We start from the raw sequence: 115,343 nt of genomic DNA on the forward strand, positions 1-115,343 counted from the left end.
ACTGGTGGTTGTTCGACTGGCGGTGTTTCTTCCGCCGGAGGTGTTGTTGGTTGTTCTTCGTTATTATTTCCAGGTGGTGTTTCTTCTGCTGGAGGTGTCGTCGATTCCACCGGTGGTGCTGGTGGCGTGGACTCGACCACGCTTTCTGTTGTGCTGCTTTCCGTTGTTGTAGAAGATGGCGTTGTCTCTTTTGTCTCTTTTGTTTCTTTTGGTGTTTCCTGTGGTTTCACGGGTGGCGGTGTAGGAGCAACGTATTGCCCTTCTAAATAAAGCTCACGTCCGACTCGTGTCAAGCCTTTTGGCATCGACCAATCCTCATTGACCACAGAAGCGGAGACAAATTGCATCAATTCACGGTAGACATCACTTGCAACATTCGCATAATCATTGGTAATTGGCGTCATTCTTTGTTTATATCCCGTCCAGACAGCTAAAGAATAAGTAGGGGTATAGCCCACAAAGGAAGAGTCTGGGAAAATGGTGTAGGGCGAATTAATTTCTTTTAATTCCTTATCGGTATAGTTTGAAGTTCCTGTTTTTCCTGCTTGGTACAGGCCTTGAATGATTGCATTTGTACCTGTTCCTGAAGTAATGACACCTTTTAGGATATCCGTGACCATATAGGCAGTCGTGTCTTCCATTGCTTTGGTTCCAAGCGTTTTAAATGCTTCCACTTCTTCAGAACCATCTTCAAAGACAATTTTATTGACATATTGTGGTTCATAATAGGTGCCGCCATTTGCTAATGCCGCATAGGCCGCTGCCAGTTTTAAGCTAGAAATACCATATTTTGTCCCATCGATTTCACTGGTATTACTTGAAATTGCATTGGCAGGTTGCAAGCTCGCGTATTGAATGTTTAACTTCGCTAAAAATTCATCGACTTGTTCTAGGCCGACTTCTTCAAAAAGTTTGACTGCGGGCACGTTCCGAGATTCTACCAAAGCAGTCCGAAGGGTCATCGCTCCCCAGTATTGGTTATCCCAATTTCGTACAGAGTCATTCGTTCCAGCATACTTATAAGGTTCATCCACAATGATTTTTCCGGTTGAATCCTTTAGATATTCAAAAGCGGGGGCATAGTCAGTAATTGGCTTAACCGTAGATCCAACATCGCGTCGTGTGTTGGTTGCGAGGTTGTCTCCTAGCATCGTTCCTTCTTCAATGTGACGTCCACCAATCTGAGCAGTGACTTTTCCGGTTTTTGCTTCGATTAAAGTCGCTGCGACTTGCATTTCATCGTCAGGGTATTGGACGTAAGTATCTGAATTCGTCACTTCATACAGGTGTTTTTGGGCTTCGATATCGATGTTGGTATGAATTTCTAACCCGTCTGTGTAGACGTTTTTCCCCGTTTTTTCTTCAACTTGTCGAATGACTTCTGTTAAATAGTTATCGTAGTATTTCCAAGTGTTATTCCCCTTAGGTGGTGGAAGTAACCCGTCATCAATCGGTGTGGCAATTGCTTCTTCGTATTCTTGGTCAGAGATTTTTTCATTTTCTTTCATCGTGAATAAAACGATATCCCGTCGATCCTTTGCATTTTCTGGATTGGCGTAAGGATCAAAGTAAGAAGGGGCATTAGGCAAGCCTGCAATGAGAGCCGTTTGTGGCAAGTTTAATTCATCTAAAGGTAAGCCATAAAAAGTTTTTGAAGCGGTCTGCATGCCGTACAAGCCATTGGACATATAAACTTTATTTATATAGTAAGTTAAAATTTCTTGCTTTGACTTTTCCTTCTCTAATTGGACGGACATCCAAGCTTCTTGCGCTTTTCGCTCCAAGGTTTGATCTGAAGCATCGGTTGAGAAAAAGGATAATTTGATTAATTGTTGGGTAAGTGTACTTCCTCCTTGCATGCCTCCTGTACTAATGTTTGACAAGGCAGAGCCCACAATTCGAATCGGATCGACCCCAATATGTTTGTAAAATCGACGGTCTTCGACAGATACAATGGCATCTTCAAGTAAGGGAGGAATTTCGGTTGCTGCAATCGTTTCTCTTTTTTCAGTCCCCAATTCTTGGAAGGCTTGCCCGTTAGACGCAATGAAAATGGAAGAATTCGGTGATTCTAATTTTTGCTCATCCAGTTCGGGCGCATTGCGTGCATAGTTCCAAAAAAGACCCACGCCGGCTAAAAAAGCAAGGCAAGCGAGCATCACGCAACCCAAGACAATTTTAAGGAAAATTGAGCCAAACGATCGCTTCTTTTTCGGTTTGCCTTTTGTTTTATTTATTTGCTTGTTTCGATTGGATCTGGTGTTATTTGACATATTGTTTGCTCCTTTAATTCAATGGATTCTTTCACTGCTTGTAAATAAGGAATTCGGGGAGCAATTCCTGGCGTGATTTCAATCCCGATTTCTTCGATGTGTGCTAGAGAAAGGGATTTTTTATCCGTTTTTTGTTTCTCCCAATAATGCACGATAAACTGACTATCCACAAAAAAACAACGACTTAAACTTGAAAACCATAAGAGAACAAAGCAGATTCCTTTTTGCTTGAGACATTGTTTCATGTGCTCGATTTGGTGTGCATGAAAATTTTTAAATGGAAAAGAGGTTCGATTCTTTGTTTCTTTTGCTTCAAAATCAATATAATACCCTTGGAAAACCCCGTTATAATCGGTCGTTGAAGCTTCTTTAAAATAAGCTTCCTTAATCACTGCAGCACTTCTCTTGGGATAATCAACCTTCACGATTTGAACAGGTGTCGGTTTTTTATGAATGACGGCAGTCCCCCGATTGAGGTAATATGCATTGCTTTGATTAATCGCTTCTTCAAAACGCATGCCACGGTTGGCAAATGATTTTTTTTGTGCCATCGCTTTGTTTTGTTTTTTCTGTCTTTCATTATACAATGGTAGCGAGCCATTGGGGTATCTGATGCTCATTTCATTCACACTCCTACGAGCTATTATAGCAAAAAGGGAAATAGAAAGAAAAGGGAAGTTTATGAAAACAAGAGAAGCTTTAATAATTACAGGTTATCGCAGTTATGAAGTTGGAGTCTTTCAAGAAAAAGATCCAAAAATCAAAGTGCTTAAGAAAGTAATAAGAGAAGCCTTGATTCCGCTAATTGAAGAAGGCTTGAAATGGATTTTAATTGGTGGGAATTTAGGAATCGAACTTTGGGCAGGCGAGGTGGTCTTAGCGCTTCAATCAGATTATCCGCAAATCAAACTGGCGCTCATCTTTCCGTTTGAGGGTTGGGGGAACAATTGGAAAGAACCGAACCAACGATTGTTGGAAAAAGTCAGAACGGGTGCGGATTACGTGAATGCAACAAGTCATCAACCTTATCAAAACCCAGCACAACTGAAAAATCACACACAATTTTTTTTAGAAAAAACAAGTGGCTGTCTCCTTGTCTATGACGAAGAATTCAAAGGGAAAACGGACTATTTTCTGAAAGATGCAAGAAAGTTTCAAGAGTCGAAACCTTATCAAATTCATCAAATCACGATGGATGATTTAGAAAATGCAATATATTTCAGCGATTCTATTTGATTTATCTGCCGTTTTTGGTAAAATGGTAGGGTAGACTGAATTTATTCAGAATTAAACTCACGAGGTGTGTATATGGCAAATTTAAATTATTCCCCAAAAGACATTTTACAACAAGAATTTAAAACAAAAATGCGTGGTTATGATCCGATTGAAGTCGATGAATTTTTAGATGGTATTATTAAAGATTATGAAACATACAATAAAGAGATTTTAACTTTACAAGAAGAAAATGACCGTTTGAACGCAAAAATTGCGCAGTTAAGTAAGAGTCAAGCAATTTCTTCAAGAATCCAAGCAACTCCAGAAGCACCAAAGAGCCAAGCAGTGACCAATTTTGATATACTTAAGCGTTTATCGAATCTTGAAAAAGAAGTGTTTGGCAAAAAACTAGATCAACCGACGGCAGGTATCGAAAGCTCCTATAGTCGTTCAGCCGCTTCTTTTGTGGATGACGAGGATGATTTAGAAAAAACACGTCAATTTTAATCTTGTAAAGAGGATAAAAGAGACGTAAAATGACATTGTGGTTTTCGGATAATCGCGGTCTGACTCGATCAGGCTGAGGAAAGTCCATGCTCACACAGGCTGCGATGTCTGTAGTGTTCGTGCCTAGTGAAACAATAAGCTAGGGTATTTCTTTAGAGATAACGGCAGGAAAAAAAGCTAAGGTGGGAACACTATGCTTGAGTACCCTTGAAAGTGCCACAGTGACGAAGCGTTTAGAGAAATTTAAACGGTGGAACGCGGTAAACCCCTCGAGTGAGCAACCCAAACATTATGGTAGGGGCACTTTTTGTAACGGAAATGAACGGGACAAAGAGGCAATCTTAGATTGCAGATAGATGATTATCCAGATTATTTTTCCCTGTAAAATAATTGGACAAAACATGGCTTATAGAAAATCACAATTGATCAGGGGAAATCCTTCCATTTTCGGGAGGATTTTTTTATCATAAAGGAGAAAACAGATGAAAGAAAATCAAATATTTAACCTTGTTGCAACAGCAGCAAGTGGCTTAGAAGCATTAGTAGGGAAAGAATTGCGTGATTTAGGGATTGAATGTCAAGTTGAAAATGGTCGTGCGCGTTTTAAAGGCACGATGGAGACGATTGCTCTTACCAACTTATGGTTGCGAACAGCCGATCGTATTAAGATTGTTGTGGGTGAATTTGATGCGTTTACATTTGATGAATTGTTTGAAAATGTCAAAGCATTGCCTTGGGAGGATTACTTGCCGCTTGATGCTGAATTTCCAGTCGCTGGAAAATCAATTAAATCAAAGTTATACAGTACGCCAGATTGTCAAGCAATCACCAAAAAAGCGATTGTCAATCGTTTGCGTGACTATTACCATCGCCCAGCTTCTGTGCCTTTAGCAGAAACAGGTGCCTTGTTTCAATTGGAAGTGGCGCTTTTAAAAGATCATGTCATGGTTACCCTCGATACAACAGGTCCGAGTCTATTTAAACGAGGCTATCGCTTAGAAAAAGGGGGCGCACCCTTAAAAGAAAATATGGCAGCGGCACTAGTGATGTTAACTAATTGGCGCAAAGACCGTCCTTTTTATGATCCGGTATGTGGGTCAGGAACCTTGTGTATTGAAGCGGCCTTAATTGGACATAATATCGCACCTGGATTTAATCGTGCATTTGCCTGTGAAAATTGGGATTGGTTTCAACCTGAAATTTTTGAAAAAGTACGAGCAGAAGCGGACGAAGCAGCTGATTATGATGTTGTTTTAGATATTACGGGGTCAGATATTAATGGGAAGTTGATTGAGATTGCTCGTAGCAATGCAGAAGAAATTGGGTTGGGTGATTCCATTACATTCAAACAACAAGCAGTGAAAGACTTTAAAACAGAGAAGGAATACGGAGTGATCGTCGCTAACCCACCATATGGCGAGCGTTTGGGGGAAGAAGAAAGTGTCCGTCAATTGTATCGTGAAATGGGCCAAGCCTTTAAACCCTTAACGACTTGGAGTAAGTATATTATTACAAGTGACTTATTGTTCGAAGAATTTTATGGGGCAAAAGCAACGAAAAAACGGAAACTTTATAATGGTGCTTTGAGAACGGATCTCTTCCAGTTTTGGGGTACCCGTCCACCAAGACAACCTCGAGTAGAAAGCCATGAAGGATAATGTCTTAAAAACTAGGCTTGCCTTTTCGCAAAAGAAGCTAGGAAAAGACAGAGCGGGACATGATTCTAAATAAACGAGCGAGTAGCTCGTTTAGCAAAAAAATAGTTGCAGACAATCAATTTGCTGTTAATCTTTGATTGTTGAAGCGAACGCCTATTGACATGGTTGAGAGGGTCGGTCCTTGAATGAAAAACCTTTATGGAAAGCTTTTTAGAGCCGTCTGCTTGAAAGTAGCAGGTATAAAAAATGACTAAAGGAAGTTTTTTCTTTTAGTCGTTTTTTTCTTGTACGTTGATTACAGTAGGTTTTCAAAAGTGAGTGTGTTATAATCACAAAGATGTTATTAAGAAAGAAGGTGTTTGAATGTCATTTGAAAATTTTGCATTCCAACCATTTATTTATGAAGCGTTAACGAAAAAGAACTTTAAACAACCCACAGAAGTGCAAAGGAAGCTGATTCCTTTGATTCAAGAAGGACGAAGTGTTGTCGGTCAATCCCAAACAGGGAGTGGGAAAACAGATACGTTCTTACTACCATTAATGGATAAAATCGATGTGACCAAAGATCAAGTGCAAATTGTTATTACCGCGCCAAGTCGTGAATTAGCGACACAACTTTATCAAGTAGCCAAAGCAATTGCAGAATGTTCGATACCAGAAATGCGTGTAGGAAATTTTGTTGGCGGTACTGATAAACAACGTCAAATTAACCGTTTGAAAAACCAACAACCTCATGTCGTAATCGGCACTCCAGGTCGAATTTTGGATTTGGTAAATGAACAAGCACTGAAAATTCATACGGCTTTTGCTTTTGTTGTTGATGAAGCAGATATGACTTTAGATTTAGGTTTTTTAAAAGAAGTCGATCAAATTGCCAGCTGCTTCCCAGAAAAACTCCAAATGCTGGTTTTTTCAGCAACGATTCCAGAAAGCCTACGCCCATTCTTGCGTAAGTATATGGAAAATCCTGTCATTGAAGAAATTCGACCGAAAGCGATTCTTTCTGAAAGTATCGACAATTGGTTAATTTCAACCAAAGGAAAAGAAGACAATCGTCTAATTTATCAATTATTAACTGTCGGACATCCTTATTTAGCCATTGTTTTTGCCAATACGAAATCACGCGTCGATGAAATTACAGAATACTTAAAGGGGAAAGGATTAAAAGTTGCAAAAATTCACGGAGACATTACGCCACGTGAACGCAAACGAATCATGCGTCAAGTTCAAAATTTGGAATTTCAGTATGTAGTTGCAACGGATTTAGCTGCACGAGGCATTGACATTGAAGGGGTTTCGCATGTCATCAATGCAGAAGTACCAGAAGAACTGGATTTCTTTATCCATCGTGTGGGGCGAACAGGACGTAACAATCTACCAGGAACAGCGATCACCTTGTATCGGCCTGGGCAAGAAGAAGCGATTCAAGCAATTGAAAAATTGGGTGTTACCTTTGTACCAAAAGAAATTAAAAACAATGAAATCATGGATGGTTATGACCGCAATCGTCGGAAAAAGCGGGAACGTACGACTCGTGAAGAATTAGACCCGAAAATTCAAGGGCTCGTAAAAAAGAAGAAGAAAAACATCAAACCTGGGTATAAAAAGAAGATTCAATGGGAAATTGATAAGAGTAATAAAGCGAAACGCCGCCTAGAAGGCCGTCAAACGACTCGGGCTGCCCGGAAAGCCAAGAAAAGTTCAAATAAATAAAATGTAGCAGGACTGGAACGACCCTAGCCAAAAAACATTCCACTTGCGCGTTATCAGGCACAAATGAAAGGAAGCTATCCTCTCCCGTCGGTCTAAAAATATTAGACGAAGCGCCGGATGCTTATAAAGCAGCCGACTCAATCATCGAAAAGATTGCTGAAACGATTGAAATCACGTATCGACTAAAGCCGATTTATAATTTCAAGGCACATTAAGTAAGGAAATCGGCTTTTTTCAGACAGTAATCGCGGCTTTTATAAGTCAAGACCGCATGTTATACTATTTACAAAGAATCGTGAAAGTAGGGAACTGGATGAATTTTTTTGATGCTTTGGAGTGGAGAAACTGGAAAAATCTTTCGGATGAATTACGAATGCAAGTAATGAATCAAGTTTTAATGTATTTTGTGAGTCCCTTAAAATATGTGTCTGATGTGACCTATAAAGAATTTGCTTTGTCAGGAATTAAGTGCCAAACGTTTGAGTGTTCGATTGACGGGGAGCGTTTCGTGTTAATTCCAGGAAATAAAGAAGCGATTTTAGGTTGGAACATTGGAACACAAGGGTTACCGGTTACTACCTGGGATGTACCAGCAACGAATCAAACAGACTTTTACAAAAAAGCTCAAGAAGCTTATCAATTAGAAACCACTGAAGACTGGGATGTTTTTGTTAATGAATCGACAAGTGCTTTACGTAAAGTTGCGATTTCTCCGATGCTTGTTCAAAAACGAGCGATTCCTGCAGGAACGAAAGCGATTGGTGAGTTCAATTTAGTCACGGGGGAATTTCATGGCGAAGTGGCTGATTTCCTACCAATTGATCAACAATTACGGGCACGCTTCAAGCAACCACAGTCACTTGAAGAGAGTTTAAGTATGCCATTACCGACTGATTTTTTTGAGGAAGGGCAATACTATGGACGGTTAATTCGAGGAAAAGACGCTTATGCCCTTTTTACCCACGACATTTGTACGCATCGAACGCTTAGACAAAGTGTCCATGATCAAGTATTTGACCTGTTAACGGAAGATGAATGGGAATATGCTGTTGGTGGCGGCACTAGGCGATTATTTCGATGGGGGAACGATCTTGGACGCGGAGAAAACGCTCAAGGAAGACAAGTGTCGCGTAGAATGCAAGCGGAAAACATGTTTGGTTTAGTGGTCGATTCTCATCGTCGTTTTTGGGAAATGACGGATTCGAATCACTTGAAATTAGAGAAGCAGTCGAGTGTGGGGATTCCGCTCTTTGACTATTTGCCATTGGCTTCTTATTACCGCTCACGACAAATTTTATCAGAAGACACCACACTACATCCGAGTGATTATAGCTATCGTAAAGCAATTGTGATTCGAGAAAAGTAGTCTGCATGCATATTTTGTGAAAAAGAATAGGAAATAATCGTTAAGGATTGACAAGTGCAATGAAATTCCCTATACTTCAAGAGTAGAAAAGGACATTATTTATTGATCATTTCTTTACAGAAAGTTTTTCAAGGCTGAGAGAAAAACAAGAAACCGATAAGTAGCTCCCTTTGGTTTAATTGGTAGAAATATCAACGTGACTCCGCGTTAACGAGATGAAGAGGTAATGATCAAACATCATTGCAAACAAGGTGGTACCGCGTGTCGACGTCCTTGTCTTGCAGGGGTGTTTTTTTTGTCTTAAAAAAAGAGAAAGAAGGAAAAGAAATGAAGCAACTATCAAGTGCACAAGTGCGTCAAATGTATTTAGATTTTTTCAAAGAAAAAGGGCATAGTGTTGAGCCCAGCGCCTCACTCGTACCAGTGAATGATCCAACGCTTTTATGGATTAACTCGGGTGTCGCAACCCTAAAAAAATATTTTGACGGTTCAATTGTGCCTGAAAATCCGCGAATGACCAATGCGCAAAAATCCATACGAACAAATGACATTGAAAATGTTGGTCGAACGGCTCGTCACCATACCATGTTTGAAATGTTGGGGAATTTCTCAATTGGGGATTACTTTAAAAAAGAAGCCATTCATTGGGCGTGGGAATTTCTAACGTCACCAAAGTGGTTGGCTTTTGAAGCAGAGAAATTATTTGTAACCGTCTATCCAGAAGATGTCCAAGCAAAGCAAATTTGGTTGGAAGAAATTGGTTTACCTGAAAATCATGTTATTGAATTAGAAGATAACTTTTGGGATATTGGGGTCGGTCCAAGTGGTCCATGTACAGAAATTTTTTATGATCGTGGCGAAGCATTTAATGACGTTGCTCAAGATGATCCAGAAAACTATCCTGGTGGAGAAAACGAACGGTACTTAGAAATCTGGAACCTTGTTTTTTCTGAATTCAACCATAAACCGGATAACACTTATGAACCGCTACCAAACAAAAATATTGATACAGGTATGGGATTAGAGCGTGTTGTTTCAATTGTTCAAAATGCTCCAACAAACTTTGAAACAGATTTATTTATGCCAATTATTCAAGCAGTCGAAGCATTAAGTCAAGTCAAATATGGGGATAGCCCAGCTACCGACGTTTCGTTTAAAGTGATTGCAGATCATATTCGTGCGTTGTCCTTTGCAATTGGTGATGGTGCGTTACCATCGAATGAAGGTCGTGGGTATGTCTTACGTCGCTTGTTGCGTCGCGCAGTTATGCATGGTCAAAAATTAGGAATTACAACGACGTTCTTATATAAGATGGTGCCTGTTGTCGGTCAAATCATGGAGAGCTACTACCCAGAAGTGATTGAAAAACAAGCATTCATTCAAAAGGTCGTTCAAACCGAAGAAGAACGTTTCCATGAAACGATTAATGAAGGAATGGCAATTTTAAATCAAGTAATCGGCGAATTAACAGCGACAAACCAATCGGAACTTGAAGGTTCAATTATTTTTAAACTATACGATACGTACGGTTTCCCGGTAGAGTTAACGGAAGAAATTGTCGAAGAAGCGGGATTCACGGTGGATCATGCAGGTTTTGAATCTGCGATGCAAGCGCAAAGAGACCGGGCACGGGCAGCTCGTGGAACAGAAAAATCAATGGATGTGCAATCAGGTCTATTAACCGACATTACGGTTGAAAGCCAATACGTCGGTTATGAAACGTTAAATCAATCGAGTGTCTTGCAAATTTTAATTCAAGAGGAAGCCTTAGTTGAAAGTGCAGGCGATGGAGAAGCACAGGCCATTTTTGCAGAAACACCTTTTTATGCAGAGATGGGAGGACAGGTTGCTGATAAAGGGGTCATTTTAAATGCGGACAATCAATTAATTGCTGAAATTACTGATGTCAAACGCGCACCAAATGGGCAACATCTTCACCAAGTCGTGTTAGTTGGTGAATTAACAGTCGGTGAAACTTATACGTTACAAGTCGATCAGACCCATCATAATGGTGTCCTAAAAAACCACACAGCAACGCATTTGCTTCACCGAGCATTGAAAGAAGTTCTTGGCGAACACGCAAATCAAGCAGGTTCATTGGTCACTTCGGATTACCTGCGTTTTGACTTCACGCATTTTGGTCAAGTGACCAACGAAGAACTGGAACGAATGGAACGAATGGTGGAAGAAAAAATTTGGGAAGCACTTCCTGTGACCACGATTGAAACAGATATTGATTCTGCAAAAGTAATGGGAGCAATGGCACTCTTTGGCGAAAAATACGGCAAGGAAGTCCGCGTGGTAAATGTTGGCGATTGGTCGATTGAACTTTGTGGTGGGAATCATGTCAAGAACACCGAAGCGATTGGTTTATTTAAAATCACTTCTGAATCAGGAATCGGGGCTGGGGTTCGCCGAATTGAGGCGGTCACTAGCAAAGAAGCCTACGAATATTTTGACGCAGAAGAAAATCAGCTGCTAGAAATTGCACAAATCGTCAAATCTTCACAATTAAAAGAAGTCGTTAATAAAGTGGAACAACTCCAACAACAAGTCAGAGACTTACAAAAAGAAAATGAACAATTGCTTAGCAAACTTGCGAACCAACAAGCGAGCGATTTGTTTAAAGAAGTAGCAGAGGCGCAAGGAACAACTTACATTGCTGCGCAAGTTGCCGTTAAGGAAATGAATCAACTACGACAACTCGCCGATCAATGGAAACAAAAAGATGTGTCAGATGTACTCGTCTTAGCGACATCAGCTGCTGAGAAAGTCAGTCTTTTAGTGGCAGTTAGACCGCAAGCGATTGAAAGAGGCATTAAAGCAGGAGATTTAATCAAAGCGATTGCGCCAAAAATTGGCGGTGGTGGCGGCGGTCGTCCGGATATGGCCCAAGCAGGTGGGAAGAATCCTGCAGGAATTCCAGAGGCTTTAGCTGAAGTAACGAACTGGTTAAATGAAAAATAATGAGTAATTGAGAAAACTTCAAATTCTTGACGACTTTGTCAGAGGAATTTGAAGTTTTCTAATCTTTCAACTCACTTCGCACTTGTATTTGAATTGAGGGAAAAGAAACGGTAGAATGGTAAGAAGAGAAAGAAGGGGATGAAAACAAATGATTCGTTTTTTTATTCATCGAATGGAGAAAAAATACCAACCAGCTGAAATGCGTGGGAAAGTCGGTTTCTTTGCGGGAGTTTTCGGCCTAATTAGTAACTTCATTTTATTTATTGGGAAATTTATGATTGGTTTTTCAGCCAATTCTGTTTCGATTATGGCAGATTCAATGAACAGCCTTTCGGATACGGTTTCTTCGATTATTGTCCTCTTTGGCTTTAAAATTGCAGCAAAACCAGCCGATAAAGACCATCCTTATGGTCATCAGCGTTTTGAATATGTGACTGGTCTGGCAGTGGCCGTCTTGATTAGTTTTGTAGGCTTTCAATTTCTAAAAAGTTCTTTTTTTAAAATTTTGAATCCCTCATCGATTCATTTTTCCAAAGTGATGTTTATTGTGTTGGTCTTATCGATTGGAATAAAAGTTTATCAAGGAATGATGTACCGAATAACGGGAGAAAGCATTCATTCACAAACACTTTTTGCAAATGCACAAGATAGTTTCAATGATGTATATATGACCAGTGCCGTTTTACTATCAGTATTCATTGAAAAAGTTTTTCAGTGGCGAATAGATGGGTATATCGGTTTTATTCTGGCCTGTTATATCTTCTATAGCGGCATCATCATGGTGCGTGATTTTATTAATGAACTTTTGGGACAACGACCGACAGAAAAAGAAATTACATTAATTGAGTCACAACTCAACCGATATCCGATGATCTTGGGTTATCACGACTTATTAATTCATAGCTACGGACCACAACAGCGATTTGCTTCGGTTCACATTGAAGTCGATAGCCGATGGAGTTTGATGAAAGCTCATGAAGTCATCGATTTAATTGAACAAGATGTGAAAGAAACCTTAGGGGTCCATTTGGTTTGTCATTTAGATCCCGTCCCAATTGATAATCCAGAGTATGTAAAGATTCATCGACTGGTTAAAAGTACTTTGAAAAGTCTGCACCCTGGACTGCGAATGCATGACTTTCGAATCATCGATCATCAAGTATTGCAATTTGATTTAGTGATGCCTGAATCACACCAGTTGAAAGAACAGACGATTCTTGCCATGATTGAAAGAGCGTTAAAAAAGAACGAAGAAAGCTATCATCTAGAAATAACTTTTGATCACCATTACTTATTATAAAAGGAGGAAGTGAATGGCACATCCAATTGAATGGAAGACCCTCTTGGGAATTTTAACACTTTTGTTTATTATCAATACCATCGGAGCAATTGTGACGGTCTTTCGGCGTCCCCGATCAATTGCAAGTGTTTTTGCTTGGATGCTTGCTTTAGTTTTCCTGCCGGGAGTTGGTTTTCTTTTGTATTTATTTGCGGGTAGAAGAATTGATCAGGAAGTGATTGTTCGTTTAAACAGTCACTACGAAAAGCGGATGGTTGAGATTAACCAAATGATTGAAGAACATAATCGTTTTTTTATTTCAGAAAGTGTCTCTAGTAGTTCTGAACTTTTAAAAGACTATTTTAATCATTCAGAGGAATCGCCAGTTACACGTGGCAATCGAGTCACTTTGTTTGTCGATGGTCAAGAAAAATTCACCCAACTGTTTAAAGATATTCAACAAGCGAAAACAACCATTCATTTAGAATACTATGCGATTTTTGATGACCAAATCGGAAATCAATTGTTGGCCTTGTTAATCCAAAAAGCAAAAGCGGGACTCGAAGTGCGCGTATTGTTTGACCCTTTTGGTGGCCGCACAAGTTTGACCTTTTTCAAACCTTTGCTAGCGGCGGGAGGACAAGTTTTACCTTTTATTACGGCTCGCGACTTTATTCGAAAAACTCGTTTGAACTATCATTTGCATCGGAAAATCGTAGTAATTGATGGGAAAATTGGCTGGACTGGTGGCTTTAATGTGGGGGATCAATATTTGACAGTTACGTCGAAATTTGGTTATTGGCGCGATACACATGCCCGCATCCTAGGGACGGCCACGTTTAGTCTACAAGAAGTTTTTATCCGGGATTGGAACGGGTCAGTCATTGATGAAAAAGACTATTTAAAGTACGACCCGAAGTTTTTTGTGTTGCCTGATGAAGAAGAAAGAGGCGAAGTGAGTTTGCAAGTGGTCGCCGATGGACCAAACCGAGAGGACCAAATTTTAAAGGGTGGATTTATCAAAATGATTTTGGGCGCTAAAAAGCGTGTTTGGATTCAAACACCTTATTTGATTCCAGACGACCCGATGTTGGATGCGTTGTTAATTGCTGTTCGTTCAGGCATTGAAGTTCGAATTATGATTCCTTGCATGCCAGATCATCCCTTTATCTATCGTGCCACACAATATTATGCCAACTACTTACATAAAAAAGGGGTAAAGATTTCGATTTATACGGGAGGTTTTTTACATGCGAAAGTTCTCATGATAGATGACAATCTTTCGACTTTTGGTACAATGAATCAAGACATTCGAAGCTACGCCTTAAACTTTGAAGTGAATACATTTGTTTATAATGAAAGGTTGACCCAACAACTCTCTGCGCAGTTTGAACAAGATTTAACCCAATCAATTGAATTAACAACTGCAATGATCGAGCAACAATCACTCTGGTTACGATTCAAGCAAGCAATCGCTCGCTTGATGTCACCGATTCTTTGATTTCAAGACTTTTTGTAATCCTTGTCGGGCCAAATGGTCTGCTCCCTTATTTTCTTGTTCGGGAACCCATTGAACGATTAATAAGGAAAAAAGTTTTAGTTTTTGTTGAATGTCAGTTAAGTAGGTTTTGAAAGCTTCATTCTTTGTATGGTTCTTTTGAATAGTATCTGCTAAAATCTTACTGTCGGTATAAACAAAAATCGTTTCATCGGTCTTGTTTTCTGAAATTAAGTCATCAAGTAAGACAACAAAAGTTGCAAATTCTGCTTGATGATTGGTTAAAATAGGGAGTGGAAAAGATTTTTGTTTATGTAAATTCTCTCCAACCAAAAGAATTCCGCCAGCACTTGGCCCCGGATTTCCTTTTGTGGAAGCATCGATATAAGCTTTAATCATGCGTTTTACCACCTTACTTGTTTTATCGTTATCATAGATTATACCTCAGGAGGAAGAAAGAGTGGAGCGTAAAATTTATTGGCAACCAGAATTGCCACTGGCTATTATTTATTGGTCAACGACATTTATTTTTTTGTTTTTCGGTTTTATTCTTGCTTTAGAAAAGGCAAGCATTCATTGGAAAAGTTATTTGGCTTTTGCCTGTTTTTTCTTTTTTGTGTGGCTCAGTCGTCGAAGATTTATTCGTTTTTCTGCCTCTTCGCTTGAGATTTCTTATGTTCGTTTTTGGAAGAATGAAGTGATTCCTTATGTTGAAATTGAACAATTTTGTTGGGAAGAAAATCATTTACTCATCCATTACCAGCAAAGAGTATTTGACGGGTGCTTTATCGGTAAACAAAAAATAAGGTGCCAGGCGATGATCGCAAAAGCAGCTAATTGGAAAGAGATTGGAGAATAGGAGGATGGCTCGGTGGGACAACAAGCGAATACTTTTTTAACGAGTTTTAATCGAATCGAAAAATGGCTAAAAGAAGCACTCGACAGTCCTAGAAATATGGGGTTTACACAAATGGTTCGTCGCTTAGCGAGTCGATCGGATTTACCAATTAAGCACTATGAAGAAGACTTGATTCAAATCTCTCAATTGCGTAACGCGATTGTCCATGAACAAGTTCGAGAAGATTTTATTATTGCGGAACCAAACCAATGGATTGTTCATCGGATTTTGACAATCGAAGCGGCATTGCTACAACCCGAGCTTGTTTTACCACGATTTGGAAAAAAAGTAACTGGCTTCGAACAGACACTTCCTTTGACGGAATTATTAAAAATTGTTGCCAAAAAACGCTATTCCCAATTTCCTTTGTATGAAAAGGGGATCTTTACTGGTTTAATTACTCTAAAAGACATTGGTTACTGGGTGGCTAAGGAAAGTTTGATGGGCGACCTTTATTTCAAAAATAAGGTGGCGCGTGACTTGATTTTAAGTGATGGAAAAACAATTAATTATCAATTTGTCGCAAAAGATTGTCCGATTACAGTGGTTGAAGCAATGTTTAAGGAAACAGCTTTACTTGAAGCGATTTTGATTACGCCAGATGGAAATCAAAATGGCCAATTATTAGGGATTATTCGTCCCAGAGATTTGTTAAATTTGTAAGAAAAGAGGGAAAAGATGCTAGCGATTTATTTTTTTATTAGTTTCATTTTAGTCGGACTTGACCAATGGGTGAAGTATTGGACAGTTTCAAATCTGGCTCTAGGAGAGAGTCAGCCGTTTATCCCATCTTTGTTATCCCTAACGTATATTCAAAATCGAGGGGCTGCGTGGAGTATTCTAGAAGGTCAAATGCTTTTTTTCTTTGTGATTACAATTGTGGCAGTGGCGGTTGTGTCTTACTTACTGATTAAGTATCGCAACGAGCACTGGTTATTTACGATAGGACTAGCCTTTGTTCTTGCAGGGGCTTTAGGAAATTTTATTGATCGTATGCGTTTAGGTTACGTAATCGATATGTTTCAAACAGAATTTATGACTTTCCCAATCTTTAACGTCGCCGATGTCACCTTGTTCCTTGGTGTAGTGGCTATTTTTAGTTACACGCTCTTTGAGGAAAAACTGAAAGGAAAAAAAAATGAACAAAGAAATTAAAATTACAATTGCAGAAGAAACCGGTCGAACGGACAAAGTATTAGTCGAGCGATTACCTGAATACAGTCGCACGCAGATTCAAAATTGGTTGAAAAATGGGGTTGTAACGGTTGAAGAACAACCTGTCAAGGCCAATCGAAAGGTGATTGCGGGTGAAGAAATTACGATTCGCATCCCTGAGCCTAAAGCGTTAGATTTACTACCTGAGAACTTACCCTTAGAAATTATCTATGAGGATGAAGATTTAGCTGTTGTTAATAAGGCCCAAGGAATGGTGGTCCACCCATCAGCCGGACATCCAAATGGCACAATGGTCAACGCCTTGTTGTATCATTTAGAAAATTTATCGAGTATTAATGACGTGATTCGTCCGGGAATCGTTCATCGGATTGATAAAGATACTTCCGGTTTATTGATGGTCGCAAAAAACAATTTTACGCATGAGGCGTTGGCCAAACAATTAAAAGACAAAACTTCTTTAAGAAAGTACGTCGCGCTCGTTCATGGAAATATCTCACATGAGAAGGGGACGATTCATGCGCCCATTGGTCGTTCAAAAACGAATCGAAAAATGCAAGCAGTCGTTGCAGATGGAAAACCTGCAGTCACTCATTTTACCGTGTTGGAACGTTACGAACACTTCACTTTAGTTGAGTTACAATTAGAAACAGGCCGGACGCATCAAATTCGTGTCCATATGCAGTATATCGGCTTTCCTTTAGCCGGTGACCCCATTTATGGGCCGCGCAAAACCTTGGCTGGAAAAGGGCAGTACTTACATGCAAAAGTGTTAGGATTTACACATCCTCGAACAAATAAGGAACTAGTATTTGAAGTGCCTATGCCCAAAGAGTTTTCAGAAACATTAGAAAAACTCAAAAAAATAGATTGATTTTTTCAAGAAAGAATAGTATAGTTATTTTAATCAAATAGTGATGCCCTTTAAAATAGTCCCGTGAGGCTAAGAAGGCAGTGAAGATATAAAAAGCTTGTTTGCGAATAAGCCCTTTTATATCCAAAAATTGGAACCCTTATGGTTTTTTGTGTAACCATAAATCAGTCAAACATTCACTCCTACCTTATCAACGGGTAGGAGTTTTTTTATTGCAAAAAAAGGAGGAGAAAAAATGAAATCAAAAGAAGTCGTTGATGCCTTAACAATGAAACGTGCCATCACACGGATTACTTACGAGATCATTGAGCGTCATCACGGAATTGAAAATATCGTCTTAATTGGTATTAAAACACGAGGAATTTTCATCGCCCGACGAATTGCTCAACGCTTAAAGGAACTCGAAAATACAGAAGTTCCAGTTGGAGAATTAGATATTACCTTATATCGTGACGATAAAAAACAAGGATTGGAAGAAGCAGAGCTCCATGACTCCGATATCCCTGTATCGTTAGAAGGAAAAGAAGTCATCTTGATTGATGATGTCTTATTTACTGGCCGAACCATTCGTGCCGCTTTAGACGCAATCATGGATTTTGGTCGACCAAAAAGAATTGGTTTAGCAGTCTTAGTTGATCGGGGACACCGTGAACTGCCGATTCGTGCAGACTTTGTAGGAAAAAATATTCCGACTTCGACGAAAGAAGAAATTATCGTAGAGATGGAAGAATTAGATGGAAAAGATCGGATTGTGATTCACAAGGAAGGGTAGGAGAGGATTAGATGAAAGAGACATTTAGAAACCCCGATGCGGTGTTAGATATTAGTGATCGGCCAAAACCGTTACCGTGGATTGGTTTGAGTTTACAGCATTTATTTACGATGTTTGGTGCAACGGTTCTTGTACCACGCTTAGTTGGGATTGATCCAGGGATTGCACTTGTAAGCTCAGGAGTTGGGACCTTGGTCTATTTGACCGTTACGAAAGGAAAAATTCCAGCATACTTAGGAAGTAGTTTTGCATTTATTGCTGCAATGCAAATGTTAATGAAAACGGAAGGGTACCCAGCTATCGCGCAAGGAGCAATGACCACTGGTTTGGTTTATCTCATCGTCGCTCTTGTGATTAAAAAAATTGGTGCCGCTTGGTTAGACCGTGTTCTACCACCAGTTGTTGTTGGCCCAGTGGTGATGGTGATTGGCCTGGGATTAGCTGCCAATGCAGCGAATAGCGCGATGTTTAATGAAAGTGGTGCTTATGATTTTCGCTACGTGTTTGTCGCGCTGGCAACTTTGGCCCTGACAATTTTCTTTAATATGTGGTTTAAAGGATTTCTAGGCTTGATTCCAATTTTACTTGGCATCGTGAGTGGCTATCTCGTTGCTTTATTTACAGGAATTGTTGATTTGAGTATTGTTGCGAATGCGAGTTGGTTCTCCTTGCCTAACTTTGAAATCCCTTTTGTTCAATATACGCCCAAATTATACCTAGGCGCCATCGTGACTATGGCTCCCATTGCCTTTGTTACAATGACCGAACATATCGGTCATTTAATGGTCTTAAATAAACTGACAAGAAGAAATTTCTTTGAAGATCCAGGTTTGAGTAAGACTTTAGCCGGTGATGGCCTGGCCCAATTCGTCGCAGGTTTGATTGGTGGTCCACCGACAACGAGTTATGGAGAAAATATCGGCGTCTTGGCAATCACACGTGTACATAGTGTCTTTGTGATTGGAGGAGCAGCAGTATTTGCAGTTGCTTTAGGCTTTGTCGGTAAAATGAGTGCACTTATCTTAAGTATTCCAAATCCGGTTATTTCTGGCATAAGCTTCGTACTTTTCGGAGTCATCGCAGCAAGTGGGCTCAAAATATTAATTGAAAATAAAGTCGATTTTGACCGCAAGAAAAATTTAATTATTGCGTCAGTCATTTTAGTTGTAGGAATCGGTGGTCTGGTACTAGAAATCGGCACCTTTACACTCTCTGCAATGGCTTTGGCAACCGTGTTAGGTATCTTTTTAAATCTTATTTTGCCAGAAACATCTCGTAGCGAAGAGATGTAATTCAAGGAGGAAACAATATGATTATTCAATCAGAACGCATTAGTTTAAAACATTTATTATCCGTCGAAGTCTTATCTGACCAAGAAGTGATGGGCTTGATTCACCGAGGACAAGAATTTAAACGTGGCGCACAATGGAATCCTGAGAAAAAACAATATTTTGCAACAAACTTGTTTTTTGAAAATAGTACAAGAACCCACAAAAGTTTTGAGGTGGCAGAAAAAAAATTAGGAATCGAAACCATTGAATTTGAAGAATCAAAAAGCTCCGTCACTAAAGGAGAGACCCTCTATGATACGGTCTTAACGATGTCGGCGATTGGCGTTGACGTCGCAGTGATTCGCCATGGAGATGAACACTATTATGACGAACTGATTGAAAGTCGAACGATTCAATGTGGCATTATTAATGGTGGCGATGGTAGTGGGCAGCACCCAACTCAATGCCTACTTGACTTAATGACGATTTATGAAGAATTTGGCCGTTTCGAAAAATTAAAAGTGGCTATTGTTGGCGATATCACCCATTCACGTGTTGCGAAATCCAACATGCAAATGTTAAAACGTTTAGGTGCAAAAGTCTTTTTTTCTGGACCGAAAGAATGGTATACAGAAGAGTTTGAAGTATACGGACACTATTTACCCTTAGATGAATTAGTTGAAGAGGTCGATGTAATGATGATGCTCCGTGTACAACACGAGCGTCACGGAGAAGAAAAAGGCTTTTCAAAAGAAGAGTACCATCAAACGTTTGGCTTAACGGAAGAAAGAGCCGAACGCATGAAAAAACATGCGATTATTATGCATCCCGCACCCGTAAATCGAGACGTTGAATTAGCGGATGCACTGGTTGAAAGCATGCAATCGAGAATTATTACTCAAATGTCAAACGGGGTCTTTATGCGAATGGCTATTTTAGAAGCAATTTTAACAGGTAGATCATAAGGAGGAAGTTATTCATGAATACATTAATTAAAAACGGGAGAATTGTTTCCCATGAGAATGAATTAACCAAGGTTGATATTTGGATTAAAGCAGGTAAAATCCATGCAATGGGAGAGGACTTTTCTGATCAGGCTTTCGAACAAGTGATTGATGCAAAGGGCCAGCTCGTTACTCCAGGTTTTGTCGATGTCCATGTTCATTTTAGAGAACCAGGATTCACTTATAAAGAGACGATTGAAACAGGAAGTAAAGCGGCTGCAAGAGGTGGATTTACAACGGTTTGTGCGATGCCAAATTTAAATCCAGTACCGGATACCGTGGAAAAATTTAACCAAGTACAAGCGATTATTGAAAAAGATGCGGTAGTTAAAGTCTTGCAATATGCGCCAATCACTGAAGAATTAAGAAGTGATCGCCTCGTTGATTATGACGGCTTAACAGCAGCCGGTGCTTTTGCATTCACGAATGATGGCGTAGGAGTTCAAACAGCAGGTACTATGTATTTGGCAATGAAGGAAGCTGCAAAAAATAATCGAGCAATTGTTGCCCATACGGAAGATGAATCGTTGCTTTTTGATGGTGTGATGCATCTAGGGAAACGTTCGGAAGAATTAGGATTACCAGGCATTATGAGTGCCACAGAGTCTTCACAAATTGCTCGTGACTTACTACTTGCAGAAGAAACCGGCGTTCATTACCATGTTTGTCACGTTTCGAGTAAAGAAAGTGTCCGCATCATTCGTGAAGCAAAGCAAGCAGGCGTTCATGTTACTTGTGAGGTTTGCCCGCATCATCTTGTGTTAATGGATGAGGACATTCCGGAAGATCACGGCTATTGGAAAATGAATCCGCCGTTACGCGGTAGCGAAGATCAACAGGCGCTCATTGAAGGGTTACTGGATGGCACGATTGACTGTATTGCAACCGATCATGCGCCACATAGTCATGAAGAAAAAAATCAGAGCTTTGTGGATTCTCCGTTTGGAATTGTCGGTTCAGAGTATGCATTTCAGATGATTTATACCCACTTTGTTAAGCCTGGAATTTTCACACTGGAACAAGTCATCAATTGGATGGCAATTAAACCAGCAGAGATTTTCGGCTTAAACGCGGGACGTTTAACGATTGGTGGACCAGCAGACTTAGCTATTTTTGATTTAGCGACAGCCTACACGGTCGATGACCAACAATTCCTATCGAAAAGTGTCAATACACCGTTCGTAGGTTGGGAATTATATGGCGACACAACATTAACATTGGTAGATGGCAAAATCGCATGGCAAAAGGATGGTAGATAACGTATGAAACGTTGGCTAATTTTAGAAGATGGTACTTATTTTGAAGGAACAGGTTTTGGCGCAACAACAAGCGCATTTGGAGAGATTATTTTTACAACAGGGATGACGGGTTATCAAGAAACGATGACAAGTCAAAGTGCAAATGGACAAATCATCGCCTTCACTTATCCAGTGATCGGTAATAGTGGGATTAACCGCGACGATTTTGAATCATTATCACCGACGTGTAAAGGAATTGTCGTTAAAGAACATGCAAGACTTGCAAGTAACTGGCGAAGCCAAATGACCTTAGATGAATTTTTAACGCGCAAAGGCATTCCTGGTATTTCAGGAATCGATACACGAGCGTTAACACGAAAAATCCGTGAAAAAGGGACAATGAAAGCGAGCATTGTAGATGCTGGAGATGAATTTTCGCATGCGTACGACCAATTAAAAGCGGCCGTGTTACCAACGAATTTAGTCGAAGAAGTATCGACGGTTAAACCTTATCCGAGTCCAGGAGTCGGACACAATGTCGTTATTTTAGACCTTGGATTAAAACATAGTACGATGAAAGAATTAGCCAAACGCAAGTGTAATTTGACTGTTTTACCATACACTGCAACTGCGGAAGAAATTTTTGAACTCAGCCCAGATGGAATCATCATTACAAACGGTCCGGGAAATCCAAAGCATCTTCCTCAAGTCATTGAAACGATTCAAAAAATTCAAAAACACATCCCCTTATTTGGAATTGGCTTAGGACATCAAGTGTTTGCCTTAGCCAATGGGGCAGACACAACAAAAATGAGCTTTGGTCACCATGGGAACCATCCTGTACGTCAGTTGGAAACTGGCAAAGTTCACTTTAGTGCTCAAGGACATAATTATGTCGTGACCGAAGCGTCGCTTGACCCTGAAAAACTAGTCGTTACTTATAGCGAAATCAATGACCAATCAATTGAAGGGTTAAAGCATGTGTCTTGCCCGGCGATGAGTGTCCAATTCCAACCGGATGCTTCTCCAGGAACACACGATGCACACTATCTCTTTGACGAATTTTTAACAATGATGGATACATGGAAGGAGCACAACTAATGCCAAAACGCACAGATATTAAAAAAATTATGGTGATTGGGTCAGGCCCAATCATCATTGGACAAGCGGCCGAATTTGATTATGCAGGTACACAAGCTTGTCTCGCGCTACGCGAAGAAGGCTATGAAGTCGTGCTAGTTAATTCAAACCCAGCAACAATTATGACGGATAAAGAAATTGCAGATAAAGTCTATATTGAACCGATTACTTTTGAGTTTGTCGCACGTATCTTGCGTAAAGAACGACCGGATGCACTGCTGCCAACTTTGGGTGGTCAAACGGGCTTGAACATGGCGATGGAACTTGCCCAATCAGGCATCTTAAAAGAATTAGAAATCGAGCTATTGGGTACAAAATTATCCGCCATCGATCAAGCAGAAGATCGTGATTTATTTAAACAATTAATGGAAGAATTGAATCAACCGATTCCAGAGTCAGTCATTGTAACCACAGTAGAAGAAGCAGTTGATTTTGCCAATGAAATCGGCTATCCGATTATTGTGCGTCCAGCCTTTACTATGGGGGGGACCGGCGGAGGGATGTGCGCCAATGAAGCAGAGCTACGCCACATCGCCGAAAACGGCTTGAAACTCTCGCCGGCAACGCAATGTTTGATTGAACGAAGTATCGCAGGTTTCAAAGAAATTGAATATGAAGTGATGCGTGATTCTGCGGACAACGCAATTGTCGTTTGTAATATGGAAAACTTTGATCCTGTGGGCATTCATACAGGTGATTCGATTGTGTTTGCTCCAAGTCAAACGTTAACCGATGTCGAACATCAAATGTTACGTGATGCTTCACTTGATATTATTCGCGCATTAAAAATTGAAGGTGGCTGTAACGTCCAACTTGCCTTAGATACAGATAGTTTTAATTATTATGTGATCGAAGTCAACCCACGTGTTTCTCGTTCATCAGCCCTTGCAAGTAAAGCGACTGGTTTTCCTATTGCAAAACTCGCTGCAAAAATTGCGGTGGGCTTAACATTAGATGAAATGATTAACCCGGTAACAGGAACTTCCTTTGCTGCGTTTGAACCCACGATTGATTATGTGGTATCCAAAATTCCACGTTGGCCTTTTGATAAATTCGAAACGGGCGAACGTCTTCTTGGAACACAAATGAAAGCAACTGGGGAAGTCATGGCAATGGGCCGTACGATTGAAGAATCACTCTTAAAAGCGGTTCGATCGTTAGAAATTGGAACCTATCATATGGAAATGCCTGAATTAGCAAAAGTATCGGATGACTTTTTACGCGAAAAAGTAGTGAAAGCGCAAGATGATCGTTTATTCTACCTTGTTGAAGCGCTCCGTCGTGGTTTTTCGATTGATGCTTTATACGAATTAACAAAAGTCGATCGCTTATTCCTCGATAAGCTCCTACATATTGTGGAGATTGAACAAGCGTTAAGTCAAGCGAAAAATGATATGGCTTTATTAAAAACAGCCAAAGAAAATGGCTTTACGGACCGCAAGATTGCGGAAATCTGGCAGATGTCAGAAGCAGAGGTTCGAACACTACGTTTGCAACAAAACGTGCAGCCCGTTTATAAAATGGTCGATACTTGTGCGGCACAGTTTGAATCCAATACCCCTTATTTCTATAGTACGTATGAACTTGAAAATGAGAGCAAGAAAAGTGAACGACCTTCTATTTTAGTCCTTGGTTCAGGACCCATTCGAATCGGCCAAGGGGTTGAATTTGACTATGCAACGGTGCATTCAGTGAAAGCCATTCAACAAGCTGGTTATGAGGCGATCATTATGAATAGTAACCCTGAAACAGTTTCGACAGATTTTTCAATATCTGATAAACTATACTTTGAACCCCTAACTTTGGAAGACGTGTTAAATGTCATTGACTTAGAGCAACCAGAAGGAGTAATTGTTCAATTTGGTGGGCAAACAGCAATTAATTTAGCGGAACCCTTAGCAAAACAAGGAGTGAAAATTTTAGGAACAAGCATTGAAGATTTAGACCGGGCAGAAAATCGTGATTTATTCGAAAAAGCTTTACAAGAGTTAAATGTTCCTCAGCCTTTAGGAGACACAGCAACTAGTATTCCTGAAGCAGTCAAAATTGCGGAAACGATCGGATACCCCGTTCTTGTTCGTCCAAGTTATGTGCTAGGTGGACGTGGGATGGAAATTGTAGAAAACCAGCAAGATTTGGAAAGTTATATGAGTTCCGCAGTTAAAGCGTCGCCGGAGCATCCAGTATTAATTGACCGTTACTTACTTGGAAAAGAATGCGAAGTCGACGCCATCTGTGACGGGGAAACAGTCTTAATTCCGGGAATTATGGAACATATCGAACGCGCGGGTGTTCACTCAGGAGATTCGATGGCTGTCTATCCGCCGCAAAGTTTATCCCAGGAAGTCATTCAAACAATCGAAGAGTATACGAAACGTTTAGCCTTAGGTTTAAACTGCCTAGGTATGATGAATATTCAGTTTGTCATTCATGAGGAAAAAGTTTATGTGATAGAGGTGAATCCACGAGCGAGCCGAACGGTACCATTTTTAAGTAAAGTGACTGATATTCCAATGTCACAAGTCGCAACCAAAGCGATCTTAGGAACAAAATTAAAAGATTTAGGCTACCAATCAGGTCTGTATCCAACTTCTGAACTTGTCCACATTAAAGCACCTGTCTTTTCCTTTACAAAATTACTCAAAGTCGATACGTATTTAGGCCCTGAAATGAAATCAACGGGTGAAGTAATGGGAACAGATGTTAATTTAGAAAAAGCACTATATAAGGCTTTTGAAGCATCTGGCTTACGGATTCCAGAGTTTGGTTCTGTTTTATTCACGATTGCAGATGAAACAAAAGAAGAATCTTTTGCTTTAGCGAAACGATTTTCTGAATTAGGCTTTAGCTTAACCGCAACGAAAGGTACAGCTGAATACTTTACAACTCGTGGCTTGCGCGTCCAATCGGTTGCGAAAATTACCGAGTCAGATGAACAAGAAACCGTGATTGACTGGATCCGTAATGGTCAAACACAAGTAGTCATCAATACGATGGATAAAAATCGCCAAAACACGTCAAAAGATGGCTTTATCATTCGACGGGAAGCCGTCGAGCGAGGTGTGCCACTATTTACTTCACTAGACACCGCAGAAGCAATTTTAAAAGTAATGGAGTCAAGAGCATTTTCAGTTCATGCTATCTAAAAAGAACATTTTGAAAGGGGAATCTCCGATGAATAAAGTAGAGATGATGGAAATCGTAGACCAACGGATGCTAGCACCGTTGATCTACGAAATGACACTAAAAGGTGAAATGGTGAAAGAAATGGGCGAACCAGGACAGTTTTTACACCTATTGCCCCCTAAGACCGACCTTTTACTTCGTCGACCAATTAGTATTAACGATATTAATCACGAAGCGGGGACTTGTCGCATTATTTATCGAATTGAAGGCGATGGTACGGCTGCTTTTGCTCAATTAAAAGCGGGTGATTTGGTGGATGTCATGGGCCCTCTAGGGAATGGTTTTTCTTTAGAACAATTACAAGCAGGAGAAACCGCGTATATCATCGGTGGGGGAATTGGAATTCCTCCACTGTATGAACTGTCAAAACAGTTAGTAGCTAAAGGAGTCAAACCCATTCATTTTCTTGGGTATGCCTCCAATGATGTGAAGTATTATGAAGCAGAATTTAAAGCTTTAGGAGAAACACACATTGCAACAGATGATGGCAGTTATGGTGTACATGGAAACGTGGGGCATCTTTTTGAACGGGCATCCGATCAAAAACCAAGTGCAGTGTTTTCTTGTGGCAGTAATGGATTATTAAAAGCCGTTGAAGCCAAATTTTTAGACGAGGTTGCGAATGTTCAATTGTCACTAGAATCACGTATGGCTTGTGGAATGGGCGCTTGTTATGCTTGTGTTTATAAATTAAGAGACGATGAAACCGGACTAAAGAGCGTGAAAGTTTGTGATGAAGGCCCTGTTTTTCCGGCTGGAAAGGTGGTATTGTAATGAGCAAAAATCCTTTAGCGGTACAACTACCAGGACTCGATCTAAAAAACCCGATTATTCCCGCAAGTGGCTGTTTTGGATTTGGAAAAGAGTTCGAAAAATTTTACGATATTGGCCAACTCGGATCGATTATGGTCAAGGCAACGACACCAGAGCCTCGATTTGGGAACCCAACGCCGCGAGTGGCCGAAACCCCCAGTGGCATGTTAAATGCAATTGGATTACAAAATCCGGGACTTGAAGTCGTTATGACCCAGATGCTTCCTGATCTAGCAAAAAATCACCCCGACTTACCAATCATTGCGAATGTCGCTGGCTCGACAGAAGAAGATTATGTCACTGTTTGTCGTGAAATCAGCCAGGCGCCAAATGTCAAAGCGATTGAATTAAATGTTTCTTGTCCAAACGTCAAAGAAGGAGGCATTACGTTTGGAACGGATCCAGATATTGCACGACGCTTAACTGAAGCAGTGAAAGCTGTTTCGCAAGTACCAATCTATGTGAAATTATCCCCGAACGTGACAGATATTGTTCCCATTGCAAAAGCAATTGAAGCAGGAGGAGCAGATGGTTTTACGATGATTAATACACTGCTTGGCATGCGTATTGATTTAAAAACACGCCAGCCCATTATTGCAAACCGAACAGGGGGACTTTCAGGGCCGGCAATTAAGCCCGTCGCCATTCGACTGATTAATCAAGTTGCGGCCATCTCGAACTTACCAATTATTGGTATGGGTGGAATTATGACAGTGGATGATGTCTTGGAAATGTATCTGGCTGGTGCTAGTGCAGTTGGCATTGGAACTGCCAACTTTACAGACCCTTACATTTGCCCGAAACTGATTGAACAACTACCTGTGCGGATGAAAGAGCTAGGCATCGAATCGTTAGAACAACTAATTAAAGAAGTACGGGAGGCACGCCAAGGATGATTGAAAGACCAATTATTGCATTAGATTTTCCTTCGAAACAAGAAATTGAGACATTTTTAACAAAGTTTCCAGCAGAGGAGAAACTATTTGTGAAGGTAGGCATGGAAATCTTTTACCAAGAAGGCCCTGAGATCGTTCGTTGGTTAAAATCCTGTGGGCATGATATCTTTTTAGACTTAAAATTACACGATATCCCCAACACCGTGAGTCGTGCGATGGAACGAATTGCAGGACTAGGGGTTGCAATCACAAACGTGCATGCAGCCGGTGGAGTAGAAATGATGGCTGCTGCACAAGCTGGATTAACGAAAGGTACACCCGAAGGACAAACAACACCGCAATTGATCGCCGTCACCCAGCTTACGTCTACTTCAGAACAACAAATGCATGACGATCAATTGATTCAAACAAGTTTAGAAGAAAGCGTCTTACATTATGCACAATGTGCACAAAAAGCGGGCTTGGCGGGTGTGGTTTGTTCTGCTTTAGAAGCACAAAAGATTCATCAGGCAACTTCGGATAGCTTTATGTGCTTGACGCCGGGGATTCGTCCAAGTGGTGCCGCAGTGGGTGATCAAAAACGAGTAGTCACACCCGCACTCGCTAAAACAATTGGATCCAATGTGATTGTTGTTGGCCGACCAATCACGCAAGCAAAAAAACCTTATGAAGCCTACCTTGCAATTAAAAACGAATGGAATGGAGCAAAATAAATGACAACGTTAGACAAAAAAATTGCCAAAGATTTACTAGAAATTGAAGCGGTGTTTTTAAGTCCTGAAAAACCGTTTACTTGGGCGAGTGGCTTGAAAAGTCCAATTTATTGCGATAACCGTATGACGATGAGTTACCCAACTGTTCGTCGAGAAATTGCAAAAGGACTCGCTGAAAAAATTAAAGCAGAATTTCCGGAAGTGGAAGTCATTGCTGGAACAGCAACTGCAGGTATTCCACATGCAGCATGGATTGCAGAAATTTTGGATCTACCAATGGTTTACATTCGTAGCAAGGCAAAAGAACATGGCAAGGGCAATCAAATTGAAGGTCGAATTCAAGAAGGACAAAAAATGGTTGTTGTTGAAGACTTAATTTCAACTGGTGGTAGTGTACTAGAAGCTTGTGAAGCAGCAACCCGTGAAGGTGCCAAGGTCATTGGGGTCGCTGCAATCTTTACTTATGAATTACCAAAAGGTTTAGAGAATTTTAAAGCAGCTGAAATGCCTTTAATTACTCTAACAAATTATACAACCTTATTAGATAGCGCCTTAGAAGCGAACTATATCGAAGAAAAAGATTTAGACTTGCTAGCTAAATGGAAACAAGACCCCGTAAACTGGTTGAACGAAAATTAGAAAAAAACTGATTTCAAGTTCTGAAAAGAGAACTTGAAATCAGTTTTTTGTTTTTAGGAGGAAGCTAGTTACTCATTGGTTTTTCACTCATCTTTTGAATATTTTTTTCTTCCGGTGTCATAAAATAAGTTTTTTGATTGTCGTAAATAACGTAACCAGGTTTTGCCCCACGTGGTTTACGAACATGACGTACTTGAACAAAATCAACAGGAACTTGAGCAGAGTGGCGATACTTGGAATAGTAGGCGGCTAGTTCCGCTGCTGCCAAAATCGTTTCTTCTGAGGGTTCTGTACTACGAATAATAACATGTGATCCGGGAATATCTTTAGCATGTAACCAATATTCAGTTTTCTTCGCTGTTTTCATTGTTAGTTGGTCATTTTGAAGATTGTTGCGGCCGACCCAGATTTCAGTACCATCCTTGGCATAAAAGACTAGGGGTTTGGCTTTTTGCGTACTTCGTTTTTGTTTGACCGAAGCTCGTTTGAGGTAACCTTCCACAATCAGCTCTTCTTTAATTAATTCGACATCCATGGGGCCAGCAATCTCTAGCTGGGCTAAAACGCTTTGCAAATAGGCAATTTCTGCTTCTGTTTCAGCAATTTGTTCACCTACAAGTTTGACCGCATTTCTTAATTTTTGGTATCGTTGGAAATATTTTTGCGCATTTTGGTTCGGTGTTAGCGCAGGGTCCAAAGCAATGACCAGAAGGCGATTTTCTTCGTAATAATTTGGAAGTTCAACAGAGGATGCTCCGCGTGGAATGTCGTGCAAGAAAGTCGTTAAAAGCTCCCCTTTTTGTCTCAACACTTCGGCATTTTCAGCTTCACGCAGCGTTTCTTCTCGTTTGAACCGTTTCCGTTCATTTTTTTTTATTTCATTCGTGATTCTTTTAATCAATGCGCCCCCTTGTTGCTTGACGCGATCTCTTTCTGCCTTATCTTGATAAAAACCATCTAAAAGTTGACTGAGGGAAGCAAAGCTTGTCAGTGTCGTTTGGCTATCTGTTAAGGAAGGAAAAAGAAAGGGAGTGAAGTATTCTTTCTTTTCTGTTTGAATCATCGTTGGTTCTAATGTTTCTAAGTTTTTAAAAAAGGCTTGCCAGACTGCCAGTTTTTCATTGGGATTTTTGTTTAAACGCGTTGCTAATTCTGTTGCGGTATCAAAACCGAACCCTTGAAAGGTTTGTTGAAGTTCATTAGGTGTACGTGCTTCGAGCAAGGATAGTTGCTCGAAAAGTTGAACATCCGTCATCGCAAAAGGATTCAAGCCTTTTGCTTGTGGCGGTGCATAATAGGTAGCACCAGGTAAAAGGGAACGGTAAGAGTTTTGCGAATGTCCAACGTGTTTAATCGCATCTAGAATTTTTCCTGTTTCTTGATTAAGTAGTAAAATGGTACTGTGGCGCCCCATCAGTTCAACGACTAAAACCAAATCTTCTAAGTCGCCTAATTCATTGCGATGACTGAAAGAAAAATGGATGACACGATCATTTTCAATTTGCTTAATTTCTTGTAAGAGCGCGCCATCTAAATATTTCCTCAAAATCATGACAAAGTTTGGAGGCGTATCAGGGTTTTGGTAGACCATTTCCGTTAAATGCATTCGCGCATAGCTTGGATGAGCAGACAATAATAATTTATGATTCTTTCCTAGTGACCGAATGACTAGGATTAATTCATTGGGGTAAGGTTGGTGGATTTTGCTAATTCTTCCCCCTTGTAGGGTATCTTTTAATTCTTGGATCATAACATGGGTAAAAAGACCATCAAATGACATCGTTGAGTTCCTCTTTTCAAATAATTAAGAAATAAGTGGTAAGTAAGGTAGAAATTCTGATTTATTTCTCTTTTGTTTCTAATTTTTTTATCTCGACTTGTTCTTTTTGTGCATCAAGCATTTCTTTGTGAAGAAAATAAGCCATCACTGTTCGGATAACAACCATCGAAGCCAAAATAATTAAATCACGAATCGAAGGGTTAATAATCGATTCGACAATATCCGCTGCAATTAGAATCTCAAGACTTAATAGAATATAACTACCCAAAAAACTACGGATTCCAGTGAGATGATAAACCGATTTTTCACGACTGGGGTGCTGAAGCTCACTGAAAATAAAATCTTTTGCTGCTAAAAGAACACCCCAAACTAAGACGATCATACATAAAATATATAATAAGAAAACAATCGTTTCAAAAAATGGTAAAACGAGATGCATTAACGCTTCTTTCATATCCGAACCCTCCTCGTATCGTTTTGTTTCTCGTCTTAATTATAACAAACTCCCTACTATCTGACTAGCACGAGTCGTGTGATGAAAAAACAAGCGAATTCCATTGATCGATAGCAATTTTCTTGACGAAAGGAAGTGGCAATTGTTACTATTAGACTTATTAGTAGCATCACTGCTAGAAAGGTTGTTCCTTATGAATGTTTTCAGGTCTTATTGGGGTGAATGGAAAAACCAAATACAAGAAAACCCGAAAAAAATCTTGTTATCTTTCCTTTTAATTTTAGTTCTATTTGTCGGGTTTCTTTTCTCAATGTTCTTCGGAAGAAATGCCATTCGTCAATCACAACTAGAGGCGCTTGTTTATTCCAAAATGACCTCGCAACAGCTTAAACCGATTGAGTATCAAAAAGATGAGATAATCAAAGACGCGGAAGCCATTTCGGTTCTATTTAGTACACCGGATAACCTTGAACAAAAAAGAATTTTTCAATTAATCGCACAAAAGGAAAAAGAGTTGAATCGCACAATTTTTGTGTATCCGCTAGTCTACCAAGTCCGTCAAATTAGCGAATCTTATCAGCTTAATTCAAATGAGACAACGATTGTTTTCTTTGAAAAAGGGGTCGAGAAAAACCGATTTACTTTCGAATCGATTGAAGAACCGAAAAAGAACTTTATTCCAGAGTTAAATCGACTACCTATGTGGAATATGAAAATCATTGAAGAAACGGAAAATAAACAAGAAGAAAAAAATGAGTTGACAGAAGTACGAGAGTGAGGTACGCTATCATCAATTAATCAAACCGTTAGAGGAGGAGCGTACATGAAAACCACAACTTATTATGCAATTTCTGAATTATCATGGCAAATTTGGCGTAGATAAGTTGTATTGATGGACTCTTTATCCATAGATACGACTTTTTAGAGTACTTTTCTAAACAGTGTATCTATGTCGGTATCTTACAGATAATTTTCCCGCATAGACAAAATCTATGCGGTTTTTTGTTGTTCGCAACAGCCGTAAAAGATACGACTGTTGCTTTTTTTTGTAAAAAAAATGGAAATAATTTGAAGGAGAATGAAGATGAAAAATAAAGGACTACTTGGAACAATTGTTGGACTAATGGCGGTTTTACTCTTTGGCTTTTTTTATGAACGAAAGAACGAAGACCCTAAGGCAGGTCAGGAGAATGAGCAACAATATAAAATCGGATTACTGCAATTTGTCAGCCATCCCGCCTTGGATGAAATTACAGAAGGCGTAAAAGCAGGGTTGAAAGAAAGAGGAATGATTGAAGATCAAAACTTGACTTTACTTTTTCAAAATGGTCAAGCCGATCAAAGCAAGTTAACGACCATGAGTCAGCAACTTATCACAAAAGGAGCAGAAGTATTAATCGGGATTGCGACACCTGCTGTCCAGTCGTTAGCCAACGAAACAAAGGATATCCCCGTCATTTTAGGTGCGGTTACCGATCCAGTTGGTGCAGGTCTTATCCAAGATATGGAAAATCCTGGGGGGAATTTAACAGGTGTTTCCGATAAAGCCCCCGTATTAGAACAATTAAAATTGGCACAAACCCTCTTACCAACAGCCAAAAAAATCGGTATTTTATTTTCCTCTGCAGAAGACAATTCAAAATACCAAGTAGCAGAAGCAGAAAAAGCCGCCGAATCACTTGGGTTATCGGTTGAAAAATTTGCGGTACCGTCAACGAATGAAATTCGTCAAATTGTTCAAGTAATGTCAGAAAAAGTGGACTTTATTTATATCCCTTTAGATAATACCATTGCTAATGCGATGCCTTCTGTGGTCAGTGAAGCAAATAAAACCAAGACACCGATTATTCCCTCAGTTGATACCATGGTTGCCGAAGGTGGATTAGCGACGGTGAGTATCAATCAGTTTGAAATTGGCTATCAGGTAGGATTAATGGCGGCCAGTATTGCCAAAGGGGAAAAAGAAACAGCGACGACACCTGTTTATACCTTTGATGAAGGAGAAATCATCATCAACGAAGAACAAGCCGCTTTATTACAAATTGATATTCCACAAACCCTAAAAGAAACTGCAAAACAAATTGGAGGGGAAGCACAATGATTTTTTCATCGATTGGACAAGGATTATTATGGAGTGTTTTAGGTCTAGGTATTTTTATGACCTACCGTATTTTAAATTTTCCAGATATGACAGCAGAAGGATCTTTTCCTTTAGGTGGTGCCGTCGCTGTTGCAGCAATTGTTTCTGGTGTTTCGCCCGTTTTAGCAACAGGTTTGGCGATTGTTTCTGGGATGCTAGCCGGACTCGTTACTGGGCTTCTTTACACAAAGGGGAAAATACCAGTCATTTTATCCGGGATTTTGGTCATGTCTGCCTTGAATTCCGTCATGCTCTTTGTGATGAAACGACCGAATCTATCCTTACTGAATCAACCGAAGCTCTTGGATTTCTTTCAAACTCTGGGCTTACCTAAAAATTATGATGTGATCTTACTAGGTTTCATCGCTAGCGCTTTGATTATTGGTGCGCTCTCTTTCTTTTTTAATACAGAATTCGGCCAAGCATATATTGCGACTGGTGATAATGAAACGATGGCTCGCTCTTTAGGGATCGCGACAGATAAGATGAAAATTGTTGGACTCGTACTGTCAAATGGCGTGATTGCATTAGGTGGGGCTTTGATTGCTCAAAGCGATGGCTATGCTGATGTCAACAAGGGGACGGGTGTGATAGTGATTGGGTTAGCATCCATTATTATCGGTGAGGTTTTATACGGCGAATTAACCTTTTTTGAACGGTTATTGGCGATTGTCGTCGGTAGTATTTTGTATCAGTTATTGATTCTACTCGTCATTCGTCTCGGCTTTGATACGACCTACTTGAAATTATTTTCAGCAATTCTTTTAGCTTTATGTTTATTTATTCCGCGGTTAAAAGAAAAATTACAGTTAAAAACAGGTTTAGAAAAGGAGGTCTAAAAAAATGGCGGTTTTAGAAATCAAAAAAGCGACAAAAGTAATCAGTAATGGACCTAAAGAACAAAAGGTCTTGTTAAACCAAGTGGATTTGACCATTAAAGCAGGAGAATTCGTGACCGTTCTGGGTGGCAATGGGGCAGGAAAAAGCACCTTGTTTAATAGTATTTCAGGTGCTCTACCACTCACTAGCGGAAGTATTTTTTTAGATAACCAAGACGTTACAGCACTTTCTGAAGAAAAAAGAGCTTCGGCCATTGCGCGTGTTTTCCAAGATCCAAAAATGGGAACAGCACCTCGCATGACAGTTGCCGAAAATTTGTTACTGGCTCAAGGTCGCGGTCAAGCACGCAGCTTACGTTTGCGACAATTAAAACAACAAAAAACAGCGTATTATGAACTCTGTCAGTTAGTAGGCAATGGCTTAGAAAATCATCTAGATACTCCGACAGGCAATCTTTCAGGTGGACAAAGACAAGCACTTAGTTTATTAATGGCAACGCTGAAAGAACCCAAGTTGTTATTGTTGGATGAACATACGGCGGCTCTCGATCCAAAAACCGCCAAACAACTAATGGAAATTACCAATCAACGAATCCAACAACAGTCGCTCACTTGCCTGATGATTACCCATCGAATGGAAGATGCACTGAAATATGGCAATCGTTTAATACTCTTGCAAAAAGGAGAAATCATTAAAGATTTAAAACAAGCAGAAAAAGAAAAATTAACGTTATCAGACCTCTTACATTTCTTTGAAGAAATTGTTTTTTAAAGTTTTATGAAAATTTCCTTGACATACTCTCATCGAAATCATATACTAAGTTCATCTTAGTCAGCAAGGAGCGAAATATTATGATGAAGTCGACACAAACAAAACTGAATAAATACTACTTTAGCTATTTTAGATAGGTTTGTATTCATCATGATATGGATACAAACAACGCGTTTGTATCTATAGATGGCTAATGGAATTTGTAATGGAAACCAAGCCCCTGTAGATCGTACAATGTCTACAGGGGCTTTTTATATTTTCCGTCATTTTTTAGGGAAGATAGAAAGATGTTCACTGTAGACGCAAACTACAGGTGGACATCTTTTTTTATTAAGTGAGGAGGAATAACATGCAACAACCGCTTGCAATCAGTGGAGAGACTCGTCTCGCGGCTTTTTTCGCCCATCCAGCACGACACAGTATTTCTCCAAAGATGCATAATTTGGCCTTTCAGTATTGTCAAATTGACGCAAGGTATCTCGCTTTTGACGTATTACCTGAGGACCTTGCAACCAGTATCCAAGCAATCCGTAGTTTGAATTTATTAGGTGTGAATCTTTCAATGCCACATAAACAAACGGTTTTACAACACTTGGACCAACTTTCTGAGGCTGCTCAATTAATTGGTGCAGTGAATACGATTGTCAATGACCGAGGGGTTTTAATTGGTCACAATACCGATGGCCTTGGATTTATGCGGAGCTTAAAGGATATATCCGTTGATGTGATCGGTCGAGAAATGACCGTTTTAGGAGCGGGGGGCGCTTCGACGGCGATTGTTTGCCAAGCTGCTCTTGACGGCGTGAAACAGATCTATGTGATTAGTCGTCGCGGAAAGAATTATGAAAACATGCAAGAAAAAATCAAAATCATTCAACAACAAACGGCTTGTCAAGTCACATTGATTGAAAGCACACAAAAAGACGCAATTCGGCATGCTTGCCAACATAGTCAATTATTAATCAATGGCACGAATGTCGGGATGGGTGCGTTAGAAAACCAGCTTCCCTTGATCGATGCGTCGCTGCTGCGTTCAGAGTTAGCAGTCTGTGACATTATTTATCATCCAACGGAAACCTTACTTTTAAAACAAGCAAAAGCGACCGGTGCAAAAACAGCGAATGGTCTAGGGATGCTCTTTTATCAAGGTGCCGCAGCGTTTGAATTATGGACAAAACAAGAAATGCCTAAACAGATTTTTAATGAAATACAAAAATAAAAAATGAAAAGAAAAGAAAGTGGGAATATAAAATGATCGTTATTATGAAACCAGGTGCAACCAACCAACAAATTGAGACAGTTGTCAAAAGAATTAAAGCAAGCGGGTTAGATTTCCAATTGAATACAGGAGCGGAACAAGTTGTCATTGGGTTACTCGGCGACACGCGTTCGATTCAAGATGTCGCATTCAGAAGTTATGAAGGCGTAGATAAGACGGTACGAATTAGTAATACTTACAAACTGACTTCACGGGAATTCCATCCAGATGATACAGTTGTGGATGTTGATGGCGTAAAAATTGGCGATGGGAGCTTTGTTACAATGGCTGGACCATGTTCTGTTGAGAGTCTAGACCAAATTCGTGAGTCTGCTCGCATGGCCCATGCAGGAGGAGCGAAGATTTTACGGGGTGGAGCCTTCAAACCAAGAACGTCTCCTTATGCTTTCCAAGGATTAGAAGAAGAAGGATTAAAAATCATGCGGCAAGCAGCAGATGAATTTGGCTTAAAAGTGATTACCGAGCTAATGGATGAAGCCCATGTCGATATGGTCGCGGAATACTCGGATATTATTCAAATTGGTGCACGAAACATGCAAAACTTTAAGTTATTAGCAGCAGTTGGTAAAACTGGAAAACCCGTTGGCCTAAAGCGTGGCATTTCAGGTACAATTGACGAGTGGTTAAATGCCGCTGAATATGTTGCGATTTCTGAGAAAAGTCCAGTAATTTTTATTGAACGTGGGATTCGAACCTACGAAACGGCGACACGCAATACCTTTGATTTAAGTGCGGTGCCGATTATCAAAAAATTAAGTCACTTCCCAATTATCGTCGATCCAAGTCACGGAACAGGTGTCTGGGACATAGTGAAACCAATGGCACGTGCGGGAGTCGCTGCAGGAGCAGATGGAATGATTGTTGAAATTCATCCCGATCCAGCCAATGCATGGTCAGATGGGCCACAGTCCTTAAACGAGAAAAACTACTTATCCATGATGAACGAAGTAAATATTATGGTAGATGCAATGGATAAAATCAAAGCATTAGAAAAATAAGCGTAAAGGAAGGTTGGCCCCATGCAAATTGAACTAACAAACCATACTTATGAAATTGTGATTCAAACCGGTGGACTACGAGAAATTGGCCAATGGGTACAAAAATTATGGCAGCCACAAAAAATCGCGATCATTACCGATAGCAATGTGGCCCCTCTTTTCGGCGAACAAACGAAAAATGCTTTACAAGCGGCAGGGTTTCCGACGGATGTTTTCGTCGTCCCTGCAGGCGAAGCGAGTAAATCTTTAGCTCAAGCTGAAAAGCTTTATGAACAATTAGCTGCAGCTGAATTTACGCGCAGTGATGGAATTGTCGCTTTAGGCGGGGGTGTCATTGGTGATTTGGCCGGCTTTGTGGCCTCCACTTATATGCGTGGGTTACACTTTTTACAAGTGCCTACCACGTTGCTTGCCCAAGTCGACTCAAGTATCGGAGGGAAAACGGCGGTTAATACGCAAAGTGCGAAGAACTTAGTCGGAAGCTTTGCCCAACCAGATGGGGTTTTGATTGACCCTGCGGTATTAGCGACACTAGATAAACGCCGAGTAAGGGAAGGGACGGCAGAAATCATCAAAGCTGCAGCAATTGCCGACCGTGCTTTATGGCAGAGGTTACTTGAATTGGAAGATGAAATGGCTTTAGTTGAACATGCGGAAGAAATAATCCCATTGGCATTAAAAGTCAAAAAAACAGTTGTGGAAGAAGATGAATTTGATCATGGTAGTCGCTTGTTACTAAATTTTGGGCACACAATTGGTCATGGTATTGAAAACACTGCTGGTTACGACGTTGTCAGCCATGGAGAAGCCGTTGCTCTAGGGATGGTCATGATTAGCCGACAGGCAGAAACACGCAATTTGACGCCAGTTGGGACCACAGAACAACTGATTCAAATGCTTAAAAAATATCATTTGCCGGTCGAGCATGATGCCTTAGATGCTGCACGAATTTATCAAGCAATTACGCATGATAAAAAAGCCCGTGGCAAGCAAATCAAAATCATCTTACTGGAAGAAATTGGACAAGCGAAAATTGTCTCAGTACCAATGGAAGCATTAAAGAATTATATTGTTTCACAATAAAAAGGGGGAAATAAAATGCGTTATATTACAGCAGGTGAGTCACATGGACCAGAATTAACAACAATTATTGAGGGGATTCCAGCAGGGTTATCCTTAACTGCAGAAGATATTAATCAGGAATTGGCACGGCGCCAAACAGGTTATGGCCGTGGAGGTAGAATGTTAATCGAAAAGGATCAAGTCCGAATCACTTCCGGAATTCGTCATGGAAAAACATTAGGTTCACCAATTACGTTAGTTGTTGAAAACAAAGACTGGAAAAATTGGACGAAAGTGATGAGCATCGAGGAGGTCGAAGAACGCGATCGACACTTACGTCGTGTGGCACGTCCTCGACCAGGGCATGCGGATTTAGTTGGTGGAATGAAATACGATCATCGTGATTTACGAAATGTTTTAGAACGCTCTTCTGCTCGAGAAACGACCATGCGTGTTGCAGTTGGTGCGGTGGCAAAGAAATTATTATCTGAGCTGGAAATTGATGTGGCCGGGCACGTAACGATGCTCGGAGGCATTAAAGCGTTAGTTCCTGATGGGTTAACCGTGAAAGAAATTCATGAACAAGCGGAAGCCTCAGAAGTACGAGTTTTGGACCCTACAGTGGAAGAAGAAATTAAAGCCTTAATTGATCAGACAAAGAAAAAAGGAGATACCATTGGTGGTGTCGTTGAAGTACTTGTCGGTGGCGTTCCTGCTGGATTAGGTAGCTACGTTCAATGGGATAAGAAACTTGATGGGAAACTTGCCCAAGCGATGGTCAGCATTAATGCGTTTAAAGGCGTTGAGTTTGGTGTTGGCTTTGAAGCCGGCGTTTTACCTGGTTCGGAACTAATGGATGAAATCTTATGGGATGAAAAGGCAGGATATACTCGCAGAACAAACAACCTCGGTGGTTTTGAAGGCGGCATGACAAATGGAGAAGTCGTCATTGTCCGAGGTGTTATGAAACCCATCCCAACACTGTATAAACCGCTCCAAAGTGTCGATATCGACACCAAGGAACCTTATAAAGCGAGTATTGAACGCTCAGACAGTACCGCCGTTCCAGCAGCCTGCGTCGTTGCTGAAAGCGTCGTAGCGACGGTAATTGCTAATGAAATCTTAGAAAAATTTTCGAGCGATAACTTTGCGGAATTGCAACGGAGCGTCAATGATTATCGTACCTACCTAAAAAATTATTAAGCAGCTGGAGGATGACATGAGACAAAAAGTATTAATTGTTGGTTTAGGGTTGATTGGCTCCTCGCTAGCCAGCTGTATTAAAAACGCCCATCCTGAAATCACACTTTATGGTTGGGATTATCAAGAGAAAACGAAACAAATGGCACTAAAAAATCAAGTCGTAGATGTCATTTTACCGACTTTTTCAGAAAACGCCCAACAAGCAGAAATTATTTTACTGGCAGTCCCAGTAAAAACGTCTCTTTCATACTTAAAGGAGTTAAGTCAATTGCCTTTGCGTCCAAATGTACTTGTGACCGATGCTGGTAGCACGAAAAGCGAGATTGTTGCTTTTGCTGATCAGCAGCCCTATGATTTTATTGGTGGACATCCAATGGCTGGTTCACATAAATCAGGCATTTTAGCACAAAATCCTGATTTGTTTGAAAATGCCTATTACATTTTTACTCCTGGGGCAAAGACAGCAATTGCATCACGTGTACAGGAATTAATGACCTTATTACAAGGGACAAGAGCCAAGTTCTTAATGATGTCCGCCCAAGAACATGATGAAATCACAGGTGTTTTAAGCCACTTCCCGCATGTTGTAGCAGCTGCTTTAGTGAATCAAGCAGAAAAGTTAAATCAAGTCTTTCCTCGTTCAAAGCAATTAGCGGCAGGAGGGTTTCGCGATATTACTCGGATTGCTTCTTCTGATCCTAAAATGTGGACGGATATCTTATTAAGTAATCGTGCAGTCTTAATTGATTTAATTCAAAAATGGCAGGCAAATATGACTGAAATGACTGATTGGTTAATCCAGGGCGAGGAAGCCGCAATCTATACGTTTTTTGAAGAAGCGAGAGAGACACGTAATGATTTACCTGTTCATGAAAAAGGGGCGATTCCTAGTTTTTATGATATCTTTATTGACATCCCAGACTCACCTGGAGTAATTGGTGAAGTCACTTCTTTGTTGGGATTTGCCAAATTATCACTTATTAATTTGCGTATTTTAGAAACGCGTGAAGAAATTATGGGGATTTTACAGCTAAGTTTTAAAAATGAACGAGATCAACATATCGCTCAGCAACTGATTCAAGATAAGACGAATTATGATTGTTGGATCAAATAGGAGGTTTTTATGAAATTATTAAATGCACATCCCTTAAAAGGAACGATTCAAATACCTGCAGATAAATCCATTTCTCATCGGAGTGTGATGTTTGGAGCCTTGGCACATGGTACGACAACGATTCAAAATTTCTTGCGCGGAGAAGATTGTTTAAATACACTCGCTGCTTTTCGTTCGTTGGGCGTCTCCATTGATGATGATGGCGAGACAATCACCGTTCACGGAAAAGGATTGTCAGGGTTTACGGCCCCTAAGACGCCCATTGATGTCGGAAACTCAGGTACAACCATTCGTTTGATGATGGGGATGCTAAATACCTGCCCATTTGAGACGAAGCTTTGTGGCGATGAATCCTTAAGTTTACGTCCAATGAATCGCGTGATGCTCCCACTAAGAGAAATGGGCGCGCAACTTTCTGGCCATCAAGCAACACAATACCCGCCGATTACGATTCATGGCTCCTCTAAATTAACACCGATGACTTATGAGATGCCTGTGGCGAGTGCTCAGGTCAAATCAGCCATTCTCTTTGCTGCTCTTCAAACAGCAGGAAAAACGACAATCATCGAAAAAGAACCTTCGCGAAACCATACAGAAGATATGATTCGTCAATTTGGTGGAGACATTCAAGTCAATGGCAAAGAGATTCAAATTACAGGACCACAAGAGTTAGTAGGACAGACCGTGACGGTTCCAGGCGATATTTCTTCAGCTGCCTTTTTCTTAGTGGCTGGTGCAATCGTTCCAGGAAGTGCCATTCGGTTAACCAACGTTGGAATCAATGACACACGTACGGGAATCTTAGAAGTGTTACGCCAAATGGGAGCTGAGATGACCATCGAGAATATTGATGAGAAAAATGCTTCAGCTGATATTTCTATCCAAACTTCTCATTTAACAGGAATGACAATCGCAGGAGAAATTATCCCTAAATTAATTGATGAACTACCAGTTATCGCCCTTTTAGCCACTCAGGCGCATGGTACAACAATCATTAAAGATGCAGAGGAATTAAAAGTAAAAGAGACCAATCGAATCGACGCGACTTATGAGGAATTAAAGAAGCTTGGAGCGAAGATTGAACCAACAGAGGATGGGTTAATTATCCATGGTCCGACCCCCTTGCATGGAGGTGCGGTATCTAGCTACGGTGATCACCGAATCGGAATGATGCTACAAGTGGCGGCGTTATTAACAGAAGAAACGGTGACGCTAGAAAATCCAGAATCAATCGCCATTTCTTATCCATCTTTCTTTGAAGATGTGGCACGTTTAACGAATCGAAGTCTTTAAGAGAGGTTGAGTGAAATCGATGGTACAAATTGTTTTAATTGGCTTTATGGGTGCGGGAAAAACAGCCATTGGCAAGCAGCTTGCTCAAAAACTGCGCATCCCTTTTCTAGATACGGATCAACTCATCGAAGAAGAACTGGACTTGACCATCCCTGAAATTTTTGAGAATCATGGAGAAACTTTTTTCCGAAGAAAAGAAGCGGAGATACTCAAAAAAATTCAAATGCAAGCACAAGACGGAATTATTTCTACAGGTGGGGGAATTGTTTTAAACCAGGATTCACAAGAAGTTTTACAGGATTTTGCGCACGTGGTGTTTTTAAATGTCCGTTTCGAGACCTTAATCGAACGCATTCAAAAAGATACAGAGAATACTCGTCCGCTTTTTCTAAATCATTCTGCAAAAGCCTTTCAAAAGCTTTTTACTGACCGGTTGCCACTTTATGAAAAAAACGGCACCATTATCGTTGAAAATGAAAAGAAAACCATTGAAGAAATCGCAAATGAAATTTTATTAAAGGTGGGTGTTTAAGTGAGAGTTGGTTATTTAGGACCGAAAAATTCGTTTACCGATCAAGCGGCACGTAGCTGTTTTTCTCCGGAAGACCTCGTACCATATCCCACAATCCCAGCATGCATTCAAAGCGTATCTGATGGCGAAGTAAAGTATGGTGTGATCCCTATCGAAAACTCCTTAGAAGGTTCGGTGAATGACAGTGTCGATCGGCTTTTCCATTTGGGGAACTTGCAAGTGTTAGGTGAGATTGTTTTACCAATCAAACAGCAGCTATTAGTAGCTTCCCAGCATGCGAAGATTACTAAAATTTTGTCTCATCCCCAAGCCTTGGCACAGTCGCAGCAATTTCTAACAGAACACTATCCTGGAGTTCCGTTAGAAGCAGTCTCATCGACCACTTATGCTGCGGAATTTGTCGCAAAGCACCCAACGAGTCAGGTCGCAGCAATTGCTTCAAAAAAAGCAGCGAAAGAATATGGTCTCACTATTCGAGCAAAGGATATTCAAGACAATTTATTGAATCAAACACGTTTTTGGATTATTAGTCAAAAATCTCAGGACTTAGCCATCGCGCTAGGCGAAAAAAAGAAGGGGACTTTATTTATTACTTTACCTAATAACAAAGCCGGAGCTCTTCATAAGGTACTCGAGTTTTTTGCTATACACGAAATTAACTTATCGAAGATCGAATCACGACCGTTGAAAACGAGTTTGGGGGAATATTTTTTTGTCTTGGATTTTCTTTATGATACACAAGCGACGAGAATCGAAGAAGTCATTCGAGACGTGCGCCAAATAGGTGGACAAGTAGCAAAACTGGGGACCTATCCTTTGAAGATTGTCACGGAGGAAGAACTGTAGCCAAGTAATTGGTGAGGTTCTTTTTTCTTTTTTTTATTAACAAATGATTAATCTCATTTCCTTTCGCAACAGACTCCTGTATGCTAGAGGCAGAGAAAATGATAGAAGTGAGAGGGATCGAATCAATGAGTCGAATGGAACGATTTAAACATATTCACGAAGAAACCAATTCAGCAAAAAAAAGCCGCTTTGCCAGACGAACAAGAGAACAAAAAGAGGAAGTTTTTGATCAAGAAACAGAATTTAATCGTCAGCAGCAGGAAGGCTTCACGTCGCCCCCTACTGAGAATGCTTCTTTTGAATCAGAAATTGCGCCACCTCCTCCAAAAAAACAAAAGAAAAAGAAAAAAACAAGACGGAAAAGAGGCGGTTTCTTACGAGCGATGCTTATTTTCGTGCTTTTTCTTTTGGCTTTTTCGGGAGTTAGTTTTTCTCTTGGTAAATCTTCAGCAAAAATGGCCGGTTCAACCGTTTCAGAAGAAGCCTTTCATGGGTTTACTGCTGCGAATGGGGCGAAAAACATCTTATTGATTGGCAATGATAGCCGCGAGGGGGAAGTTTCACGTTCGGATACCATTATGGTTTTACAAGTTGACGGACCAGCTAAAAAACCAAAATTAATTTCTTTTATGCGAGATACGTATGTGACCATTCCTGGCTACGGGGACAACAAAATCAATGCAGCTTATGCTTTTGGTGGTGCGGAACTACTTCGACAAACGCTTGTTCAAAATTTTGGAATCGAAACAAAATATTATGCGGTTGTTGACTTTCAATCTTTCGAAAAAGTTATCGATGCTTTATTTCCAGCTGGAGTGGCAATAGATGCGGAAAAAGATATGAGTACGTATTTGGATGTTCCAATCAGCCAAGGTCAGCAAAAAATGGATGGACACACGCTTTTACAGTATGCGCGCTTTCGGATGGATGAGGAAGGGGATTTTGGTCGGGTCCGCCGTCAGCAACAAGTGATGACGGAAATCTTTTCCCAATTAAAAAATCCAATCAATGCCTTTCGTTTGCCTTACGCTATCGGTAAAACAATGGGCTATACGGCAACCAATCTCCCCCCAACATTTTTAATAAAAAATAGCCTTACGATTTTAAAAGGAGCGAGCGGGATTGATCGCTTAATGGTTCCTGTCACTGATTCTTGGGAATTTGGTGAGACTTTTGAAGCGGGAAGTGTTTTATTTGTTGATTATGAAGCAAATCGACAAGCAATCAAGCAGTTTTTAGGAAATTAAGTTGAAAAAGATTCCAAATCGCTTCGTATTTATGATATATTGTAAGGGACGTTTGAATTTTTCTGAAACGAGGATTGAAAATGAAATTAGCAATTGTGACGGATAGTACTGCATTTTTATCGGAAGAAACAGCCAAGCATCCAGACTTATTTGTGATTCCGATACCAGTCATCCTAGATGGAAAGCTTTACAATGAAGGTAGTGATATTGAAGCGGATGAATATTATGAATTACTAAAAAACAGCCATGAGTTTCCAACAACTTCACAACCTGCTTTAGGCGAAGCGCTAGAGTTGTATGAGAAAATTAGAAAGCAAGGTTACGATACAGTAATCAGTATTCATTTATCTGGAGGGATTTCTGGTTTTGTAACGAATTTACATAGCATTCAAGACGGGGTCGAGGGCTTAGAGGTTATTCCTTATGATTCCAAAATAACAAGTATGCCTATGGGTCATATGGTTGAAACGGCCCTCTTAATGAAGGATGCAGGCCAGCCTCTGCCGATGATTTTAAAGAAATTAGATGCGATTCGCGACCATACAAATGCCTATCTAATTGTCGATGACTTAAATAATCTTGTTCGAGGTGGACGATTGACGAACGGGGCAGCACTTGTCGCAGGATTATTAAAGATTAAACCCGTTTTAACTTTTGAAAACGGAAAGATTGTGTTATTTGAAAAAATTCGTTCGAGCAAAAAAGCATTTGCACGCGCAGAAGATGTTATCGGGCAACGTATGAAAGAAATCAATCAACCAGTGAAGCTTTCTGTTATCCATGGCAATAACTTAGAAGTTGCTCAAGAAGAAAAAGCCAAATTGGAAGCAAAATATCCAGGTGTTTCAGTAGAAATTGGGCATTTTGGTCCTGTAATTGGCACACATTTAGGTGAAAAGGCCATTGGATTGGTTATTTCACTGATCTAGTTTAAAAGTAAGAAGGAAAAAGGACGTTGACTTGAGTCACGTCCTTTTTTTATGAAAAAATTCTATTTTTATGCATAAAATAGAAGAAACATGAATAAACTTTACAAAATAGGGGGTTGTAGTCTATAATTCTATTATTATGGACTTATCAGAAGACGTGAAGTCTTTTTTTTATGGTCAATTTTAAAGGAGGTAAACGCATGATTGAGTTTCAAAATGTGGAAAAATATTACGGAGATTTTCATGCATTAAAAAACATTAATGTCGAAATCACAAAAGGGGAAGTCGTCGTAGTGATTGGGCCTTCTGGTTCAGGGAAAAGTACTATGTTACGTTGTATCAATGCATTAGAAGAAATTTCAACGGGCCATCTATTAGTGGACGGCGTTGATTTGGCTAGCAAGGAGACGAATTTAAATGATGTTCGTAAAAACTTAGGAATGGTTTTTCAACATTTTCATTTATATCCTCATCGCACAGTCCTAGATAACATCACCTTGGCACCAATGAAAGTGTTGAAAAAAAATAAAGCAGAAGCAAGGGCCAAGGCAGAAGAATTGCTTGCGAAAGTAGGAATGTTAGATAAAAAAGATTTATACCCTTCGCAACTTTCAGGCGGACAACAACAACGAATTGCGATCGCGCGAAGTTTAGCCATGGAACCGGAAGTCATGTTGTTTGATGAGCCTACTTCAGCCTTAGATCCTGAAATGGTCGGTGAAGTGTTAGAAGTAATGAAAAACTTAGCGAAAGAAGAAGGGATGACAATGGTTGTTGTGACGCATGAAATGGGCTTTGCCCGTGAAGTGGCTGATCGCGTCATTTTTATGGCAGACGGTCAAATTTTAGAAGATGCAGAAGCAGAAACCTTCTATGAACACCCCCAAGAGATTCGCGCACAACAATTCTTAAGTAAAATCATTACGCAATAATAAGGGGGAGCTTTATTTGAAAAAACAACAAAAGAGTTATTTATTATTGTTATGCGTGATCTTTTTGTTTGCATTTGCTGCTTGCGGGAAGCGTAGTCTGGCAGAACAAGACATTCTTACCCGCATTTCTGAGACTCCAAGAATTTTTTGGGGCGTAAAAAATGATACACGTCTCTTTGGATTGATGAATATTGAAACACGTGAAGTCGAAGGATTCGATATTGATATTGCAAAAGCATTAACAAATGAACTTTTAGGACCTGAAGGAGAAGCTGTTTTTGTCGAAGTCACTTCTAAGACGCGAATTCCGTTAATTAAGAATGGGAACATCGATACCATTATAGCAACGATGACAATTAGCGAAGAACGTTTAAAACAAGTCGATTTTTCCGATGTATACTTTGATGCAGGTCAATCCCTCCTAGTTAAAAAAGGAAGTCCAATCACTGGAGTGGAAAGCCTTGATGAACAGACGACCGTTCTGGCCGTGAAAGGTTCAACTTCCGCAATTAACATTCGGCAGCATGCTCCGAAAGCAAAAATTCTTGAGCTAGAGAATTACGCAGAAGCTTTTACGGCTTTACAATCCGGACAAGGTGATGCCATGACGACTGATAGTGCTATTTTATTAGGGATGGCTACCGAAAATCCAGAATATACTTTAGCGGGTGATATTTTTACAGACGAACCTTATGGAATCGCGATTAATAAAGGGCAAGAACCTTTTCTAAAGGCTGTAAACGAAGCCCTAGCAACGATTAAATCAAACGGAACCTACCAGGAAATCTATGAGAAGTGGTTTCCTGAAATCAAGGAATAAGGAGGCGTCAGACAAATGTGGGAATTACTAACGAGCTATGCAGACTTGTTGCTCATTGGCTTAAAAACAACTTTAATTGTAAGTCTGATTGCCTTGATTGGGAGTTTAATGATTGGTACCTTCATGGCCATTTTACAGGTTTCACCAATGAAACTCCTTCATAAATTGGCAACAGCTTATGTCGAATTTTTTAGAAACATTCCTTTACTCATAATCGTGATGTTCTTCTTCGTTGTCGCACCCATCTATGGCTGGCATTTTAATGGCTTTACTGCGGGGGCATTGGGGCTAACACTCTATACCTCCGCATTTGTTGCTGATACGGTTCGAGCGGGGATTACCGGTATTCCAAAGGGACAAATGGAAGCAGGGCGTTCCACGGGGCTGAGCTACATCGAATCGATGTGGTATATTGTCTTGCCACAAGCTTTTAAAATGGTTTTACCACCTTTAGGGAATCAGTTTATTAACTTAGTGAAGAATTCTTCTATTTTAGCAATGGTCACAGGGGTAGACCTGATGTACCAAGGGGACCTCATTGCCAGTACAACATTTCAAACCATCGAAACCTATACACTCATTGGGCTCATTTACCTGTGCATCACGTTGCCGATTTCCTATTTTATGAAGTATATTGAAAATAAATTGGCACTTAGCCATTAAGGAGGAGTAAGATGGACTTTTTTTCAGCATATTCATGGATAAATCTCCGCTTTTTATTAGACGGCTTACTCGTTACTTTGGAAGTCGCTGTGGTTTCAATCATTTTAAGTTTTTTCGTTGGAGGTCTTTTAGGTGTGCTTCGTTTTATGAAGATACCCTATATTTCTTTGATCGTCGGTATCATTGTCGATGTGATTCGTAACCTCCCCTTATTATTAATCATCTTTTTCACTTATTTTGCATTGCCACAAATCGGCATTCAATTTAGTATTTTTTGGTCAGCGGTAGTAGCAATGACGATTTTTGAGTCCGCCATGTTGGCTGAGATTATCCGTGCAGGCTTATTAGCGGTTCCTAAAGGTCAAATGGAGGCTGGCCGGTCGACGGGGATGACGTACTTTTCAACCTTGTATTACATTGTTTTTCCGCAAAGCATTAAATTGATGTTACCGCCAATTGTAAGTCAATTTATCTCATTAATTCGTGATACGTCATTGGCTGTGATTATCTCTTTACCAGAGTTAACACACCATGCAAAAATTATTTACGCACAAGAACCAACCGCTGTTTTACCAATGTTTGTTGCCATGACCTTCTTATACTTTATGATTTGTTATTCGCTATCATTGTTTTCTAAACGGTTAGAAAGAAAATGGGCGGTATAAAAAGAAAGGCATCGTCACTTTCCTAGCGATTGATTTGCTAGGAAAGTGATGTTTTTTCCGTGAATGATGCTATACTTGAATTTGAACAATTAGGAGAGAAGGGAAGTCATTGAATCATTTATCGATTGCTGAACTACAAGATTATTTAACCTTAAAGTATGGAAAAAACGGAAATTCCACAACTGCTTTTATGAAGTTAGTTGAGGAAGTGGGAGAGGTTGCCGAAGCGCTGAATCAATTAGAAGGTATCAAAGAAAAAACGGGAGAAGCATCCCTAGCAAAAGAACTAGCCGATGTCATTCATTATACTTTGGCAATCGCTAGTATGAATCAAATTAACTTAAGTAAAGTGATTCTTGAAAAAGATAAAGAAGCTGCGATAAAATACCAACAGTCTCCCAATTTAGAAGAATTTTTATTAAAGAAAAGGAAGTCGTTCATCAATGAAGCATATCTATTTTGTCAGACATTCGATTCGTGATACTTCCATCACTCATGAAGAAGCACCATTAACAATGGAAGGACAAGGTTTCGCTCAAAATCTTTCGGGTTATTTTATAGATAAAGAAATCCAACATATTTTTTCTAGTCCTTTTCAAAGAACAATGGAAACCATTCGGCCGACAGCGACGATCTTAGGGTTACCAATCATTGAAAAACAAGCATTACGTGAAAGAAAAACAGGAACTTGGTTAGAAACAGGTTTTTCTGTATTTGCCAAAAGACAGTGGGCTGATTTTGATTATAAAATGGAACAAGGGGAGTCTTTACGAGAGGTCAGCGAGCGGATTTTACCAGCTTTTAAAGAAATATTAACTAATTCTGCCGGTCATAGCATTATTTGTGGGCACGGGACAGCTTTTTCTGTCTTGTTTCATGAACTCACACAACAACGTTTTGGTTATGAACAATTTCTAAAGCTGCAAATGCCAGACGTCTACGTCGCAAGTTTTGATGTTAATCATCGACTCATTGATTTTAAACACGAAAAGTGGCACGAAGCAAACGGATTTGCTTAAAGTGTCGTGGAAGATCTTTGCGGCGGCAGTTGAATTTGTTTCTAGAGAAAAGGAGAGAGTCATTTTGACAATTAATTATTGATAACGAAAGACTGTGGGCTGGAATTGGAATCGAAATTTTACTAGCGATTGGGCTTGGTTTAATTATTTATTTCATCTTTGTTTCAGGGCGAATAAGAAAGGACTATTTTTCAAATAAGGTCACTAGCAAGTTGCCTTTATGGATTGCGGTATTCTTATTATTTATCTCAATGTTCCTTGTTTATGTTGCCTGTATTCAGGGAGCCGTCTGGAAATTCTAATAGCTACCAACTGAAAAAAGAGTTGAAGGTTTGAATGCAAAAAAAAGGGGTGAGCAGGTGAAGGAGATTACATTTAAAAACATTTCTACTATAGGAAATGTTCTAGATAATAACCAACAGTATATTCATATCCATTATCCAGAAATGCCCGTGCGGTACGACAGCAATTTAATTGCGTTTCAGAAAATGCCTAGCTTGGATGACTTTAAGGAGACTGAAAGCTATTTGAGAAATTTTCATCTGCAATACGATCAAAATCACTTAAAGTTTCGTTTTCCTGAAAATCAAAAATTAACAGAAGAACTAAAAAAATACTGCCTTAAAAGCGGCTACAGTCTTGATTTCCTCGAGCTATATGTGATTAAGCCGGAAAACTTCCCGAAGATCGAATCATCTGCCGTTATTGCTGTTCAATTAGTTAAGAAAGAGCATTTAATCGATCTTATCCAACTAAAATATCAAAATGATTTAGAATATGGGGAAGATTTCGCTAAGCAAAAAACAGATTTAGTAAAAAGACAATTTTCTGATTCGAACACGCAACAAGTCATTGCGTATTACGAAGGATTTCCAGTGGGCTACGTCGATTTAATTCTTGCGGATAAGACTGTTGAACTAGATGAATTGACCGTTCTTGAAACTTATCAGAGAAGGGGAATCGGTAGCCAATTACAAAAATTTGTCATGGAATCCTTCCCAGAAAAAAGCATTATATTAGTTGCTGATGGGGAAGACACACCACGAGAAATGTATCAAAAACAGAATTATCAGTATCTTGGTTTTCAATATGAAGCGACAAAAGAAAATGAAATATAAATAAAGGTTAGGTACGTTCTTGATAGCCACTTCAGTATTTGACTATACAGGGTATACCGAGTATACTTAATGTAATAAATAGAATTATAAGGAGTTGATGCACATGTTAACTACTCGTTCTAGAAAAAATGGGAATTCGATTGTTGTCACATTGCCAATCTCTTCTACAGGAGTAAAACAAAAGGCGGACAAAGAGTATATTGTGATTTATGGCGAAGATGATACCATAACGCTTATACCTAAGCTAGAAGATCCTTTTGCTCAAGCTGAAACGGATGCCTACTATCAAGAAGATGTTTGGGAAGACATGCCTGCTACTGGTAAAGAGATTCTCTGATATGGCTAACCAACAGTATATTCCAGATAAAGGTGATGTTGTATGGATTGATTTTGATCCTTCTGTAGGAAAAGAAATTCAAAAACGCCGGCCTGGTGTGGTCGTTTCAACTTATCATTTTAATCGAACGACTGGATTTTCTGTCATCTGTCCAATAACATCCACTTTAAGGACAAACGATATTCTTTTTGCTTTGCCAAAAGAAAACATGATTACTGGTCAAGTTGTCATCGCACAGTTAAAGTCACTCGATTTTAGAAAAAGAAAAATTGAGTTCGTTGAGAAACTTTCTGAAGTCGAGATGAAAAAGATCGATCAAGTCATTGAATACATTTTTTGATAATTCTTTTTGGATAGAATGCAAAATGCAAGTTATGGAAACTCCGTGACTTGCATTTTTTCCGTACTTATTTTAAGTAAAAATGGATGAATCAGGTAAGAATCAATCCATTTTGGTAAAAGAAGAGAGGATTATAAGGGATCTTATCAATCTAAATCCTATTTAATCTTCAAGTGTAACTTCTTATAATGTATATTATGTAAACTAAAATAAATAAAACTTAAATAAGCTAGCTAGGCTTGTTTTTTTCGCCTTTTTTAGCCCCTACCGCTCTTTTGACTCTAAAAATGAACCCTTTTGGGGAGATTCGATGAATTGCTTCGAAATGTTGATATTTATTTAAATATAAGACAAAAAAGAATAGCTAATTGCTAGCTATTCTTTTAAACGCTTTGGAACATGTCCTGGAATATAATCATCACTTGAACGACCTTTTTGTTTTTCGCTTGTTCTTTTGTTGACAACCCAATCAGATGACCATTGTAATTGAGTGACTTCGTAATCATTCGTTTCATTTCGCCACGTCATTAGCTGTTTTTGCATGGTTTGAATTTCTTCAAAGTATTCTGGATGATTGATTCGATTATTTTTTTCATCGGGATCTAAGTACAGGTCATAAAATTGTTTTTTTGCTTTAAGACAATTTCCTAGTCCATTTTCTATATAAAAATCTTTGACCCGCGAGTCATTGATATTTGAAAGTTGATAGCGCTCATAATCTTCTAAATATTCTATATACTTAAAACGCTTACTTCGAACAGCTCTTGCGGGTTCATAGGAAGTATGGAAGTTCATCTCAAAAAATAAGGTTTGATTGACTTCTTCAGAACGTTCAATTAAAGGACGTAATGACTTCCCACGGACAGGAAATTCTGGTTGGATTTGCAAATAGTCACATAAAGTAGGAACAACGTCCAACTGGCTCACCAAGCCAGTAATGTCTTTTCGCTTATCGAGTGTCGGTAAATGAACGATTAATGACACTTCTAGCCCTAAATCAGTTAAGTTGTTTTTTCCAAATGGATAGGCAATTCCATGATCCGTAGTAAAAATAAGAATGGTGTTTTGAAAGATTCCTAATTTCTTTAGACGTTGAACAACTTGGCCGACACACTGATCCACGTGACTGATGCTTTGATTGTAGGCTTCAAAGTCTTCTAAAATAACTTGTTCAGAGGGAAAACCATTAGGCACCCCTCTTTTCGTTTCTGTCCCCTGCTCTACTTTAGGATATGGCCGGTGCGAACAATAAAAGCCTAAAGATAAAAAGAAATTATTCTCTGCTTTTCTTTCTGTCAGCCAATTGATGGCATTCCTTGTGTTTTCTTGATCCCAAACGCGCTTATCTTCTAAATCAGCAAGTACAGTATGGGTAGTCAGATTGTTTTGGTAGCCGATAATTTTTGCTGCTTTTTCTGATTCATGATAATGCGCTGCTTCATGCTGGATGCCACATAGAGCGGTCTCGTAATTTGCATGATTTAACCAACGAACAAAGTGTTGATTATAATCATGCATCATAAACCCTCGATTTACCAGCCCTAACATACCATTTTCATGAGGATAAGTACTTGTTAATAAGGAAGAACGACTAGGCGAACAAGTTGGAGCCACTGCAAAGGCGTTGTGAAAAACAGCCGAAGATTCGGCTAATTCTTCAAGATGTGGGGTTTCAAGGTGATATCCATATGGTCCAATAAACTTCCCACTATCATGACTATGGATGTAAATCACATTGTAACTCATATTAAAGCCCTAAAATTCGTTGTGCCGCTTCTTTAATTTCATCTTTCGACATGATATTTTTCAAGCCAACAACTTTTTCATAACCATCGACTCCTTCGAAATTATCTTTTAATCCTGCGAGAGTGTAGATAATATCAAAATCCTTCGCTTTGCTTTTCGCCGATCCTAAACTTTCATGCGTAATTTCAACTTCTTCTCCAAGCTCTGCGAAAACTTCTTTAATTTTATTTTTAATAATCATACTTGAACCAATTCCTGCGCCACAAGAGGCTAATACCTTATACATAACCTTCACTCCTATTTTCATATTCTTTAGAAATATCCTTTTTTATTTCGTTGATACTGCAATTGAGGGATAATTAGTAACAAGACTCCAGCAATAACAATCCCAACCATCTGGAACTGTTTTGTCACAGCGCCAATCGCTAACCACACTGTGGAGACGTCTAGATTACCATACCAGCCACCAAATGCAAACAATTCGAACATCATAACGCCAATTGCCCCGAGTAAGACTTGCGCAATTCCTGATAAGAAAGGAATGATCATCGCTGCTCTTCGTCCCCCACGCTTATTCGCGTAGACTGCTAATGTTGAGTTGTCAAAAAATAACGGAACAAAACCAGAGATAATCAGAATCGGTGATTTGAAAAGAACCAAGCCAGTAATTGCTAGTAATTGACCTAAAAAACCAAACAAGAAACCAATGATGATGGTATTGGAAGAGGCAAAGCCAAAAGTTGCTGCACAATCAACTGCCGGGATGGCACCTTTGAGTAAGCGATCAGAGATTCCGTTAAAGGATTCTGTAATTTCAGTAACGAACATACGAACACCTGTTTGCAAAATGATAAAACTAACCACGAAGCCCAAACTTTTGGTAATCACGTAACTAATATAAGAAAGGCTAACATTATAGGACGGATCGAATTCTGTCATCGTTTCAGGACCTAAGACAACCAGAATCGAACCAAACATGATTAGCATGACAATCGATGTTCCAAAAATATTATCAGAAAGCACTTTGAAATTATTAGATAGCTTAATGCTTTCGACATCATCTTCGGGGTTTCCAAAAAGATGAGCGATTTTATCGGTCAGCCAAATTCCTGCCATTTGTGCGTGTCCGACAGCAAAAACGCGTTCACCACCGGTTAAGTTTTGGGTTGCTTCAACCGTTAGATTAGAAAAGACGGCCCAGTAGAGTCCAATTAGGATACCAATAATCACGACGCCAGTCATATTTCGATATTCCGGTAAAGCGAAAAATATCATCCAAGTAATAAAACCCGCTTGTTTCACCATAATGTGACCGGTTGTATAGAGCGTGCGCACTTTCGTAATATTTTTAAATAAAACAAGGACAATATTGACAATAAAGCCAATCAACAAAACAAACATTGTAGAAGAAAGAGACTCTCCAATTGCTAGAATCGCTTCATTTGCAGCAGCAAAACCAAAATTCGAGTCAATGACGGCTGCATTCAGATTGAATTTTGCTAACAACCCGTTGAGCATCGGATTAAAGCCCTGCACCATCCCGGAAGAACCTACCTGTAAAATCATATAACCAATGGCTGCTTTCAAGGCTCCTGATAAGGATTCTAAAAATGATTTTCTAAGTAACATATAACCTATAAATACCAATATTGCAAGAAAAAATTCTGGTTTTGCAATGATATTATTAAACAAACTGGTAAAAATCCCAATAATAAACTCCATATTATTCACTCACTTTCCTTTTTGCTGCTGCTCGAACGAATGTTTATTGACCATAGTAAGCATTTTTCCCATGCTTTCTTAAATAATGCTTATCTAACACATATTGTGGCAATCGATTTTCTTTTGTTTGAATGAGTTCAGTCATGAAAGCCATGGAACAGATTTCATCTAGAATTAAACTATTTTCAATGGCATGTTGAACGGAGTCGCCCCAAGTAAAGGGACCATGACCGTTAACTAGTACACCGGGAATGCTGACGGGATCAAGTGCTTGAGTTTGAAACGTTTCGAGAATCACTTTTCCAGTGTTTTGTTCATAGGCCTCTTCCACTTCTTTTTGAGTGAGTTGGCGGGTAATTGGCACTTCCCCATAAAAGGCATCAGCATGTGTTGTTCCGTAAAATGACAATGATTTTCCGGCTTGCGCCCATGACACCGCATGCTTGCTATGTGTATGAACGACGGATTGAATGTCTTTAAATCCGCGGTACAATTCTAAGTGTGTCCATAGATCAGAGGATGGTTTCAGGCTGCCTTCTTCTATTTGATTGCCTGCTAAATCCGTCACAACCATTTGTTCCGCGCGCATCGTTTCATAACTTACGCCACTAGGCTTGATGACTATAATTCCTAGATCGCGATTGATCTCACTGACGTTTCCCCAAGTCAATTGGACCAAACCCCATTTCGGTAATTGCAAATTTGCTTGAAAGATTCGTTCTTTCATTTGTTGGATCTCAGTTTGAAGTTCCGACATGATAGCCCGCCTCCTTTAAGATAGGTAATAAAAAATCTTTGGCTTCTTGGATCTGTCTTGCTGGATCTTCGTCTGTTTCGCTCCACATTTCAATTAAAAAACTGCCATTGTAATTTAGTCGCTTTAGTGTTTTTAAACAACCTAAGAAATCCACATCGCCTCTTCCAAAAGGTACATTTTTAAACTTGCCAGGAAAACCATCTTTCACAGATAATGTATCTTTTAAATGTACTGCTGTGATTGCTTCAATGCCCCTGCTTAGTTCATCTCCGACATCATTTTCAGGCCAAGCAGACAAGTTACCAATATCGGGATAGCATTGTAACCACGGTGAAGGGATCTCTCTTTTTATTTTCATGAATTTACTAATCGAATTCATAAAAGGGTCATCCATAATCTCAATCGACAGCATGACTTGTTTGGCCGCTGCCAATTGAACGGCTTTTGTAAGATTTTCAATAAAATATTCACGACTCAAGATGGACTTGTCTTCATAATAAACATCATAACCTGCTAATTGGATGTTTCGAATACCTAGTTTAGACGCTAAGTTGACGGCTTTTTCCATAATCTGTAAAGCCTGTTCGCGTTTGATTCTATCCTTTGAACCAAAGGGATACCGTCGATGGCCACTTAAACACATGGAATAGATGTTTACACCTGTTTCAATGATGGCTTGTTGCACTTCAGAGAGTGTTTCATCGGACCAATCAAGCCTTGCTAGACGTTCGTCAGTCTCGTCAATAGACATTTCAATATAATGAAATCCAAGTGCTTGCGCCATTTTTAATTTATCAAACCAAGAACTATTTTTGGGTAAGGCTTTCTCATAAATGCCCAGCGTTAACATGTTTATTCACCCCACAGTTCCCGAATCTTTTGTTTAAATGCGCGCGCTGCTGCTGCAGGATCTTGTGCCTCCGTAATTCCCCGCCCAGCAATAAAAGTATAGACTTCAATGCCTTGAAATAATTCGACTGTTTCGATATCTAGGCCACCAGTGACTGAAACCTTGAAACCCATCTCAATCAAGCGCTTCACTTTAGTTAAGTCCTTTTCCCCCCATGTTTCACCAGCTAATAAGGCATCGCGGCTTTGATGATAAATCGCTTGATTAATTCCTGCATCTAACCACGTTTGTGCTTGTTCATAAGTCCAATCCCCATAGAGTTCAACCTGGATTTCTTCGATTTCTTTCGCAGCGGCAATCATTGTGGCAACTGATGCCGAGCAGATGCAAGTCATCCAACTGGCTCCGCGTTTCGCGCAGTTTCTAGCAACGGTCCCCCCTGCATCCGCACATTTCGTGTCGGCAACAATTAATTTTTCCGGAAATAAGGTCCGGATCATTCGAACGACCTCACTACCGACTTCTAACATGAGTACGGTACCGGCCTCGATAATATCCACTTCATGGCCAACTGCTACAGTTGCAGCAATTGCTTCATGAACCGTTGAGTGATCTAGAGCCACCTGTAAATTTGGAATCGCCATTCTTTTTTCCTCCAATTCCTCTCAATTTAGTTGTTTTTCATGTGTTAATAAATTGTCAAAAGTTCCCTCGTTTTCGGTTTTTAATAACGCTTCAATCAAAGTGTCGTTAGACAGTAGGTCAGTCAATCTGGTAATGTTTTGTAGATGTTCGTCTGCATTTTGGGCAGCGAGTGTAAAAAAGAGCTGTGCACTTTTTTCTTCTTGTGTTTTTTCATCATAAAAAAATACAGGAGTATGAAATTTAGTAAAGGAAATGCCACTTTTGATAACACTTTTTGGATTTCCTTCTGCATGTGGCATTGCGATATTAGGCATAATCACAATATAAGGGCCAAATTGTTTAATCGCTTGAACAATCTCCGTTATATATTCTTCTGTGATGTACTGTTCTTTAAGTAGCGTTTGACAGGACAAATGAATGGCTTCCTCCCAGTTTTTGGGTTGTTTTATGGGATAATCGACTAATTTATTTTTTTTGAAATAAGTTAACATTGTTTTTCTCCTTTGTTCGATCGCAACATTTAAGCGATTTTTTTATAAGAATGAAGGATAAGGCAGGTCATTTTCTCCTTCGAAGACATCATGGAAGCCACGATCGAAGTTAAATCGTAGTTTGTTGGTATCTTGGGGGAAATTATACTGCCCTCCGACTTGCCAAATAAATGGTTTAAAGTTGTATTGTAACCTATCACGTTTGAATTCCCATAATGTTACGATTTCTTCAGGGTCAGCCATAAAATTCGTCCAAATATCATGATGAACAGGAATCACTACTTTTGCTTTTAATGCTTCTGCCATTCGTAAAACATCCACTGAAGTCATCTTATCTTGAATGCCTGGAGGGTTTTCGCCATAGTTAATCACTGCAACATCCACCGAGTGTTCTTTTCCATGTTTGGCAAACATGACTGAATAATGTGAATCTGCTCCGTGGTATAAGTTTCCCCCGCTTGTTTCGAATAAAATGTTCACTGCAATATCATCCATTTCAATCGGCATTGTTCCAGTTAATTGATGTTCTGGATCATCAATCGTCACCAGCGCCGTACGGTCAAACGATTCTAGCGCTACAACTTCAACACTTCCAACAGTCACTCGATCATTAGGTTTTACGATGATTGTTCTTTCGGCAGGTACTCCCCAAGAAATCCACGTATTAACCACTTCCTTTGGTCCAATAAATTTTGCTTGCGGGCAATTTTGGGCAACAGAGGCAGCAGTAACAATGTCTAAATGATCGGAATGAATATGAGAAACGACTAAAGCATCGATATTTTGAATTTCAAAGGGATCAATCACAAAAGGAACATTGCGTAAGTTTGGTTGCATGTTCCTTACGCCGCCAATTCGTTGCATCTGATGGCCCTTTTTCATTTTACCGTTTCCATGCGTTCGCTTCCCCGTACCGTTCCACATATCCATGACAATGTTTGTTCCTTCATAGGTTTTTAACCAAATGCCTGTACAACCCAACCACCACATGGCAAAAGAATTTTCTTCTACCACTTTTGCTGAAATCTCTTCTGTTAGCCAAGTTCCCCACTCTGGGAAAGTTTCTGTTAGCCATCTTTCTTTTGTTACTTCATTGATATGATTCAAACAAATCACCCCTAATATTTTCTATATGTTAATATTAAGTGTTCGAGAATGCGTTTTCAACCATTCTATATGTTCGAATGATTGAAAAATATATTAAAAACAAGTATTATGAACATAACGTGTTTGAATATTAGGAAATGGTGGTAGAAGATCATGAAGAATTCACTCTCAAAAATTGAACAACGAAGAAAGACGATCGCCGATTTTTTAGCAAAAGAGTCCAACCAAACGTTAGATGTGAACGAATTAGCAGAGAGAATGAACGTCTCTACTATGACAATTCGTAGAGATTTAGATGTGATGGAACAAATGGGAAAAGTGGTTCGAAACCATGGCAGCGCCACTTTAAATGAGTACCAAAGAGAAGAAGGCTACACGGAAAATGACTCTTTGGAGAAAATTAAGATTCAACTAGCCAAACAAGCCAGTACCTATATTGAAGAAGGAATGACCTTATTTATTAATTCTAGTTCCACAGCTTTGCAAACCGTTGATTTTTTAAAAGAAAAAATTGTAACTTTAATTACGAATAACTTACAGGTCAATCGCTATGAGATTAATCCACAATCAACCGTTATTCTATCTGGTGGAGAAATACGTCTACCAAAAGAAGTTTTGGTTGGTGATTTATGCGTCACCAACTTTAGTCAAATTTATTCCGATTTAACGATTATTGGATGCTCAGGCATTAGTGCTGCCACAGGAATCACAACCATCAATATTCATGAATCAAAAGTGAATCATGTCATGATTCATAATACGAACGGCCTCGTAATCGTTGTTTGTGACTATCGAAAAATAGGAGTTGATAGTAAGTTTATTGTGAGTGAAATTGAAAAGATTGATCTCTTGATTACCGACATCTATGCCAATCCTTCGATGCTTCGCGAAATTGAAGCGAAAGGGGTCACGGTCGTTCAAGTCGCTTTTTAGTCAAACAAAAAAGAGGAGGCCTCAAAAGGCTCTTCCTCTTTTTTGTTTTTCTTATTGTTGTTTATCCGATAATCACTGATTCCTCTGGATATTTAAACGTTTGTTTTTGATTCATTCCTTTTGTCACCAAGGAGAAAATCACGGTCATAATTCCAACACGACCAACAAACATTAATAAAATAATCAGTAGTTTTCCACTAATCGTGAGTGCCGGGGTGAGTCCCATCGTTAGTCCAACCGTTCCTAAAGCAGAAACAACCTCAAAAACAATGTACTCTAAACCTAAGCCATTAATGTCTGGAACAGTCTCCGTTACGGATAAAATCATCGTGCTAATAATAACTAATGAGAGTAAAAGAAAGAATAAAACCAAGCTTCTTGAGACGATGGATTCTTTTATCGTCCGTTCATCAAATTCAGCATGTTCCTTCCCTTTAAAAATACTCACCAATTTAATAATTAAAATACCAAAAGTCGTTGTTTTGAAACCTCCTGCTGTCGATCCAGAAGTTCCACCAATAAACATTAAAACAATTGTCAGTAGTAACCCGGCATGGGTCATTGATAAGTAATCGACAGAGAAAAAACCAGCCGTTCTTGGTGTAACCGACATGAACATGGTATTAAAGAAACGTTGAAACGCATTTCCTTCGACAAGCGCTACCCCATTTCTTTCCGTAAGCATAAAGCAAAGTGTACCAAAAAGTAAAAGACCTCCAGTAACAAGCAAGGCGATTTTACTATGCAAGGACATCCTTTTGCCCTTTTTATAAGAAAGCACATCATACCAGACTAAAAAACCAAGTCCTCCTGAGATAATTAAACCACTAATAACAGAGAGCACCCAAGGATTTTGTTGAAAACCAACCAAGCTATCACCAAATAGATCAAATCCAGCATTACAAAAAGCAGAGATAGCATGAAAGAAACTATACCAGGCGCCTCTTTTCAAGCCAAAACGAGGAATAAAATCAACGGCTAACAAAAGAAAACCGATAAATTGGATAAAAAAAGCATTTTTCATGATGTAAATCATCAAGCTCATTTCTCCGCGGCGATTATCAGAGTTTAAGGACTGCCTTAAAACAATACGCATGCCCAAGCCAACTTTCTTACGCGTCACCAAATAAAAAATAACAGGTAATGAAATGAACCCCAATCCTCCGACTTCAATTAAAGTCAAAATCACTACTTGACCAAAAAAACTCCAATGCACAGCAGTCGTTACTGTCGTTAAACCTGTCACACAAGTTGCCGACGTAGCAACAAACAATGCATCCAGAAAGTGAGTGGACTCCCCTGTTTGGGAAGCAATTGGCAGCGACAATAATAGGGCCCCTACTAAAATGATTGTGGCAAATCCTGTAATAATGACTTGTGGTGCTGTAAAATGAACGGCACGTTTTTTGCTAACCATAGCAATCGCCTCGCTTTATCTCAATTGATTTTATTTCCCCATATTTTTGACTTTAATCATCCGAGTCACTCCGGCGCGTTCGTTTTCTTCTAATTTCATTTTGATAAAATAAATCGTTTCTTCGAGTTCTGGGATCGTCATATACTCTAAGGCGTTCACACGTCGGCGCGTTTTCTCAATTTCTTCAGCCATTAATTGACACGTTTTCTCAATTTCTGTCAATTCCAAAAGTTTTGGTAAGACGTTTGTAAAACGCTCAATCGATAAGTCTAAAGGCACATTTGAATTTAAGAAGCCATATTCTAAGGGGGTATCTGTGTAAGTCTCATTATAATCAAACTTCATCACAGGTACAACCACACTCATAATATTTTTTTTGGAAATATCCAATGAGACTTCAGTTGCCGGTAAAATAAACAGCTCTTCGATAAAATTTTCGTTCAAAGTTGCATTTGCCAAGCGAAAGGCCTTCATCGCATGTGTCATTTCTGCTTCCACTGTTTTTCGCAACGTATTGTTTTGACGAATCAACAAGATAAACTGTCGCATCAGTTCATCTTGTTTATCTTTTAATAATTTATGTCCTCGTTTCGCGGTACCTAATTGTTTCGATAAACGAGCAAGTTCCATCCGTGTCGGATTCACATTTTTAATCGCCATATTTTTCTACCTCTTTTCTGGCAGATATTCATCAATCATTTCATCTTTAATTCGTTTCAACTCTGTTCTTGGTAGCATATTTAAAAGCTCCCAGCCTAAATCAAGTGTTTCAATGATTGAACGGTTCGTATCGTATCCTTGATTGACATATTCTTCTTCAAATCGTTCAGCAAATTTCGCATAGATTCGATCGGTTTCAGATAATGCAGACTCACCTAAAACAACGGCAAGCTCTTTTGCTTGTTTTCCTTGCGCGTAAGCAGAGAATAATTGGTTCATTGTCGGTGCATGGTCAATCCTTGTCTTACCATCTCCTGTTCCTTTGTCCTTCAAACGAGAAAGCGAAGGAAGGACATCAATTGGAGGTTCGATTCCTTTTTTGTATAAATCACGAGATAAGATAATTTGTCCTTCTGTAATATAACCGGTTAAGTCAGGAATCGGATGCGTTTTGTCATCTTCTGGCATCGTCAAGATGGGAATTTGTGTAACAGAGCCGTTAATCCCACGAATACGCCCTGCTCGTTCATAAAGCGTCGCCAAGTTTGTATATAAATAACCCGGATAACCTCGGCGACCAGGGACTTCACGCCGAGCAGCAGAAATTTCACGTAACGCTTCACAGTAGTTTGTCATGTCGGTCATGATAACAAGGACATGCATACCTTTTTCATATGCTAAGTATTCCGCAGCAGTTAAGGCCATTTTGGGTGTTGCAATACGTTCAATCGCTGGATCATTAGCTAAATTCATAAAGACAACGGAGCGATCAATTGCACCTGTTTCACGGAAGTTCTCCATAAAATACTCTGCTTCTTCAAAAGTAATCCCAATACCAGCAAAAACTACAGCAAAATCATCATCGGTGTTGAGTACAGCAGCTTGACGCGTAATTTGAGCAGCTAATTCTTTATGGGGCAAACCAGAACCTGAAAACACTGGTAATTTTTGTCCGCGGACCAAGGTGTTCAAGTGGTCAATCGAAGAGATCCCGGTTTGAATAAATTCGTCTGGGTAATCCCGTGAGATTGGGTTAATTACTTCTCCGTTAATATCCATCATTTTTTCAGGTAAAATTTCCGCTCCACCATCGCGCGGACGACCTAAACCATCAAAAACACGCCCAACCATATCTTCTGAAACGCCGAGTTCTAAGGGATGCCCCAAAAATCGAACGGCTGATTCCCGAAGATTAATGCCTCCCGTTCCTTCAAAAACTTGTACGAGCGCTTTGTCTTCTTGAATTTCTAAGACTTGCCCTTGCCGAATTTCTCCATTTTGAAGGCGAACTTCAATTAATTCTTCATATTTAACACCTGAGACGCGATCGACAGCCATTAACGGGCCCACCACTTCACCGATTGTTTTATATTCTTTAATCAAGTTACATTCCTCCTTTTTGTAAAATCGCACGCATCGTTTCTCTGATGCCTTCTTCAAGTGTGATAATTTGCTCAAGTGCTTCTTCTGGTACATACTTCATCCGGGCAATCCGGTCGCGTAACAAAATGGTGCCTTCCATAATTTCAGGCAAGTATGCGCCTAATTCTAGTGCTTTTTGGCCTTCAGCATGGAACAATAGGATAGTTTGTAACATGTAAAATTGCTTTTGACGAGAAGTGAACGTATCGACCTCATCAAAGGCGTTTTGTTGGAGGTAGTCTTCACGTAATTGTTTGGCTGTCTCAAGTGTCAGTTGATCTTTTTCTGATAATGAATCAATCCCCACTAAACGCACAATTTCATTCAACTCAGATTCTTTTTGTAATAGACGCATCGCTTCTGTCACTAAACCAGACCAATCGACTTGCAATTCTTGATCTAAATAGGCGCCGACTTCAGCAAGATACAATGAATAACTTTTCAACCAATCAATCGAAGGAAAATGCCTTTGTTGTGCCAAGATAGAATCCAATCCCCAAAAAACCTTCACTACTCGTAACGTATTTTGGGTCACAGGTTCCGAAATATCCCCACCTGATGGTGAAACCGCGCTAATCGCGGTGATACTTCCTTCCCGTCGGTCTTGACCTAAAGCCACAACTTGTCCTGCCCGTTCATAATACTCGGCTAAGCGACTCCCTAAGTAAGCAGGATACCCTTCATCCCCAGGCATTTCTTCTAAACGACCGGACATTTCCCGTAAGGCTTCTGCCCAACGAGAAGTTGAATCCGCCATAATGGCAACAGAGTAACCCATGTCGCGGAAATACTCGGCAATCGTAATCCCTGTATAAATCGAAGCTTCACGAGCTGCAACTGGCATATTTGACGTATTCGCAATTAAAACTGTTCGCTCCATGAGGGATTCTCCTGTGTTTGGATCTACCAGCTCAGGAAACTCATTCATAACATCGGTCATTTCGTTTCCTCGTTCGCCGCAGCCGACATAAACAACCAAATCAACGTCGGACCATTTGGCAATCTGATGTTGCACTACGGTTTTTCCAGCTCCAAAAGGTCCAGGTACAGCAGCTGCTCCCCCTTTTGTTACTGGAAAGAATGTATCAATCACTCGTTGGCCGGTAATCATTGGTACATGCGGGTTGCGTTTTTCTCGGACTGGTCTCGGACGGCGGACCGGCCATTTTTGCAACATGGTAATTGATCGCGCCTCTTGGTCTTCGGTTCGAATCGTCGCAATGACTTCGTCAATCGTTGCTTCGCCAGAAGTAATCGTTTGAATCGTACCAGAAACACCTGGTGGGACCATAATTTTATGTGAAATGACCGTTGTTTCTTGGACTGTTCCTAAGATGTCACCTGTTTCAACCGTATCGCCAATTTGAGCAATTGCTTGGAAGTCCCATTTTTTTTCATGATCCAAAGCAGGCAATTGAACGCCACGTGTCAAGAAATGACTTTGGGTTTGCTCAGCAAAGACATCCAGTGGTCTTTGGATGCCATCAAACATCTGAGCGATGATTCCCGGTGCTAATTCAACGGATAATGCTTCACCTGTCGAACGAACCGGCTCTCCAGGTCCGATGCCTGAAGTTTCTTCATATACTTGAATCGATGCGGTATCTCCGCGCATCTCAATAATTTCGCCAATAACGCCTAAATCACCGACATAACAAATATCTTGAATACTTGCATGTCCCATATTTTCAGCCATCACTAACGGACCTGAAACTTTTACAATTGTTCCAATTTCCATTTGTTTTGCTCCTTTATAAAATATTTTGTCCCACTGCTTTTTCAACATTTTTTTGTACTTCTTCTAACCCAATTCCTAAAGAACCATCATGATCAGGAATCAGTACAACCGCAGGGGTAAGCATCTGCTTTGTTTTTTCAATTTGTTGGGGAACGAGTTTTGCACAAGCTTCAGTAATATAAATCACACCATATTTTTCATCAATCATTTTGTCTAAGCTCTCAGCAATGACTTGTTCGTTAATGCCGTAGAATACGCTAAAGCCAAATAATTTAAAGGGCATGACAGACTCTTTATCACCGATGACTCCGATTTTATTCGTCATAAAGTGTTCGCATCCTTTCTTTGATTGCTGCGTGAGTGAAGCCACTTCGTTTTCCTACAATAATCAAGCGTAAGTTCATGATTTCCATCTCTTTCGCATTCAAATAAGCCAACAAAGGTAAAGGACCAAAGGCTTGTGTATGTGCCGCTTGATAGGAGGTTGTCAACTGATTATCTACCAAAACGCTTAAACGTAAGAAATCAATCTTGTCTGGACTTAAAACAGGCGCCAAGAGTTCTTGATAGTCACTTTGTTGCAAAAACTCAATCAAGGTGGTGATTTTTTTCCCTGAAAAGCCTAACAAGGTTTCTTTATCAATACTGCCACAATCAGAAATGACCGCAGACATAAAGGCATAAGAGCGTTTTTGCAATAAACATCGAGCTGTAATAATAATATTATTTAAATCAATGTTTTCGACAATCGCCTGAAGCAATTCCGGATTTTTTAATTGTTTTGCTACTTCATATTGTTCTTTAAAATAAAATCGATCATAAATGACATCGACTCCTTGTAAAATCCGCGATTCTTCGAAATAGTCACGAACTTCTTGAATACTCTGAATCACAGAAGGCGGCAAACTACCAGATTCCCCAGTTTCAATCGCTGCTTTTAATTCTTCTAATGAATAAAAACCATCTGGAATAAATAAGTAGTCGTAATTTTCATGAACCTGATCTGCCTTAGTCAATACTTTTAAATTATGAATAGTATAACGCATCGTATATAACCAAACCAAGGTCGGATCTGGAAGAATGTCAATAAAGTCTGCATAAGTCCGGACCAGTTCTTGATTTAAAGACTGTTCGAAATGATGTTGAAAATTTTCGGTTAAATAAGAACTATAAACTGTCGGTGCTAAAATTTCAGCCACCTTTTCAAAAGTAGGTGCTTGTATGAGTTGTTCAAAGTGATCTTTTGTCAGCAGTTCATTTTCTTTCAACCGAACAAGCGGATTGATTGTATGATAGCTATTATTCATTTCACCCCTCCTTATGAAAATAATGCATCCATGAGGGCATGCCCTTTCATCTTACGTTCTTCTAAAAGTAAATCTCGGTAAAAAAAGTTATACTGTACACCCTGATTTTCAATTAAAAAACCATACTCTAAGACACGACTTCTTTCTCCAAGTGCTAGCGTCACTTGTAATGCTTTTTCCGTTTCTCTCAGCCATTCAGTCGTGAAAATATCCGGTGACATCGCACCTCCAGGAATCAAAATCCCTTCTTTTAAATCTAATTTTTCTAAAATATGAAAGGCAAATTGGCGAGTTTCTTCGATATCCCAGCGGGTCATCTGTTCATAAACTTCATCAAATAAACGAGTTAAATAACTTTGTTTTGTCTTTAATGAATCTTGTCGTGCTTCAATCGTTAAACGATTCTTTCTTTGCTGAGCTTGTTTCGTTACCTGCTCTAATTGTCGTGCAAGTTGGCTTTCATGTTCTTTTAGCACTTGTCGTTTTTCGACTAAAAAACGAGTTTCAATTTCAGCTAAACGACTCTTCTTGTATTCTTGTCGTTCATTTGTTGCTTGTGCATTTATTTTTTCAATGATTACATCAATGGCATCCATTTTAGCGCACCTCCTTTAAGGTTGGGGTTAGTTAAATGCTTCCTAAAAGTAAGAATGAGATAACAAAACCTAAAATAGCGTACATTTCTACCATTACCGCATACATGACACCTTTAAAGAAGTGTTCCGGTTTTTTCGCTAAAATTTGAATCCCAGCAGCCGAAACTTTCCCTTGGGGAATTGCTGATGTCAAGCCAGTAAATGCAACAGGTAATGAAGCTCCTAAATATGATAAGCCAGTCACGATACTCATGTCAGTAGATAGATTTGTAAAAATCATTGCTGCAATCGCAAAACCGTAGAGTCCTTGTGTTGCTGGAAGTAATTGTAAAATCAATGATTGTCCAAATTTTTCTGGTTGATTTGTCATCAAAGCGGCAGCCGCTTCCCCAGCTTTTCCTACCCCAATTGCTGAGCCGATTCCGGCAAAAATTGTTGCTGTTCCCATCGCTAAAATTGCAAATAAAATCCCTGCATTGTTTTCTAAAATATAATTCATCATGATTGTTTTCCTCCATTTTTTTCATCGATATTAATATATTTTTCTGTTGCTTTAAACGTTTGAAACGGGCGGCCACCGCCTTCATAAAATTTGCCAAAGAACTCAACATATTGAAGGCGGGCGGCGTGGACATAGGCACCTAACATGGATAAGAAAATATTTAACCCATGTAAAGCGAGTAACAAGAGGATCCCAATGCTATAACGAGCAAAGGGAGGCATGGTGCCAACAAGCATATTAAAAGCCATCGCAATACTTCCACCTGAAATGCCTAGAGCCATCAACCGGCTATAACTGACAAAATCTCCAATGTAACCAGTGATTCCATAGAGTTCGTACACGCCACTAAAAAAACCACCGATTTTCGATTTGCTTTGTATCGTCGGAATTATCAAGACAAGGAAAGCACTGATTAAGGCCAACCAGGTCCCAACGGTCGTCAAGAGCTTTGAATCAAAAAGCAAGGTTCCCGCGGCAGCGATAAAAATTCCTGTCAGAATCCCCTGCCAAGAGAACCCTTGGCTAATTGCGCTTAGATAATCTTTTTTCTTAATGTTTTCTTTCGCAGCTAGGAAAAGACCAGTATAAATTTGAATTCCTCCAAAAATTACCGAAAGTCCAAAAATGGTCATAAAGTCTTCTGTCGGTGCGAGTAGTTGGAAAGGAAGTTCTACCCCAAAGGCACTACCATAGATGATCCCCCAAGCGATAATCGAAAGCGATAAAAGTTGGAATAGTTGGACGAATTTCTTTGTCCCCCTTGGTAAATGGAGGATTTTCAATGCAGCTGTCGTTCCAATTAAAGTTAGTAAACCATAGCCTAAATCTGCTACCATCATCCCGAAAAAGACGAGATAAAAAGGAGCCATCCAAGGGGTTGGATCAATCTCTTTATATTTTGGCACAGAATACATCCCGGTTAATATTTCAAAAGGTGCCACAAAGCGATTATTTTTTAGCTTTGTCGGGACCTGATTTTGTTCAATTTGTTCGTCAGTGGGATCATCAAAAGAAAAGAAGAACACATCCCCATGAAGCTGGGTCAGTTTTTTTATGATGCTTTCTTGTTCATCTTGATTGATCCAGGCACGAATCACAACGATATGTTTTGCGACAACGAGTTGTTCTCGAACTTGTTCTCTCGTTAATCGAGCAAGCAAGACCTCTTCGTTAAACTGTAAAATGGAGATTTGCCCTTTTAAATAGCCAATTTCATTCGTTAATTGTCGTTGAGTCTTTACGCATTCAATTAATGCTTCCTTGGCTTTAGGCAAGAGCGTTACTGGACTCTCATCATAAGGATTTTGTTCATAGCTGACACCAAGAGCTGTGAGCGATGCTTGAACGGCTGTTTCTTTTTCTTTTAAGAGAACGAAGCTGAATCTCATTTCTTTTTCAGATTGATGGTTCATTTCAAAATAAATATCTTTTTGATGAACAAAATAATCACGAACCGCTTCCCAAGCTTCGATTGCAACCTTCGCTTGGAAAACTTTTGTTGCGTGCGGTACTAGCGCCCCTTCCACATCAAATTGAAACCATTCGGTCGACCAACTTTCAGCTTGTTGCCAATAGGCTTCTTCTTTTAAATTTTTCTGCCACTTCGTTTGTAATTGATTGACTTGATTCAACAAGCTAACGAGTGCGTCTTCATTAAAACCAGCCTCCAACTCTTGCAAGGTATAGCTTTTTCTTGGCAATTCTTTAATCTTTTGCTTTAATGAGCCGTTGTTTCGAATAAAGGTAATGCCTTTTTCGATTTGGGTTAACCATTTCGTATAAAGTTGTGCTTTGGTTTGATCGATGGCCTCTAAATCAGGAAAATATGTACTCAGCCATGCTTGATTCCCTTCTTCTTGGAGACTGTTTTCAATTTCGACGCCTTGCATGCCTTGCAAACTTTGTAAAAGTGCTTCATGAAGCTGACTTTCTGCCAAGAGAGTCATTTTAACTAAACGACTAACAGCCATAGCGCTCCCTCATTTCGTTCATAATTTGGGTGATTATTGTTTGCTTGTGCTGTTGATAAAGCTTTTCATCTTCTTTTGCATGAAGATGCGCTTCATCTAAGAGCTGAGTTTGAAGTGCCTCTTCTTCTTTCAGTAAGGCCATTTCTTTTTGAGTGACTTGCTCTTTTCGAATTTCCTTTTGTTTCAGTTGCATTTCGTGAATTTCTTTATTTTTTTCTGCCTGTAATTCGTCCATGTCAACGACTAATTGTTGGTAAGCTCTCGTATTTGCTTCCTCAGCGAGATGAATACGTTCTAACGCCTCTTTCAAATTGACCATCCTCCTTCCGATTATAAAAAAAGAGCCTACTTCAAATCACGAAGTACGCTCCAAAAGTTTTAAAGCCACTTCAAATATATTCTTCTCACCCCTTGAAGAATTTGATCCTTGAAGCTATCAGCCCAACCATTTTATTTTTTTATTTTCTCACTTACTTATCCAATATACCAAAGAACGAATCAAAAAGTCAATCGCTAGAAAAAATTATCTGTGTATAAAAATAGCATTAGCGAGCAAAGGACCCTTTTGTTTGATTGGCAATTTTGACTAACACCAACATTAGCGGTACTTCAGTTAAGACTCCAACAGTTGTTGCCAGGGCTGCTGGTGAATGTAAACCAAAAAGAGCAATTGCAACAGCAACGGATAATTCAAAGAAATTCGAAGCGCCAATCATTCCTGCCGGTGCGGCAATCTCAAAGGGTAATCCTTGCCACTTAGCCATCCCATACGCCAAAAAGAAAATAAAGAAAGTTTGCACGGTTAAAGGAATCGCAATTAATAAAAGATGGAAAGGGTTATTTAAAATCGTTTCACCCTGGAATGAAAATAATAAAATCAACATCAACAACAAACCGCCAATCGTGCTGCCTTCAAATTTTGGTAAAAATGTTTGTTCAAAATATGAGAGCCCTTTTTTCCTTATCAGCACCACGCGTGTTGCGATACCCGCAACTAAAGGAATGAGCACAAATAATAGAATCGATAAAAACAAGGTATCCCAAGGAACCACAACGTCACTTACACCTAGTAAAAATTTTACAATTGGAACAAAAGCAACCAAAAGAATGAGATTGTTGGTCGCGACTTGAATGACCGTGTAGGCAGGATTCCCCTTCGTTAACGTACTCCATACAAAAACCATGGCTGTACAAGGAGCAGCCCCTAAAAGAATGGCTCCTGCTAGATACTCTTTTGCTAATTCTGTCGGTATTTGATTTCTAAATACAAGAAGTAAAAAGAAGGCAACAATCCCATACATGGTAAACGGCTTAATTAGCCAGTTTGTTACCCAAGTAATATAAAGACCTTTTGGGTTCTTCCCAATATTTTTCACACTTTTGAAATCCACTTTCATCATCATCGGATAGACCATCACCCAGATAAGGATGGCGGTTGGAAGTGAAACTTGGGCAGTTTCAAATCTTGCAAAAAACTGTGGAATTTCTGGTAGATACTTCCCTATAAGTACACCAATCCCCATACATAAAATAACCCAAAGGCTCAAATAACGTTGAAATAAATTAATACCTTGACCTTTTGTTTGTTTCACCATTTGCTTGTCTCCTCTACTTTGATTCTTTTTTTATATATAGATTAACATCTATATAGAGTTTTGTCTATATAGATAGGTAAAAAAATCAGTTATGACATTTGTCATAACTGATCGGATGTAAAAATTATTGACGAATCAAATAATCAAAAGCACCTAATGCAGCTGTGGCTCCGGCTCCCATCGAAATGATGATTTGTTTGTAGGCGCTATCGGTACAGTCTCCTGCAGCAAATACCCCTTCAACATTCGTCATTCCATGCCCATCGACAATAATTTCTCCGCGAGGATTTAATTCAACTTCTGTCTCGTTTAACCATTTCGTGTTTGGCACTAGACCGATTTGAACGAAAACACCTTGTAATTCAATATGCTTCTCTTCGTTTGTTTCTCGATCCGTATAGGAAATGCCATTGACTTCATCGGTACCCGTAATTTCAGTTGTTGCGGCATTTTTAATAATCGTTACATTCTCTAAGGCATTTGCACGATCTTGTAACACTTGGTCTGCGCGCAATTCTGGCAAGAATTCTAAAACATAGACATGTTTCGCTAAACCAGCAAGATCTAGCGCTGCTTCAATACCAGAATTCCCCCCACCGATAACGGCAACATCTTTTCCTGTGAACAAAGGACCATCACAATGTGGGCAATTAGTCACACCTTTCGTACGGAAAGCTTCTTCGCCAGGTACATTGACATTTCTCCAGCTTGCGCCAACAGAAAGAATCGCGGTTTTCGTTTTCAGTACCGCACCATTTTCGAGCTCTACTTCAATCAACTCGTTTTTTCGAATGGATTTAGCACGTTGATTTTTCATGATATCAATTGCATATTCTTTTGCGTGCCCTTCAATTTGAGCCATTAACTGAGGCCCTTCTGTGTAAGGCGTACCTATCATATTTTCAATACCTACAGTGTCCATTACCTGTCCGCCATAAGTCTCAACAACCATCCCTGTTTTAATGCCCTTGCGTGCAGCATAAATTGCTGCGCTATTACCGGCAGGTCCGCCACCAACAACTAATACGTCAAAAACACCCTTGTCGTTGAACTCGTCGGCACTCGCAGGCCCGGTAATCATTTCCAGTAATTGTTCAATTGTTAAACGCCCACTCGCAAATTCTTCTCCATCAAGTAAGACGGTTGGAACGGCCATAATTTTTTTCGCTTCAACTTCTTCTTGGAACATCCCGCCTTCAATCATCACATGAGAAACTAATGGATTTAAGACAGCCATTATATTTAAGGCTTGAACGACATCTGGACAATTGTGACAAGTCAAGCTGACATACGTCTCAAAATGCAAGGGTTTATGAATCGCTTGAATTTGAGCAACAAGAGACTCATCGATTTTTGGTGCACGGCCACTTACTTGTAAAAGTGCAAGGATAAAAGATGTAAATTCATGTCCTAAAGGAAGGCCTGCAAATTCAACACCACTTTCTTGCCCTTTTTTCGCAATCTTAAAACTTGGACTGCGATTTAAAGAAATTTCTTCAATAGATAGTCTTGGTGACATTGCCACAATTTCATCTAAAAAGTCTTTTACTTTAACAGAGTTCTCATCGGAACTTAGACTCGCCTGAAAAACAACGTCAGATTCTAAGAGTTCTAAATATTGGGCTAATTGCTCTTTGATTTCTTTATCTAAAGCCATCGAAAAAAATCCCCCTTAAATTTTACCTACTAAATCTAGGCTTGGTTTTAGTGTTTCTGCGCCTTCTTTCCATTTTGCAGGACATACTTCACCTGGATGGGTGCGGACATATTGTGCTGCACGGATTTTATCAATCAGTGTACTTGCGTCACGTCCGATACCATCTGCATTAATTTCCATTGCTTGAACGATTCCTTCTGGATCGATAATGAATGTTCCTCGTTGTGCAAGACCGTCTTCTCCTAAAACATCAAAGCCTAAAGAAATCGCATGAGAAGGGTCACCAATCATAATGTATTCAATCTTTCCGATTGCATCTGAATGGTCATGCCATGCTTTATGAGTGAAATGTGTATCTGTTGAAACAGAATAAACTTCCACCCCTAATTCTTGTAACGTTGCATATTGATCTTGTAAATCTTCTAATTCAGTTGGACAAACAAATGTGAAGTCTGCTGGGTAAAAACACACCACGCTCCATTTTCCTTTGAAATCTTCTGAAGATACTTCGATAAACTCACCTTTGTGGTACGCGTTTGCTTGGAATTCAACGATTTCTTTTCCGATTAATGACATAATATAAATCCTCCAATTAGAATAATTATTTGAGAGTAACATCTCTAATTAAGACTATACCTAAATACAAATGATAATTCAACCAATTAGCTTAAGATTTTGTTAATATCTTTTCGTTAAAACAAAAACCCGTCTAATTGATTTTGATTCTCAATTAGACGGGTTCATTCTCAATTGTATCTTCCTTCCTTCGTCTGATTGATTAACAGGGATTGAACAACATAACCCACAAGAAAAATTAACCAACTATACAACCAACTATGAAATAGGAAAGAAAAAATAAAATAAACAAGGGTGACGATAACCCAAAAAAGATCTTGATCGGATGCCATCCTTTTTCTTTGCTGGCGAAGAAATGCTTTTCTTTGTTTCTTTTGCGCTCGTTGATTTAATTGAATCATGCGCCGATATTCTTTTTGGATAATAAAAACATAGAGTAATAAAAAGGTTCCCATTGCAAAAAATCCAACAAAAACGAGTAAATCAATTTCATAATAAGGAAGAAAATTGGAAAGAGAGATTGCTAACGGAAATGCTAACATATAGGTGATGACACTTGCAGAAATTCCAGCTAAATAACTCCGACGGTAGCTTTCCGCTTGTTTAAATGCTTCTTCTCTAACGATTGATGGAATAGTTCGTTTTTTTATCGAACGAATATTCTTTCGTAGGTGATACCCATTAATCGCAACAAATAAAAAACCCAAGGCCCAAAAGAGAAACATGATAATTAAACTCATCCCAGCGATAAAACCGTTATAAAAAAAGCCATCCATTAATGGAATAAATCCAAACGCACCAATGAAGAAAAAGAATCCAGTTGCAATACCTAGTGAGAAACGACGAACTTCGTGCCAATAGTGATAGGCCTCATCAATCGAAAGGGCCTCTTGCTCTAGTGAAAAATCGTCTTCAGCAAGATCGTTTTCTGCAGTTGCTTTTTCTAAGTCCAAGGCATTCAGAATCTCATCAATCGTTCCAAATTCGCTAATGACAATACCAATCGCTTCTTTTTCTGATTTTCCATCCTCAACTAAGCCAAAATAATGATCTTCAGCAGATGCAAGTAAATCTTCTTTTATTTGAATCGTTTCAATTGTCACTGGCACTTGTAGAAATAAAACTTCAATATAATCTTTAATCACTTTCATTTCCTTGACACTCCTTTAAAAAATAATCGACTACTTTTTTCGTTAATAACCACTCTTCTTCTTTTTCTTTCAAATACGCTTTCCCCTGGGGAGTAATCGCGTAATAAGTTCGCTTTTTCCCATGTGTCACACTTCCTGGATAGGAGCGAATAAATCCCTGCTTTTCTAAACGCGTAAAAGTTGAATACAAGGTTGTCTCCTTTATTACATAGACTTCTTGTGTCCCTTCGCGAATTCTTTTGGATAGTTCATATCCATAGGAGTCCCCTTTGTTAAGCAAGGATAAAAGAATCGTATCGTTATATCCGCGAATACTGTCACTCGAAATCATCCGGGTCCCTCCATTCACTTTATTACTCCGCCTGACAAAGTAATTATACCTCAAGTACTCCATCTGGTAAAGTAAAAAAATAAATACAGGCTCTATATTAAAAAAGTCCCTTTGGTTAGAAACAACAAAAAGAGGCAATGACCTTGGTCACTCCCTCTTTTTGTTGTTTCTAACCTTGTTTCACCTGATTGAATTACTATTTAAACGCTTGATTTACATCGTCGAGCATGATATTTAGTGATTCTAGTCCGGAACCTGCTAAATACCAAACTTGTGGGTCTAAAGCGATAACTTGATTGTTTTTCCCTGCATTTGTTTCTTTAACTAGGTCATTATCCGCCACATTGTTTTGTGTCGCATCGCCACCAATCGCTTTTGTGCGATCTACGACAAACAAAATATCTGGATTTTTTTCAACTAAGTATTCATAAGAAATACTTTGACCGTGCGTAGAAGTTTCAATGTTTTCATCTGCTTGAGCAAACCCAAACGTGTCATGCACGATTGAAAAACGCGACCCTGCACCATAAGCTGACAAACTTCCTTCATTTACTAAAATAACTAAAGCCTTATCCGTTAAACTTTGAGCCTTTTCTCTGGTTGCGATGATTTTTTCATCAATTGCAGCTAACTCTTCTGTCGCCTCGGCCTCTTTACCAAAAATTTGTCCGATTGTTTTCACGTTATGTTGAATGGAATTCCAAGTATCTGACGTATCGGGATTTAAAAAGACCGTTGGAGCAATTTTTTCTAACTCCCCTTGGAAATCTCTTTGACGACCAGAAATAATGATTAAGTCTGGTTGCATTTGGTTAATTTTTTCTAAATCTGGTTCTTTGATTCCACCTGCTGATTCTACTTCTTTAAAAGAAGCCAAATAATCAGGTAGACTATCCGTTGGTGCCGCAATCACCGTTTCACTTACACCTAAAACACGCATCGTATCTAGGGCGCTACTATCAAAAACGACTACTTTTTTTGGCTGGTAGGGAACTGTTTGTGTCCCATTACTGTCAGTAATTTCAACTTCTGTTTTTTCGACTTGATTCACTGTCGTTTCTTCTGTTTGAGTGGACGAACCTTTTTGATCATTTCCAGTGCCACATGCTGCCAAAAAGATGGTAAGTGTTGCCGCAATAATACTTGATAAAACGATTTTTTTCATTTCTTTCTTCCCCCATTTTTAATGAAAATACATGCAGAATCTTCTGCCTTCAATTTCACATATTTTTACGTCCATGCCATAGAGACGATTTAAAACTTCTGGTTGGATCACATCTTCCGTTTCTCCTTTAGAAAATATCTTCCCATCTTTCATGGCAACGATATAATCGGCAAATCCTGCTGCAAAATTAATGTCATGTAAAACAATGACAACCGTTTTATTGTGTTCTTTTACTAATTTTTTTAGAAGATGCATCATTTGATTGGCATGGTTTAAGTCTAAATTGTTCAGTGGTTCATCTAATAAAATATAATCCGTGTCTTGCGCTAAAATCATTGCAATATAAACACGCTGCAGTTGCCCTCCAGATAAGGCGTGAATCGATGCTTCTCTTAACTCATTTAATTCCATCTGTGCAATCGCTTGTTCGACGATTCGATGATCTTCTTCGGTTAACTTCCCTCGATTGTAAGGAAAACGACCAAAAGAAATTAAATCATAAACAGAAATATTCAATTGTACGCCGTTACTTTGCTTCAAAATTGCCAGTTTTTTTGCCAGCTCTTTTGATTTCCAGTTTCGAATTTCTGCTTTATCTAAATAAATTTCTCCGGTTGTTTGTGCTTGCAAACGACTAATCAAAGATAGAAATGTACTTTTTCCAGCACCGTTTGGACCGATAAAAGCAATCAATTTTTCTTTTGGCAACTCAACATCAATTGCTTCTAAAATTTTCTTATCGGCATAATTTTTTGAAATATTTTCTGCTTTAATCATGTTTGCTTCCTTTCCGAGATAATTTTTCCGACAAAGAAAATCCCTCCAATAAATTGAATCACGATGCTAATCGTGGTATTCCATTTAAAAACTTGCTCAACAATAAATTGTCCGCTAATTAACAGTAGTACACTCACTAAAAAGCTGCCTAAAAATAATTGATGGTGACGATAAGTATTAAACAATCGATAACTAATTGTAGCAACAATAAAGCCTAAGAAAATTGTTGGACCAACGAGGGCTGTCGCTGTCCCGGTTAAGAGGACAATACTAATTAAGGTTGTTTTTTGAAATGTATGTAAGTCTATCCCTAAATTGATTGCGGGGTCGTTTCCTAGCAGTAAGATATTTAATTCTGGACCGATACGCCATAAATGAACAGTAGCCCCTATAATTAACAGGCTAGCAATCATTAAGTGGTTGCTATTTACATTGCTAAAACTAGCAAATAAGCGCCCTTGTAATAAGTCATATTCATTCGGATCCATTAAGACTTGTAAAAAAGTACTTAAGCTTGAAAACAAGGTTCCAGAAACCATCCCGACCATTAACAATAAGAATAAATTTCCAGTTGCTTTTTCGATAAAATACAATAAGAAAATGACACTAAAAATGGTCATCAATAGGACATTGATTAAAAACATCCAAATTGATTCTTGAGAAAGCATGGTAATTCCACCCACAAAAAAGAATAATAAGGTTTGAATCAAAATATAAAAGTTATCTAATCCCAAAATACCCGGCGTTAAAAACTGATTTCTCGTTAGTGTTTGGAATGAAATCGTGCTAATTGAGGTAGCCAGTGCAACTAACACAAAGGCAATGACTTTTTTACCACGAATCGCAAAAGCATAGCTCCAATTTCCGTAGGTCTGATACGTCAGATACAAAACAATGAAAAAGAGACACAAGAGAACAAGGCTGAATATTTTTAAAGGGTAAGAGGTTTTTTTCATGCAAGCCGCCTCCTTAAGAGCAAGAATAAGAACAAGGCGCCGCCTAAAATTCCCACGACAACACTGACTGGAATTTCATAAGGTGCAATCAAAATTCGTGCCAAAATGTCACAAAATAAGAGAAAGATCCCTCCGAAGATTGCCGTCACGCCCAGCGTGTCTTTTAAATGATCACCATAAAAAAGAGACACTAAATTTGGAACAACGACCCCAAGAAATGGGATATTTCCAACCATAATCAAAACCGAGCTGCTTCCGAGAGCAACGAGTGCAAAGACAATCCATTGCAAACGTTGATGATTCAGTCCAAGGTTTGTCGCAAGTTCAGATCCTAAGCCAGCAATCGTAATTTGATACCCCAAAATATATAAAAGAATGAAAACAGGAATGGTTAAATAAATGAGTTCATAACTTCCTTCCATCACCGTTGAAAAATTTCCTTGCAACCACGAGGTCACATTTTGTACCAGTTGGAATTGGTATGCAAGAAAAGTTGCGATTGCACCAATAATATTACCAAACATGACACCTGTAAGTGGTAAGATCATTGGATCTCCTTTAGGTAAAATTTTGCTTAAACTCAAAAACAACAACACACCTACGTAAGCAAAAAGAAAGGCCCCTACGGAACGAGTGAGAATTGAACTATTCGGAAGAAAAATCATTACGAAAAGAATGCCTAATCGGGCACTATCCATCATACCAATGGTTCCTTCTGAAACAAATTTATTTTGCATTAAGTGTTGCATGATTTTTCCTCCAACACTTAACATCCCACCTGCTAGAATCAAACTAACCGTTCTCGGAATTCTCGTCTTAAGAAATAACATCCTTTGCATATCGTCTCCGTGAATTAATCCTAGAATCGATACCCCGTGCACCCCAACAAATAACGAAATCCCTGTTAACACGAGTAACAAAAGGAAGAGGTAACGCTTTTTCATCGAATACTCCTTTCTTGACAATTGAGAATGATTCTCATTCTCTCGAACAGTTTATGCTATATTCTGAAAAATATCAATCTTTTTTCTCATAAAAGTTTAATTTTATCCAAAAAAAGAACAAAAAAGACGAAATCCTAAAATTTCGTCTAAACATTCGCCTGATTTACTTTCAGAATCCCTTCTAACGCCAAATCATTAAAGAAGTGCAAAGGATTCGAAAACTTTGGATTAAAATAAAAATCCATCGTCAAGATTTCGTCCAAGGTTGTTTTTTTTGTCACGAGACTTGACAACGTATTAATCAATTCTAACGCTTTTTCATGATTGGAAATCAATTGACCTCCGAGAATTTCATGCGTTTTTCGATCAAAAACGAATTTTAAGGTCAATTCAAAAGATTCATCTAAACCAAACAAGGCAGATTTAAAGTAGGTTTTTGAAACGGATTCAACGACTAATCCATAATAAGGTGCCTCATCTTCGTTAATGCCAGTACTTGCTAAATAAGAAGAAAAAAGTTCACTAGCAATCGTTCGTTGAACTGTTGGAAAAGGAATTTTCACATCTAACAAGAGATTGGTTGCGGCAATGATACCTGTTCGATAAGCATTCGTAACAAGCGGGATGTAACTAGGTGTATTTGATTGACTGAAGTAAACGGAAACGAGGTCCCCCACCGCATAAATAAATGGATCAGATGTTTGCATGAATTCATTGGTTTCAATTGTCCCATCTGATCGAACATCAACAATGTCTGCGACCAAATCAATGTTTGGTCGTGGGTTAATCGCATAAATTAAGGCATCCCCTTCAATAAAGTCGTCATGGTTTAACCGAACTCCTTTAAAATGATTTCTCTCGTCCACTTCGATACTTTGTACATTGCTATTTAATTTCAACTGGACATTTGCTGGTAAGTCTTTTAATAAAATTTCTGTAATTTCATCATCGAAATAGCGAAACAAGCCACGATTCATTCGGTCAAGCAAGACAACCTCTTTATTTAATTGGCTTAAGGTCTCTGCTAATTCAAAACCAATCAAACCCGCACCGATAATTACTATTTTTTGACTAGCAAGCAAGGTTTTGGCTGCTTGCTTGGCTTGCGGCAAACTTTTAAAATTTGTCACTTGCGCTTCCATTTCTTTTGAAAAGGATGTCTGATATTGACTCGACCCCATTGCCAAAACCAGATAATCGTAGGCGATCGTGTCTTCAATTCGTGTTTCATCGTCTTGCATGGTGACGACGATTGTTTTTTCCTTTGCATTGACCTTTGTAACCTTTGAATGGATCATTACATTGATGCCTTCAGTTAGTAGCTGACTGGGACTTGTCGTTCGACAAGCTTCCAGACTAGGCACGTAATTTTCTAAATACAAATTCAAGCTGCTGCCGATATACCCTAAAACATTTGACTGTTCAATAATGATCACTTCAACGGAAGGATTAATCTTTTTCAAATGTCTTGCGGTCGCAATTCCACCATGGGAACCACCAATAATTAATACACGCACCGCTAGTCCTCCCTTTCTTCCAATCCACGTGGGTTCAATTGTTCTTGAATACGTTTCATTTCAAACCTTGTACACATCTGAGTCGTCATCAGTGTCGCATCGTATTGATATTTTGCCGGATTTGTAAATTCGTCAATAATTAATAAATGATACAAAACTTCTTCCTTTGCCATTTCAATTTCAATATTCGCTAACAGGCCCAACTCTCTTTGTAAAAAATCCAAATAACCTTTGGTTTGTAGCGACGCACCTATAGCAATCCCGATTCGTTGTTTATGGATTTCCTCTTCTTGGTAAAGTTCCATTAAAAATCCATAGTTTCGATCCAAAAGACGCCATTGAGTGTTCGTTAAGTGCCGGGTCAATTGATTTTCAATCACGGTCATACATTGACTCAATCGTTCCGGTGATACATCTGAAAGCAAGCGATGAAATTTAGGAAAGACGACTTCAAAGTCTCCATGATAAAACGTCACTCGACTATGCAAGGCGTATAAAAAAGCTTCTGTTTGCGGGAACAGTTCATGATCATTTAAAAGCAGGTCAATCATTTTTTGATTTGCATGATGCAGACTCCTTAACAGAGGTACCTTTGTTTCTTCTTGGAGCGGAAAATAGTAGCCTTCTGAAAGTAAAAAGAAATATAAATACACCGCCTCATTATCAAATGATTGATAAGCAAATCGGCTTAAATAACGAGCTAAAATATTCTTTAATTCTTGAAATGTTTCATCATCGTCCAACTGGGCTAGATAATCAGAAGCCAGACTTTTCGAATGCTCTTCTCGGTAGTCAAATCGGCGAGTCATCATTTCGAACCAAAGAACCAGTTTCCAATATTCCTCTTGGCTAAATTTTCGCTGAAAATGCACTTCTAAAATTTGGATTAAGGGCTGACTCCTTGCAGGATTCATCTTTTTTTGAATCATTTCCAATGATTGACTCTGCCAAAAAAAATAAAAAAAGAAATATCGAATCTGGTTTTCATCACCAACAATTCTTTTATTTTTGATTTGAATACGAAACTCTTTCAACAATTGATTTAATCCTTTAAACCTTCGAAAAATCGAGGCTTCGCTAATCTGTAAGTCCATCATCATTTTAGTGATGGATATATTTTTTTGATAAAAAATAGATTGCAAGAGCTGATAGTCTAATCCTTGTTGTAAATAGTGCGTCAAAAAGCCTTTTACTGAAAAGTCTGCAGGTAAATTCATGTGGTAGGCATCATTGGCGTTTTTTTTCAAAGCCGCGTTTTCTTCGTAAGAAGCCAACTCCAGCTGTAACGCCGCCAGTTCTTTTTGCAGTGTTGGCAACGAAACGTGCGTCGACTGGGCCAGTTCTTTTAAACTAATTTCCGTTGTCTGGTGGAGAAAATATTCAAAAATCGTAAATTGAACTTGTTGATTTTTCGTTAATAATTGTGTGATTTTCAATTCCCCACCCCTTTATCAATCCTCTATTTTGATACTCAATAGTTCAAACGTCAACCGTCGTTGGTTTTTCACGGTTTCTGCATCTTTGAATCGCTCTTTTATCAGAAGTTCGAGTTGCTCTTTTGAAAATTCACCTTCAAAATACTCAAGAAAAAATGATTTGTCAATTCTCTCTTCTATATGATAACGAAAGACCTTACTTTGGTAGGGGCTTTTCAGCCACTTTTTGTAATTTTCCATCGCTTCTTTTGTCACGACTGGTTCTTCTAGCGATGAAAAAAGGGCATCTTTCTCCTCAATCAACCGTAAGATATAGGCTCTTTTCTTGGTAATACGCAATAACTCATTCAATGAAAAAGCTGTAGTGAGTGCGGGATTCATTGCTGAAAAAACGACATCGTAGCTTTTATCTGGTGTTTTTGCAAAAAAAGCATTTTGATCACTTTCGATGAAAACAACATCCGAATCAGGATATTGCTTTTGTGCCAAAGTTAGCATTTCTTTTGAAAAATCAACAAGATGGTAGCTACCAACAAGTGATTCAAAAGTTGGGATAAACTTCCCACTCCCACCAGCTAAATCCAAAAATGTTTTTGCCGGGAAAACGGATGCTTCTTGAAAATATTGAGTGAGGTCTTCAACTAATGCGATTTGTGACTCTGCTTGAATATCTGTGTATTCTTTTGCAAAATCATCCCAAAATGCTTTTGCTTCAGCTAATTCATTCATTGTGGTACTTCTCTTGAACAAACAGTGGGACTAAAAATGGATAACTGGTTGCAAAGTCTAAAATTGAACGCCGTCTTTGATTCGAATCGACAAATAATTTTGTCGTCTGCTCTAGAGTCTCAATGACAATGTTTTGCCCTTGTGTCAATTGCACACGATACGTGCCGTCTGTCAATTGATCAAAATCATAATCCTCTGACTCCATGGCGGTAATGAAAATCCGATCTAAAATCGCATCCGTCATCGGAAAATGACTCGTTAGATGAAATGCGAGCGGTTGGGTATTATCAAGTAAACTCGGAAGGACGGTAAACCCTAGTGACTGGAAATGAATAAAAAGCCCGTTTAAATCTTGATTGAATAAAGACAATTGACTACGGGACAAAAATTTATCCGAATACCAAAGAGAAATCAATGTATGTACTTGTTCTTCTTCAACTGTTGCGGTCATTTTTTCAATGTCTAATGTAATCAATGGTAAGTAATCGACTAAGAAACGATCATCAATCACTTTTAACTTAAAGTGAAAAACAAGTCTATCCGTTTCATCTAATTGATAGGCCACAAAAAAGTGACGAGTTTCCCACGTATTGTAGTGTTCGGTTTGTTCCATACCAATCTCATGAAAAGGACGTAAAAGGTCGTAAGAAAAATATTCAAGCAAGTTGGTTTTTGCAATCGTTGAAATGGCTTTTTTTGATAAGATATATGCTTTATATTCTGCTAACAAGGTCTCAAAATCAGCTTCCAATAATGATTTCCTCAAATACAAGTCGGCTAACTCGGCTTCTGCATCTTTAATCCAATTCAAAACTTCTTGCTGGTAATCTTTTTTCAGCGTATCATAATTTTCCTGAAAATGGGTTGTACCTGGAGCCATGCTCGAGTCATTCATTGCCTTTTTCCCCCTTCCCCTTTAAATATTCTTGTAAAAAGCTTTCTAAAGATTCAACTAGAGTCGTATAAGAACCAAAATGCTTCGAGATTAACCGTAATTCTTTGGTGATTATCGCTCGTTTTAAGCGCTTCGCTTCATAGGCTTCAATTAATTGTTCTTTTTCTTGATTGATTTGCGTGACCCCTGTGAGGTACGGCAACCAATTTTCTTTTTCTTTGTTCAGTAAATCTTGTTTCTTTTGAATCTCTTCTAAATCTTCATCGATTTTCCCACGATTAAAAAAACCTTTATTGTTTTCAATATGTAAACGTTCATTTTTTAGGATTTGCAATTGACGATCGATTTCTTCAATTGCAATCTTTGCATTAATTTTTTTTGCTTCAATTTGGTCCATTTTCTCTTCAAGAATCTGCAAGTCTTCTCCAATTGAAAGGGGAGGATTTTCCCATTCTGTCTGTACTTCTGGTAAAATAGAGAGAGCAGGAATACTAACGTCCATTAGAATCGTCGGACGTTCTCGATAATATGTATCTATTTGATAGAGATATACCGTAGCGGATTTTTTTTCAACTTGTTTCATAAATGGGTAATTACTTATCAAGCTTTCATGGAATTTCCGCGAAAGCAATTCATCAATTTCATGGTTTTGATTGGATGTTTCTTTTAATTCCTTATGTAGTCGGCCATTATAAATCCGATAAATTGCTTGAATGTTTTCTTCGCGAATGGCTACTTCAAATTCTTGTAGGTCTTTTAATAACGAGTTAATATTTTTTGATGCGACTTCTTTAATTTCACTGAAAGAAGTGCCCTTTTCATGTGCAGCTGTCACTGGCTCAATTTCAGTGTACTCCATACTCATCGAAACTCCTCCTTTAACCGTTTGTTCTTATTTTTTTATTACTAAAAAAATGGCTGGTTGCTTCTTCGAATCGAATCCACTAACCAACCATTTTTCAATTAATCTAGATCGTATGTTCGAAAACGGATTTGATTTTTTTCATCACGCTTTAACACAGTTTCTTCTTTTAAGTAACGAAATGATAATTCACTCAATTCAGTATTGCTTAACATCTGCTCATAACCTGTAAATATATCTTGAATGTACTGCTTATAAGCTTTCTTTTTTCGTATACGCTTGTTCATGTTCTGCACCATCCTCTACCCTTCTATCTTATCAATTGTGTCAAAAAGATACAATACTCTTTTTCAAGGTTTTATGTCTGCAATAACTAACATTTTTTACTTAGGTACCACATAACCCACGCCATTCGAAAGCGCAATTTCATTTGGAATCACTCGATAACTTAAATAAGAAGCATCGCCTTCAGAAATGAGGATGCCTTCTTCCCCAACAGCTTCAACAAATGCAACATGTCCATACATTGGATGATAACCTGCGACTCCTTGCTTGAAACTGATCACATAACCAGCTCTGGGCGTCTTGGACGTTTGATAGCCTTCACGGATACCGGTTTCTTTCCAGTCCGCGCCATTTCCCATGTAGTCTCCTACTTTCCCACCTAATTGAAATACTCGATTATAGACATACCACGTACATTGGTCTGATCCGTAAGAGCCAGACACATTATAGTTTTGTCCGTTATATTCTGGGAACCGAATCTTCTCTCGGTACTCTGCTGGGATTTCAGCGAAGGTGAGCATTTCATTGCTGACATTCGTTCGAGGCGTATCAAAACGAGTAAGTTGATAAGTTGCAATGATGGAATTTAACTTATTATAATAAAAAGTATCTGTCGCATACTTTCCAGTTAACTCAGCGGTAGCTTTTAAATAGTTTTTGGCAGAGGAACGCCAAACTCCTTGATAAAAGCTTTCATTGCCAAGGATGCCTTTTCGAATCAGGTGAACATAGTCTTCCAAAGAAGCTTGATAGTCTGGATAGACCCGAAAAGCAGATTGAATTTGATAGAGCTCTCCTTGTCCATTATCTTCTTGAGTTGGCAAAACAACCGAAGCATTCCCTAAACTGCCTTTGATTCCAAACAAATTGTAATAAGGAGCTGTTGCTAGCCCGCTTGTTCCTGCACCACTTTCTAAAATCGCTTGTGCAATTAATACGGAGGCAAATAAATCATATTCTAACCCTAAATCTCTCGCAGTTTCCCCGATGCTTGCGATAAAGTTGTTCGTTTGCTCGTTTTCTTGAAAATGAAAAGAAGCTGGGTACTGAGCAATTGCTTGATTGGCTTCTGCTGATAAGGTCCACTCACTTCTCTTTGAGATACTGAAATCCGGTGTTCGAAGAAAATCATAACGAGTTAATAAATCTTGGTTATCGGTATCTTCTGCAGGCTGGTCACGATGTAACGTAAAGATTCGTACACCTGGAACCGCCTGCTTTGTTGGACGAGCTTGTTCCTCTTTCAATAGTGTATCATCTGCCATTATAAACTTATCTTGACCAAGATAAATACCAATTTGTTGCTCCTTTTCCCAAATCAATAAATCTCCAGGCCTTGCCTGTGCCAATGCTTCTCGTTTTCCTAATTGCGTGAAATCAGAAAAATCAGATATCCCTGCAAGCGCGAAAACTTTTTCATACAGAAATCGTGGGAAAGTGAAATTATCAAATTTTTCAGGACCCTGCGCGCCTTCTTCATATGGAGCATTTAAATAGTTCAGAGCCATCAGAACCAGTGCCGCTTCTCGTTGATCGGTATAACTTTGCAGTAGCGGCAATTCAAAACCATTTAGATCAGAAGAAACAAAGGTCTGCGCAGTTAATTCACGGTCGAGAGGACGTCGAATACTTGGATAAACAAGCGTAGGCGCCTGACCAGTTGAGACGCCCGACGAAAGATCCGACGAACTGGTATCGCTTTCAACTACCGTAGATTCGTTTCGATCAGCTTCGATTGATTCCTCGGTGCTTTCCTGAGAAGTGTCGACGGCCTCCTTCGAGGTTTCTGTATTTTCCGGCGGCTCTTGCATCGTGTCACTTGTAACCGTTTCCGTCGAAGAAAATGATGTTTCCTGGCTTTCTTCTGTCGAAATGCTAGTTGAAGTACTTGTTTCTGTGCTTTCTGTATTCTCTGTACTTTCCGTGGTCTCCATTGTCTCACTTGATGGTAGTTCTGTCGATTCAATCTCTGAATCAGTACTTTCTAAAAGCTCCTCATTATTTTCTCCTTCATTGGGAAGGCTCGACTCTTCCACAGAGACTGACGGTTCACTTTCTACAAGCGTCATCGAAGGATCTGTTTCGCTAGTCACAAGAACCTCCGTTTCATTCTCATTTTTTTCAATTTTGTCAGGAAAATCCTCGGTTGTTGTTGCATAAATGGGTGTCGCATAAGGCAAGAATAAGAGTAAAGTCGAAAAGTTTATAAGTGCAATCTTAAGTTTTTGGTTGATTTTCATAAAACACCCCTCCATTTTTAATGCTGTTTTAATTATAACATGATTCTAATTAACACGACAAAGATTATGGTTGTTTCCACGAGTAACATACGTTAAAAAAAGAACAGAATTCCTTTTAGTTGGAATTTTGTTCTTTTCTTTTTTGGTAAGCCAGACGTTCGCCATGGATGATTGGAAAATGAACCACTCCACGGTAATCAAAACCAGCTTGTCTGATTGCTTTTTGCATGGGAAGATTGAGCACATGGGTATCAATTCGAAAGTCACTGATTCCTTCTCGCTCCGCTTGTTGGATTGCTTGCTCAAGCAACTTCAGTCCCAGACCTTGACCACTAAATTGACGATTAATTGCTACCCGGTGCAAAGAAAGATAAGGTCCTTCTCCTTGCCAGCTCCCTTCTTTGATTGCTGTATATACCGGATCAATACCTGGGATTAAGGCGATCGTTCCTACGACGATCTGATCTGAACGCACCAAGACATAACTATTTTGTTCTTCAATGTCTCGGTTGATTTTTTCACGCGTTGGCCCATTCCCATCTTGCCACTGAGGAGATCCCTGTAGCTTCAAGTAGGCAGTCGCTTCTTCCATAATTTTCATGATTTGGGGTAGATCATTGATTGTGGCACGTCTGAATTCCATCGAGTTCCTCCTATTTTTAATCATTGTCATAAAAACTAACTAAGTCTACCATACTTATTTTCTTCTTTTCAACTCGTCTTTTTAATTGACAACTTTATTGAATGAATTCAATAAAAAAGAGGTATTATCGTATGTATCGAGAACAAAAGTGAGGTTTAAATAGTCAATGAAATCTTTTTATACACATGCTTACTATCTTACCACAGGCCTTTTATTAATTATTCTTTCAGTAATCCTTTTTAACCACCCCCCTTTTTTTGGAAAAACAATCTTTCAATTCCTCGGTATCATTTTAACGATGAAAGGAACGAAAGATATTTTCCAATTATTACTGACCAAAAAGCAGCGGACACCTTTACTTTCTTTCTCTCTTTTTAGTACAGGCAGTTTTCTCTATTTCTTCCCGGATATTCCTTTTCATCTTTGTCTCTTAGTTTTCTCCCTTTATGTAGGTGGTTTAGGGATTATAAAATTAATTACTTGCTTTCACTGCAAAAAAAAAGAAGTACCATGGACCATCTTCCGCCTTTCTTCTGGACTTCTCCTTATTTTTGTCAGCGCCGCCTTGTTTTCAAGACATCAACCAACCATGCAAAGCACTACCATTTTCTTAGCACTCTACAGTCTAGGCCTTGGAGGGATGTATCTAATTGATTGGCAACGACTGAGCTTCCCCTTGCCCAAACAATTTCAGCGAATCAAACGGCACTTACGCATCTCTCCACCAATCTGGTTAACTGCACTAATCCCTCGTTTTTTTCTAAATCGATTGGATAAAAATCATCTCTTTTTGTCTCCATCCAATGACATAATCGATGAAACGTGTGTGCAAATTCTCATCCATGTGACTCCCGATGGTTTTGGTGCTATCGGTCATTGTGATATCGTCATTGATGGTCTCGTTTTTTCTTACGGCAACTACGATGATTTCTCAACAACCTTATTTGAATCTTTAGGCGATGGTGTTTTAGTGACGGCCAATATTGAAACGTATCTCCCATTTTGTGTAAACAACAACCAAAAAACAATTTTTTTGTATACATTATCACTCACCAAAAGACAAAAAGAGCGAATTCATAAGAGCCTCAATGATTTACGAAAAACAATGGAACCTTGGCTTCCTTCTCACGATGTCTTGCCTCACAAAGAAGGTTACGCCCAAAAATTAACAACGCAAGTTCAAGCTTCTTTATTTAAATTTAAGCAAGGAAAGTTCAAAAAATATTTTGTTTTAGGTTGTAACTGTGTCGATCTAGTTGACCAACTAGTCGGTCCTGCTGGTATTGATTTAATCGGTGTCAACGGGATTGTGAGCCCAGGCGCGTATCAAATATATTTGGAAAAAGAATATCATTTTAAAAATGGCATCGTCGAAAGTCGACAAGTGTTTCGTCCCGTAAAAGGCAAGGGAACTTCATCCACTTTTGCTAAAATAATTTAGCCGGGATTGATCCAGCCATTCATCTCTTTTCAAATGACTTATTTTACAAATCATATAAAAAATAGTATGATGTGGACTAGAAACTAGTTAAAGGAGGATTTCCTGTGAGTGAAGTATACACTGAGCAAGAAGTTCAAGAAATTAAAGATCGCATTACAACTGCTTTAGAAACAGTTATCGATCCAGAATTAGGGATTGATATTGTAAACTTAGGTTTAATATATGAAGTCGAATTTTCGGGAGATACTGGGCATACTCTGGTAAAAATGACCTTAACGACGATGGGCTGTCCCCTAGCAGACGTGATTACAGACAACATTCACGACGCCCTGTCAGATGTAGAAGAAGTCAAGGATGTTGAAGTCAAACTCGTTTGGTATCCTGCGTGGACAACGGATCGCATGAGCCGCTACGCCCGAATCGCATTAGGTATTCGATAGGCACACCTTTCTCATTTATGATAAAAGATAAGAGCAAAACAAGCGTACTCGCATTTACATGCCGCTTGTTTTGCTCTTATTTTCGTTTCTTCGCTGCTTTAAGGCCACTTTCTTTATTGCTAGAAAACAACAAATTACTTTCAAAAATGTTTCTTCAAGTACGCGTTTACGACGAACTCAAAAAAACGATAAAAGCGCTGTTTGTTCTCACAAACAGCGCTTTTATCGTGGTCTCTTTTTTCTTACTCGATCTGCAATCGAAAGATAAGGTTCCTAACGGTTCCTACGAACTTTATTCGTCGTTAGACTCCCAGTGGCTTTAAACGTTCTTTGTTCATCATCTGTCGCAAAATGTCCTGTGATGGAGTGTGTAGGCAAAACATTAATAAATACTTTTTCATCCATTTCCATGGCCGCCTGTTCTAAATCATACAACTCATAGCGAGTCACAACAATCATTATCGTGCTGCTCGGCAAACCTGAATACCCCCCAACCGAAGGTAATAAGGTCATTCCTCTATAGAGTCGTTCAGAAATATTTTTCCCAACTTCATCTGGTTTCGTTGTAATAATTAAGGCGGTCACTTTTTGATGATTTGTATGAATCAAATCAATCACTCGACTCATTGCATACAAGGAAATCACTGTAAACAAGGCACTTTCAACCGAAAATATACTTGCAGCCATTAAAACAATGATGCCGTTTAAAGCCATCATGTAATTCCCAACTGTTTTTCCAGTCATTTTGGAAAAAATTAAAGATAAGACATCCATTCCTCCAGTGGTAAAACCCATCTTTAAGGATAAGCCTACACCGCCACCAATCAAGACGCCTCCCACAATGGCATTTAACAAGATATTATCTGTAAATTGCCCTTCAGGAAAAGACATAATCATAATAGATACAACCAATACGTTAATAAAACTAAAAATCATAGCATCTTTGCCTAATTTAATAAAACCTAGAATGAAAACTGGGATATTAAATAGGAAAATCAAAGCCCCCATGCTCAGGGAAAGATGAAACTGTCTTTGAACAACTTCTACGGTGATTTGGGAAATTCCGTTGACTCCTGCAGATAATATATTTCCCGGCGTTAGGAAATAATTCATTCCAATCGCATTTAAAAGACCTGTGATTCCGATTGTCCCTATTTTCTTTAAAAATTCAATGTGTTGCCGCTTTTCCATCCTTCTACCATGCTTCCTCTCATAAAATCATCCGAATCAAGAATAGCAGTTTCTTCGAATAAAAGAAAGAGAAAATCATTGAATCTCTAGGTTTATTTCTAAGCTAATGGTTTCTCTAACTTTTGATAAAGATTTTTTCTTAAATCGGAATTACTCAGTTAAGGCTTACATATTTTTAACAAATTGATATAATTAAAGAAATAAGAAGTGTGATAAAAAAACTTTTTAAAAACACTAGAAACAAAGGAGAGATATTTATGGCGAAAGATCCAAGTTTTGACATCGTATCTGAAATGAATATGGAAGAAGTCAAAAATGCGGTGCAAATGACGGTGAAAGAATTAAGTAATCGTTTTGATTTTAAGGATTCGACAGTTGATATAAAAGTCGATAACCAGCAGCTTATTGTCTTAGGAGATGATGATTTTAAATTAGAGCAAATCAAAGACGTCCTATTTAGCAAACTAGGAAAACGTGGCGTGCCAATCAAAAATATTCAATTTGGAGAAACACAGCATGCGCTAGGTGCCAAGGCACGTCAATCCGCTGAGTTAGTTAGTGGCATCAACCGTGAAAACAGCAAGAAAATTACAACAGCAATTAAAAACTCAAAACTAAAAGTCAAAGCGCAAATTCAAGAAGATCAAATTCGTGTGACGGGTAAAAGTCGAGATGACTTGCAGGCGGTTATCCAACTATTACGCAAATTAGACCTCCCAATTGAATTACAATTTACGAATTACCGGTAAAAAAGGTTCCCGAAAAATCACTGATTTTTCGGGAACCTTTTTTGAAGTGTTTTTACAGTTCAGTGTGAAGAAAAAGAAAAGAGAAAGATTACTTCTTTGTTTTGCTTCTTTGATGCCAAAAATCAGAAATTTGAGTTTGGACTTGCTCCTTGTGCAGACATATTTTTGCATGTTGCCAATGCGCTGGAAACAGTTGACGATAACGAGAATGAGTAAATCTCGAATCAATTAATAAAACAATCCCTTGATCATCCATATCCCGAATGACGCGCCCGGCAGCTTGCAAGACTTTATTCATGCCAGGAAGTTGATACGCATACTCAAATCCCTGATTATTTTTTTTAGAAAAATATGCTTTAATCAATTCTTGCTCATGATTGATTTGAGGCAAGCCAACACCAACTATCGCGGTTCCGATGAGGCGGTCCCCTTTTAAGTCAATGCCTTCAGAAAAAATGCCACCCAATACACAAAAACCGACTAAAGTCTTTTCAGGGTGTTCAACAAATTGAGCTAAAAAACGTTCTCTTTCAGATTCATCCATTTTTGTTTCTTGGACAAGCGTTTCGATCAAAGGATATTTTTCTTTGAAAGCCGACAATACTTGATCTAGATAGTGATAAGACGAAAAGAAGACGAAGTAATTTCCTGTTTTTCCACTAACCATCATAAACAATGTTTCGACCAATTCCATCAAGCTTTCTTGCCGTTTTCGAAAAGTTGTTTGAATATAATTGACCACAAAAACTCCTTGATTTTCTATTGGGAAAGGACTCTGAACACGATACGTCAAAGCTGTATTTCCTCCGCCTAGAGTTTTTTGATAAAACGACATTGGATTCAGACTCGCCGAAAACAATAAACAACTTTCCCCTTTATTTAAAGTGTCTTCTAAAAAACTTGAAGGGTCGATACAAAACAACTTAATCGTAATTTGGTGATACCCAATTTCTATCGTGGTCTCATAAGAGTCATCATAATATTCGCTCATTTTTAAGAAACGGATACATTCAAAATAATGAACTAAGATTTGCTCCTTGTCTTCTCCGTCCTCGTGTTCAACGAAATACATTTGTAAGTGTTCCGTTAATTGAAATAGCAAGTGAGTCAGTTTTTCAGGTGCAAATACTTGGTGTTTATACGTCCAGAGTTCTTTTTCACTCGCGTCTTTTAAAAGATCAAATTCTGAAAGAATGTTAGCTAAAAGACCTTGTATTTTTCTTTTTTGTTTCGGTAATCTTTTTTGTAACTCTACAAAAATCGAATCAGATAGAGCAGCTGAATACATTTCTCTTGATCGCCCGACCAAGTTATGCGCTTCATCAATTAAGAAATAATACGATTCCTCGTCAGCTTCAAAAAAACGTTTCAAGTAAACAATGGGGTCAAATAGATAGTTGTAGTCTGCAATAATTAAATCACAAAACAAACTAACATCCAGTGATAATTCGAAGGGACAAACTTGATGCTTTTTTCCATACTTCTCAATAACCGCTCGTGTGATTTGCGTCTCGTGATGTAAGATATCCCACAAAGCAACATTAATCCGGTCATAATACCCACGAGCATACGGACAATCATCCGGATTGCAGCGACGTTCTTCTAAAAAACAAATTTTGTCTTTAGCCGTCAGCGTGACACTTTTAGCTTGTGCGCCATGATTTGCTAAGGTTTCCATCGCATCCTCTACGACAGAGCGCGTAATGGTTTTTGCGGTTAAATAGAAAATTCGATTGGTCGAATCTTCTCCGAGTGCTTTAAGAGCAGGAAATAAAGTCGAAATCGTTTTCCCCGTACCAGTCGGCGCTTCCGCAAATAGCTTTTGTTTCGTCTTTAACGTTTTATATGCGACAACTGCCAACTCTCTTTGGCCTTTTCGATATTTGGTATAAGGAAATTGCAATTGCAACAAAGAGGTATTTCGAACACGACGCCAATTGTCTTGGAAAATCAACCATCGTTGGTATTCATTGATTAAGTCTTTAAAAAAACTTTCTAGTTCTTCATAGGTAAACGATCGTATTTCTCGCCTTATTTTCTCTTCCGTCGTTTGGAAGTAAGTGAGTTGCACCCTCATTTCTCCTTGCTTCTCTAAAGTTGCATAGAGGTAAGCATAGACCATCCCTTGGGCAAAAAAGAGTTCTTTTTGCCCCTGATCTAATTCTTCAAAAGGCAACGCCGATGTTTTTATCTCATCGATGGTCCAACAATTCTCCGCATGAAATACGCCGTCTGCTCGACCCTCAACGGAGAACATCTCTTCTTCTATTTCGTAGGTCATTTTTAAAAAGACTTCTGGTTGATAACTATCTCCCGCCTCTTTTTGTAATTTTCGATGGATACGTGCGCCCTCTTGAGCGGTATGATTGCTTGTTCGTCGATTGTCAATATTACCTTGGCGCAAAACAAATTCAACCAAGTGTCGAACGGCTATTTTTCCTCGTTTCACTGTCTCACCTTCTTTAAGCCCTCATTATAACTGAAAGATTGGTTTTGAAACAGCGAACAGATCAGTTTTTTAATCGTCTGATTCATATAACGGGAGCTTTTCTTTGATTTTATTTAAAACTCGTTGCAGTTTTTTCGTATCAATTCCAATTTTTTGATAGTTTTCTAAAATTGATTGGATTTCCATTAATAAATATCCGAGGTACAAGACTGAAAGCAAGGCAAGGCCCGCTTGACCAGGAATAATAAACGCTACGGGTAAAAAAAAGACTAGTAAAATCATACTCGCAATTTTTCGGATGATTCCATTAATTCCTTTTTTTGAAGTAATCTCTTGGTTTAATTTAGCGGCATAGGTACCACTAGCAAAGTCAATAACCATGGCAATTGAAAGCAAAGATAAGATATATAGTATCTTTTGTTCCTGAAGTGCAGTTATCCAATGAGTGAATTCCATTTCAACACCTCCTCTCTCTACTCTTATTAACGAGAGTTCTTAAAGAAATGTCACACTTTTTTTCATTTTTTCATGTTTTATCATTTGAATCTCTCTTTGTAAACGACTTCTATCTAGGTTATACTAAAATAAGAAATGTGAATCAGGAGGTTACTTCATGAAGATTAAACAAATACCAACCGGCCCAATCCAAGAAAACTGTTATATTATTTGGAACGAGGCCAAAGAATTACTGATTGTTGACCCAGGTGCAGATGCGTTACTCATTCAACAAAAAATTTCCGAAACAAAGGCGCGACCTTTGGCAATTCTACTTACACATACCCACTATGATCATATTGGTGCTGTCGATGAAATTCGAGCTGCGTATCAAATCCCTGTATATGTCAGTCCTTTAGAAAATTCTTGGCTAGGTAATCCCGTCTTAAATTTATCTAGTCGTCATCCAGAGCTGGGGGGCTTAGTTGTCCAACCCGCCGAATATGAGTTTGAAATGGGTGATTATCAGATTGGCTCCTTCCAGTTTAAAGTCGTGCCAACACCGGGACATTCTCATGGTAGTGTCAGCTTTCTCTTTGGACCATTTGTCGTTAGTGGCGATGCCTTGTTTAAAGGGAGCATCGGTCGAACAGACTTATATACAGGCAATTTGGAACAGCTCTTAACTAGTATTCAAACACAGCTCTTTGTTTTGCCTGATGAAATGATTGTCTATCCAGGACATGGAGCATCCACTACGATTGGTTGGGAAAAACAAACCAATCCATTTTTTAATCAATAAACAAAAGGAGCGAAAATCATGGTAAAAACGGAACTTTATGTTGTCAGACATGGAAAAACAATGTTTAACACGGTGCAACGTGTGCAAGGATGGTGTGACACTCCCCTCACTGCTATTGGAGCCCAAAAAATTCATTCCTTAGGGTTAGGCCTGCAAGAAACAAATTTCATCGCGGCTTATTCAAGCGACAGTGGTCGAGCGATTGAAACAACTCGGATTATTTTAAGCGAACATCCTAATGGTCCACAGATTCCTTATCGAACCGATCGCCGTATTCGTGAATGGTGTTTTGGTTCACTGGAGGGTGGCTACGATTCAGAAATGTGGGGTGTAATTCCGCGAGTACTCGATTTTCCTAGCTATGATGAAATGATTGCGAAAAAGACAAGTTTTGAAGACATTTGTAACGCGATCTATACGGCTGATACGGCTAATTGGGCGGAGACTTATGACGAACTTTCCTCTCGTGTTCGTTCTGGTTTTGAGGATATTGCACACCAAGCAGAAAAAAATGGGGGTGGAAAGGTCCTTGTCGTTTCACACGGATTAACGATTGCCTTACTATTACACCTCATTAATGAAGAAAATAATGTTCGAATTGATATCGACAACGGTTCGATTACCCGACTCGTTTATGAAAATGGTACCTTCACAATTCATGAAGTCGGCGATACAAGCTATATTAAAAAAGGGGAAAACCAACCCATCTAAAAAAAGCGAAGTTTCTATTTATGCGAAAGATTTTCTTCCGTCGTAAAATAGAAACTTCGCTTTTTATATGAAAACACTTGGTATTCCATCTTAGAAACGGTATACTTACCTATGTAATAATTGACAGACAGAGAGGATTTGAAAAATGGCTTTTGCAGATTTTTTTAAAGCAATATTATTAGGAATTATTGAAGGGATTACGGAGTGGCTGCCGATTAGTAGTACAGGGCATCTCATTTTAGCGGATGAATTTATTCAACTAAATGCGACTCCTGAATTCATGACAATGTTTAATGTGGTCATTCAATTAGGTGCAATTCTGGCAGTTGTGGTTTTGTATTTTAATAAATTGAACCCCTTCTCCTTTACCAAGACAAAAGAAGAAAATAAAGAAACTTGGTCTTTGTGGTTCAAAGTAATCGTGGCAATTATTCCTTCAGCGATTATCGGCTTACCACTAGATGATTGGTTGGATGCGACATTCCATGACTTTTTACCGGTTGCAATCATGTTAATTGTCTACGGGATTGGATTTATTATTGTTGAAAACTACAACAAAACACGCTTGCCAAAAGTCACTGATCTCGGACAAATTACCTATAAGTTTGCCCTCATGGTTGGTTTCTTCCAAGTATTAGCGCTAATCCCAGGAACATCACGCTCAGGGGCAACCATCTTAGGAGGTATTTTAATCGGCGGTTCTCGTTTTGTTTCTGCTGAATTTTCTTTCTTTTTAGGAATTCCAACCATGTTTGGCGCGAGTTTATTAAAGATTGTTAAGTTTTTAGCCGATGGGAATCGCTTCGATCTTAGTTCGACAATGATTTTATTAACAGGTACGCTGGTTTCTTTTGTCGTTTCTATCTTAGCAATTAAATTCTTAATGAACTACATTAAAAAACATGATTTTTCTGTCTTTGGCTGGTATCGGATTATTTTAGGTATCATCCTAATTGGCTATTGGTTCATTGCAATGTAACTTGTGGGGAATCTTAAAGCTTAAAAAAGCGCCGGAACTTTTGCTCCGACGCTTTTTGCTTTTTTTAAGTATTTTTAATAATCATACCATCAATAATATCGACCACACGTTCCGTGTCATTAATGGTTTCTTCAAAACGCGCATAGATATCTTTCCACTTAATAATCTCTAAAACATCTTTTTCTTCAGTGAAAAGTTGTTTTTTCAATCGACTGTAGAGGAGATCCCCTTCCGATTCGATTTTATTGACCTCAACAATTAGTTGTTTTAATTTTTTTGAACTTTTAAATTTATGAAATTCAAGCATTGCAGAATGGACACCCTTAGTCGCGCGACTCACATAAAGGGCAAAGGTATCTGTTTCTGGTCGTAAGTGTGTAATCACAAGATTTTCAAATAAATAAGTCATACTATTAATGCCATCAATAATATCATCTAAGCATTCAGAAACAATTAAGATATCTTCCCGATCAATTGGAGTAATAAACGCATCGTATAGCTGATTCGTTAATTCATCAACCAAGGCATCATTTTTCTTTTCTAACTGGTGAATCACTTCCGAATTTTCCATTAATGTTGTAGAATCATAATTTCCAATAATCTTTTCTAAATGTTCTGCCGCAAGATGGGCGTTTTCTGCCAATTGTTCCATCGTTTTAAAATAATCATATTGTTTTTTTCTAGCCATCGTTTCTATCTCCTTAAAAAATCGCTATAAATAATTTTGCCATTGCAAAGGCAATCAAGCCACAACCTGGGAAAGTCATAATCCAAGCAAAAAGCATTTCTTTGACCAGTTGCCAATCGACACTAGACAAACGTTTTGACGCACCCACGCCCATAATGGCGGTCGTCTTTGTATGCGTCGTAGAAACCGGAATGCCGAGAATGGAAGCCAAGAACAAGCAAATAGCCGCGGATAAATCAGCGGAAAAACCTTGGTAAGTTTCCAATTTTACCATGTCCATTCCAACAGACTTAATAATCCTCATCCCACCAACGGAAGTACCCACGCCCATCGTCACAGAAGATAACACCATCACCCAAATTGGAATAACAAACGCATTCCCTGTTTTCTCTGCGAGGTTGTTATAAAATAAGGCTAACATAAAAACACCCATAAATTTCTGACCATCTTGAGCACCATGCAAAAAAGCATTTGCCGCTGCTGCACTTGCTTGCCCATAGTGGAAAAACTTATTCGCTTTTCGTCGAGGGATATCTCGAAATACCCATACAAGCAATTTGGTAATCACAAAACCGCCACCAAAACCTAGAACGGTTGAGACAACTAAGCCCACTAAGACTTTGCGCCACTCATCCATGTTTACGGCACCCAAGCCACCAAGTGCCATTGCCGCTCCAGTCAGTCCAGCAATTAACGCATGTGACTCACTCGTCGGTATCCCAAAATACCAAGCGGCGACTGCCCATAAAACAATTGAAAAAAGAGACGCAGCTAAGGCGACTTGAGCAGCCTGTACACCTTGAGCATCAAAGGAAACAATGTTACTAATCGTCTCTGCAACTTGGGCATTAAATAAAGTCATGACTAACGCACCTAAAAAATTCATCACAACGGCCATCCAAATGGCAACATTCGGTTTCAAGACCCGCGTAGAAATCGCTGTTGCGATGGCATTTGGCGCATCGGTCCAGCCATTCACGAAAATGACTCCCATCACCAGCGTTAGCGTTACAATTAAAGCAATATTCAAATTTTACACCACCATTATTTCTCATTTCATTACTAATTCCTATTTCTACATTATCATAGCATAACCATCCAAGAGATTGAAAGGGATTTCTTAATTCGTTTTCATTCTTTTTTCTCTCATTGAAGGAAAGCCAACCTTTTCAATGTCGGAATACTCTACAAATCAGAAATAATTTGCCGTTAAGTAAAAATTCTTTACAACATCTATTGCAATGCTCGTTTTCATTGGGTATAATAACTAGTGTTGATTTATACGTTTTTCGTATAAGAACTTTTTTATCGGAGGTGAAATAAATGCCAAACATCGAATCTGCAATCAAACGTGTTCGCACAAGCGAAGCTACTAATGCGTTAAATTCATCTCAATTAAGCGCGATGCGTACAACGATTAAGAAATTCGACCAAGCCGTTGAAGCTGGTGCTGACAACGTTGTTGAATTATATCAAGCTGCTGCAAGAGCAATTGATATGGCTGAAACAAAAGGTCTAATTCACAAAAACAAAGCGAACCGTGATAAGTCTCGCTTAAGCAAAAAAATCGCTAAATAATAAAAAAGACAACCTCCTAATTGTTTGAGGGTTGTCTTTTTTTATTATTTTCTTACGTTTTCGCTTGTTTTTAAAATAAACAATTGAAACAGCAATTCTTTATCCATTTGGCCCGTCTTTATTTTAAAATCGTTTTCGATTAACTCATCATATAAATGTGCTAATTGTTTCACTTCAAATTTGCGTGCTTGTTGCATGGCAAGCCGAATCCGATAAGGGTGAATTCGTAGAGTCTCTCCCATAGCACCTTGCTGATAACCGATATTTTGTAAAAAACGAACCTGTAGTAAGAGACGGATTTGACTAAGTAAGATTGCATTAATTTTGATTGTCTCTTCACCTTGAACTTGAAGTTCCTCATACAACTGTAAGGCCTCTTGCGCCCTACCTTCTAATACTCGGTTCGTCAAGTCAAAAACGTTTTGTTCTAGCGATCGTGGCACAAGGGCCGCAACCATTTCTTTTGAAATTTTGCTACCCGGCTCCGCAAACAAACGAATTTTACTAAGCTCGTGCATTGCTTTTGACAACGATGCATCTGTTAAGAAGAAAAACAAGTCAAACGCTTCTCGGCTAAATTCCAGATGATCATTCGCGATTGTCTGTTGTATGTAACGGCGCACCTCTCCTTCTTTCAATGGTTGCACATCAATTAGACTCGCTGCTTTTTTTAATTGTTTGGTAATTTTTTTTCGCTCATCCATTTTTTCATAATTTACCCAAAAAACCAAGATTGTTGTTTCCAATGGGTTTTGTAAATAGGTAAGCAATGGCTCCAAGTCATTGTCAGGTGCATTTCGTGGTTTTTCACTCGTTAAAAAGAAAGGATGTTCAGCAAAGACTAAACGATAATCACCAAAGAAAGGACTGGACTCAACTTCTGCCAGTAGATGGCTAACAGGTGTCTCACTCAAATCAAATTGTGAAAAATTCAAGTCATTTTCTTCAATCGATAATCTTTCAATAAAAGCTTTTCGAACTTGTTCTTGCAAAAATGCTTCTGTTCCTAATACCAAGTATATATTGCTTAATTTCTGATTGTTTATTTGTTGTAGCGCCTTTTGTACATCCATTTGCAGCGTTCCTTTCTAAAGACGAATCCCTTTTATCTTTCTCCATCCTAACACGAAGCGTCTCATTTAACTAGTCATTCTTCCAACCCTTTTATCTATCAAACCACCATTCGTTTTACTGCCAATCATTCCAACTTTTTCATTTGTTTCACTTGAGGATTTTTTTGATACCAACGCCATTCGTAACGAATCATTCCGTCTCGATCTGTCCGATACACTTGGCTCTTAAAAGCTTCGAGGGTTTCCAATACTTCTGGATGTGGGTGATTAAATTGATTGTTTAAACCACAAGAAATAATCGCATGTTTCGCTTTGATTTGCTTCAAAAAGTCTTGAGTCGTTGAAGTTCGACTCCCATGATGTCCAACCTTTAACACATCGGCTTCTAAGTTAGGAAAATCTCGGATTAATTGCTGTTCACCTTCTGATTCGAGGTCTCCCATTAATAAAAAACGGATTCCTTTTATTTTTGTCAACAAGACAAGTGAATCTTTATTTGCTCCAGTTCCTTTCTTCTTAGGTGCCAGTACTTCAAATGTCGGAGAATCACCGACTCGATCACCCTTTTTTAATTCAACAATTTTCGTTTCCTTAGGTTTTTTCTTTATAAGGTTTACCATATTCTTATGTTGCAAACTACCTTGGCTAATATAAATGGTTTGAATCGTAAAGGAGTCAAATAAAACCTCGAAATCGCCAATGTGATCGAAATCGCCATGCGTTAAAAAAAGGCCATCAATTTTCCGAATCCCTTCTCCTTTTAAAAACGGCAGAAGGGTATAGGTCGCATTTTTAGGTCGCTCTTGTCCTTCTGATGAATAAAAATCAAACCGACCACCAGTATCAATTACATAGACTCGCCGATTTCCAAAGCTCTGAAAAACGAGGCTATCCCCTTGGCCAACATCAACAAAACTGACACTTGTTTGTAAGGGAAAGCGTGGCCACAGGATACACAATAACAAGAGAAAAAAATAGATCCGTCGCCATTTAACTCTTGGATAACAAAGTAAACCAAGAATAAGACTGAGAAAAACAAAAAAAAGGGAAGGTTTTCCTGTGGTAATGAGCAAGTGACGACTGAGAGAAAGTAGGTTCTCAAAAAAAAGCAATCCTTGGGTCAACGAAGTAAAAAGAAAGGTACTTGGAAGTGCGAGCGCCGTCCAGAAACAGAGGAATACAAGAGCTGGTAACAGAAAAAAGGCAAATAATGGTGCAACAAAAGCCGTAAAAAGACCTCCGAGTAAAGGAATTTCATAAAAAAAGAACATTAAAATCGGACTCGATAAAAAACCAATTTCAATACTGTAGATTAAAGGGTGTTTTTTAAATTCACTACTCATCAAAAGTAAGAATGACAAAACGATGGACAAAATACCAGAGATTTGAAGCAAGGACTTGGGTTCAATTAGAAATAAAAAAAACAAAGCTATCGAAAAACGATCCAAAGCAGATAGCTTTACTTGTTTTTCCTGACAAATAAAATTCACAAAATAGATGATTGCTCCGCGCCAAACACTCAAACCCTGTCCAAACGCCACAACCGAGAAGAGCATGATTGCAATAAATGGGCAGACGAACTGTTCAAAGGTTAAGCCAATTCGACGTAAAGCATAAAAACACCAACCGAAAAAAATGCTAACATGCATTCCAGAAATACTGAATAGGTGCAAAATACCACTACTATTATACGCTTCGCGAATTTCTTGAAAATCTTGGTCCCGATAGCCGAGTAACAATGCTTTCGTATAGGTCGCTAACTTTAAAGGGATGTTTTCTTCAATCCAATCAATCATCCAACTACGAATCTGGCGGCCGATTAGCCGCTTCGACCCAGGGGCTTGTAGCAGTACCTCCTCAATAAAAAAGGTGCCTCGTTTGTTTTGTGTCACTTCATACCAATGCCGATTAAATCCATGAAGATTACGAGCTTTTTCCGATTTCTTAAAAAAACCATTCACCTTAAGTTGCAAATTTTTATTCTTACGATTTTGCCATTCTTTCATCGCTGCTTCGGTTTTTAACGGATACTGTATAAAAATATCCCCTTGGGTTGTTTTCCCTTCCATCGTCACAAAGGATTCTTTTACCTGAATTGTATCCGGATAGATTTGTAAAGTAAGTGTCAACGGTATTTCGCTTGGCGGTATTGATAAATTCTTGGGCATTCGAAGCAAAAAACAAAAAACTACAAAAAGACTTAGTATCCCTAAGGTTACTTGCTTTTTGTAGCTTAAAATGAATAGAAAATAACTCATCATAAAAAAAAGAAACATACTCTTTATCAAACAGGCATATAAGCAACAAATACCGATTAGCAATGGAAAGATGAGCTGATTTTTCCAGCTTCTATCCATTGTTGGCCTCCAAAGTATTGCTGAAAGAAAGCTTTTCAAAGTAGGTCGGTTGCAGCGTGACCTGATGTACTTCAACGCCTACATGTTTAATGAGGTTTTGAGCGTATTCATTGTTTCGATAATTATTGAGATAGTGAATTTTTTTTATTCCCGCTTGTAAGATGGCTTTCGTACATGGGAGACAAGGAAAATGCGTGACGTATATTTCTGCACCTTCCGTGGATACTCCTAGTTTTGCACATTGTAGTAGCGCATTCATCTCTGCATGAATCGTTCGAATACAGTGTCCTTCCACGACATAGCAATCATTATCAATGCAATGATCGTCCCCGCTGACCGATCCGTTGTATCCTCCAGCAATAATTCGCTTGTCTTTTACTAAGGTTGCACCTACTTCTAAACGGGTACATGTACTTCTTAAAGATAACAAAACAGCTTGCGCCATGAAGTATTGGTCCCAAGGGATACGTGTTTGTTCGGTCTTTTGTTGCTTATTTTTTTCAACCATTCACTCCCACCTTTCTTGTTATTCATTCTCTTATTCTTAATGTACCATATTCTGCATTTTTTAGGTACTTTTCCTTTTTTATTTTCTACAAAAAACAGTATGCATTTTTCAAGGAACTTTTGTACCGCTTCAAACTTACTTCTTTTAGAATTGGATCATCCCCCGCAACTTCTCTACTGTTTTTTCTCCAAATCCAGAAATTTGAAGCAAGTCATCGACGCTACTAAACGGGCCGTTTTCTTCACGGTAGGTAAGAATTGCTTGTGCTTTTGCAGGACCAACACCAGGCAACTGTTGCAATCCTAGGCTATCTGCAGTATTAAGATTAACCAAGGAATCTTCTACTTTGCTCACAGACGAATTGGCCGCTTGCGCTTCTTCTACTTTAAACTCAAGTTCCTCCTGATTTGGAACATAAATCATCTGCTGGTCGCTGAGTTTTTCTGCCAAGTTTAGTTGGCGGATTTCTGCATCGTCCGTAAAACCACCGGCGAGTAAGATAAGTTCGTTCAATCTTGCCTCTGCTGCTAACGTGTATACCCCTGGTTTTTTGACCGCACCTTTAATATCAATCATTATCTCCTTCTGTTCGCTATTGGATGAAGAGGCAACGTCCGAACTCACTTCGGATTCTGACGTTGCCATGGTTGTTTCCCAAAGAACCTCCTCTGTGTTTTGGTGCGCGAATAAGAAATAACTTCCTAGTAAGACGAAAAGCCCAGTTAGAACAATCGCTCCAATCAGCCATTTCCTATTTTTCAATTGACCGTCCATACTCACCAACCTCCTTTCGCAATTAAAATACGAAAAAGAAAAAGTTTTTTTTTCTCAATACAAAAAAACAAGTTCGAAAAAAGAACTTGTTTTTATTGCTTATTCTATTTTTAAGATATCAGCCATACAGCTTGCTCGCAAATCCGCTTGGATATCATACACTAAGTTCTCCACATCAAAAAAGAGAGTAGCAACTCCTGCTCGACGTCCTGCCTCTATATCCAATCGCCGGTCTCCAATCATTAGCGTTTCTTTTGGATTGAGTTGATACTTTTTAAGCAGGTAAGTGATTGCAGTTGGGTCTGGTTTCCGTGGAAAACCGGATTCGGACCCGATAATTTCAACAACTAACGTTTCCATCCTTTCTTCCTTTAAAAGCGCTTGTGTAGACGAGGCGGTCCGATGAGTGAAAATAAAATTTTTTCCTTGCTTTTCGGTGATTTTATTTAAAACTTCGAAAGTACCATCAAAAGGATGCACGCTTCTTTTATCTCTACGTTCAATTTCTTTAAACTTTTCTGTAAAATCAACAAAATTAAGGCCATAGGTTTGAGCCACGGCAGCAGAAGACTCACTTTTTAGTAAATGATAAATCGAGGCAGGTTCTGCTTGGATGCCAAAATCTTGTAATAAAGATTGAAGGATGCTGTCTAGTAGTACGGGATAAGTGTCAAACAACGTCCCATCAAAATCCCAAATGTAGTTTTTAAACATGATCTGCCCCCAGCCTTAGTTTTTAAATGAATGGATTGGGGCAGGGATGCGTCCACCGCGTTGAATAAAATCAAAAGATTTGGCTGCATTGACTTTCATAACTGGCGCCGTTCCTAATAAACCACCAAATTCAATCATATCTCCAACTTTGCTCTCTTTCGCTGGGATAATCCGGACCGCGGTCGTTTTATGATTAATGACACCGATTGCGGCTTCATCAGCAATCATTGCGGCAATCGTTTCGGCACTTGTCTCTCCTGGGATGGCAATCATATCCAATCCGACTGAACAGATGGCCGTCATCGCCTCTAATTTTTCTAGATTCAAATAGCCATTTTGGACTGCTTGAATCATGCCTGCATCTTCTGAAACGGGAATAAAAGCACCGGATAAGCCTCCGACATGATTACAAGCCATGACGCCACCTTTTTTGACAGCATCATTTAGTAAAGCTAAAGCAGCGGTTGTTCCATGAGTTCCAACGGATTCTAAGCCCATTTCTTCTAGAATAAAGGCTACGCTGTCCCCGACTGCCGGCGTTGGCGCTAGAGACAAATCAACGATACCAAAAGGTACTCCTAAGCGTTCAGAAGCGACTCTTCCTACTAGTTGCCCCATACGGGTAATTTTAAATGCGGTCGTTTTGACTGTTTCAGCCACGACATCAAAGCTTTCTCCTCGCACTTTTTCTAAAGCTCGCTTCACAACTCCCGGACCACTCACTCCGACATTAATGACACAGTCTCCTTCACCTACTCCGTGAAAAGCACCTGCCATAAACGGATTGTCTTCAACGGCGTTCGCAAAAACAACCAATTTTGCACAACCCATCTCTGAAGCTTCGGCTGTTGCTTTGACTGTTTCTCCCATGAGTTTCACTGCATCCATGTTAATTCCCGCTTTTGTGGAGCCAATATTAACAGAAGAACAAACAAACTGTGTCCGTGCTAAAGCTTCTGGAATCGATTCAATTAATGTACGGTCGGCTCCTTGATACCCTTTTTCAACCAAGGCACTATACCCACCAATAAAATTAACTCCGACTGCTTCTGCTGCACGATCTAAGGTTTCGCCTAAGCGAATACAATCTTCCTTCGTCACATCCGTAAGCGCAGATGCGACGATTGCAATGGGAGTGACAGAAATTCGCTTATTTATAATTGGAATGCCATATTCCACCTCAATACTTTCTCCAACCGCCACTAAGTCCTTTGCTTTGGTTGTAATTTTTCGGTAGACTTTTTCACAAGCCACTTCAAGATTACTATCCATACAATCAAGCAAAGAGATTCCCATCGTAATTGTTCGGATATCTAAGTGTTCTTCTTCAACCATACGAATGGTTTCAAGTATATGATTCACTTCCATTTTTCAGCCTCCAATTATAATTTATGCATCGTATCAAAGATTTCTTCATTCTGAATGCTCACTTTCACACCTAACTCTTCACCTGCTTTGTTTAAAGCGGCTCTTGTTTTTTCAAAGTCAAGTTGCGGATTCAGTTCCAAAACCATCATCATTGTAAAGTATTCTTGCATGATGGTTTGTGTCACGTCTACAATATTAATATTTAATTCAGCAAGCGTTTGACTCACACCTGCAATAATTCCTACCTTATCTTTCCCAATAACTGTTAAAATCCCTCTCATAAAACCACTCCTTTGTTTTTGTTTAGTATAGCATACTCTTTTATGAAAATTCGCCAAATTCTCATTTTACTCAAATAATTCATGACGATTTCTTTCATAAAATTCACCAAATAGAAAGAAATCGATTTCTTGGTTATTCTTAAGGAGAGACCGGAGCATGTTCGTTCTTTTCTTCAAAAAGGCGGAAAATTGTTTCTGCAAAAAGATAAGGAATAAAGGAGCCGGATTGTAACAGATTTAAATATTCTTCCTCATTGACCCAACGTGCTTCTTGAACTTCTTCCTCTTGCAAAATTAGAGACTCCAATTTGACCGATTTTTTAATCAAATAATAGTGATCCCATCCTTCCGGAAACCCATAGGTAAAACGAATCGGTTCTTGATCGAGTTTCACCTGAATGCCTAATTCTTCAAATAGTTCCCATTCAGCGCCTTGATAGATTTCCTCTCCTGCCAATACTTGTCCTGAGGCAGCATAATCCCAATAACTAGGAAAGCCAACCTTATTTGCTGCACGTTTTTGTATTAACAATTCCCCTTGGTCATTAAAAATGACAACGGACACGACCATCCGATAGTCTCCAGGTTTTAAAGGTATCCCTCGTGTACCGATTCTTTGTGTCTTTTGTTGTTGCCCATTATAAATTTGAAATTGTTCCATGCCATACTCCTCTTTTTCTTATTCTGACAAAAACTCCCTCTCAAACAATCCTGTTTAAAGAGGGAGGAACGAATTATAACACTTTGTTTAAGAAACTTTGGGTTCTTGGATTTTTCGGTGTATCAAAAATTTCTTCTGGTGTGCCTTCTTCTTGAATGATTCCTTCATCCATAAAAATGACACGCGTCGCTACTTCACGAGCAAAGCCCATTTCATGGGTTACGACAACCATTGTCATCCCTTTATCCGCGAGATTTTTCATTACTGCTAAAACTTCACCAACCATTTCAGGGTCTAAAGCAGAGGTCGGTTCATCAAAAAGAAGGACTTCAGGATCCATCGCTAAAGCTCTAGCGATGGCCACCCGTTGTTGTTGGCCACCAGACAAATTTGATGGATAACTCTCACTTTTCTCTTTTAAGCCAACTTGTTCTAATAGTTTTAATGCTTTTTCTTCCGCAACGGTTGCCGCTTCTTTTTTTACTTGGATGGGACTAATCGTTAAATTCTCTAACACACTCTTATGGGGAAATAAATTAAAACTTTGAAAGACCATTCCCATTTTTTGGCGTAATTGGTCAATGTTACTCTCCTTAGCCAAAATATTTTGACCTTCGAAAGTAATTTCTCCAGAAGTTGGGGTCTCTAATAAATTTAAACAGCGTAAAAAAGTACTTTTCCCACTACCAGAAGGACCAATAATCACAACAACTTCTCCTTGTTCAACGGTTAAATCAATTCCTTTTAAGACAGGATTCTTATCATAGCTTTTATGTAAATCGCTCACTTTAATCATTTGCATTCATCCTCCTTTCAGCAACACCTAATAGACGAGAGAGGCTAAATGTTAAAACAAAGTAAATCAGTGAAACAACAACATAAGGTAAGAAAGGTTTAAAACTCGCACCTTGGACATTCCCAGCTTGGAAGATTAATTCAGAGACACCAATGATAGAAACGACAGAGGATTCTTTGATAACCGTCACGAACTCGTTTCCTAGAGCCGGCAAAATATTTTTGATGGCTTGCGGTAAGATAATGAAACGCATCGCTTGAAACTGATTCATCCCTAACGAACGTGCCGCCTCCAACTGACCACGATTTACTCCGTTAATTCCCGCACGAATAATTTCTGCCACATAAGCCCCACTATTAATCGATAGGGCAATACATCCTGCAGCGACTCTAGAAACATCAAATCCTAAAATACCTGTTCCAAAATAAACAATAAAGATTTGCACGAGCAAGGGAGTCCCTCGCACGTATTCGATATAAATAGTCGCTAAAAGTCGAATGATTTTACTTTTCCCTAATTTCATAAAGGCAAGTAAACCGCCGACCAAAGTTCCAAAAAACACCCCAATGAAAGCCAGTAAGATTGTGTATCCTGCTCCGGAGAGATAGTATGGATAGTACTTTTTTAAGAAACTTTCATCATTTGGTAATAACCATTCATTCGCTTCTTTTTGATACCCTTCAAGTAACTCGTTATTAACAATTTCAGCGATTGATGCATTTACTTTTTCCTCTAAAAGGGGTGCATCTTTTGAAAACGCAACTGCAACTTCTTTATTGGCGTCTTCAAATTCAACTTCTGAATAGACAATATCTGGATGGCGATCGACATAAGCTTGTGCCACTGGACCTTCAATGATTGCACCATCTACTTTGCCATTTTTTAAATTTAAAACAACATCTGGAATTTTTTGTAATGACACAATTTGACTGTTGCCTAATTCACTTAGTGCCAATTCTTCTTGCGTGGATTGCTTTTGTACGGCAATTGCTCGTTCATCAAAATCCTTCAAAGAAGTTAGCGATGCTTGGTCATCTGTTCGAACTAACATTTTTTGCTCAATTGTCATGTAAGATTTCGAAAATTGAACTTCTTTCAATCGATCAGGAGTTGGCGACATACCTGAAATAATCATATCAATTTTCCCTGTCTTCATCGCTCCCAGTAATGCATCAAAACCCATCGGTTCGATTTTGAGTTCAACACCAAGATCTTCTGCGATCTTTTTCGCAACAGAGATGTCAAAGCCGACAATTTCTTGTTTCCCATCAATTTCTGTATAAAATTCGTAAGGCGCATAATCCGGGGACAATCCGACAATCAGCGTCCCTCTTTCCATCATTGCATCATAATATGGATCCTCGCTTGCAGCATCAACTTGTGTAAAAGAGAACAAGCCTCCGATTAATAAAACCATACTAAAGAAGACAATTAGGCTTCTTTTTGTTTTCACGTGATATTCATTCCTTTCAATCTATATGTATAAAAATTCATCAAAACCGAGTATTATCATAACACAAAATCCAGCAATCCAAAAGGGTCATTCTAAGAATTTAGGAATAAATCAAAGCAAGCCTTTTTTTTATTCTTTCAAGTGCGTTCATTTTCAGAACATGGTACAATCAATCTGTTCAAAAGAATAAAATGTCTATTTCATGGAGGTTTATTTGATGGTTTCAAAAAAGATTAGACCCGTTCCCCCTTCCTTTATTCAATTTTTAGAGGATTCTAATAATTATGCACAAACAATTGAAAACCTGAAACACTTAGCGCTCCCGCCTGAAGTTCTTGCTCAATACATCAACTTTATGCAAACGGCTCCAATTTCAATTGTCTTTATTGATTCCTTCCAAAAAATTCTTTTTACGAATAAAACTTTGGAATACAAACTACAAAAAAGTCAAAAAGAATTAGTTGGCAAGCCGCTGTCTGAAGTTTTAACGATTCACTTAACAGAAGAAGACCAACAAGAAATTTTACTTGAAGTAACTGAAAATGATCATTGGAGTGGCACTTTTTCCTACATTAACGAAGACAATCAATATAAAAAAGTTTGGTTAAAAGTTTCTCGTTTTCATCATCCAACAACGTCGCCTACTATTGGTATTTTATTTTTCGATAATGAAAATATCAATTTTCGAGATTTTCATGAACACTCCCTCAATTATTATGACGCGAAGACCTTTTTACCGAATTTCAATCAATTGTCTTTTGATTTGAATCGACTCATTCAAAAAAGGGATCGAACAAACAAGGGACTGGCTTTGATTCGTTGCCAAAATTTATCGGAAATCACCGCTTATTATTCGAGAAACGTGATGGACGAAGTGACTTTAACAATGATTCGACGCATCAAAAAAATCTTACCGAAAGGCTTCTTTTTGTATCGTTTATCTCGAGATGTTTTTGCTTTATTTAGTTCTGGGCTAACAGATGAGCACACTTTTAGCACGCTTATTGATACCATCTACCACGCCTTGCTTGAGCCACTCGAATTTGAAGGCAACCAGATCTTTCTAACGAATGAAATCGGCGTCGCCTTGTACCCTTCACAAGTCAAGGAAGTCAAAGACCTACTTTTAAGCGCTGAAATTTGTTTAAACCAAAGAGATACAACAAAAGTGATCTATTATTCAGAGGAAATTAATCGAGATTATACCTTTACCCTACAAACCATTGAAAAGTTACAAGTTGCATTAGAAAAAGATCAAATCACAATTCTCTACAAACCCATTGTGAATTATTTAGGAGAAATAAAAGCAGCAGAAGCTTTGATTCACTGGGAAGATCCCGAATTAGGTACCATTTCTTCCGTCGACTTGCTAAAAGGAGTCAAAGAATATGGCCATGTCAATAAATTAACTGCTTGGATTTTACATAAAGTCGCACAAGATCAACTTTTCCATCAACTTTCCATCACAATTAAACTGAATGCTGCACAAATTACAGATGCAGCCTTATTATGTGAGATAAAAAAACATTTAGAAAACCAAACCCTGGACGCAGCAAAAATTGTTTTTGAAATTACCGAACACGAAGATTTGAATCGCTGTCCTTTTGCCATGAACACCCTTCGACAATTAAAAAATGATGGCTTTCGTCTAGGGATTGATGATTTTGGCGTAGGCTATTCCGACTTAGCCTTACTCACAGCAATCGATTTTGACGTCATTAAGGTAGATGCTTCCTTTATTACCGGCGTCACACAAGAACCTAAAAAAGAAATCATTTTAAAACATATTTTACTTTTAGCCAAAGAACTGCATTTAATTACTTGTTTTAAAGGGATTACTACTAAAGCTGAACGCGATTGTGCGGCAGCAATAGGATCCGACTGTTTACAAGGGCCCTACTTTTCTGATCCTTTAACCCCTGATCAGCTCCTTCATAAATATTTTTCAGTTAAATAAAAATAGCCACTAAAATCAAAGGAGCATGTGATTTTAGTGGCTGTTTTATTTATTTTGATAAAGTGAGCACGACTTTTCCTCGAAAACCTCGACTGGCATAATAAGAATCTGCACCATTGTGATAAACGAACACTCGGCCATAACGTTTGTCGCCAAAAAGCGCCCCACCTCGTTCTCTTACAGCAGCTGGGGTTAGCAACCAACTGGAGGTTTTTTGATCAAAATCACCCAATGTTTGTAAGTAAGCATAATCGGCTTCATCTAATAAATTGATGCCCATTTCTTTTGTTTTTTGCTCTACACTGCTGACAGGAGGATGTTTCTTACGAGCTTTTAAAGCAGCCTCATCATAACAGAGACTTCGGCGGCCTTTTGGTGTCTCCAAGGAACAATCAAAGAAAGAAATCGTTCCTTCTTCTTGGGAAATCTGAACAATCGTAGGTTCTCCGCCTGTTTCTTCCATTTCAGTTAGAGCTGCCAAAACTATAGGTTGTTTTAAGAGCGCTGCTTCAATTTCCGACCAAGCAATGGTCGTAGGAAAAAACAGGCCTCTTTCATAACGTTCGGCTAGCACAGATAATAGTATTTCCTTACTCATTGAATTTCCTCTTTTCTTTCCTTATTTCAATCATTTAAACGAACAACAAGTAAGATGATCATTTATCATACCTATTGCTTGCATAAATGAGTAGATACTGGTACTTCCAATAAATTTAAAACCTTCTTTTTTCATTTGTTTTGCAATCTCTTCTGATAAAAGAGATTGACTTGGAACCTCTTCTAAGGACTTCCAATGATTCACAAGGACTTTTCGTTCCGTAAATTGCCAAAAATAAGCATCAAAACTTCCATATTTTTTTTGAATGTTCAAAAAGACTTGTGCATTGTGGATTGCCGCCCGAATTTTTAAAGGATGGCGAATAATCCCCGAATTGACCAACAATGCTTGGTATTTTTCTTCCCCATAGTTTGCCACTTTTTCAATCTCAAATTGATCAAAGGCTTCACGGAAATGCTCTCTTTTATTTAAAATGGTCGTCCAACTCAAACCAGCTTGCATGCTTTCCAACACAAGCATTTCAAATAGTTTTTGCTCATCATGAGTTTCCTTTCCCCATTCGAAATCATGATAATCCTGCATTAATGAATTGGCATTTCCCCAATCACAACGCTTCATTTCATACCAAACTCTTTGGCGTAAATCATTGGACCTTCTAATTCAAGTGATTTGCCATCTAAAGATCGGCCCATAAAATTCATGCTGGGAATTCCTTCAGGCACATGTACGCCAAACTCAATTGCTGGGGAATAACCAAATCGTGGATAATAAACTTCACTACCTAAGACAATACTGAAAGAGTAGCCTAGTGTTTTCCCAATTCGATGGCCGGCTTCGATTAATTGACCACCAATTCCTTTCCTTTGGTATTCAGGTAAAATCGCCAGTGGGGCAAGGGCTAGTACCTCTTGTGTCCCGACTTTCCCCTTAGTAAATAAGATATGCCCGACAACCTTCCCTTCTTCTTCCGCAACTAAAGATAATTCTGGAATAAAAGACTCCCCTTGGCGCAGTTTCACAACGATGTCCTGTTCATTTCCATCCGCCAAATCTGCCACTTCAAAAGCTTTCTTAACCACTTCGTAAACTTCTTCATAATCTTTTGGTGTTTCTTGTCTTATTTTCACTAGACACGCTCCTTACTCTTTTTTTCATTATACGGTGAACAATTAAAAAGTACAAAAAGAACAGTCTCAAGTCGACCATTCCTTCTCAAAATTCGTCAAATCATCTTACTTTTACAAAAAAAGGAAGTATTCAAAGGAAAGACCCTAGTCGATAGTTTGCTTATTTTTTCTTCGAGAACTGCACCTAGAAGCTCTTTAAGAACAACAAATTAAAGCATTATTTTATGAGGAAAAAACATTTGAGATTTCTCCTAATCTCCCTTTTATTGACGTAAAATTTTCTCCATTTTCTTCCCCTTTGCCAGCTCGTCAATTAGTTTATCTAAATAACGGACTTCTTTCATAATGGGATCTTCAATCTCCTCAACGCGAACGCCACAAATCATTCCGGTAATTTGCACGCGTTGAGGGTTCATTTTAGGCGCTTCATTAAAAAATGTTTCAAATCCAGTTTGTTTTTCAAAATGTATTTCTAATTCTTCTTGACTATAACCCGTCAACCATTGAAATATCGTATCCACTTCTTCTTTTGTCCGCCCTTTTTTCTCGACTTTCGTGAGATATAAGGGATAAACCTTTCCGACACTCATCTCATATACACGTTTATTTTTCATTTATTTCGCCTTCTTTCATGATATTAAAGGAATCTTGTTTTTCTTCAAATGCTTTCAACCCTCTTAAATAATCAAACATATTCTTTTCTTCCTCTAGATTATAGTCAAATCCTAACCCTTGACTGACCAATTGGGCTTGCTGGCGAAACAAATTCATCACGGTAAAGACAGCCGGCCAAATAGCTGTTATCTCTGCAGTGGCATAGGTTTGGAGGTAACTTTGATAAGATTCTTTCGACAAATAATTTTCAAATTCTTTGCCCCACATCCCAGTAGTCACTTGGAAATTATGAGACAAGGCGATGGACCATTCCAGCATTCTATCCAGTTCCCCATGGATCACCTCATGATACATGCGCATCGCATAGGGAATTTGCTGTCTGACCAGTCCTTTCCCTACATTATTAAGACACCACCAAAATTCGTTGCAACAACCTCGAAATTCGGCTTGCGTTGGTTTTTTTATCCAATGGGTTTCGTCAGTTGGCGGAGGGAGATCTGGTAAAAGATGTACTTTATCTAGTAGCTTAACCGTTAAGGTATCTGAATGGTATCTTTTTTCAGCGACCGTCTGAAGGTCCAAGGTAAGGTCGAGGCGATTCCCATCTTTGAATAAGAGTAGCCACGTATAGGATTCTTGACTTCGATGTCCATCTCCCCAACCAAAAGCAGGAGAATTCGGTTCTTGCATCACCGCGATATCACCAAATTCATTTAGCCAATTGGAATTTTCCAAGAAGGAACTCAATTCGGTTACAACAAAAACAATGTCAAAATCTTGAAAACAATCTTTTTTGACCTTTGGATTAGCCCTTGATCCATTTAAGTAGGCACAACAAATCCGATCATCTTTTTCAGCAATCGTTAAGATACATTCAAACATCTCTTCTTTTGTCCGCATAAGTGACTCCTTTTTTTTTCGATTATTTTTTTCTTTTCGTATTATCCAGTATTTTTTCGCTTTTTTTGCATCCATTCTCCCAAAAACGTTCATATTTTTAATATTTCCATTCCTTTTCCAAGCAGACTACCCTATAATTGACCTATTGCTCTTCCATTTTACTTGAATAGTCGTCTGATCAAGCGAAAAATGAATGCTTTAAATAATAAGTTTCAGGAGGTATAAAATTGTGTAGTAAATCAAAAAAAGATGTCTATATTGTTCTTTCTAGTACCGATACGGTTTTAGGTAAAATGATTCAAAAAAAATTAGGGGTATCCTACAATCATTGCTCCATTTCTTTAGATGAGAACCTTGAGAGAATTTATTCCTTCGGTCGTAAATCCTATTGGCATATGTTCTCTGCTGGTTTTGTCCATGAAAGCAAAAGTAGTGGTTTTTATAAAAAATATCAAAAAACAAGAATTGTTGTATTAAGGATTTCAGTTACAAAAAAACAATGGTATCGCATTAAAAGACGAATTGCCCTATTTTCAGAAGATCGCCACCGCTACAGCTATAGTTTGATTGGATTGATTTATTGTGATTTAGGGATGGATATTAAACGCAAAAACAAATATTTCTGTTCTCAATTCGTTACAGAAGTCCTCCATTCCTCTGGTGTCACTCTTTTTAAAAAGCCTGAAACATTAATTAAACCCCATGACTACCTGAAACTTCCTCAAATAAAAATTATCTATCGCGGGGAAATCGGTGCCTATACTGCTGCATGATTGATTTATAAACGACTCATTCTTGAGATGAGTCGTTTATTTTCTAAAAAAAGTGTAACATATATATGACAAAATGAATTTATATGTTACAATGAGTCGAAGATAGAAAAAGGAGGTTCCCTTTTGAAGACAGTTAAAGTGAAAAATCAAGTCAAATTACATCGAGTTTCACTTGGAAATCTGACCCAAAGTGAGTTGGCAAAACAAGTCGGTGTGACTCGACAGACAATGAACTTGATTGAAGCGGAAAAATACAATCCAACCATTCGCGTTTGTTTACTCATTGCTAAAGCACTGGACACTTCAATCGAAAAACTCTTTTGGATGGAGGAAGAAGAATGAAAAAAAAGCGAACTTATGTCCCGATGATTTTATTTTTGCTTATTTTATTGATGATGAAAGAAAGCGTCTTGACTAGTATCTTGCTAATTGGTTTTTCCTTACTCATCGTACTTGCTAAATATCAGCGACAAGAAATGAAAAAAGAGGAAAATGAATACGACGACCGAGTCAATCAAAATATTACGAAATGGTCATTACGTAGCCTTTATGTTTGCAACAGCTTATTGATACTCCTACTCTTTTTACAACAGCAAGAGATTATTCCAGTCTCCATCCCAATCGAAGGCTTAATTTTATTTCTAATATTTAGTTTATGTCTCCCTTTTTATCTCATCCCAGCAATTATCAAACATTTTTAGGAGGAAAAAAAGATGAATATGGACTTACTTATGATGGGAATCATTCTCGTGATTTTAGGCTATCTGGTCGGCGTAAAAAAATGCACCTGGCTACTTGCTGGTTACAATCAAGGACGCGTGCTTGATAAAGAGAAGCTCGCAAAATCTGTGGGCCTCACTTACGCAT

118 protein-coding genes, 1 other RNA gene and 1 other annotated feature (2 of these 120 only partly in view) are annotated in these 115,343 nt (G+C 38.9%); of the genes, 59 read left to right on the top strand and 60 right to left on the bottom strand.

Annotated elements, in window-relative coordinates; all coding sequences use genetic code 11:
• A protein-coding gene (locus ACYSNO_RS01040) for a PBP1A family penicillin-binding protein (protein ID WP_461729206.1) crosses the window boundary here: on the bottom strand, positions 1-2,273 show its 5' portion. The gene continues 10 nt to the left of window position 1, outside the view; the window shows 2,273 of its 2,283 coding nt (coding positions 1-2,273); its start codon is at positions 2,271-2,273; the stop codon falls past the left edge of the window.
• Positions 2,234-2,893 carry a Holliday junction resolvase RecU gene (gene recU, locus ACYSNO_RS01045; protein WP_461729207.1) on the bottom strand — a complete coding sequence of 220 codons (660 nt, stop codon included), beginning with the start codon at positions 2,891-2,893 and terminating at the stop codon, positions 2,234-2,236. The genes ACYSNO_RS01040 and recU overlap by 40 nt, the downstream gene beginning before the upstream one ends.
• Before the next feature lie 61 nt (positions 2,894-2,954).
• On the opposite strand from recU, the gene ACYSNO_RS01050 reads away from it, so the two are divergent.
• From ACYSNO_RS01050 to cls, 9 genes are all read left to right on the top strand, one after another.
• Positions 2,955-3,509 carry an SLOG family protein gene (locus ACYSNO_RS01050; RefSeq protein WP_461729208.1) on the top strand — a complete coding sequence of 185 codons (555 nt, stop codon included), beginning with the start codon at positions 2,955-2,957 and terminating at the stop codon, positions 3,507-3,509.
• Between the two features lie 72 nt (positions 3,510-3,581).
• The gene (gene gpsB / locus ACYSNO_RS01055; RefSeq protein WP_461729209.1) at positions 3,582-3,995 is read left to right on the top strand and encodes a cell division regulator GpsB; all 414 of its coding nucleotides are present in this window, start codon (positions 3,582-3,584) and stop codon (positions 3,993-3,995) included.
• A 40-nt stretch (positions 3,996-4,035) separates the two neighbouring features.
• Positions 4,036-4,409: RNase P RNA component class B (gene rnpB, locus ACYSNO_RS01060), an RNA gene on the top strand.
• A gap of 68 nt (positions 4,410-4,477) precedes the next feature.
• Positions 4,478-5,653: a THUMP domain-containing class I SAM-dependent RNA methyltransferase gene (locus tag ACYSNO_RS01065; RefSeq protein WP_461729210.1), complete on the top strand. Its 1,176-nt coding sequence runs from the start codon at positions 4,478-4,480 to the stop codon at positions 5,651-5,653.
• A 363-nt stretch (positions 5,654-6,016) separates the two neighbouring features.
• On the top strand, positions 6,017-7,366 hold the full coding sequence (locus ACYSNO_RS01070; protein WP_461729211.1) for a DEAD/DEAH box helicase: 1,350 nt from the start codon (positions 6,017-6,019) through the stop codon (positions 7,364-7,366).
• A gap of 313 nt (positions 7,367-7,679) precedes the next feature.
• Positions 7,680-8,732, top strand: a complete 1,053-nt coding sequence (locus ACYSNO_RS01075) for a DUF7278 family profilin-like fold-containing protein (protein WP_461729212.1) — start codon at positions 7,680-7,682, stop codon at positions 8,730-8,732.
• Between the two features lie 327 nt (positions 8,733-9,059).
• Positions 9,060-11,699, top strand: coding sequence for an alanine--tRNA ligase (alaS, locus tag ACYSNO_RS01080; RefSeq protein ID WP_461729213.1), 2,640 nt, complete (start codon positions 9,060-9,062; stop codon positions 11,697-11,699).
• Positions 11,700-11,847: 148 nt separating this feature from the next.
• Positions 11,848-12,999, top strand: a complete 1,152-nt coding sequence (locus ACYSNO_RS01085; protein WP_461729214.1) for a cation diffusion facilitator family transporter — start codon at positions 11,848-11,850, stop codon at positions 12,997-12,999.
• A 13-nt stretch (positions 13,000-13,012) separates the two neighbouring features.
• Positions 13,013-14,479 carry a cardiolipin synthase gene (cls, locus tag ACYSNO_RS01090; protein WP_461729215.1) on the top strand — a complete coding sequence of 489 codons (1,467 nt, stop codon included), beginning with the start codon at positions 13,013-13,015 and terminating at the stop codon, positions 14,477-14,479.
• Here the strand turns inward: cls and ACYSNO_RS01095 are convergent.
• Positions 14,465-14,875 carry a ribonuclease HI family protein gene (locus tag ACYSNO_RS01095; protein WP_461729216.1) on the bottom strand — a complete coding sequence of 137 codons (411 nt, stop codon included), beginning with the start codon at positions 14,873-14,875 and terminating at the stop codon, positions 14,465-14,467. The genes cls and ACYSNO_RS01095 overlap by 15 nt on opposite strands.
• 61 nt (positions 14,876-14,936) lie before the next feature.
• On the opposite strand from ACYSNO_RS01095, the gene ACYSNO_RS01100 reads away from it, so the two are divergent.
• The 14 genes from ACYSNO_RS01100 (at position 14,937) to pyrE (ending at position 29,093) form a co-directional block, all read left to right on the top strand.
• The gene (locus tag ACYSNO_RS01100) at positions 14,937-15,335 is read left to right on the top strand and encodes an EbsA family protein (RefSeq protein WP_461729217.1); all 399 of its coding nucleotides are present in this window, start codon (positions 14,937-14,939) and stop codon (positions 15,333-15,335) included.
• A gap of 12 nt (positions 15,336-15,347) precedes the next feature.
• Positions 15,348-16,037: a CBS domain-containing protein gene (locus ACYSNO_RS01105; protein ID WP_461729218.1), complete on the top strand. Its 690-nt coding sequence runs from the start codon at positions 15,348-15,350 to the stop codon at positions 16,035-16,037.
• Positions 16,038-16,052: 15 nt separating this feature from the next.
• A complete protein-coding gene (lspA, locus tag ACYSNO_RS01110) occupies positions 16,053-16,529 on the top strand; it encodes a signal peptidase II (protein ID WP_461729219.1) in 477 nt (158 codons plus the stop codon).
• Positions 16,513-17,421, top strand: coding sequence for an RluA family pseudouridine synthase (locus ACYSNO_RS01115; RefSeq protein ID WP_461729220.1), 909 nt, complete (start codon positions 16,513-16,515; stop codon positions 17,419-17,421). The genes lspA and ACYSNO_RS01115 overlap by 17 nt, the downstream gene beginning before the upstream one ends.
• A gap of 235 nt (positions 17,422-17,656) precedes the next feature.
• Positions 17,657-18,193, top strand: a complete 537-nt coding sequence (gene pyrR, locus ACYSNO_RS01120) for a bifunctional pyr operon transcriptional regulator/uracil phosphoribosyltransferase PyrR (RefSeq protein ID WP_461729221.1) — start codon at positions 17,657-17,659, stop codon at positions 18,191-18,193.
• Positions 18,194-18,204: 11 nt separating this feature from the next.
• Positions 18,205-19,485: a solute carrier family 23 protein gene (locus ACYSNO_RS01125; protein WP_461729222.1), complete on the top strand. Its 1,281-nt coding sequence runs from the start codon at positions 18,205-18,207 to the stop codon at positions 19,483-19,485.
• A gap of 17 nt (positions 19,486-19,502) precedes the next feature.
• Positions 19,503-20,429 carry an aspartate carbamoyltransferase catalytic subunit gene (locus ACYSNO_RS01130; protein ID WP_461729223.1) on the top strand — a complete coding sequence of 309 codons (927 nt, stop codon included), beginning with the start codon at positions 19,503-19,505 and terminating at the stop codon, positions 20,427-20,429.
• 14 nt (positions 20,430-20,443) lie between these two features.
• Positions 20,444-21,727 carry a dihydroorotase gene (locus ACYSNO_RS01135; protein ID WP_461729224.1) on the top strand — a complete coding sequence of 428 codons (1,284 nt, stop codon included), beginning with the start codon at positions 20,444-20,446 and terminating at the stop codon, positions 21,725-21,727.
• 3 nt (positions 21,728-21,730) lie between these two features.
• Complete coding sequence (locus tag ACYSNO_RS01140; protein ID WP_461729225.1) at positions 21,731-22,807, top strand: carbamoyl phosphate synthase small subunit; 1,077 nt, start codon at positions 21,731-21,733, stop codon at positions 22,805-22,807.
• Positions 22,807-25,992: a carbamoyl-phosphate synthase large subunit gene (gene carB, locus ACYSNO_RS01145; RefSeq protein ID WP_461729226.1), complete on the top strand. Its 3,186-nt coding sequence runs from the start codon at positions 22,807-22,809 to the stop codon at positions 25,990-25,992. The genes ACYSNO_RS01140 and carB overlap by 1 nt, the downstream gene beginning before the upstream one ends.
• Positions 25,993-26,020: 28 nt before the next feature.
• Positions 26,021-26,806: a dihydroorotate dehydrogenase electron transfer subunit gene (locus ACYSNO_RS01150; protein ID WP_461729227.1), complete on the top strand. Its 786-nt coding sequence runs from the start codon at positions 26,021-26,023 to the stop codon at positions 26,804-26,806.
• Entirely contained in the window at positions 26,806-27,741 is a 936-nt protein-coding gene (locus tag ACYSNO_RS01155) for a dihydroorotate dehydrogenase (RefSeq protein ID WP_461729228.1), read from the top strand. The genes ACYSNO_RS01150 and ACYSNO_RS01155 overlap by 1 nt, the downstream gene beginning before the upstream one ends.
• Positions 27,738-28,454: an orotidine-5'-phosphate decarboxylase gene (gene pyrF, locus ACYSNO_RS01160; protein WP_461729229.1), complete on the top strand. Its 717-nt coding sequence runs from the start codon at positions 27,738-27,740 to the stop codon at positions 28,452-28,454. The genes ACYSNO_RS01155 and pyrF overlap by 4 nt, the downstream gene beginning before the upstream one ends.
• Positions 28,455-29,093 (top strand): orotate phosphoribosyltransferase, encoded by a 639-nt coding sequence (pyrE, locus tag ACYSNO_RS01165; RefSeq protein ID WP_461729230.1) that lies wholly within the window; start codon positions 28,455-28,457, stop codon positions 29,091-29,093.
• A 64-nt stretch (positions 29,094-29,157) separates the two neighbouring features.
• Here the strand turns inward: pyrE and ACYSNO_RS01170 are convergent, their stop codons facing one another.
• Entirely contained in the window at positions 29,158-30,873 is a 1,716-nt protein-coding gene (locus ACYSNO_RS01170; RefSeq protein WP_461729231.1) for an NFACT RNA binding domain-containing protein, read from the bottom strand.
• A gap of 61 nt (positions 30,874-30,934) precedes the next feature.
• Complete coding sequence (locus ACYSNO_RS01175; protein WP_461729232.1) at positions 30,935-31,327, bottom strand: DUF1622 domain-containing protein; 393 nt, start codon at positions 31,325-31,327, stop codon at positions 30,935-30,937.
• 310 nt (positions 31,328-31,637) lie between these two features.
• Between ACYSNO_RS01175 and ACYSNO_RS01180 the strand changes: the two genes are divergently transcribed.
• The 23 genes from ACYSNO_RS01180 to ACYSNO_RS01290 all read left to right on the top strand — a co-directional run bounded on the left by ACYSNO_RS01180 (position 31,638) and on the right by ACYSNO_RS01290 (position 51,475).
• Complete coding sequence (locus ACYSNO_RS01180; RefSeq protein WP_461729233.1) at positions 31,638-32,105, top strand: hypothetical protein; 468 nt, start codon at positions 31,638-31,640, stop codon at positions 32,103-32,105.
• 306 nt (positions 32,106-32,411) lie between these two features.
• Positions 32,412-33,428, top strand: coding sequence for a tryptophan ABC transporter substrate-binding protein (trpX, locus tag ACYSNO_RS01185; RefSeq protein WP_461729234.1), 1,017 nt, complete (start codon positions 32,412-32,414; stop codon positions 33,426-33,428).
• The gene (locus tag ACYSNO_RS01190) at positions 33,425-34,306 is read left to right on the top strand and encodes an ABC transporter permease (RefSeq protein ID WP_461729235.1); all 882 of its coding nucleotides are present in this window, start codon (positions 33,425-33,427) and stop codon (positions 34,304-34,306) included. Before trpX ends, ACYSNO_RS01190 begins: the two co-directional genes overlap by 4 nt.
• Positions 34,307-34,310: 4 nt before the next feature.
• Positions 34,311-35,078, top strand: a complete 768-nt coding sequence (locus tag ACYSNO_RS01195; RefSeq protein ID WP_461729236.1) for an ABC transporter ATP-binding protein — start codon at positions 34,311-34,313, stop codon at positions 35,076-35,078.
• A gap of 349 nt (positions 35,079-35,427) precedes the next feature.
• Entirely contained in the window at positions 35,428-36,297 is an 870-nt protein-coding gene (aroE, locus tag ACYSNO_RS01200) for a shikimate dehydrogenase (RefSeq protein WP_461729237.1), read from the top strand.
• A 32-nt stretch (positions 36,298-36,329) separates the two neighbouring features.
• On the top strand, positions 36,330-37,355 hold the full coding sequence (aroF, locus tag ACYSNO_RS01205; protein ID WP_461729238.1) for a 3-deoxy-7-phosphoheptulonate synthase: 1,026 nt from the start codon (positions 36,330-36,332) through the stop codon (positions 37,353-37,355).
• Positions 37,356-37,376: 21 nt separating this feature from the next.
• Positions 37,377-38,438, top strand: coding sequence for a 3-dehydroquinate synthase (gene aroB, locus ACYSNO_RS01210; protein WP_461729239.1), 1,062 nt, complete (start codon positions 37,377-37,379; stop codon positions 38,436-38,438).
• A 15-nt stretch (positions 38,439-38,453) separates the two neighbouring features.
• Positions 38,454-39,620, top strand: a complete 1,167-nt coding sequence (gene aroC, locus ACYSNO_RS01215; RefSeq protein WP_461729240.1) for a chorismate synthase — start codon at positions 38,454-38,456, stop codon at positions 39,618-39,620.
• Between the two features lie 16 nt (positions 39,621-39,636).
• Complete coding sequence (locus tag ACYSNO_RS01220; protein WP_461729242.1) at positions 39,637-40,734, top strand: prephenate dehydrogenase; 1,098 nt, start codon at positions 39,637-39,639, stop codon at positions 40,732-40,734.
• Positions 40,735-40,743: 9 nt separating this feature from the next.
• On the top strand, positions 40,744-42,027 hold the full coding sequence (gene aroA, locus ACYSNO_RS01225; RefSeq protein ID WP_461729243.1) for a 3-phosphoshikimate 1-carboxyvinyltransferase: 1,284 nt from the start codon (positions 40,744-40,746) through the stop codon (positions 42,025-42,027).
• 19 nt (positions 42,028-42,046) lie between these two features.
• Positions 42,047-42,559, top strand: coding sequence for a shikimate kinase (locus ACYSNO_RS01230; protein WP_461729244.1), 513 nt, complete (start codon positions 42,047-42,049; stop codon positions 42,557-42,559).
• Positions 42,560-43,405, top strand: a complete 846-nt coding sequence (pheA, locus tag ACYSNO_RS01235; RefSeq protein WP_461729245.1) for a prephenate dehydratase — start codon at positions 42,560-42,562, stop codon at positions 43,403-43,405. It begins immediately after the preceding gene.
• 125 nt (positions 43,406-43,530) lie between these two features.
• Complete coding sequence (locus ACYSNO_RS01240; RefSeq protein WP_461729697.1) at positions 43,531-44,652, top strand: LCP family protein; 1,122 nt, start codon at positions 43,531-43,533, stop codon at positions 44,650-44,652.
• Between the two features lie 80 nt (positions 44,653-44,732).
• Positions 44,733-45,581, top strand: a complete 849-nt coding sequence (locus ACYSNO_RS01245; protein WP_461729246.1) for a DegV family protein — start codon at positions 44,733-44,735, stop codon at positions 45,579-45,581.
• Between the two features lie 200 nt (positions 45,582-45,781).
• A complete protein-coding gene (locus ACYSNO_RS01250) occupies positions 45,782-46,513 on the top strand; it encodes an amino acid ABC transporter ATP-binding protein (RefSeq protein WP_461729247.1) in 732 nt (243 codons plus the stop codon).
• A 46-nt stretch (positions 46,514-46,559) separates the two neighbouring features.
• Positions 46,560-47,333, top strand: a complete 774-nt coding sequence (locus tag ACYSNO_RS01255) for a transporter substrate-binding domain-containing protein (protein WP_461729698.1) — start codon at positions 46,560-46,562, stop codon at positions 47,331-47,333.
• Positions 47,334-47,348: 15 nt separating this feature from the next.
• The gene (locus ACYSNO_RS01260) at positions 47,349-47,996 is read left to right on the top strand and encodes an amino acid ABC transporter permease (protein ID WP_461729248.1); all 648 of its coding nucleotides are present in this window, start codon (positions 47,349-47,351) and stop codon (positions 47,994-47,996) included.
• Positions 47,997-48,007: 11 nt separating this feature from the next.
• The gene (locus tag ACYSNO_RS01265) at positions 48,008-48,661 is read left to right on the top strand and encodes an amino acid ABC transporter permease (RefSeq protein ID WP_461729249.1); all 654 of its coding nucleotides are present in this window, start codon (positions 48,008-48,010) and stop codon (positions 48,659-48,661) included.
• Positions 48,662-48,770: 109 nt separating this feature from the next.
• On the top strand, positions 48,771-49,142 hold the full coding sequence (locus ACYSNO_RS01270; RefSeq protein WP_461729250.1) for a MazG nucleotide pyrophosphohydrolase domain-containing protein: 372 nt from the start codon (positions 48,771-48,773) through the stop codon (positions 49,140-49,142).
• Positions 49,105-49,680 (top strand): histidine phosphatase family protein, encoded by a 576-nt coding sequence (locus ACYSNO_RS01275; RefSeq protein WP_461729251.1) that lies wholly within the window; start codon positions 49,105-49,107, stop codon positions 49,678-49,680. Before ACYSNO_RS01270 ends, ACYSNO_RS01275 begins: the two co-directional genes overlap by 38 nt.
• Before the next feature lie 359 nt (positions 49,681-50,039).
• Complete coding sequence (locus ACYSNO_RS01280) at positions 50,040-50,798, top strand: GNAT family N-acetyltransferase (protein WP_461729252.1); 759 nt, start codon at positions 50,040-50,042, stop codon at positions 50,796-50,798.
• Between the two features lie 103 nt (positions 50,799-50,901).
• Complete coding sequence (gene mazE, locus ACYSNO_RS01285) at positions 50,902-51,135, top strand: type II toxin-antitoxin system PemI/MazE family antitoxin (protein WP_461729253.1); 234 nt, start codon at positions 50,902-50,904, stop codon at positions 51,133-51,135.
• A 1-nt stretch (position 51,136) separates the two neighbouring features.
• The gene (locus ACYSNO_RS01290; protein ID WP_461729254.1) at positions 51,137-51,475 is read left to right on the top strand and encodes a type II toxin-antitoxin system PemK/MazF family toxin; all 339 of its coding nucleotides are present in this window, start codon (positions 51,137-51,139) and stop codon (positions 51,473-51,475) included.
• Positions 51,476-51,850: 375 nt separating this feature from the next.
• Here the strand turns inward: ACYSNO_RS01290 and ACYSNO_RS01295 are convergent, their stop codons facing one another.
• Genes ACYSNO_RS01295 through ulaG form a run of 8 tightly spaced genes read right to left on the bottom strand, consistent with a single transcriptional unit; the run spans position 51,851 to position 58,793 of the window.
• Positions 51,851-53,209 (bottom strand): sulfatase family protein, encoded by a 1,359-nt coding sequence (locus ACYSNO_RS01295; RefSeq protein ID WP_461729255.1) that lies wholly within the window; start codon positions 53,207-53,209, stop codon positions 51,851-51,853.
• A 13-nt stretch (positions 53,210-53,222) separates the two neighbouring features.
• On the bottom strand, positions 53,223-53,507 hold the full coding sequence (locus ACYSNO_RS01300; protein WP_461729256.1) for a PTS sugar transporter subunit IIB: 285 nt from the start codon (positions 53,505-53,507) through the stop codon (positions 53,223-53,225).
• A gap of 26 nt (positions 53,508-53,533) precedes the next feature.
• Entirely contained in the window at positions 53,534-54,943 is a 1,410-nt protein-coding gene (locus ACYSNO_RS01305; protein ID WP_461729699.1) for a PTS ascorbate transporter subunit IIC, read from the bottom strand.
• A 43-nt stretch (positions 54,944-54,986) separates the two neighbouring features.
• The gene (gene araD / locus ACYSNO_RS01310; protein WP_461729257.1) at positions 54,987-55,700 is read right to left on the bottom strand and encodes an L-ribulose-5-phosphate 4-epimerase AraD; all 714 of its coding nucleotides are present in this window, start codon (positions 55,698-55,700) and stop codon (positions 54,987-54,989) included.
• Positions 55,681-56,550, bottom strand: coding sequence for an L-ribulose-5-phosphate 3-epimerase (locus tag ACYSNO_RS01315; RefSeq protein ID WP_461729258.1), 870 nt, complete (start codon positions 56,548-56,550; stop codon positions 55,681-55,683). The genes araD and ACYSNO_RS01315 overlap by 20 nt, the downstream gene beginning before the upstream one ends.
• A 2-nt stretch (positions 56,551-56,552) precedes the next feature.
• A complete protein-coding gene (locus ACYSNO_RS01320) occupies positions 56,553-57,194 on the bottom strand; it encodes a 3-keto-L-gulonate-6-phosphate decarboxylase UlaD (protein WP_461729259.1) in 642 nt (213 codons plus the stop codon).
• Positions 57,195-57,215: 21 nt separating this feature from the next.
• Positions 57,216-57,686, bottom strand: coding sequence for a PTS sugar transporter subunit IIA (locus ACYSNO_RS01325; protein ID WP_461729260.1), 471 nt, complete (start codon positions 57,684-57,686; stop codon positions 57,216-57,218).
• Positions 57,687-57,728: 42 nt separating this feature from the next.
• A complete protein-coding gene (gene ulaG / locus ACYSNO_RS01330) occupies positions 57,729-58,793 on the bottom strand; it encodes an L-ascorbate 6-phosphate lactonase (RefSeq protein ID WP_461729261.1) in 1,065 nt (354 codons plus the stop codon).
• Positions 58,794-58,946: 153 nt separating this feature from the next.
• Here ulaG and ACYSNO_RS01335 point away from each other — a divergent pair, with 153 nt between their 5' ends.
• The gene (locus ACYSNO_RS01335; RefSeq protein ID WP_461729262.1) at positions 58,947-59,726 is read left to right on the top strand and encodes a DeoR/GlpR family DNA-binding transcription regulator; all 780 of its coding nucleotides are present in this window, start codon (positions 58,947-58,949) and stop codon (positions 59,724-59,726) included.
• 61 nt (positions 59,727-59,787) lie between these two features.
• On the opposite strand, the gene ACYSNO_RS01340 is transcribed toward ACYSNO_RS01335, so the two are convergent.
• From ACYSNO_RS01340 to ACYSNO_RS01470, 27 genes are all read right to left on the bottom strand, one after another.
• Positions 59,788-61,143, bottom strand: coding sequence for a TrkH family potassium uptake protein (locus tag ACYSNO_RS01340; RefSeq protein WP_461729263.1), 1,356 nt, complete (start codon positions 61,141-61,143; stop codon positions 59,788-59,790).
• A gap of 30 nt (positions 61,144-61,173) precedes the next feature.
• Positions 61,174-61,803, bottom strand: a complete 630-nt coding sequence (locus tag ACYSNO_RS01345; RefSeq protein WP_461729264.1) for a V-type ATP synthase subunit D — start codon at positions 61,801-61,803, stop codon at positions 61,174-61,176.
• A 6-nt stretch (positions 61,804-61,809) separates the two neighbouring features.
• Complete coding sequence (locus tag ACYSNO_RS01350) at positions 61,810-63,186, bottom strand: V-type ATP synthase subunit B (protein WP_461729265.1); 1,377 nt, start codon at positions 63,184-63,186, stop codon at positions 61,810-61,812.
• 1 nt (position 63,187) lies between these two features.
• The gene (locus ACYSNO_RS01355; protein WP_461729266.1) at positions 63,188-64,963 is read right to left on the bottom strand and encodes a V-type ATP synthase subunit A; all 1,776 of its coding nucleotides are present in this window, start codon (positions 64,961-64,963) and stop codon (positions 63,188-63,190) included.
• A 13-nt stretch (positions 64,964-64,976) separates the two neighbouring features.
• The gene (locus ACYSNO_RS01360) at positions 64,977-65,288 is read right to left on the bottom strand and encodes a V-type ATP synthase subunit F (RefSeq protein ID WP_461729267.1); all 312 of its coding nucleotides are present in this window, start codon (positions 65,286-65,288) and stop codon (positions 64,977-64,979) included.
• A complete protein-coding gene (locus ACYSNO_RS01365; RefSeq protein ID WP_461729268.1) occupies positions 65,278-66,270 on the bottom strand; it encodes a V-type ATPase subunit in 993 nt (330 codons plus the stop codon). The genes ACYSNO_RS01360 and ACYSNO_RS01365 overlap by 11 nt, the downstream gene beginning before the upstream one ends.
• 11 nt (positions 66,271-66,281) lie before the next feature.
• On the bottom strand, positions 66,282-66,866 hold the full coding sequence (locus ACYSNO_RS01370) for a hypothetical protein (protein ID WP_461729269.1): 585 nt from the start codon (positions 66,864-66,866) through the stop codon (positions 66,282-66,284).
• Between the two features lie 31 nt (positions 66,867-66,897).
• On the bottom strand, positions 66,898-67,368 hold the full coding sequence (locus ACYSNO_RS01375) for a V-type ATP synthase subunit K (RefSeq protein ID WP_461729270.1): 471 nt from the start codon (positions 67,366-67,368) through the stop codon (positions 66,898-66,900).
• Positions 67,365-69,338 carry a V-type ATP synthase subunit I gene (locus ACYSNO_RS01380; RefSeq protein WP_461729271.1) on the bottom strand — a complete coding sequence of 658 codons (1,974 nt, stop codon included), beginning with the start codon at positions 69,336-69,338 and terminating at the stop codon, positions 67,365-67,367. Before ACYSNO_RS01380 ends, ACYSNO_RS01375 begins: the two co-directional genes overlap by 4 nt.
• On the bottom strand, positions 69,328-69,648 hold the full coding sequence (locus ACYSNO_RS01385; protein WP_461729272.1) for a hypothetical protein: 321 nt from the start codon (positions 69,646-69,648) through the stop codon (positions 69,328-69,330). The genes ACYSNO_RS01380 and ACYSNO_RS01385 overlap by 11 nt, the downstream gene beginning before the upstream one ends.
• An 88-nt stretch (positions 69,649-69,736) precedes the next feature.
• Positions 69,737-69,785 (bottom strand) — a sequence feature (sodium ion sensor (DUF1646 type); this cis-regulatory element may regulate processes involved in with the transportation of sodium ions).
• 98 nt (positions 69,786-69,883) lie between these two features.
• Entirely contained in the window at positions 69,884-70,933 is a 1,050-nt protein-coding gene (arsB, locus tag ACYSNO_RS01390; RefSeq protein ID WP_461729273.1) for an ACR3 family arsenite efflux transporter, read from the bottom strand.
• Between the two features lie 124 nt (positions 70,934-71,057).
• Complete coding sequence (ahpF, locus tag ACYSNO_RS01395; protein ID WP_461729274.1) at positions 71,058-72,590, bottom strand: alkyl hydroperoxide reductase subunit F; 1,533 nt, start codon at positions 72,588-72,590, stop codon at positions 71,058-71,060.
• A gap of 15 nt (positions 72,591-72,605) precedes the next feature.
• Positions 72,606-73,166, bottom strand: a complete 561-nt coding sequence (gene ahpC, locus ACYSNO_RS01400; protein ID WP_461729275.1) for an alkyl hydroperoxide reductase subunit C — start codon at positions 73,164-73,166, stop codon at positions 72,606-72,608.
• 170 nt (positions 73,167-73,336) lie between these two features.
• Positions 73,337-74,317, bottom strand: a complete 981-nt coding sequence (locus ACYSNO_RS01405; RefSeq protein ID WP_461729276.1) for a permease prefix domain 1-containing protein — start codon at positions 74,315-74,317, stop codon at positions 73,337-73,339.
• Positions 74,304-74,648 (bottom strand): PadR family transcriptional regulator, encoded by a 345-nt coding sequence (locus tag ACYSNO_RS01410; RefSeq protein WP_461729277.1) that lies wholly within the window; start codon positions 74,646-74,648, stop codon positions 74,304-74,306. Before ACYSNO_RS01410 ends, ACYSNO_RS01405 begins: the two co-directional genes overlap by 14 nt.
• Before the next feature lie 196 nt (positions 74,649-74,844).
• Positions 74,845-75,813 (bottom strand): siderophore ABC transporter substrate-binding protein, encoded by a 969-nt coding sequence (locus ACYSNO_RS01415; protein ID WP_461729278.1) that lies wholly within the window; start codon positions 75,811-75,813, stop codon positions 74,845-74,847.
• Positions 75,814-75,831: 18 nt separating this feature from the next.
• Positions 75,832-76,590, bottom strand: coding sequence for an iron ABC transporter ATP-binding protein (locus ACYSNO_RS01420; protein WP_461729279.1), 759 nt, complete (start codon positions 76,588-76,590; stop codon positions 75,832-75,834).
• A complete protein-coding gene (locus ACYSNO_RS01425; RefSeq protein WP_461729280.1) occupies positions 76,587-77,546 on the bottom strand; it encodes an iron chelate uptake ABC transporter family permease subunit in 960 nt (319 codons plus the stop codon). Before ACYSNO_RS01425 ends, ACYSNO_RS01420 begins: the two co-directional genes overlap by 4 nt.
• Positions 77,543-78,490 (bottom strand): ABC transporter permease, encoded by a 948-nt coding sequence (locus ACYSNO_RS01430; RefSeq protein WP_461729281.1) that lies wholly within the window; start codon positions 78,488-78,490, stop codon positions 77,543-77,545. The genes ACYSNO_RS01425 and ACYSNO_RS01430 overlap by 4 nt, the downstream gene beginning before the upstream one ends.
• A gap of 146 nt (positions 78,491-78,636) precedes the next feature.
• Entirely contained in the window at positions 78,637-80,007 is a 1,371-nt protein-coding gene (locus ACYSNO_RS01435) for an FAD-dependent oxidoreductase (protein ID WP_461729282.1), read from the bottom strand.
• A gap of 2 nt (positions 80,008-80,009) precedes the next feature.
• Positions 80,010-81,443 (bottom strand): helix-turn-helix domain-containing protein, encoded by a 1,434-nt coding sequence (locus ACYSNO_RS01440; RefSeq protein WP_461729283.1) that lies wholly within the window; start codon positions 81,441-81,443, stop codon positions 80,010-80,012.
• Between the two features lie 15 nt (positions 81,444-81,458).
• On the bottom strand, positions 81,459-82,172 hold the full coding sequence (locus tag ACYSNO_RS01445; RefSeq protein WP_461729284.1) for a methyltransferase domain-containing protein: 714 nt from the start codon (positions 82,170-82,172) through the stop codon (positions 81,459-81,461).
• Complete coding sequence (locus tag ACYSNO_RS01450; RefSeq protein ID WP_461729285.1) at positions 82,165-83,067, bottom strand: hypothetical protein; 903 nt, start codon at positions 83,065-83,067, stop codon at positions 82,165-82,167. Before ACYSNO_RS01450 ends, ACYSNO_RS01445 begins: the two co-directional genes overlap by 8 nt.
• Positions 83,060-83,932 carry a viral A-type inclusion protein gene (locus tag ACYSNO_RS01455; RefSeq protein WP_461729286.1) on the bottom strand — a complete coding sequence of 291 codons (873 nt, stop codon included), beginning with the start codon at positions 83,930-83,932 and terminating at the stop codon, positions 83,060-83,062. Before ACYSNO_RS01455 ends, ACYSNO_RS01450 begins: the two co-directional genes overlap by 8 nt.
• Before the next feature lie 98 nt (positions 83,933-84,030).
• Positions 84,031-84,216, bottom strand: coding sequence for a hypothetical protein (locus ACYSNO_RS01460; RefSeq protein WP_461729287.1), 186 nt, complete (start codon positions 84,214-84,216; stop codon positions 84,031-84,033).
• A 96-nt stretch (positions 84,217-84,312) separates the two neighbouring features.
• Positions 84,313-86,454, bottom strand: a complete 2,142-nt coding sequence (locus ACYSNO_RS01465; protein ID WP_461729288.1) for a glucosaminidase domain-containing protein — start codon at positions 86,452-86,454, stop codon at positions 84,313-84,315.
• A 115-nt stretch (positions 86,455-86,569) separates the two neighbouring features.
• Positions 86,570-87,097, bottom strand: a complete 528-nt coding sequence (locus ACYSNO_RS01470) for a GNAT family N-acetyltransferase (protein ID WP_461729289.1) — start codon at positions 87,095-87,097, stop codon at positions 86,570-86,572.
• Positions 87,098-87,263: 166 nt separating this feature from the next.
• On the opposite strand from ACYSNO_RS01470, the gene ACYSNO_RS01475 reads away from it, so the two are divergent.
• Both ACYSNO_RS01475 and ACYSNO_RS01480 read left to right on the top strand, forming a co-directional pair.
• Positions 87,264-88,538, top strand: a complete 1,275-nt coding sequence (locus ACYSNO_RS01475) for a DUF308 domain-containing protein (protein ID WP_461729290.1) — start codon at positions 87,264-87,266, stop codon at positions 88,536-88,538.
• Between the two features lie 104 nt (positions 88,539-88,642).
• A complete protein-coding gene (locus ACYSNO_RS01480; RefSeq protein WP_461729291.1) occupies positions 88,643-88,978 on the top strand; it encodes a metal-sulfur cluster assembly factor in 336 nt (111 codons plus the stop codon).
• Between the two features lie 273 nt (positions 88,979-89,251).
• On the opposite strand, the gene ACYSNO_RS01485 is transcribed toward ACYSNO_RS01480, so the two are convergent.
• On the bottom strand, positions 89,252-90,169 hold the full coding sequence (locus ACYSNO_RS01485; RefSeq protein ID WP_461729292.1) for a YitT family protein: 918 nt from the start codon (positions 90,167-90,169) through the stop codon (positions 89,252-89,254).
• Positions 90,170-90,426: 257 nt separating this feature from the next.
• Here ACYSNO_RS01485 and ACYSNO_RS01490 point away from each other — a divergent pair, with 257 nt between their 5' ends.
• Complete coding sequence (locus ACYSNO_RS01490; protein ID WP_461729293.1) at positions 90,427-90,918, top strand: YajQ family cyclic di-GMP-binding protein; 492 nt, start codon at positions 90,427-90,429, stop codon at positions 90,916-90,918.
• 88 nt (positions 90,919-91,006) lie between these two features.
• Here ACYSNO_RS01490 and ACYSNO_RS01495 read toward each other — a convergent pair whose 3' ends face one another.
• Together ACYSNO_RS01495 and ACYSNO_RS01500 are read right to left on the bottom strand one after the other, a co-directional pair.
• Positions 91,007-93,367 carry an ATP-dependent DNA helicase gene (locus tag ACYSNO_RS01495; RefSeq protein ID WP_461729294.1) on the bottom strand — a complete coding sequence of 787 codons (2,361 nt, stop codon included), beginning with the start codon at positions 93,365-93,367 and terminating at the stop codon, positions 91,007-91,009.
• Between the two features lie 69 nt (positions 93,368-93,436).
• Positions 93,437-93,823, bottom strand: coding sequence for a phage holin family protein (locus ACYSNO_RS01500; protein WP_461729295.1), 387 nt, complete (start codon positions 93,821-93,823; stop codon positions 93,437-93,439).
• 157 nt (positions 93,824-93,980) lie between these two features.
• Between ACYSNO_RS01500 and ACYSNO_RS01505 the strand changes: the two genes are divergently transcribed.
• The 3 genes from ACYSNO_RS01505 to ACYSNO_RS01515 all read left to right on the top strand — a co-directional run bounded on the left by ACYSNO_RS01505 (position 93,981) and on the right by ACYSNO_RS01515 (position 96,294).
• The gene (locus ACYSNO_RS01505) at positions 93,981-94,604 is read left to right on the top strand and encodes an MBL fold metallo-hydrolase (RefSeq protein ID WP_461729296.1); all 624 of its coding nucleotides are present in this window, start codon (positions 93,981-93,983) and stop codon (positions 94,602-94,604) included.
• 18 nt (positions 94,605-94,622) lie between these two features.
• Positions 94,623-95,315: a histidine phosphatase family protein gene (locus tag ACYSNO_RS01510; protein WP_461729297.1), complete on the top strand. Its 693-nt coding sequence runs from the start codon at positions 94,623-94,625 to the stop codon at positions 95,313-95,315.
• Positions 95,316-95,460: 145 nt separating this feature from the next.
• Positions 95,461-96,294, top strand: a complete 834-nt coding sequence (locus ACYSNO_RS01515) for an undecaprenyl-diphosphate phosphatase (protein ID WP_461729298.1) — start codon at positions 95,461-95,463, stop codon at positions 96,292-96,294.
• Positions 96,295-96,358: 64 nt separating this feature from the next.
• Here ACYSNO_RS01515 and ACYSNO_RS01520 read toward each other — a convergent pair whose 3' ends face one another.
• Together ACYSNO_RS01520 and ACYSNO_RS01525 are read right to left on the bottom strand one after the other, a co-directional pair.
• Complete coding sequence (locus ACYSNO_RS01520) at positions 96,359-96,982, bottom strand: DUF47 domain-containing protein (RefSeq protein WP_461729299.1); 624 nt, start codon at positions 96,980-96,982, stop codon at positions 96,359-96,361.
• Positions 96,983-96,995: 13 nt separating this feature from the next.
• Positions 96,996-97,976, bottom strand: a complete 981-nt coding sequence (locus tag ACYSNO_RS01525) for an inorganic phosphate transporter (RefSeq protein WP_461729700.1) — start codon at positions 97,974-97,976, stop codon at positions 96,996-96,998.
• 329 nt (positions 97,977-98,305) lie between these two features.
• Here ACYSNO_RS01525 and rpsT point away from each other — a divergent pair, with 329 nt between their 5' ends.
• The gene (gene rpsT, locus ACYSNO_RS01530) at positions 98,306-98,560 is read left to right on the top strand and encodes a 30S ribosomal protein S20 (RefSeq protein WP_461729300.1); all 255 of its coding nucleotides are present in this window, start codon (positions 98,306-98,308) and stop codon (positions 98,558-98,560) included.
• A 44-nt stretch (positions 98,561-98,604) separates the two neighbouring features.
• Here rpsT and holA read toward each other — a convergent pair whose 3' ends face one another.
• The 10 genes from holA to ACYSNO_RS01580 form a co-directional block, all read right to left on the bottom strand.
• Positions 98,605-99,633 carry a DNA polymerase III subunit delta gene (gene holA, locus ACYSNO_RS01535; RefSeq protein ID WP_461729301.1) on the bottom strand — a complete coding sequence of 343 codons (1,029 nt, stop codon included), beginning with the start codon at positions 99,631-99,633 and terminating at the stop codon, positions 98,605-98,607.
• A 125-nt stretch (positions 99,634-99,758) separates the two neighbouring features.
• Positions 99,759-101,762, bottom strand: a complete 2,004-nt coding sequence (locus ACYSNO_RS01540; protein WP_461729302.1) for a DNA internalization-related competence protein ComEC/Rec2 — start codon at positions 101,760-101,762, stop codon at positions 99,759-99,761.
• Between the two features lie 220 nt (positions 101,763-101,982).
• The gene (locus ACYSNO_RS01545; RefSeq protein WP_461729303.1) at positions 101,983-102,498 is read right to left on the bottom strand and encodes a ComE operon protein 2; all 516 of its coding nucleotides are present in this window, start codon (positions 102,496-102,498) and stop codon (positions 101,983-101,985) included.
• Between the two features lie 144 nt (positions 102,499-102,642).
• A complete protein-coding gene (locus tag ACYSNO_RS01550; RefSeq protein WP_461729304.1) occupies positions 102,643-103,272 on the bottom strand; it encodes a helix-hairpin-helix domain-containing protein in 630 nt (209 codons plus the stop codon).
• 99 nt (positions 103,273-103,371) lie between these two features.
• Positions 103,372-103,986 carry an HAD-IA family hydrolase gene (locus ACYSNO_RS01555; RefSeq protein WP_461729305.1) on the bottom strand — a complete coding sequence of 205 codons (615 nt, stop codon included), beginning with the start codon at positions 103,984-103,986 and terminating at the stop codon, positions 103,372-103,374.
• 15 nt (positions 103,987-104,001) lie between these two features.
• Positions 104,002-105,354 (bottom strand): DUF711 family protein, encoded by a 1,353-nt coding sequence (locus ACYSNO_RS01560; RefSeq protein ID WP_461729306.1) that lies wholly within the window; start codon positions 105,352-105,354, stop codon positions 104,002-104,004.
• 14 nt (positions 105,355-105,368) lie between these two features.
• On the bottom strand, positions 105,369-105,635 hold the full coding sequence (locus tag ACYSNO_RS01565; RefSeq protein WP_461729307.1) for an ACT domain-containing protein: 267 nt from the start codon (positions 105,633-105,635) through the stop codon (positions 105,369-105,371).
• Positions 105,636-105,774: 139 nt separating this feature from the next.
• Complete coding sequence (locus ACYSNO_RS01570; protein WP_461729308.1) at positions 105,775-106,296, bottom strand: NUDIX hydrolase; 522 nt, start codon at positions 106,294-106,296, stop codon at positions 105,775-105,777.
• Between the two features lie 73 nt (positions 106,297-106,369).
• Entirely contained in the window at positions 106,370-107,092 is a 723-nt protein-coding gene (locus ACYSNO_RS01575) for an amino acid ABC transporter ATP-binding protein (protein WP_461729309.1), read from the bottom strand.
• The gene (locus ACYSNO_RS01580) at positions 107,085-108,509 is read right to left on the bottom strand and encodes an ABC transporter substrate-binding protein/permease (protein ID WP_461729701.1); all 1,425 of its coding nucleotides are present in this window, start codon (positions 108,507-108,509) and stop codon (positions 107,085-107,087) included. Before ACYSNO_RS01580 ends, ACYSNO_RS01575 begins: the two co-directional genes overlap by 8 nt.
• Before the next feature lie 253 nt (positions 108,510-108,762).
• Between ACYSNO_RS01580 and ACYSNO_RS01585 the strand changes: the two genes are divergently transcribed.
• On the top strand, positions 108,763-110,502 hold the full coding sequence (locus ACYSNO_RS01585) for an EAL domain-containing protein (RefSeq protein ID WP_461729310.1): 1,740 nt from the start codon (positions 108,763-108,765) through the stop codon (positions 110,500-110,502).
• Between the two features lie 49 nt (positions 110,503-110,551).
• Here ACYSNO_RS01585 and ACYSNO_RS01590 read toward each other — a convergent pair whose 3' ends face one another.
• The 5 genes from ACYSNO_RS01590 to ACYSNO_RS01610 all read right to left on the bottom strand — a co-directional run bounded on the left by ACYSNO_RS01590 (position 110,552) and on the right by ACYSNO_RS01610 (position 113,703).
• Positions 110,552-111,100, bottom strand: coding sequence for a DUF4256 domain-containing protein (locus ACYSNO_RS01590; protein WP_461729311.1), 549 nt, complete (start codon positions 111,098-111,100; stop codon positions 110,552-110,554).
• A gap of 30 nt (positions 111,101-111,130) precedes the next feature.
• A complete protein-coding gene (locus ACYSNO_RS01595) occupies positions 111,131-111,679 on the bottom strand; it encodes a DNA-3-methyladenine glycosylase I (RefSeq protein ID WP_461729312.1) in 549 nt (182 codons plus the stop codon).
• The gene (locus ACYSNO_RS01600; protein WP_461729313.1) at positions 111,676-112,188 is read right to left on the bottom strand and encodes a GNAT family N-acetyltransferase; all 513 of its coding nucleotides are present in this window, start codon (positions 112,186-112,188) and stop codon (positions 111,676-111,678) included. The genes ACYSNO_RS01595 and ACYSNO_RS01600 overlap by 4 nt, the downstream gene beginning before the upstream one ends.
• A gap of 263 nt (positions 112,189-112,451) precedes the next feature.
• Complete coding sequence (locus ACYSNO_RS01605) at positions 112,452-112,802, bottom strand: DUF2200 domain-containing protein (RefSeq protein WP_461729314.1); 351 nt, start codon at positions 112,800-112,802, stop codon at positions 112,452-112,454.
• The gene (locus tag ACYSNO_RS01610; protein WP_461729315.1) at positions 112,792-113,703 is read right to left on the bottom strand and encodes an aminoglycoside 6-adenylyltransferase; all 912 of its coding nucleotides are present in this window, start codon (positions 113,701-113,703) and stop codon (positions 112,792-112,794) included. The genes ACYSNO_RS01605 and ACYSNO_RS01610 overlap by 11 nt, the downstream gene beginning before the upstream one ends.
• A 227-nt stretch (positions 113,704-113,930) precedes the next feature.
• Here ACYSNO_RS01610 and ACYSNO_RS01615 point away from each other — a divergent pair, with 227 nt between their 5' ends.
• The 4 genes from ACYSNO_RS01615 to ACYSNO_RS01630 form a co-directional block, all read left to right on the top strand.
• The gene (locus tag ACYSNO_RS01615) at positions 113,931-114,476 is read left to right on the top strand and encodes a hypothetical protein (protein ID WP_461729316.1); all 546 of its coding nucleotides are present in this window, start codon (positions 113,931-113,933) and stop codon (positions 114,474-114,476) included.
• 123 nt (positions 114,477-114,599) lie between these two features.
• Complete coding sequence (locus tag ACYSNO_RS01620) at positions 114,600-114,818, top strand: helix-turn-helix transcriptional regulator (protein WP_461729317.1); 219 nt, start codon at positions 114,600-114,602, stop codon at positions 114,816-114,818.
• Positions 114,815-115,177 (top strand): hypothetical protein, encoded by a 363-nt coding sequence (locus tag ACYSNO_RS01625; RefSeq protein ID WP_461729318.1) that lies wholly within the window; start codon positions 114,815-114,817, stop codon positions 115,175-115,177. The genes ACYSNO_RS01620 and ACYSNO_RS01625 overlap by 4 nt, the downstream gene beginning before the upstream one ends.
• A 12-nt stretch (positions 115,178-115,189) precedes the next feature.
• Positions 115,190-115,343, top strand: the 5' portion of a protein-coding gene (locus tag ACYSNO_RS01630) for a DUF3784 domain-containing protein (protein ID WP_461729319.1). 125 nt of this gene lie beyond the right edge of the window; the window shows 154 of its 279 coding nt (coding positions 1-154); the start codon lies at positions 115,190-115,192; its stop codon lies off the right edge, out of view.

This window comes from Enterococcus sp. LJL98 (genome assembly GCF_054871745.1).

What these genes read in the sequence shown, in the direction of transcription:
- ACYSNO_RS01580 (WP_461729701.1), bottom strand. Translation starts at nt 108,509, where the DNA reads ATGGTTTTATTAATCGGAGGCTTGTTCTCTTTTACACAAGTTGATGCT.
- ACYSNO_RS01070 (WP_461729211.1), top strand. Translation starts at nt 6,017, where the DNA reads ATGTCATTTGAAAATTTTGCATTCCAACCATTTATTTATGAAGCGTTA.
- ACYSNO_RS01445 (WP_461729284.1), bottom strand. Translation starts at nt 82,172, where the DNA reads ATGAATGAATTAGCTGAAGCAAAAGCATTTTGGGATGATTTTGCAAAA.
- ACYSNO_RS01075 (WP_461729212.1), top strand. Translation starts at nt 7,680, where the DNA reads ATGAATTTTTTTGATGCTTTGGAGTGGAGAAACTGGAAAAATCTTTCG.
- carB (WP_461729226.1), top strand. Translation starts at nt 22,807, where the DNA reads ATGCCAAAACGCACAGATATTAAAAAAATTATGGTGATTGGGTCAGGC.
- ACYSNO_RS01475 (WP_461729290.1), top strand. Translation starts at nt 87,264, where the DNA reads ATGAAATCTTTTTATACACATGCTTACTATCTTACCACAGGCCTTTTA.
- ACYSNO_RS01380 (WP_461729271.1), bottom strand. Translation starts at nt 69,338, where the DNA reads ATGGCTGTTAGTCGTTTAGTTAAAATGACTCTCTTGGCAGAAAGTCAG.
- ACYSNO_RS01575 (WP_461729309.1), bottom strand. Translation starts at nt 107,092, where the DNA reads ATGATTAAAGTGAGCGATTTACATAAAAGCTATGATAAGAATCCTGTC.
- ACYSNO_RS01625 (WP_461729318.1), top strand. Translation starts at nt 114,815, where the DNA reads ATGAAAAAAAAGCGAACTTATGTCCCGATGATTTTATTTTTGCTTATT.
- ACYSNO_RS01485 (WP_461729292.1), bottom strand. Translation starts at nt 90,169, where the DNA reads ATGGAAAAGCGGCAACACATTGAATTTTTAAAGAAAATAGGGACAATC.
- ACYSNO_RS01505 (WP_461729296.1), top strand. Translation starts at nt 93,981, where the DNA reads ATGAAGATTAAACAAATACCAACCGGCCCAATCCAAGAAAACTGTTAT.
- ACYSNO_RS01420 (WP_461729279.1), bottom strand. Translation starts at nt 76,590, where the DNA reads ATGATTAAAGCAGAAAATATTTCAAAAAATTATGCCGATAAGAAAATT.
- ahpC (WP_461729275.1), bottom strand. Translation starts at nt 73,166, where the DNA reads ATGTCATTAATCGGAAAAGAAATCGTTGAATTCCAAGCAAACGCGTAC.
- ACYSNO_RS01190 (WP_461729235.1), top strand. Translation starts at nt 33,425, where the DNA reads ATGATTTTTTCATCGATTGGACAAGGATTATTATGGAGTGTTTTAGGT.
- aroC (WP_461729240.1), top strand. Translation starts at nt 38,454, where the DNA reads ATGCGTTATATTACAGCAGGTGAGTCACATGGACCAGAATTAACAACA.
- araD (WP_461729257.1), bottom strand. Translation starts at nt 55,700, where the DNA reads ATGTCGGAACTTCAAACTGAGATCCAACAAATGAAAGAACGAATCTTT.
- ACYSNO_RS01550 (WP_461729304.1), bottom strand. Translation starts at nt 103,272, where the DNA reads ATGGACGGTCAATTGAAAAATAGGAAATGGCTGATTGGAGCGATTGTT.
- ACYSNO_RS01520 (WP_461729299.1), bottom strand. Translation starts at nt 96,982, where the DNA reads ATGGCTAGAAAAAAACAATATGATTATTTTAAAACGATGGAACAATTG.
- ACYSNO_RS01510 (WP_461729297.1), top strand. Translation starts at nt 94,623, where the DNA reads ATGGTAAAAACGGAACTTTATGTTGTCAGACATGGAAAAACAATGTTT.
- ACYSNO_RS01155 (WP_461729228.1), top strand. Translation starts at nt 26,806, where the DNA reads ATGAGCAAAAATCCTTTAGCGGTACAACTACCAGGACTCGATCTAAAA.
- pyrE (WP_461729230.1), top strand. Translation starts at nt 28,455, where the DNA reads ATGACAACGTTAGACAAAAAAATTGCCAAAGATTTACTAGAAATTGAA.
- ACYSNO_RS01490 (WP_461729293.1), top strand. Translation starts at nt 90,427, where the DNA reads ATGGCGAAAGATCCAAGTTTTGACATCGTATCTGAAATGAATATGGAA.
- ACYSNO_RS01300 (WP_461729256.1), bottom strand. Translation starts at nt 53,507, where the DNA reads ATGTATAAGGTATTAGCCTCTTGTGGCGCAGGAATTGGTTCAAGTATG.
- ACYSNO_RS01140 (WP_461729225.1), top strand. Translation starts at nt 21,731, where the DNA reads ATGAAACGTTGGCTAATTTTAGAAGATGGTACTTATTTTGAAGGAACA.
- ACYSNO_RS01085 (WP_461729214.1), top strand. Translation starts at nt 11,848, where the DNA reads ATGATTCGTTTTTTTATTCATCGAATGGAGAAAAAATACCAACCAGCT.
- ACYSNO_RS01610 (WP_461729315.1), bottom strand. Translation starts at nt 113,703, where the DNA reads ATGCGGACAAAAGAAGAGATGTTTGAATGTATCTTAACGATTGCTGAA.
- ACYSNO_RS01560 (WP_461729306.1), bottom strand. Translation starts at nt 105,354, where the DNA reads ATGGAAGTGAATCATATACTTGAAACCATTCGTATGGTTGAAGAAGAA.
- ACYSNO_RS01460 (WP_461729287.1), bottom strand. Translation starts at nt 84,216, where the DNA reads ATGAACAAGCGTATACGAAAAAAGAAAGCTTATAAGCAGTACATTCAA.
- ACYSNO_RS01515 (WP_461729298.1), top strand. Translation starts at nt 95,461, where the DNA reads ATGGCTTTTGCAGATTTTTTTAAAGCAATATTATTAGGAATTATTGAA.
- ACYSNO_RS01250 (WP_461729247.1), top strand. Translation starts at nt 45,782, where the DNA reads ATGATTGAGTTTCAAAATGTGGAAAAATATTACGGAGATTTTCATGCA.
- ACYSNO_RS01335 (WP_461729262.1), top strand. Translation starts at nt 58,947, where the DNA reads ATGAAGAATTCACTCTCAAAAATTGAACAACGAAGAAAGACGATCGCC.
- ACYSNO_RS01455 (WP_461729286.1), bottom strand. Translation starts at nt 83,932, where the DNA reads ATGAGTATGGAGTACACTGAAATTGAGCCAGTGACAGCTGCACATGAA.
- pyrF (WP_461729229.1), top strand. Translation starts at nt 27,738, where the DNA reads ATGATTGAAAGACCAATTATTGCATTAGATTTTCCTTCGAAACAAGAA.
- ACYSNO_RS01130 (WP_461729223.1), top strand. Translation starts at nt 19,503, where the DNA reads ATGATTATTCAATCAGAACGCATTAGTTTAAAACATTTATTATCCGTC.
- ACYSNO_RS01315 (WP_461729258.1), bottom strand. Translation starts at nt 56,550, where the DNA reads ATGTTAACGCTGGGCATTTATGAGAAAGCCTTACCCAAAAATAGTTCT.
- ahpF (WP_461729274.1), bottom strand. Translation starts at nt 72,590, where the DNA reads ATGGCTTTAGATAAAGAAATCAAAGAGCAATTAGCCCAATATTTAGAA.
- arsB (WP_461729273.1), bottom strand. Translation starts at nt 70,933, where the DNA reads ATGGTGAAACAAACAAAAGGTCAAGGTATTAATTTATTTCAACGTTAT.
- ACYSNO_RS01320 (WP_461729259.1), bottom strand. Translation starts at nt 57,194, where the DNA reads ATGGCGATTCCAAATTTACAGGTGGCTCTAGATCACTCAACGGTTCAT.
- ACYSNO_RS01570 (WP_461729308.1), bottom strand. Translation starts at nt 106,296, where the DNA reads ATGGAACAATTTCAAATTTATAATGGGCAACAACAAAAGACACAAAGA.
- ACYSNO_RS01325 (WP_461729260.1), bottom strand. Translation starts at nt 57,686, where the DNA reads ATGTTAACTTATTTCAAAAAAAATAAATTAGTCGATTATCCCATAAAA.
- rpsT (WP_461729300.1), top strand. Translation starts at nt 98,306, where the DNA reads ATGCCAAACATCGAATCTGCAATCAAACGTGTTCGCACAAGCGAAGCT.
- ACYSNO_RS01605 (WP_461729314.1), bottom strand. Translation starts at nt 112,802, where the DNA reads ATGAAAAATAAACGTGTATATGAGATGAGTGTCGGAAAGGTTTATCCC.
- pyrR (WP_461729221.1), top strand. Translation starts at nt 17,657, where the DNA reads ATGAAATCAAAAGAAGTCGTTGATGCCTTAACAATGAAACGTGCCATC.
- holA (WP_461729301.1), bottom strand. Translation starts at nt 99,633, where the DNA reads ATGGATGTACAAAAGGCGCTACAACAAATAAACAATCAGAAATTAAGC.
- ACYSNO_RS01340 (WP_461729263.1), bottom strand. Translation starts at nt 61,143, where the DNA reads ATGGTTAGCAAAAAACGTGCCGTTCATTTTACAGCACCACAAGTCATT.
- ACYSNO_RS01365 (WP_461729268.1), bottom strand. Translation starts at nt 66,270, where the DNA reads ATGAATAATAGCTATCATACAATCAATCCGCTTGTTCGGTTGAAAGAA.
- ACYSNO_RS01290 (WP_461729254.1), top strand. Translation starts at nt 51,137, where the DNA reads ATGGCTAACCAACAGTATATTCCAGATAAAGGTGATGTTGTATGGATT.
- ACYSNO_RS01180 (WP_461729233.1), top strand. Translation starts at nt 31,638, where the DNA reads ATGTTCTTCGGAAGAAATGCCATTCGTCAATCACAACTAGAGGCGCTT.
- ACYSNO_RS01125 (WP_461729222.1), top strand. Translation starts at nt 18,205, where the DNA reads ATGAAAGAGACATTTAGAAACCCCGATGCGGTGTTAGATATTAGTGAT.
- ACYSNO_RS01375 (WP_461729270.1), bottom strand. Translation starts at nt 67,368, where the DNA reads ATGATGAATTATATTTTAGAAAACAATGCAGGGATTTTATTTGCAATT.
- ACYSNO_RS01095 (WP_461729216.1), bottom strand. Translation starts at nt 14,875, where the DNA reads ATGATTAAAGCTTATATCGATGCTTCCACAAAAGGAAATCCGGGGCCA.
- recU (WP_461729207.1), bottom strand. Translation starts at nt 2,893, where the DNA reads ATGAGCATCAGATACCCCAATGGCTCGCTACCATTGTATAATGAAAGA.
- ACYSNO_RS01240 (WP_461729697.1), top strand. Translation starts at nt 43,531, where the DNA reads ATGAGTCGAATGGAACGATTTAAACATATTCACGAAGAAACCAATTCA.
- ACYSNO_RS01360 (WP_461729267.1), bottom strand. Translation starts at nt 65,288, where the DNA reads ATGACGAATAAAATCGGAGTCATCGGTGATAAAGAGTCTGTCATGCCC.
- alaS (WP_461729213.1), top strand. Translation starts at nt 9,060, where the DNA reads ATGAAGCAACTATCAAGTGCACAAGTGCGTCAAATGTATTTAGATTTT.
- ACYSNO_RS01415 (WP_461729278.1), bottom strand. Translation starts at nt 75,813, where the DNA reads ATGAAAAAAATCGTTTTATCAAGTATTATTGCGGCAACACTTACCATC.
- ACYSNO_RS01345 (WP_461729264.1), bottom strand. Translation starts at nt 61,803, where the DNA reads ATGGCGATTAAAAATGTGAATCCGACACGGATGGAACTTGCTCGTTTA.
- ACYSNO_RS01065 (WP_461729210.1), top strand. Translation starts at nt 4,478, where the DNA reads ATGAAAGAAAATCAAATATTTAACCTTGTTGCAACAGCAGCAAGTGGC.
- ACYSNO_RS01150 (WP_461729227.1), top strand. Translation starts at nt 26,021, where the DNA reads ATGAATAAAGTAGAGATGATGGAAATCGTAGACCAACGGATGCTAGCA.
- ACYSNO_RS01425 (WP_461729280.1), bottom strand. Translation starts at nt 77,546, where the DNA reads ATGAAAAAAACCTCTTACCCTTTAAAAATATTCAGCCTTGTTCTCTTG.
- aroF (WP_461729238.1), top strand. Translation starts at nt 36,330, where the DNA reads ATGATCGTTATTATGAAACCAGGTGCAACCAACCAACAAATTGAGACA.
- ACYSNO_RS01585 (WP_461729310.1), top strand. Translation starts at nt 108,763, where the DNA reads ATGGTTTCAAAAAAGATTAGACCCGTTCCCCCTTCCTTTATTCAATTT.
- ACYSNO_RS01355 (WP_461729266.1), bottom strand. Translation starts at nt 64,963, where the DNA reads ATGGAAATTGGAACAATTGTAAAAGTTTCAGGTCCGTTAGTGATGGCT.
- ACYSNO_RS01525 (WP_461729700.1), bottom strand. Translation starts at nt 97,976, where the DNA reads ATGGGAGTCATTTTCGTGAATGGCTGGACCGATGCGCCAAATGCCATC.
- ACYSNO_RS01470 (WP_461729289.1), bottom strand. Translation starts at nt 87,097, where the DNA reads ATGGAATTCAGACGTGCCACAATCAATGATCTACCCCAAATCATGAAA.
- ACYSNO_RS01450 (WP_461729285.1), bottom strand. Translation starts at nt 83,067, where the DNA reads ATGAATGACTCGAGCATGGCTCCAGGTACAACCCATTTTCAGGAAAAT.
- aroB (WP_461729239.1), top strand. Translation starts at nt 37,377, where the DNA reads ATGCAAATTGAACTAACAAACCATACTTATGAAATTGTGATTCAAACC.
- ACYSNO_RS01170 (WP_461729231.1), bottom strand. Translation starts at nt 30,873, where the DNA reads ATGTCATTTGATGGTCTTTTTACCCATGTTATGATCCAAGAATTAAAA.
- ACYSNO_RS01305 (WP_461729699.1), bottom strand. Translation starts at nt 54,943, where the DNA reads ATGGAGTTTATTATTGGGATTTTTACCAGTTTGTTTAATAATATCATT.
- ACYSNO_RS01275 (WP_461729251.1), top strand. Translation starts at nt 49,105, where the DNA reads ATGAAGCATATCTATTTTGTCAGACATTCGATTCGTGATACTTCCATC.
- aroE (WP_461729237.1), top strand. Translation starts at nt 35,428, where the DNA reads ATGCAACAACCGCTTGCAATCAGTGGAGAGACTCGTCTCGCGGCTTTT.
- ACYSNO_RS01175 (WP_461729232.1), bottom strand. Translation starts at nt 31,327, where the DNA reads ATGAAAGAAGCGTTAATGCATCTCGTTTTACCATTTTTTGAAACGATT.
- ACYSNO_RS01260 (WP_461729248.1), top strand. Translation starts at nt 47,349, where the DNA reads ATGTGGGAATTACTAACGAGCTATGCAGACTTGTTGCTCATTGGCTTA.
- ACYSNO_RS01265 (WP_461729249.1), top strand. Translation starts at nt 48,008, where the DNA reads ATGGACTTTTTTTCAGCATATTCATGGATAAATCTCCGCTTTTTATTA.
- mazE (WP_461729253.1), top strand. Translation starts at nt 50,902, where the DNA reads ATGTTAACTACTCGTTCTAGAAAAAATGGGAATTCGATTGTTGTCACA.
- cls (WP_461729215.1), top strand. Translation starts at nt 13,013, where the DNA reads ATGGCACATCCAATTGAATGGAAGACCCTCTTGGGAATTTTAACACTT.
- ACYSNO_RS01220 (WP_461729242.1), top strand. Translation starts at nt 39,637, where the DNA reads ATGAGACAAAAAGTATTAATTGTTGGTTTAGGGTTGATTGGCTCCTCG.
- ACYSNO_RS01405 (WP_461729276.1), bottom strand. Translation starts at nt 74,317, where the DNA reads ATGAAAGTGATTAAAGATTATATTGAAGTTTTATTTCTACAAGTGCCA.
- ACYSNO_RS01195 (WP_461729236.1), top strand. Translation starts at nt 34,311, where the DNA reads ATGGCGGTTTTAGAAATCAAAAAAGCGACAAAAGTAATCAGTAATGGA.
- ACYSNO_RS01545 (WP_461729303.1), bottom strand. Translation starts at nt 102,498, where the DNA reads ATGGTTGAAAAAAATAAGCAACAAAAGACCGAACAAACACGTATCCCT.
- ACYSNO_RS01410 (WP_461729277.1), bottom strand. Translation starts at nt 74,648, where the DNA reads ATGATTTCGAGTGACAGTATTCGCGGATATAACGATACGATTCTTTTA.
- ACYSNO_RS01595 (WP_461729312.1), bottom strand. Translation starts at nt 111,679, where the DNA reads ATGAAGCGTTGTGATTGGGGAAATGCCAATTCATTAATGCAGGATTAT.
- ACYSNO_RS01245 (WP_461729246.1), top strand. Translation starts at nt 44,733, where the DNA reads ATGAAATTAGCAATTGTGACGGATAGTACTGCATTTTTATCGGAAGAA.
- gpsB (WP_461729209.1), top strand. Translation starts at nt 3,582, where the DNA reads ATGGCAAATTTAAATTATTCCCCAAAAGACATTTTACAACAAGAATTT.
- aroA (WP_461729243.1), top strand. Translation starts at nt 40,744, where the DNA reads ATGAAATTATTAAATGCACATCCCTTAAAAGGAACGATTCAAATACCT.
- lspA (WP_461729219.1), top strand. Translation starts at nt 16,053, where the DNA reads ATGCTAGCGATTTATTTTTTTATTAGTTTCATTTTAGTCGGACTTGAC.
- ACYSNO_RS01565 (WP_461729307.1), bottom strand. Translation starts at nt 105,635, where the DNA reads ATGAGAGGGATTTTAACAGTTATTGGGAAAGATAAGGTAGGAATTATT.
- ACYSNO_RS01230 (WP_461729244.1), top strand. Translation starts at nt 42,047, where the DNA reads ATGGTACAAATTGTTTTAATTGGCTTTATGGGTGCGGGAAAAACAGCC.
- trpX (WP_461729234.1), top strand. Translation starts at nt 32,412, where the DNA reads ATGAAAAATAAAGGACTACTTGGAACAATTGTTGGACTAATGGCGGTT.
- ACYSNO_RS01135 (WP_461729224.1), top strand. Translation starts at nt 20,444, where the DNA reads ATGAATACATTAATTAAAAACGGGAGAATTGTTTCCCATGAGAATGAA.
- ACYSNO_RS01465 (WP_461729288.1), bottom strand. Translation starts at nt 86,454, where the DNA reads ATGAAAATCAACCAAAAACTTAAGATTGCACTTATAAACTTTTCGACT.
- ACYSNO_RS01430 (WP_461729281.1), bottom strand. Translation starts at nt 78,490, where the DNA reads ATGAAAAAGCGTTACCTCTTCCTTTTGTTACTCGTGTTAACAGGGATT.
- ACYSNO_RS01500 (WP_461729295.1), bottom strand. Translation starts at nt 93,823, where the DNA reads ATGGAATTCACTCATTGGATAACTGCACTTCAGGAACAAAAGATACTA.
- ACYSNO_RS01115 (WP_461729220.1), top strand. Translation starts at nt 16,513, where the DNA reads ATGAACAAAGAAATTAAAATTACAATTGCAGAAGAAACCGGTCGAACG.
- ACYSNO_RS01555 (WP_461729305.1), bottom strand. Translation starts at nt 103,986, where the DNA reads ATGTTTAAAAACTACATTTGGGATTTTGATGGGACGTTGTTTGACACT.
- ACYSNO_RS01050 (WP_461729208.1), top strand. Translation starts at nt 2,955, where the DNA reads ATGAAAACAAGAGAAGCTTTAATAATTACAGGTTATCGCAGTTATGAA.
- ACYSNO_RS01590 (WP_461729311.1), bottom strand. Translation starts at nt 111,100, where the DNA reads ATGAGTAAGGAAATACTATTATCTGTGCTAGCCGAACGTTATGAAAGA.
- ACYSNO_RS01370 (WP_461729269.1), bottom strand. Translation starts at nt 66,866, where the DNA reads ATGGATGCCATTGATGTAATCATTGAAAAAATAAATGCACAAGCAACA.